Consider the following 115,343-nt stretch of genomic DNA (forward strand, 5'->3'; position numbering starts at 1 on the left):
GGTCGCATCGCTTCGCAGAGTGGCTTGTACTTCCAACGCCCCGGCGACGACGAGATCCGCCACCAGAACCCGTGCAACCCCGATCGGAACAGCAAGGTGCGCAGCGATTTCCGCGATGGAGATTCGCTGCTCACACAGGGTGACGATCGACGCACGGATGTCCTCCGGTGCAAGGCGTTTCGTGACGGCGTCTTCGACCGTCGCGACTATTGCTTCGAGCGGAAGGTCGATGGACGGTATTGTCCGACCTTCGGTGAGCGCGTAGGGGCGAACCAGATTCGGTTCGCGGTCAACGTGCTCGGATTGACGATGAGGCATCGAGATCAGATATCCCGACCTGATCGGGGTGCGATATCCATGGTGGTTCCGACCCGATCGACCAGAGTTGCCATCTCGTAACCTATCTGGCCGATATCGCACCCCGCGACGGCCAGCGCCGCAAGGTACGCGCCGCTACCGACCCCCATGAGGAGAAGGTAGCCGTTTTCCATCTCGACCACCGATTGCAGGACAGCACCGCCGTCGAACAAACGTGATGCACCCGCCGACAAGCTGGCGAGTCCGGATGTCACGGCAGCCAACTGGTCTGCACGATCGAGCGGAAGGTGGGTGCTCGCCGCGCTCAACAGCCCGTCGGCCGAGACGATGATCGCGTGGCTCACACCCGGAACGTCACGTGCGAAGCCCGATACCAACCAGTCGAGTGAGCGAGGAGTCTCTGGGGCTCCGACAGAATTCACTGTTCTCCTTCATCATTCTGCCCGGTCGTAGCCGAGTGCGGGTGGGTAGCGGCAGGGCGCGCGGTGGACAAATCGGCGGGGTTCTCGCCGATATGGCGTCGTCCGCGGCTGACACCGGACTGGTAGTCACTCCATCCGCGTCGGACGTTTTCGGGATCGGCGGTTTGGCGGTGAGCGCCGGACCGCAGCGGGGTGATGGTGGTCCCGGCGGTGCCGGGAACCAGTCGTGCACCGCGGTCGCGGATCGGGAGACCGGAATCGGAGATCTTGGTGACCGGCAGTTCGAACGACGCACGGGCAGCGACCCACCCCTGATCGGCATCGGTAGTCCAGGCGGTTCCGCTTGCAGCAGTCGAGGTTTGATCTGTCGGATCGACCAACCACTCGGAGACCATCCTGGCAAAGATCGGCGATGCGGTCGGGGTAGTGCCAGGGATCGGCTTCGGAAGTTCGGTGGTGCGAACAGCTGCGCGAGGCGGGAACCCGTCACGCGCGCGGGAGGAGAAGAAGGCCGCGGTATTGGTCGGGGTCGGGGAGCTCAGCCGGTGCCGGGGTTCAGGTTCGCCGCTGTTCTGGTCCACACTGTTCAGGTCGTTGCTATTCGCTTGAGGAGCAACGCTTTCGGCAACAGGAGCTGCCGGCATCCGTGCCTCCGCGATGGTGTCACCGATGCCTGGCGCTCCACTTGTCCCGGGGGTGCGACGCGGAAGTGCCGAGTCTTCGGGGAGAGCAGCAGTTGCCAACGTGGGTGCGCCGGCAACCGGGGGCGGCAGTGTCACCCGGATGGTGTTGCCCGGTTGCCGTTGCGGAAGTCCGTTGGCGGACAACGGCGTCGCCTCGGTTATCGCGGGTCGGCTGTTCAGTGGCGCCGAAACCGGAACCGGCGCGACCTGCGCAGCCGGGGCTGGGATCGGGGCAGGCACTGCGGCCGGAGCACCGGTGCGAGCCGGAGCGATGAACGGCGCCGACGGTATCCGAGCTGTGTCTTGACCAGGCTCTTCGAGCAGTGCTGCCGGGAGGAGAACCGAGGCGGTGATTCCGACGCGGTCCTGCGCAACTCCGGTGGGGCGCAGGCGAACCGAAATGTTGTATCGGCGGCTGATGCGGCTGATGACGAACAAGCCCATATGCCGTGCAGTGTCGGGACTCATCTCGCCGCCGGAAGCCAAGCGGCCGTTGGCGTCGAGTAGATCTGTCGTGGACATCCCGATGCCGAGGTCAGCGACCTCCACCAGCATGGAACCTTCGGACGTCGGACCGGCGTTGATGGTCACTGTTGTTTCCGGCGGTGAGTACCGCAGTGCATTGTCGAGAAGTTCGGCGATGAGATGTACGACGTCGGCACTGGACTGTCCGGTGAGGACGCCGGCTGGAATCTGTCCGAGTTCGACGCGCAGGTAGTCCTCGACGCCGGATACGGAGGCGCGTAGAGCGTCTGCGAGTGACATCGGTGCGGATCGTCCGCGGCGGCCTTCGGTGCCGGAGAGGATGAGGAGGTTGTCGCTGTTGCGGCGCATCCGGGCAGCGATGTGGTCGATGCGGAAGAGGTTCTCGAGTCGCCGCGGATCGTCTTCGTCCTGCTCGAGTTGTTCGATCAGGCCGAGCTGCTGCTCGACGAGGGACTTGTTGCGGCGCGAGAGGGTCTCGAACATGTCGTTAACCTGGCGCCGCAGTGTTGCCTGCTCGCCGGCGAGCATGATGGCCTGCCCGTGCATGTCGTCGACGGCACGTGCGAGCTGACCGATCTCCTCGTGGGTGCGTATGGGTACGCGGGGGAATTCCAGATCGGTTGTCTTCTCGCCGGCCCGGATGCGTTCGATGGCCTCGGGTAGTCCACGGCGGGCAGCCTGGAGGGCCGCGAAGCGCAGGCGTCGGATGGGATCGACGAGTGATCGGCTGATGATCAGGGCGATGACCAGTGCCGCGAGGACGGCGCCGAGAACGAGTGCGGTGTCTCGAAGTGCCGCCGATCGAGCGGTGTTCGCCTCAGCGGTTACCGTGCTGCCGAACTGGCTCACGGCGGCGTCGGTCAGGGCGTTGTACTGATCGCTGCTGGTCTGGAGGCCGATGTCGATCTGACTGCTCAGCGGTGCTGTGGAGGCCGTCGCACCGATCTCGTCGACGCGATTCTGCGCTGACGCTGTCAGAGCCTTGACAGCGTTGACGGCTGTGGGATTGCTGTCTGCTTCGTTAGCGGGAAGCACGCCGCCCAGGGCAGCAAGTTCTGCTCCGGCAGTGGTAGCCAGGGCGGTCCGAGCTTGTTGATCGAGGCGGCCGGAACCGAACAGGATTCGCTGGTCGGCCAGGGCGCGGCGCGCTGCCCACAGAGTTGCGAATTCCCCGCCGCGCTCACGCAGAATCGGCCGCTGGGAGGCTTTGATGATGTCGGTGAATGCGCTCGAGATGTCGGTCGAGACTTCGTTGACCCGGGCGACGAGTCGGGCCGACGCGACTGCGCCGGAACCAACCTCTTCGACGATCGATCGACTGTTTTGTAGAGCGCGGGTGACCTGACCGTTCAGTGCGTCATCAGTCTGGAAGGTCCGACCGGCCGTGACAAGTTCTTGCATCGAATTCGTTACTGCCGCAGTGGCCGTCGTGGTTTCGGTGCCGGAGGACGATGCGACGGCGAGGTCGTACAGTGCGTCTTCCAGATGAAGGGCTGCGGGGACTGCGAGGGCGCGCTCGGAAGACGAGCTGAGTTTTGCTGCCTCGGAGAGTTCAGCCTGGATCCGGAATGCGCCGAGCATGACGGCAATGAGCATCGGAACGGTGAGGACTGCGACAACCTTCCATCCGAGTCGCCATTCGCCGATCGACCACCACGCGGTTTTTGTGTGTGCATCGTTTTTCATGCGGACCGCTGCCCCTTCATGACTGTCCCTCACGTCAACCCCCGATTGGGCTGTTGCCCGAGTTCCTCCGATTGTGCGTAACCGAAAGAAGTTAGCTGAACGGTAACAGAAGGTCCTTTGTCTGGCCACAGGCATGCCTCACTTTGGGGTTAGTGCTCCGTAGCTCCTGTTTGTGCTGGTAGGGACTCAAGCGGACAATCGTAACCAAATGGTCGCTAGAGGCTTAGTGAAGTTTCAGGAATGAGGTCAGTTCCGCTACCGCAGCCTGGCCCGCCCGGTTCGCGCCGATCGTTGAGGATGACGGGCCGTAGCCGACCAGATGTACTCGCGGGTCGGACGCGACTTGGGTGGCGAGACGTCCGGTCATCTCGATTCCGCCGCCGGGACCCCGTAGATGAAGCGGTGCAAGGTGATCGAGGGAGCTCCGAAAACCGGTGCACCACAAAATGACATCGGTACCGATCGACGTTCCGTCTTCCCATCTGACGCCGTGCGGAAGGATCTCCGAGAACATCGGTAGCCTTGTCATCACGCCGCGTTCGCGAGCCGCGCGGATCGCGGGTGTCACCGGCAGGCCCGTTACCGAGACCACCGATCCGGGTGGGAGCCCGCGTCGTACTCGATCTTCGACCATAGCGACGGCTTCTCGCCCGATGTCCGGGGTGAACGGCTCGTCGCGGAACTGCGGTTCGCGTCGGGTCACCCAGGTCGTGGTCGTGACCTGGGAGATCTCGTCGAGTAACTGGACCGCAGAGATGCCCCCGCCGACGACCACCACGTGTTTGCCCTCGAACTCGAGGGCGGAGCGGTAATCTCGGGTGTGTAGTTGGCGTCCGCGAAAGGACTCGGCGCCGCGGTAATGCGGAATGAACGGGCGCTCCCAGGTTCCCGTCGCATTGATCAGCCCGCGTGCGTTGAATATGCCGTGGTCGGTCTCGATGCGCAGACGCTCTTCGCGCGGGCAGACGACGCGAGTGTGTACCGGTCGGTGGACCGGAAGCTCGAACTTCTTCTCGTACAACTCGAAGTAGTGGGGGACTGCGGCCGACGCCGGTACCTGTTCGGCATCGGTGCCCGTCGTTTCCGCGAAAGACATGCCCGGCAGATCGTGCACGCCGTTCACGGTGCTCAAAGTCAGGCTCGGCCAACGGAACTGCCACGCTCCGCCGGGTCCGGCGGCGTGATCGAGCACGACGAACCCCGACTCCGGCGCTACACCGAATTTGCGGAGGAAGTAAGCGGCCGAGAGACCGGCCTGGCCGGCACCGACAACCACCACATCGACGTTGTGGGCTTGTCCGTCGGAACTGACGTTCGTACTCATCGGTAATCTAACCTCCTGATGCACAGAACTCTGCTGCAGAGAACTATCGCGGACGGTAACGGCATTCGGGTCATCCCTGGTGTCGAGCCTTCCAGAAATGAAAGCGAGCGGACATGATCGGGACTTCCCGGGACGGCAATGTCGTGACCATCGAGTTGCAACGGCATGAGCGTCGTAACGCACTCAGCGCGGAACTCTGCATCGCAATCAAGGATGCGGTGAACTCCGCCGTCGCAGATCGCGCTCACGTCATCGTGATCACGGGCCAGGGATCGGCATTCTGCGCCGGCGCCGACCTCTCCGGCGACGTGTACATGGAAGGCTTCACCGACCATCTCTTCGAAATGCTCCGCTCCATCGATACCGCGCCCATCCCGGTGATCGCAGCCGTCAACGGCCCGGCCATCGGCGCCGGCACGCAACTCGCCATCGCTTCCGACCTGCGCGTCGTAGCTCCCGGCGCCAGGTTCGGCATTCCGGCTGCGACTCTCGGTGTCTCGGTGGACAAGTGGACGATGCATCGACTGGCATCTCTTGTCGGAGGTGGCCCGGCCCGCACGATTCTGCTCGGCATCGAACAGATCGGTGCCGAGGAGGCATTCAACCGCGGCCTGGCCAACAAGATCGGCACACTCGAAGACGCGCAGGAATGGGCGCAGCGCATCGCCAACCTCGCACCGCTGTCGCTGCGCCACATGAAGATGGTTCTCAACGACGACGGAACGATGGACGCGCAGTCACCCGAGCAACTCGACGCACTTCACGCGGCGTGGCTCAGTGACGACGTCCAAGAGGCCCGCGCTGCCCGCATCGAGAATCGCCCACCCGTCTTCAAGGGGAAATAGTCGCGTCCGGCTCCGGCGGAAAATAGTAGCTACGCTGGTCCGAATGAAGAAGACGACGCTTCTCGGTCTTGCCGCGGTAACTGCGGCAACAGGATGGGTGGCGCGAGCCGCCTGGGGAATCCCGACGCAGATCGGGGCATCGCGAAGTGCGGTGCAACCCTATGCGGCGGCATCACCGCGATATCGAGACCGCCAGTTTCACAATTCGGAACCCAGCAGCGCTCTTGTTCCGGGTACCGATGCCGGGATGGCGAAGTCGATGCTCACCCGCGGGTCGATGGGACGGCCACGCGCACCTATCCCGTTGGCCACTCCGCTGGCGCCGGCGCAGGCAGGCGGTGCGGCAGTTACCTGGTACGGACATTCGAGCGTGTTGGTCGAGGTCGACGGATACCGCGTGCTCGCGGACCCCGTGTGGAGTGAGCGCGTATCGCCTTCTGCTGCAGTCGGTCCCGCACGCATGCATGCGGTACCAGTATCTCTGGAAGATCTGCCGGCGGTGGATGCCATAGTCATCTCCCACGATCACTACGACCATCTCGATATGGCGACGGTCAAAATTCTGACGCACTCGCAGAAGGCGCCGTTCGTGGTGCCGGTGGGTATCGGTGCGCACCTTCGTCACTGGAAGGTGCCGGAGAATCGCATTGTCGAGCTGGACTGGGACGAGTCGACGACAATCGGCGACTTGGTCCTCACGTGCACCGAGGCCCGCCATTTCTCGGGGCGTGGCCTCGTCCGCAATACGACGCAATGGGCGTCGTGGGTCTTTGCCGGCCCGAACCATCGCGTGTTCTTCGGCGGAGACAGCGGATACACGCCACGGTTTGTCGAACTCGGAAAGAAGTACGGACCATTCGACTTGACCCTTCTCCCGGTCGGCGCCTACGACGTACGGTGGCCCGACATCCACATGAACCCCGAAGAAGCGGTTCAGACGCACGCCGATCTGAACCTCGGGGACGCGGAACGTGGAGTATTCGTGCCGATTCACTGGGCGACCTTCAATCTTGCGTTCCATTCGTGGTCCGAGCCGATCGTGCGGTTGACCGAGACTGCTGCGGGAGTCGGCACCACGGTGGCGGTGCCGATGCCGGGTGGCAGGATCGACGCACTGTCCGCCACTGCGCCGTCGAAGTGGTGGATCGCGCTGGGATAGGCATCCGATTCGAGTCGGACCGGGAAATGCGGCGTCGGGTGCGTAATCTTTGACCATGGCTCACGAGCACACGGGTTCAAAAGAAACAGCAGTGGCGACCGCGGATTCACCCAACGACATCGACATCTCGCGTGGGTTGACGGCCGAGCAGGTTGCTGCCCGCATAGCGTCGGGCCAGACCAACGACGTGCCGGATCGGGCTTCGCGGTCGGTCAAGGACATCGTTCGCGGCAATATCTTCACCCGGATCAATGCGATCCTGATGGTGTTGTTGGTGATCGTGCTGTCCACCGGTTCCGTGATCGACGGCATGTTCGGATTACTGATCGTCGCGAACAGTGGTATCGGCATCATCCAGGAGATCCGGGCGAAGCGTACTTTGGATGCGCTGGCAATTGTCTCTCAGGCCAAGCCGATGGTCCGACGTGACGGTATCGCGGTTGCGCTTGCGCCCAAAGAAGTTGTTCTCGACGACATCATCGAGTTGGGTTCCGGTGACCAGATCGTGGTCGACGGTGAAGTGGTCAGTTCTGCGGCCCTCGAGATCGACGAGTCGCTGCTCACGGGCGAAGCGGACCCGGTGCACAAGACCGCTGGGGCGCAGGTACTTTCGGGAAGTTTTGTGGCAGCCGGTAGCGGCGCGTACCGGGCCACGAAGGTCGGCGGCGACGCATACGCGGCGAAGTTGGCCGAAGAAGCCAGCAAATTCACCTTGGTGCATTCGGAATTGCGCAGCGGTATCGACAGCATCCTCAAGTTCATCACGTACTTGATGATCCCGGCGGGTGCCCTGATCATCTACAACCAGCTGTTCTCGAGCGGAGAGTCCATTCGCCCCGCACTCAACGGTATGGTCGCGGCTCTGGTTCCGATGGTCCCGGAGGGCCTGGTGCTGATGACGTCCATCGCGTTTGCCGTCGGAGTCATCCGACTGGGCAAGCGGCAGTGCCTCGTTCAGGAATTGCCGGCGATCGAGGGCTTGGCTCGCGTCGACGTCGTGTGCGCAGACAAGACGGGAACGCTCACCGAGAACGGTATGCGGCTATCCGAGTTGAAGCTCGCAGAAGGCTCTGCCGACGAGGCGGTGATCAAGGCAGCATTGAGCGCGATGGCTGCGTCGGATCCGAGGCCCAACGCGAGTGTTCTTGCCATTCGCGAGTCATTCGCTGATGATGCGGGTTGGGGCGAAGCTACTGCGGTGGCGCCGTTCTCGTCCGCGAAGAAGTGGAGCGGACAGTCCTACGGTGCCCACGGCAACTGGGTGCTGGGCGCTCCGGACATGCTTCTCGACCCGGCCTCCGACATGGCTCGGGAAGCAGAGTCGGTGGGGTCCACCGGACTGCGCGTACTCATGTTGGGCAGTAGCAATCTTTCAGTCGACGACGCAGATGCTCCCGGAATCGTGACACCGGAAGCCTTGGTCATTCTCGAGCAGAAGGTTCGTCCCGACGCACAGGAAACGTTGGAGTACTTCGCAAGTCAGAAGGTAGCGGTCAAAGTCATCTCCGGTGACAATGCGGTCTCGGTCGGCGCGGTTGCAGGTTCTCTCGGCCTTGCGGGCGGAGATCGCCCCATCGATGCGCGGGAACTGCCCAACGATCAGGAGAAACTCGCCGACGTCCTCGAAGGCGCCACCACTTTCGGACGCGTTCGTCCCGATCAGAAGCGGGAGATGGTGGCCGCCTTGCAGTCTCGCGGCCACACTGTTGCGATGACCGGTGACGGTGTCAACGACGTGCTGGCGCTCAAGGATGCCGATATCGGAGTCTCGATGGGTTCGGGAAGCCCGGCGACGCGCGCTGTCGCGCAGATCGTGCTGTTGGACAACAAGTTCGCGACCTTGCCGTACGTGGTGGCGGAGGGTCGTCGCGTCATCGGCAACATCGAACGCGTCTCCAATCTCTTCCTCACCAAGACCGTGTACTCGGTGGTGCTCGCGTTTCTGGTCGGCATTACCGGCGTGCTGTCGAAGATGCTCGATTTCGAACCGCTGTCGTATCCGTTCCTGCCGCGTCACGTCACCATCGCAGCGTGGTTCACGATCGGTATCCCGGCGTTCATTCTTTCGCTGGCACCCAACAACGAACGCGCTCGCACCGGTTTTGTGGCCCGCGTGATGCGGTTGGCTTTGCCGTCCGGAATCATCATCGGTGTCATCACTTTTGCCACGTACGTGATCGTTCACAATAGCTACGACGTGACACGCGAGCAGGAAAGCACCACTGCGTTGATCACGCTGATCATGATCGCCCTGTGGGTATTGGCGGTCGTTGCCCGACCGTACAACTGGTGGAAGTTGGTGTTGATCGGCGGTTCGGTGGTCGGCTATCTGATCTTGTTCGCCTTGCCGTTCACTCGCGAGTTCTTCAAGTTGGACCCCAGCAACGTGGCTGCGACGACGCTCGCAATCACGATGGGTGCGGTGGGCGTCGTGCTGGTGGAAGTGTCCTGGTGGGTCAGCGCCAGGTTGCACGGTGAGAAGCGAAAGTTGTTCACCACACCGGACGATATGCCGGGCGAGCATCCGCACGCGCACACGTCCTAGCTGGTTCGGCAAGTTCAGGGTTTTGACATATGGACCCAGGCAATGCGGTTGCCGCCACGCTTCTTCGCGCGGTACATCGCATTGTCGGCGTGCTCGATCAGCACGTTGACCGCACTGCCCGGTAGGTCTGCTTCCGTCGTGAGATGCACGCTGACGCCGGTGCTGGCGGATACCGGAAAAAGATCGGACGTGGAACTGATCGCGGAGTGAATCTGTGCGGCAACAGTTTCGATATCGGTAGCGTCGACGCTGCGGAGGACAACAAATTCGTCGCCGCCGATGCGCGCCACCACGCCTTCGGGGCCCGCCGCTCGGACCAGTCGTTCGGCGATGGCCGTCAACGCGTCGTCGCCCGCTCCGTGCCCGTGAGTGTCGTTGAGTCTCTTGAACGAGTCGACGTCGATCAGCATGGCGATCAGGGCTTTCGAACGCGAGGGATCTCCGCGAAGTAGCTGCTGAGCCTCGTCTTGCAGGCCGCGGCGATTGAGCGTGGCGGTGAGGTAGTCGCGACCTGCGCGGCGGGCGTCGTCCGTCAGTCGCAGCCAGACGACTTGCAATGCCCAGACGGTGGTGATGATGACTCCGCAGATGATCACGTACATGTCGAACACGATCCAGTCGTCGTTCGCCGGGTCTGTGAGGGCACTGTGCGCCAGGAGAGAGCAGATAGTGAGAGCCCAGAAGATGTGAGCGACAGCGACGCGGGGGCTGTGAACTACGGCGACGTAGAAGCCGATCATGACGAAGAGAATGCAGCCGATGGTTCCGACAAATGCGGATCGGACGCCGATCAGTAGGGCGAGTGCCAGCCACACATCACTCCAGACGACAAACGTCATCGACTGCGCCCAAGTGGGCCAGGTGGCATGGCGACTCCAGCCCAGCCCGCCGTAGAGGCCGCTGAGCGCTGACACCGTGAGTACCGATCTGGCTAACCTGTTATCGGCGCCCAGATCGCTCAGTTGCATGGTTGCGGACATCACGGCGAAGACAAGACACCAGGCCGCGATGATCACGCGCCCGGGTCCGGTCAGTCCACGAGTATCGAGAAATCGGGGCAACCAGCTGTAATCGGTGGTAGCAAGCCAGGTTCGCGACAGCAGGCCACGGGCGGGCCGCGGAATAATTCCCGACCCTCGCGAATCTGCATTCAATCTGGACACCTGTCGAAATCACTTGTGATGAACTTCTGTCTGACATTCAGTTAACGATTAGTTAACGGTACCTTGGATTGGAAGCAGTGACAATCAGGTGGCCGTCGTTCTTGGCATACTTCGTCTGTACCTGTGAGAATCAAGCGTGCGCGGAGTTTCGCATTCCGCGATAGATGTGCGTCAGCACTGGGAGAGGACACGGACATGGGTTTCCTGGACAGCGTCAAGGGTCTCGTCGAAAAAGGTCAGGAACTGGCATCGGAGAATTCCGACAAGGTTCACGACGCGATCGACAAAGTAGCTGACATCGCCGACGGCAAGACCGGCGGCAAGTACGGCGACCAGATCGACAAAGCAGCCGAAGCTGCCAAGAAGGCTGTTCCCGAAAAGGAGTAGTCACCAAAGCTCAGGAGCCCGCAGCCCGTCGAGGTTGCGGGCTCCTGTGCGTCCACTGGGCGAATTCCCAGGGTGGGCAGGCACAATAGGCGGGTGAACTTCACCTGGATTCTGCTGGTAGTCATCGCCGCCATCGCAGTCACCGGGCTGGCGAATCGCCGAAACCTACAGGCGCCCCTCGTTCTGGTTGCGGTCGGTTCGGCTGCGTCGTTCATTCCGGGAATGCCTCGGCCAGAACTGGATCCACACGTCATTCTCGGCGTGGTGCTGCCGCCGTTGCTGTATTCGGCGGCCCTCAAATTCTCGGTGGCGACATTCAAACGGAACCTTGCGCCGATCCTGCGCCTGGGCGTAGGCATGGTTCTGGTCACGGCCGGCGTCGTAGCCTTCTTCGCCGAATGGTTGGTACCGGAACTCACGATCGGTGCCGCATTGGTTCTCGGGGCGGTCATCGCGCCCACCGACGCGGTCAGTGCCGTGGCGGTAGGCCAGAAACTGGGACTTCCGAAGCGCGTCATAGCAATTCTCACCGGTGAGGGCCTGGTCAACGACGCAACCGCACTGACGTTGTTCACCGTCGCGGTAGCTGCGGTGACGGGCACGCGGATCGCGACGGACTCACCGCTGTTGTTCTTCGCTTACGAAGTGGTGGGCGGCATCGTGATCGGGTTGGTACTCGCGTTCATCGTGAAGTTCGTGCGTGCGCGGATGTACGATTCACCGCTCGAAACGGGTCTGGGACTGGTCCTTCCGTTTGCCGCGTATCTGGCTGCCGAAGAGCTTCACGCGTCGGGTGTTTTGGCAGTTGTGGTCGCAGGCTTGGTAATCGGGCACTATTCGACGGATGCGTCGATCATGACGAGGTTGCAGGAGCGATCGGTCTGGTCGAGCCTGGAGACACTACTCGAGATGTTCGTGTTCGCGTACATGGGTTTGCAGTTGAGTTTCGTGATCGACGATGTTGTGGCGGACGGGCTTCCGGTGGTCCACGTGTTCTTCTACGGGCTTGCGGTGTTGGCCGTGGTGATCGTGATCCGGCCGGTGTGGTTGTTCCTGAGTTACTCACGGGTGCGTTTCGGTGTGACATTCCGCCGAGGGCTTCGTCAGAAACAGCTGTCGTGGAAACAGAATCTAGTGGTGTCCTGGGCCGGAATGCGCGGAGTAGTCACCCTCGCAGCGGCCGGAGGTATTCCCTTTGCTCTTTCGACCGGTGAGCCGTTTCCCGGACGCGGTGTCATCCAAGCCATCGCTTTCATCGTCGCCGTCGGGACTCTGCTCTTGCAGGGTTCGACCCTGCCGTTCTTGATTCGCCGGCTGGATGTAGCCGATCCGTACGAGACGTTGCGTAACCAGGAACAGATGGAGTTGGCGCGCAACATCTCTCGTCGGGCCGGCGAGAAAGCGCTGGCAGAGGTAGCCGCTCATCCGCCGCCGGAAATCGACAGCAAGGAATTGCAAGCGATCGTCGAGCGGGTGCGAAGGTCGATGCAGGCCCGTCTTCAAGTCCAGGAGACTGACGAGGACAATGACCGTGAGGCGGCGATGTGGCATGCGGGAGCGTTGTTCGACAAGTTCCGGCACCAGTCGCTGCGCTCGCAGCGTGTGGCACTGATTGCGGCGCGGGACAGCGGCGATCTGGACGACGACGTCTTGCGTACCGTGTTGGAAGGTCTTGATCTCGAGGAGGCCGCTGCCGAAGAACGGGTACGACGCCGTCGTGCGCGGGTGGCGGCAAAAGGAGAAGGTACGTCATGAGCGTAGGTAGTTCGAGAGTTCGGCGATCGGTCTGGGGCGCACTCGCGGTGGGCGCCGTGGTGTTGAGTGCGGCGTGTGGATCGGCCGGGTCCGATGCACCTGCCACGATGTCGTCGACTGCTCCGTCGGCCTCTCCCTCGGTAGATGAACAGTCGAGTGCTCAGCGCGGCGTCGTCTTCGAGAACGAGCCGTTCACGACAACAGCAGAAGTGACCGGCACCGGTGCAACTGCCCGGAAGATTCTCTACGGTTCGACCTCCGGCATCGACGGCCGCGAAACCCGAGTTTCGGGAACGGTGTTCACCCCACCGGGAACTCCGCCCGAAGGGGGATGGCCAATCGTCTCCGTCGGACACGGCACCACCGGCATTTCCGATGACTGCGCTCCGTCTACCTCACCGACACTCTTCGGTGCAATGGGTTTGGTGGCGCCGCTCCTGAAGTCCGGATACGTTGTTGCCGCGACGGATTTCGAAGGCCTCGGTACCGACGGTCCACACCCGTACCTGCAACCGGATACCGCCGCCTACAACGTCATCGACGCGGTTCGTGCTGTTCGAAACGTTGTCCCGGATACCTCGACTCGGTGGGCGAGCTTGGGGCTCTCGCAAGGTGGGCAGGCATCGTGGGCGGCCGCAGAGAAGGCTGGCGACTACGGCGATGGACTCGAATTCGTCGGTGCGGCAAACCTTTCACCCGCGGCCGATATCTCACCGATCATCACCAGTGGAGCAGACGTGAATCTATCTCTGCCTCAACAACTGTTGCTTCCTTACGTTTTGGAGGGGTTGTCACAGATGCATCCCGAACTCGATCGGGGTGACTACGTGCACGGTGCGTTCGCGGAAAATTACGAACTACTGTCTTCGTGCCTCACCGCCCGCGCGAGCGAGAAGTTCGGGCTGGCCGGCAAGGTCACTGCGGCGGACACCCGGCCGAGTACAGATGCCGACGCCGATCGAATTCACGGCTGGCTGAGCGACATTGCACTGCCGCGGCAACGGGCGAGCGGCCCTCTGTACGTGGTGGTCGGTGGAAACGACAATCTGATTCGACCCGAGTGGACCGAAGCTGCCGTGGGCCGTGCCTGTGCTGACGGTGACGTGATCGAATTCGTGTCCCGGCCCGGGGAGGGGCACGCAGACGGCAAAGCGGTTCCCGGTGCCGTCGCCTGGATTCAAGATCGCTTTGCCGGAGTTCCGGCCCCGAACAACTGCGGCGCGTAGATGAGTCCGACGGTAGCCGCGCTGTTCATCGGGATAGTCGTCGTTCTGGTGGTGGGTTTGACGGCGGTCTGGATGCGTACCAGACGCGAAGTCACCTCTCCGTCGGAACGCGCCGTTCATGCAGCCTTGCACACGGCTTCACTTGCAGCGCGGCCACTTCGGCGTGGACTCGACAGTGAATCTGCTGCCGAAGCCGCACCGCACCTGCGTGAGTTGACCGGTGCTCGAGGTTTGGGAATCGCCGACGCTACCGGAGCCGTGCTGACCTGGAACGGACCCCACGGAACGCTGGCCGAACAGTTTCACGATGCCGCGGTCCGCGCGATCGAGGGGGAGCGCCGCGTCCTGGTGACCTACGCAGACTTGGTGCGGGGCAACGGGGATCACGGTGTTCGCGCACTGATCGTGCAGCCGATGGTCATCGAGGACACCGGCGTCGTCGGGGTGCTGGGTGTCGTCACCACCGAGGATCCGTGGCCGGGAATGCTGGGCGCAATCACGGATGTAGCTCGATATGCCTGCAGCCAAATCGAATTGGCAGATCTGGATGCTTCGCGTGCACGACTCGATCGCGCGGAAGTTCGCGCTCTGCGGGCGCAGATCAGTCCACACTTCATCTACAACGCACTCAACACTGTCGCGTCGTTTGTGCGCACCGATCCGAATCGCGCGCGTGAGCTCATTCTCGAGTTCGCCGATTTCACTCGCTACTCGTTCCGCTCGGCGGGTGAATTCACGCTGCTGGCAGACGAATTGCGCAACATCGACCGATACCTGACCCTCGAGCGGGCCAGGTTCGGTGATGCGCTCGGCGTGAAACTGCAGGTGGCACCGGAAGTGCTCAATGTGGTTCTTCCGTTTCTGGCTCTTCAGCCGCTGGTCGAGAACGCCGTCCGCCACGGTATTTCCGGCAAGGCGGACGGCGGCACCATCAGCATCATTGCGGCAGACGAAGGGCCCGACTGCGTCATCAGTGTCGAGGACGACGGCGTCGGAATGGACCCGGATCTGTTGCGGTTCGGGTCCCTCGATGCCATCGAATCCGGTCCCGGTCGGCCCAGTGCACGGGAAGCCGCACATGTCGGCTTGGCCAATGTGGACGACCGTTTGCGTGCGGCATTCGGCAACGATTACGGCCTGGTGGTGGAAACCGCACCGGGCGCCGGAACGAAGGTCAGCATGCGCGTACCCAAGTTCAAGCAGGGCATACATGCGTGAGCAGGGCCTTGCCTGTGATTCGGGGCTTTACGGGCCAGTGGCGACGCGTCGTGGGAACATAGGGCTGCTGTGAATGAGACTGACATGGGTGCCCAATTGACCGTCCTGGCCGTCGACGACGAAAAACCGGCGCTCGACGAGCTGGCTTTTCTGCTGCGCGCACAAGCGCCGGTAGCGCATGTCCATACGGCGTCCGATGCGACGACGGCACTGCGGATCCTTCGCGACGGCGGAATCGACGCGGTCTTTCTCGACATCAACATGCCAGGCCTCGACGGTTTGGAACTGGCCGGGATCCTCTCCAATTTTGCGACTCCACCGCCCGTCGTTTTTGTTACCGCGCATGATGACCGTGCAGTGGCGGCGTTTGATCTGGGCGCGGTCGACTACCTCCTCAAACCGCTCCGCGAAGAGCGGTTGGCGCAGGCAGTGCTTCGCATCGTCGGTTTGGCGGGGCGTAGTCAGGGTGCGGTCAAGCCTGATCCAGCGCCCGGAGACGAAGTGATTCCCGTCGAACTCGGCGGGGTCACCACTTTGGTGCAGCGTTCGTCGGTGGAGTGGGTGGAAGCCGACGGTGACTATGCGCGCTTGCATACCGCCGGTAAGTCGCATCTCGTCCGGATACCCATCTCGACTCTCGAATCTCGGTGGGCCGAAGCGGGTTTCTTGCGGGTGCACCGTTCCTATCTGGTGTCGCTGGCGCTGGTGACCGGAATTCGTACCGTCGGTAGCGGTTTGGTGGTGACGCTGCGTCCGCACGCCGGGAAACCGCCGGTGGAGTTGCCCGTGAGCCGTCGGCATACCCGTGAACTGAAGGATCGTTTGGTCCGTGCGCCCAAACAGAGTTGGTTGTCGCGGTGAGCGCGCAGTCGGATCCGTCTGCACGCCAGCGAGTGGTTTTGGCGCATCGTCACGGCGCTCGCATAGTCCGAACCCGGGTGGAGGTCCAGGAACAGACCGAGGTCGGTGACGCCATGATCCAGGGTCTGGTGCGCGCGCAGTTGGGTCTGGCGATTCGGTTGGCGGTGGTCGCGGCTGGGTTGTTGTGCGCCATACCGCTGTTGACCACACTCTTTCCGGCACTGTCGGCCTATTCGGTGTGGGGTATCAGGCTTCCGTGGTTGGTGATGGGCGGCGCCGTCTATCCGCTGCTGTTGATTACCGGCTGGGTGTTCGTGCGCCGGGCCGAGCGCAACGAGCAGGATTTCACCGACCTCGTGGACGACTGAGCGCGTCGTCGTGGGTGGGCATTCGATTCCGGTGTTGACCGTGTTGGGCATCGTCGCTGCGGCAGTGGCGACGGTCGCGATCGGTATTTACGGGGTGCGGCTTTCTCGCACCACCTCGGATTTTCTGGTCGCCTCGCGCAGCGTGGGTCCGCGGTGGAACGCCACGGCAATTTCAGGCGAGTACCTCTCGGCGGCTTCCTTTCTCGGTGTTGCCGGGTTGGTGGCAAAGTACGGGGCGGACGCATTGTGGTATCCGATCGGATTCACTGCCGGGTACTTGGCCTTGCTTCTTTTTGTTGCCGCGCCGCTGCGCAGATCAGGCGCCTACACGGTTCCCGACTTTGCAGAATTTCGTTTGGGCTCACCGCGTTTGCGCAAACTGGCGATGCTGGTGGTCGCGATGATTTGCATCCTGTATCTGATCCCGCAGTTTCAAGGAGCCGGCCTCACACTCAATATCCTTCTGGGCGTTCCCAGTTGGATCGGCGGAGTTGTCGTCGGGCTGATCGTTATCGCCAATGTGGTGGGCGGCGGGATGCGCTCCATCACGTTTGTCCAGGCATTTCAGTATTGGCTCAAGCTGACGGCGGTCGCCATTCCCGCCGTCGCGCTGACCTTCTATTTCTTTGCCGACGAACATGACGTGGGTGCGCCGGCGCCGCCGACGGTCAGCGAACAGACCACCGTCGACATCACTACCGATGTCGTGGTGCAGGTTTCGGAACCGGTGACCGTGCGAGGCGGAGATGTCGACGGCAGTCCGATCTCGGGGACCGTCGTCCTCCAGCCCGGTGAGCACACGCTCGGCGAGGGTATGTCCATGGTTCTCGATGCCGGTGCTGCCGTTCCGGTCGTAGCCGGTGCACCAGCCCAGAACTCGGATTGGATTTCGCCCGGGTGGGGATTCGGTGGACCCCATCCGATGTATCAGGTGTACTCACTGATGCTCGCGACGTTCCTCGGAACTCTCGGTCTGCCACACGTACTCGTGCGTTTCTACACCAACCCGGATGGGCGGGCCGCACGCTTGACGTCGTTGGCGGTGGTGGGGCTGGTCAGCGTGTTCTATCTATTTCCGATGCTGCTCGGAGTGTTTGCGCGGTTGTACGTTCCGCAGTTGCTGATTACCGGAACGTCGGATGCTGCGGTTCTGCTGCTCCCCGGTTCGGTGTTTTCCGGGTGGGGTGGGCAGTTGTTGGCCGCGCTGGTGGCGTCGGGCGCTATCGCGGCGTTCCTGTCGACCTCCTCGGGTCTGCTGGTCAGTATTGCCGGAGTGATCAGTACTGATGTCCTGCGTGGACGGGTGCGTGATTTCCGCATCGCTGCACTGCTGGCTGGTGTGATTCCACTCCTTATGTCCCTTGCCGTGGTGTCAGTCGACCTCTCCCGCACTGTCGGGTTGGTGTTTGCCGTCGCGGCGTCGACACTCTGTCCTTTGCTGCTCCTGGGCGTCTGGTGGCGCGGATTGACCGCGGTGGGCGCAGGTGCCGGAATGGTGGTGGGTGGATTCGTGGCCGGGTCGGCCGCGACCGTCGCTATCCTCGGCGGATTGTCGGAGACGGTGCTCAGCGGTTGGCCCGCCGCGATCTTCGCGTTTCCGGCAGCAGTCAGTGTGCCGCTCGCATTCGTGACGATGATCGTGGTGAGCAAGGCGTCGAGTAAGCAAATACCTGCAGATATCGCACGGATCTTTACCCGAATGCATGCACCCGAGCGCCTTGGTATGGGGTCCGACCGCGAAGAAGATCTGCGTCAGCCCTAGATTTTCGGTGCCGTTTGTCGCGCCAGGGTGACCGTTTGGCGCACCGCCCGACAGCTCACCGTGTGAGCGTCACCACATTCACATTGTGTGACTCCGATCTCACTAACGTCTGCAGGTAGTTCACTTCACACGCGAGGCGAGGAGCCGGCAGTGTCCACAGCGGAAATCAGTGAGGGAGCGTCGCAAGAGCGACCTACCCCGGATGCTCAGGCATTCATAGACATGCAAGCAAGCCCGGAGTTCCAGGAACTCCGTACTCGACTGCGCAAGTTCGTTTTCCCCATCACTGCATTCTTCCTGCTCTGGTATGCGGTGTACGTCTTACTCGCGACCTACGCCCATGACTTCATGGCCACCAAGGTCCTCGGCAACATCAATCTCGGCATCATCCTCGGGCTCGGTCAGTTCGTGACCACGTTCGTGATCACCGCCTGGTACGTGAAGTTCGCCAGCCGCGAGCTGGACCCGCGTTCCGCCGCTATCCGTGAAGAACTGGAAGGTCCCGCATCGTGATCACCACTCTCGCCGCGTCCGGGACGGACGTAGGAAACCCCGCCTTCAACATTGCGATCTTCCTCGCGTTTGTCGTCGTGACAATGACACTGGTCATCCGTGCCAGTCGTACCACCAAGAAGGCTTCCGACTTCTACACCGGCGGTGGACAATTCACCGGGCCGCAGAACGGTTTCGCTATCGCCGGCGACTACCTCTCGGCCGCGTCGTTCCTCGGAATTGCCGGTGCCATCGCGGTCTACGGTTACGACGGCTTCCTCTACTCCATCGGCTTCCTCGTCGCCTGGCTGGTCGCTCTGCTTCTGGTGGCCGAATTGCTCCGGAATACCGGCAGATTCACGATGGCCGACGTATTGAGCTTCCGTCTCAAGCAGCGGCCGGTGCGTATGGCAGCAGCACTTTCCACTCTGACGGTCTCGCTCTTCTACCTGTTGGCCCAGATGGCCGGTGCCGGTGGACTTGTCGCGCTTCTACTCAACATCGACGGCAAGTTCGGTCAGGGCGTTGTCGTCGCAATCGTCGGCGTCTTGATGATCGTCTACGTTTTGGTCGGCGGCATGAAGGGCACCACCTACGTGCAGATGGTCAAGGCTGTCCTGCTGGTAGCCGGCGCGGGAATCATGTTCGTGCTGGTGCTGTGGGCAGTGCGCGGCAACTTCTCGCAGCTGCTCGCCAATGCGCAGGACATGGTCAACAGTTCCACAACCAAGGGTGTTGCGGGTCGCGATGTTCTCGGACCCGGCGCCAAGTACGGCATCTCTTCGATGAGCAAGCTCGACTTCATCTCTCTCGGACTCGCTTTGGTGCTCGGCACCGCCGGTCTGCCGCACGTTCTCATGCGCTTCTACACGGTCCCCACCGCCAAGGAAGCTCGCCGCTCCGTCACCTGGGCGATCTCCCTGATCGGCGCTTTCTACCTGTTCACACTGGTTCTGGGCTACGGCGCTGCCAGCATGGTTGGCCCGGACAAGATCTTGGCTGCTCCCGGTAAGGAGAACTCGGCGGCACCGTTGCTGGCCTTCGAGCTCGGCGGCACCATCTTCCTCGGCATCATCTCCGCCGTGGCGTTCGCAACCATTCTCGCGGTGGTCGCGGGCCTCGCGATCACAGCTTCGGCGTCCTTCGCTCACGACATCTACGCCAGTGTCATCAAGCGCGGCAACGCAACCGAAGAGCAGCAGGTCCGGGTCTCACGCATCACCGTCGTCGTGATCGGCCTTGTCTCCATCGTTCTCGGCATCGGCGCGATGGGGCAGAACATCGCCTTCCTGGTAGCACTTGCCTTCGCTGTCGCAGCCTCGGCGAACCTGCCGACTCTGCTGTACTCGTTGTTCTGGAAGAAGTTCAACACCACCGGAGCGCTGTTCAGTATTTACGGCGGTCTGATCAGTGCCTTGACGCTGATCGTGTTCTCCCCGGCTGTTTCCGGCAAGCCGTCGTCGATGCTCCCGAACTCTGACTTCGCCTGGTTCCCGCTCTCCAACCCCGGCATCGTCTCGATCCCGTTGGCTTTCGCTCTCGGCATCATCGGTACGTACGTCGGACGCAACAAGCTCGAAGATCCGGCTAAGCAGGCTGAGATGGAAGTTCGTTCCCTGACCGGCGTCGGCGTCGAAAAGGCTGTCGACCACTAAGGAGGGGCTCCGCCCCTATGCGCCTTTCTGGTACCTCCGGTAACCGGAAAGGCGCACAAGGGTTTATTGTCCCCACATGGCAAAGCTCACGGTGAAAATTGACGTTCCGCTCCCGCCGCAGGAAGTGTGGGACAAGGCCTCCGACCTCAGCGGTTACGAGAACTGGCTGGTAGTCCACGACGGTTGGCGCAGTGATCTCCCCGAAAATTTGGGTGTCGGCACTGAAATCAGCTCCGTCGTGACGGTGAAAGGCCTGCGCAATCGCGTGCGCTGGACCATCAAGAAGTACGACGTCCCCAAGGCGCTCTCGCTCAAGGGCGACGGCAAGGGTGGCGTCAAACTGGGTCTCGAGTTGGACATCAAGCCCAAGGAGGCAGGTTCCGAGTTGGCGTTGACGATCGAACTCGGTGGCGCACCACTGTTCGGACCCATCGGGTCCGGAGTTGCCCGGGCACTCAAAGGTGACATCGAAAAGTCGTTGGCACAGTTCGTGCAGATTTACGCCTGAAATTCGAACAAGAGCTACTTTGCGGCAAACATGAGTTAGGATTCTTTCCGGCAGAATAAACGGGTCAATAGTTTGTTATTGACCGGTCGCTTCTGCCGGAGAGGATTCCGTCAATGTCTGGTCGACACGAACCGTCCGGGGTATCCGCAGCGTTGATGCCGCGATCGGTAAAGGTGCTGGTCGGGGTGCTCGCGGTGGTTGCTGTCGCTGGTACTGCAGCATTTGTAGTCACCTTCAGTAGCGTGGAGGCGAGCGTCCCGGCAGTAGCTTCTTCCGTCCCCCCTGAACCAGGTTGTGGGGAGAAGGCCAAGCTTGTCATCGCGGTCGATCCGTCCATCGCGACCGGTGTCGAAGCTGTTGTCGCTACCATTGCTCCGGAAAAGCTCGGTTGCGCATCGTTCACTGTGGTCCCCCAGGATTCTGCCCGTACATTCGGCGATCTCGCCGGTGGTGGAACCGGCCCGGCACTGTGGATCCCCGACTCGTCGGAATGGCTGGACAAGGTGACCGGGGTCGGGAGCAGCAGTTTCCGCAAGGTCAGTGCCTCCGTAGCCTCCACACCGGTCGTCACGGTCACGAAAACCGGAGAAGGGACGCGGCCCGGAAATTGGCTCGACGTTCTTGCGGTACCGGGGTTACACATCGGCGATCCGCTGTCGAGTGCTGTTTCCAGCGCTCCCATTGTGGCGGCTTTTGCCGAAACCCAGGCCCAGAACGGCGATCCGGCATCCATCTTGTCCGCATTGGTTCCCGTGGCCCAGGCGCAGTTGGGAAATGTGAAGGAAGCCGGTTCAACCGGACGCATCGAAAAGGTTGCAGCTGTCGGCGGAACAGCGGTCACGACAGAACAGACTTTTACCTCCTACCTCGCCGCTCACGCCGATGCTCAATTGACCGCAGTGGTGCCGGCAACCGGCACGGTCTTCATGAACTACCCCGTAGCGCTCACCGGAGCCGGAACCGTCGACGCGAGCGCTCAGGCGCAGGTCCTCATCGACGCGCTCTCGTCCGAGACCGGCCGAACGGTCTTGTCCGGACTGGGTTTCCGTGGTCCAGGCAGCGAACCGCTCGGAAGCGGCGGCATCGATGTGAGCGCGTCCCTGGTGCCGAATGATCCGTCGATGGTGACGAAAGCTCTGGCACGGTACGAACTCCTCTCCCGACCGTCGCGCGCCCTGGCTGTTGTCGACGTCTCGGGTTCGATGGACTACGTGCAGGACGGCGTGACCCGCATGGCGGCGACGGCCCAGGCCGGCGACCTCGCGATCCGAATGTTCCCGGGTAACGCGCAATTGGGTTTGTGGGCGTTCTCCATCAAACTCGGCGGCGATACCGACTACCGAGAAATCGAACCGGTTCGACGTATGGACGCGGCCGAGGGCGATGCCGATCATCGCACGCAGCTTCTCTCACACGTCGGCACCTTGCCGTCGCTCGTCGGTGGTGGAACGGGACTGTACGACAGCGTCCTTGCCGCATTCCGTCAGATTCAAAGCACTTACGATCGGGCCTCGATCAATTCGGTAATCCTGGTGACGGACGGGGCTAACGACGATCCGTCGGGGATCAACCTCAAGGACTTGCTCGATACCCTTGCGCGTGAGCAGGATTCCGCTCGACCCGTACCCATCATCACCATCGGTGTCACCGACGACGCGGATACCGAAGTGCTGAAACAGATTTCCGCGGTCACCGGCGGAAACAGCCACTTCGCACCCACTCCCGCGGATATTCCCAAGGTGTTCATCGGAGCGATCAGCGGCCGTGCCGGCTAGTCGAGGATCGGTGCATCCGCTGTGTCGGTGATCCACTCGGTGGCCAGCGCTTCGAGAGTTCCGTCAGCGTAGAGCGAGTCGACTGCAGCAGAAACACAGGCGGTGAGAGGACTGTTCTTCTCGAGAACCAAGCCGAAGAATTCCGTGACGGCGTTCGGCCGGGGGAACTGTCCGACAATCACAGACTGGGGTAGTTCGGTTTCGGTGATGTGAAACCCGGTGGGAATGTCGACGACCAGTGCGTCGATTTCGCCGGCCACCAGCGCCGCCTTCGCGTCGTTGGTGTTTGCATAAGTCCGCGGCGGTGTCTTCGGGGTAATGGTGTCGGTGATGGCAAGCAGGCTCGTCGAACCAGCTTGTGCGCCCAGTCGATATGTCGTGAGCGAAGCGAGATCGGCGGCCTGCGACGCACTGTTGCTCTGCAACGCAATGACAGACTGCGCCACCGCGTAATACGGCGAACTGACATCGACGGCGTCGCGGCGGTCCCCGGAAATCGTGAACTGGTCGAGCGCGAAGTCGAATTCCTTGCTGCCGGGCTTCAATGCGTCGCCCCAGCCGACTCTGGTGAAGGCGACCTGGTCGGAGTTGTACCCGAGCTTCTCGGTCACGGCGCGAGCTACCGCGCCTTCGAACCCTTGACCGTTCGACGGATCGTTGTCGTGAAACCACGGTTCGTACGCCGGTGAATCGGTAGCGACGGTGAGAACTCCGTCGTGTGTGGTGGTGCCACTGAGAGGACCGCAGGTGCCTATCGCCGCGGTTGACGGCAGTTTGGTGAATGCCTCGGTGATGGTTGTCGTCGTATCTGCTCCTGCTGTAGTGCTCTCCGATTCGGCAGAGCAAGACCCCAAGAGGATCGAGGAGGCGAAGATCGCGGTTACGGCAGCGCAACGTCGTGGCATCGGCACCTCGCCATCTTGCCTGCTATGTCCGCTGCGTCCGTGATCGGGCTGCGAATTTTGCGACCCGGTGCCACTTTTTCGCGCACAATGAGGACATGGCGACGACCGATCGGGGTCAGATCACACTCGACGGCATAACCGTGCCCGTGACCAACCTCGGGAAGGTCCTCTACCCCGAGAGCGGGACAACCAAAGCTGAAGTGATCGACTACTACACCCGGATTTCGGCTGTGATGATTTCGCATGTCGTGGCCCGTCCGGGGACGCGCAAGCGGTGGCCGAACGGGGTGGACAGTCAAGCGTTCTTCGAGAAAAATCTCGCATCATCGGCTCCGGCATGGTTGACCCGAGCGTCGCTGCAACACTCCGATCGGGTGGTCACCTATCCCATTTTTGATTCGGTCGCCTCGCTCGCCTGGCTCGGCCAACAAGCCGCGCTCGAATTACATGTTCCGCAATGGCGATTCGACGGTTCCGGCCGTGGACCGGCTACCCGGTTGGTGTTCGATCTGGACCCGGGTGAGGGGGTCGGGTTGGCGGAATGTGCCGAAGTAGCTCGTTGGATCCGTGATTTGGTCGGAACTCTGGGGTGGACGGTCTATCCGGTTACCAGTGGCAGCAAGGGCATTCACCTGTATGTTCCTCTTGATCGGCCACTGGAGGGGAATGGGGCGTCGACCGTCGCCAAGCAGGTCGCGACAGGACTCGAGAAGATTCATCCGGAACTCGTGACGGCCACGATGGCGCGGAATATCCGGGCCGGCAAGGTTTTTGTCGATTGGAGTCAGAACAATCCAGCCAAGACCACCATCGCCCCGTATTCGATGCGCGGGCGCGCTCAGCCTTACGTTGCCGCGCCGCGCAGTTGGGAAGAACTCGACGATCCCACGTTGCGGCAATTGCTGTTCGATGAGGTTCTGGAGCGCGTTGAATTCGGCGGCGATCTGTTAGCCGGCCTGGATCCGACAGTGGCCGTGGAAGATTCATTGACTCGGTACCGAAACAAGCGGTCAGCCGACAGAACCCCGGAGCCGGTACCCCGAGACAAGCCTGCGCCCACTTCCGGAAATTCCTTTGTCATTCAAGAACATCACGCGCGCAGACTGCACTATGACGTTCGGCTCGAACGCGACGGCGTGCTGGTGTCGTGGGCCGTGCCGAAAGGTGTGCCGACGACCGCCGGGGAGAATCGACTGGCAGTGCACACCGAGGACCATCCGATGGAGTACGCCACCTTTTCCGGAGTAATTCCGAAGGGCGAGTACGGCGGTGGTTCGATGACGATCTGGGATTCCGGGACGTACGAGACCGAGAAATGGCGCGACGACGAGGTGATAGTGCGGTTGGCGGGGGAGCGGGTGCAGGGCCGTTTCGCGCTCATCCGGACCAAAGGTGATCAGTGGTTGATGCATCTGATGAAGGATCAAAATGCCAGTTTCGGAACGGAGTTCCCCAAGAATCTCGAGCCGATGCTTGCTACGGCCGGAACAGTTGACGGTCTGGATCCGGAGGAGTGGGCATTCGAAGGGAAGTGGGACGGGATACGCGTAGTACTCGAATACCATTCGGGCACATTGTTACTGCGCAGCCGGTCCGGAAATGACAAGACTGCAGATTATCCGGCGCTGGCGCACCTGGGTGACGGTCTGAAGGGCCACGAGGTAGTCATCGACGGTGAAGTCGTGGCCTACGACGACCGGGGTGTCACCGATTTCGGACTGCTGCAACGTGGTGGAACGCCGGAGTTCTTGGCATTCGATCTCCTGTATCTCGATGGTGTGTCTTTGCTTCGGAAGTCGTATGCCGACAGACGGACAGTGCTGAATGCGTTGGCAGCCAACGTCGGTGATCTCACTGTTCCGCCGCAGATCGAGGGCACGGCCGAAAACGCGCTGGAAGTGAGTCGTGAATCCGGATGGGAGGGGATCGTCGCCAAACGCCTTGCGTCGGTGTATCTTCCAGGACGTCGAGGTTCGAGTTGGATCAAGGTCAAGAACTGGCGCACCCAAGAAGTCGTGATCGGCGGATGGCGAAGGGGGCAAGGCAATCGCTCCCACGGGATCGGTGCCCTTCTCATGGGTATCCCGGGAGAGGCCGGGCTGAGCTATGTCGGCCGGGTGGGTACTGGGTTCACCGATCGGGATCTCGAGAAATTGTTGACGGTATTGGAACCCTTGCAGCAGAATGAAAGTCCTTTCGCGGAGGAACTTCCGACCGACGACAGAAAAGGGGCTGTGTGGGTCAGTCCGGAACTGGTCGGTGAAGTGCGATTCATGGACTGGACGGAGAGCAGTCGACTGCGTCATCCGAGTTGGCGGGGGCTACGCGGAGACAAAGTTGCTGCCGATGTGGAGAAGGAAGCGTTGTCATAGTCGATTCGCATTCACTGTTCAAGGGCACAGTGCATGCGACAGAATTTCGATGGTGTCCGGAGGATTCTTCGGCGTCGAGGTCATAGTTACGGTGAATGCCCGATCCAGCGTTGCACCGGACAACGTGGAGTAGCCGCGGATTCCGCCGCTGTGCCCGACGTAGGTCACTCCACACGGAAGATCTGTTACATGAAGACCCAGGCCGTAGTCGAGTGCGTCGGCTTCGGTCGAGCCTGGTTGTGGGGCGGTCATTTCAGCAAGCTCTTTGTCCGGCAGGATTCTTCCGCTCAACAATGCCCGCCAGAAAGTGTTGAGGTCCTTACCGGTGGAGACCAGCGCACCGGCGGACCACGCGATGGACGGTTCGGTCCGGGAGACATCGGTGCGACCGGTGGCCAGATCTTTATATCCGGTCAGGTGGTCACCCCGAATATCCTGCTCACCGGCCGGCGGGAGGTAGGTGTCTTCGAGATCGAGAGGCTCGAGTATCCGGGCCGCCAGCTCGTCGCTGTAGCTCCGTCCGCTGACGGCTTCGATAAGCGTCCCGAGTGCTAGGTAGTTGGAGTCGGCAAACGGAATCTCACCATCTATTTCGGGGAGTCCGCTGTGAGGTTGCAGTAGTTGCCTGACCGTGACCAGGTCTGCGTGGGCGTTGCTGCCGAGTTGGTTCGGCAGATACTGCCGGACTGGCGCGTCGAGAGTGATCTTCCCTTCCGCGACGAATTGCAGAACGAGCGCTGCCGTGAAGGTCTGTGTCACACTGCCGATCCGAACACGATCGTTGTCGCCGATCGAATCACCGTCGGTCAGATTCGGGACGCCGCTGGTCAGGACCATAGTTGTGTTTCCGCCGTCGAGAGTCGCGATAGCGCCGACGGCGCCCGATTTGGTGAGCGAAACTAGATCCGATTGAACGTCGACAGCCCGTTGGTTCGTGGAGCAGCCGACGAGGGCCAGTGACGTCGCAACTACGACTGCGGCGGCGAGGTGTGAGCGCATGAGTCGAATTTATGAAATTTGTACGCCTTGGTAATCCAGGAAATCCCGGATCTTTCCCTGATCTTTACTGATCAAGGGGACAAAAGACCCCTTTGTGCATTGCTCACAAGCGGGATCGTCGATTCTTGCCCGAATTGCCCGTAATGGCCGTTAGCATCCGAAGTCAGCGATTGAATTTCACCGTTGGACCAGTTCAATGCCATTTTCGGTGCGCGGAGCGCGCGGCCGAAAACACTCCCATCTAAGGACGGTTGCATGAAGTTGTCGACGCTACGCAAGGGAACTGTTGCGGCAATGCTGACCGGAAGTGTGTTGCTGTTGTCCGCCGCACCGGCTCTTGCCGAGCCGGGAAGTGCCGGGAGCAGCGGCAGCCTGGGGAGTATGGGAAGCATCAGCAGTGGTTCCGCGGTCCTGCCGATTCCGAGCCCCGCCGGCCTCGTCGCACTGGCAGCAGCAGGTACGCAAACCGGCAAGCCGTACCAATGGGGTGGCACCGGACCGAACTCGTGGGATTGCTCGGGCCTGACGCAGTGGGCCTTCCGGCAGGCGGGTGTCGCGATTCCGCGCACGAGCCAGGAGCAGGCGAATGCGGGACAAGCGGTTCCGCTGTGGGCGCTGGCGATGGGTGACATCATCACCTTCTATCCCGGCGCGACGCACGTCGGTATCTACGCCGGCGGCGGAATGGTGTTCAACGCCTACGGCACCGGAGTTCCGACCGGGCTGACACCGTTGGCAGATCTGCCGATCAACAACATTCGCCGCTTCTAGTTTTCTGCACCGGACCTTTGGTTCCAATCTGCACAGAACCTTCACAAGTCCTCCCGGGTTCATCCACGTCGGCCTAATACAGTCAGTTCCATGAGTCAGCGAAAAGTGCTCGTGGTCGACGACGAGGTCGGCATCTGCGAATCGATCGCGGCACGGTTACGTGCCGAGGGATTTGACGTGGAGTTGGCGTTCGACGGTCCCAGCGCTGTCTCGCGTTGCGCCGAGATCGACCCGGACCTGGTGGTTCTGGACGTGATGATGCCTGGATTCGACGGCCTCGAGGTATGCCGTCGAATCCAGGCGGTGCGGCCCGTGCCGGTATTGATGCTCACCGCACGTGCCGACGAGACGGACATGGTGATCGGCCTGGGTGTGGGTGCCGACGACTATCTCAGTAAGCCGTTCAGCATGCGGGTGCTGGTAGCACGGGTGCAGGCGTTGCTTCGACGTGCCGATCGTGCCGAGAGCGCGGCGCGGCCCGTGCTCCTTGAATTCGGCGATGTCGTCATCGATCTGACGGAGCGTCGGGTGCGCCGCACGGATCAGGAAGTGCACCTGACGCGAACCGAGTTCGACCTCATTGCCTACCTCGCCGAGAGGCCACGAGCCGCGATTCCTCGTGAGTCGTTGTTCGAGGAGATCTGGGGTTGGGGTGAGGGCGGCGGAAGCCGCACGGTGGACAGTCACGTCAAGGCCTTGCGGCGTAAGTTGGGCCCGTCGGTGATCCGAACGGTTCATGGCGTCGGATACGCCTGGGATGCGCCGAAATGAGTTTCACGGAAAGAGTTTTCGCGAGGTGGCCGCGCCCGCTGGACCCGATGCGTTCCTTCAAGGTCAAAGTCGGTCTCCTCGTCGTTGCGGCGTTGTTCTTCGCGTCGGGCGGATTCTGGCTTACCGCGCAGCAACCGTTCCGCTTTGCATTATTGACGGCTTTAGTGGTGGCACTGGGAGTTACGCAGGTGCTCGCCCACGGCATGACGTCACCGCTGCGTGAGATGACAGCGGCAGCACAGGCCATGGCGCGCGGTGATTACTCCCGTCGAGTCCGGGCAACCTCACGCGACGAGGTGGGTGAACTGGCGGTGGCGTTCAATCGGATGGCCGAGGACCTGGGCGCCGACGACCAGTATCGCCGCGAATTGATCGGCAACGTATCGCACGAATTGCGCACGCCGATAACAGTTTTGCAGGCGTTGCTCGAGAACGTCGTGGACGGCGTGCAGGAGCCGAATGCGGAAACGATGCGCTCGGCGCTCGCTCAGACCGAACGACTCGGCGCTTTGGTAGCCGATCTACTCGATCTCTCGAAACTTGAAGGCGGTGCAATACCGCTGAAGCTCAGCAACTTCGATCTCGAACCCTTTCTCCGGGAAGTTGCCGCAGAGAGGGGAACTGACGTCGCCATCGATGTAAGGCCGCCGAGATTGGCAGTGGTCGCTGATCCAGATCGACTCCACCAGGTGGTGACAAATCTGGTGGACAACGCGGTGCGGCACGGTTCGACGGAGGTGGGGATCGTCATCCGTGCGTACAACCGGGTGGACGGCGAGGCGGTGATCGAGGTGAACGACAACGGACCCGGAATCGAGCCTGACTCTCGCGCGCTGGTTTTCGATCGATTCACTCGAGGCGGTTCCACAGATGGCGGGACCGGACTTGGGCTAGCTATCGCAAAATGGGCGGTCGAACTGCACGGCGGAACCATTGCAGTTGTCGATGCCCGTGCGGGCTGTTGTATCCGAGTAGTGCTGCCGCAGAACTGAACTAGCTGAACGTACGGCGTCACCCTGGATGGGTCGCGTCGCCATTTGCCGAACCCGAAAGTGGGAAGAAACATGACTGCTCCGCTCGTAGTCCCTCAGAAGCCGATGACGACGGTGCCCGCTCCGAAGAAGCCTGGCAGGTTGTGGCGCCGCCCGGACCGAGCGTCCATTGCAACGCGCTCGATGCTCGTCGGCTCGATTGCAGTCGGTCTGCTCGCTGCATCGATCCTCGACATCGGGGTAGTCGGCGCGGCCTACCTCATCGTCGGGATCGGTGTTCTCGCGGTAGTCGGAATCCTGACGCCGCCACGGCTGACGCCAGTTCAATGGGCAGCGTGCGTGGGCGCACTCGCATTGCTGGGAGTAGCCGCGGTTCGCGGGGCGGGTTGGCTTGCTTTCATGTGTATCGTGGCTGCCTGGGTCGTCTTCACCGGGGTGTTGGTCGGCGGTCGCACGTGGACGGGAATCGTTGCGGGAACCGTCATGCCCTGGCGTGCAGCATTTCGAGTACTTCGATTTGCGCGACGGAGAAACCCGCGGGCGGGAAACACCCCACGTATTCCCACACTGCGTTTGGTGGCGGTCAGTGCCGTCAGTATCACGCTTCTTCTGATCTTCGGTTCGCTGTTTGTCAGTGCTGATCCTGAGTTCGCGAAGATTTTCGGTGGTGCACCGTCAGTGCGGGTGGATGAACCGATCGGCCGGCTGGTCATCGGTGCGCTTGTAGCATTTGTCACGCTGAGCGCTGTGTATCTTCGACGTCGAACTCCGCGCGTCGACGCGCTGGCTCCGAAACCATCCGTGCCGCTGCCTCTGTGGGAGTGGGCTGTACCGCTGGCGGTATTGAACATCTTGTTCCTGGGATTTGTTGCAGTGCAGCTGAAAACACTGTTCGGCGGCGATGAGCATGTTCAGGTTACCGATGGTCTGACGTATGCGAACTATGCGCGCCAAGGCTTCTGGCAGTTGATGGCCGTGACGGTCCTGACATTGGTGGTTATCGCCGTCGCCGTGCGCCGCGTAGATCGCGGAGATCGACGATCACGGAACCTGGCTCAGGGACTTCTCGGAGCGCTCTGCGCTTTCAGCTTGGTCATCGTGGCGTCCGCAGTTCATCGAATGTGGCTGTACGAGAACCAGTACGGCTTCACCAGGCTGCGAGTCAGCGTATTCGCCGCAGAACTGCTGCTCGGAGTGGTGTTCATTCTGCTCATCGCGGCGGGGGTGCGAATGTCGGGCAAGTGGCTGCCGATCGGAGTCCTGACAACGGCTGTCGTGGGGCTGCTCGCATTTGCCGTGTTCAACCCAGATGCATACATCGCGGAGAAGAATGTCCAACGTTTCGAGGACGGCAAGAGTATCGACACTCTCTACCTGAGCACACTCTCGGCCGACGCCGTTCCGGCACTGGACCGTTTACCCGAGCCTCAACGCACTCAAACGCTGCATTTTCTGCAGCAGGAACTGCTCGGATCCGAGGATTCGTGGTGGGAGTTCAACAGTTCACGTGAGCGGGCACGGGAAATTCTGGCCGGGTAGCCGCAAAAATCTACGGCCACGCGAGCGCTTGCCCGCGTGGCCGTAAATCCCTCATGCGATGTGGCTAGTGAACTGCGAGCGCAATCTTGTCACGCTCTTCGGTCGAGACGACGTCACGCGTCGGGAGGAGATCGATTCGCACGCTGTTCAGCTTGCCGCCGTAGCGGAAGGTGCCTTGCGCGGCGAATTCCTCCGCGACCGGGCTGCCGCGGTTGATGCCGATGTCCAGCTGCTCGTTCATGCTGAAGATCGCCCGCGTGGTCTTCTCGATCCGGCCTTCGGCGACAACTTCGCCGTCGACGCTCAGGGTGGCGACGCCGCCCTTGCCGATGCCGCCGCCGTCGTACTGGAAGTTGACCGATACTTCCTTGGCATCTGCGTTCAAGGGCTTCTCGGCGCGCACGAACGTCCGGCCGCCACCACTGAAGTTGTAGCAGTACACGGGAACGGAATCGATGATGTACAAAGCGAATCCACCGAATCGGCCGCCCAAGCTGACGAGCATGCCGTCGGCGACGCTGCCCAAATCGGCCGTCAACGAGTACGAGCGGTTGAAGAAGTTGGGTGCTGCCTTCTCGACCAGTCCGTTCATGTGCGGGTAGAGAGTGAGGGACTTGCGGCCCATCATGGGATGCGGCGGACGCGATTCCGGAGTGGAATGCCGTCCGACAGTCCGATCATCAAGGGGGAGTACCTGATACTTGGCTGCCTCGACCAGGAACTTTTCCTTGAGGCGAGCGAGGATCTCGGGATGCTCGTCCGCGAGGTCGCGGGCCTGCGACCAGTCGACAGTGGTGTCGTACAACTCCCACTTGTCGTCGCTGAGTGAGGTCAGCTCGAGTCCGTGCGTTGCCATCAACCAGGGAGCGCGGTGCGCGGTCACGGCGGTCCAGCCATGATCGTAGATGCCGCGGTTGCCGAAGATCTCGAAATACTGTGTGGTGTGGCGTTCTTCGGCCTTAGGCTCGTCGAAGGTGTAGTTCATCGCGACACCCTCCATCGGTTTCTGCGTGACTCCGTCGACGCTCGTGGGTGCGGGAATGCCCGCTGCCTCGAGAATTGTCGGGGTGATGTCGACGCAGTGATGCCACTGTTCGCGGATACCGGGGTTGTCGATTCCCTTGGGCCAGTGTGCGATCAGGCCGTTGCGAGTTCCGCCGTAGTGCGACGCAACCTGCTTTGCCCACTGGTACGGGGTATCGAGCGCCAAGGCCCACGACGCCGGGTAATGCGGGTAGCTGGTTTCGGTGCCCAGTTCGTCGTAACGCGCGAGGACGTCGGCCGTTGCGGTCTTGTAGCCGTTGAGGCCGGCGAGGTAGTTGAAAGAACCCTCCATGCCACCTTCGGCGGAAGCTCCGTTGTCGCCGAGCATGTACAGGACCAGGGTGTTGTCCAGAACTCCCATGTCCTGCAAGCGATCTACGAGTCGTCCGACCTCGTCGTCGGTGTGCTCGAGGAATGCTGCGTACAACTCCATGAGCCGTGCCGAGACCTTCTTCTGGTCGTCATCGAGCTCATCCCAGTGCGGTGCGCCCGGTGCCCACGGAGCCAATTCGGTATCGGGCCCGACGACGCCCATTTCCTTCTGCTTCTCGAGGGTGATCTCACGCTGGCGATCCCAGCCGTGATCGAACTCGCCGACGTACTTGTTCAGGTAGCTGTCCGGAATCTGAAGCGGTGCATGGCAAGCGCCGAAGGGGAGGTAGCAGAAGAACGGCTTGTCGGGGTCCATGGTGTTGACACCCTCGATCCATTCGATCGCGTGATCGACCAGATCCTCCGAGAGGTGGTAACCCTCTTGCGGAGTCTTGGGCAGGTCGACCATCGTAAAGTCCTCGTAGAGGACCGGGGTGAACTGGTCGGACTCGGCGCCGAGGAAACCGTAGAACTTGTCGAAACCTTCACGCACAGGCCAACGGTCGAACGGGCCTGCTGCTGTGGTTTCCCAAGTCGGGGTCTGATGCATCTTGCCGAATGCACCGGTGGCGTAGCCGTTGCCCTGCAGAACGCGGGCGACGGTTGCTGCGGATGCGGGGCGGGTGCCGTTGTATCCGGGTGCGGCGTTGGCCATTTCGGAGATGACACCCATGCCGACGCTGTGGTGATTGCGGCCGGTCAGAGTAGCTGCGCGGGTCGGTGAGCACAGCGCAGCAGTGTGGAACCGGCTGTACTTGATGCCGTTGTCTGCCAGGCGTTCGGCCGTAGGTGTGCGGCAAGGACCGCCGAAAGACGAGGCTGCGCCGAATCCGACATCGTCGATCATGATCAGCAGAATGTTGGGTGCGCCGGCTGGTGGGCGGACTGGTTCGGGCCTTGTGAACGGAACCTGCTGGTCACGGTAGTCGACGGACGCGGCGACGTTCGGTGTTTCGGCGATGATCGGGATGGAATGACGATTCACAAGCGGACTCCTGGCTGTGTAACCGGTACCGGCAATTTAAGGGGCTGACTTAAATTGGAGCGTAGCGTCCGGTTGCCTATCCGAAGCCGGGGTCTCGCTCAGTGAGATGCGACCCCCGCTGTGCGCCTTTATTAACCCGGGGCGGTTAATAAAGGCGCACAGCAAATGGGGTTGCAAAATTAAGTCAGTGACTTATAGGATCTGTTCATGTCCAGTTCGCTAGATCCCAAAAGCGCAATGATCGCCGTCGCCGAACGTATGTTTGCCGAGCGTGGCATCCACGAGGTTTCGATGCGTGACGTTGCGGCAGCGGCTGGGCAGCGCAACAACTCTGCCGTCCAGTATCACTTCGGTGGGCGAGACGGTTTGGTGCAAGCGGTTTTCCGGTTCCGGATGAGTCAGATCAACCTTGCACGTTTGACGTACCTCGACGACATCGATGCAAGTGGTCGAACCGATACGGTTCGGGCCTTGGTCGAAGCGTTCCTCTATCCCCTGGCGGATTTTCTCGCCACTGCAGATGGATCCAACTACGCCCGCTTCATTGCCAGGGTTTCACCCTCGGTAGACACCATGAGTCCGGAATTTCGCGAAGTCAGTGAAGCGAGCAACGAGGTTGTCTCTCGTCTGGCGCGGGCACTCTCACATCTGCCGCGCCGCGTCGCGCTCGAGCGGATCGACCTGATGTCCAACATGACGGTTTCTGCGCTGGCTGTCTTCGAACAGCGACGCGAAGAAGGAATGCCGGTGGTAAAGGCTGACTTCGACGCTACGGTCGTCCATTTGGTGGACCTGATGGTGGCGGCACTTCTTGCTCCGCAGAGCGGACACACACGAACGCGAACCACGTGAGTCGATTGACTCGCGACCCCGCATACAACTGATCGGAGCCTTTCGATGGCAGCACTCACGTCCTCCCGTACCGTTCAAATCGGTAATCACACAATCGAATTCGGACCTCGCGGGATGCGCCGCAACCCCGAGGGCGTGGAGTCGATGCCCTACGAGCGTTTCACGCTGACGCCGGTCACTCCGTTCATCGGTGCCGAGATCAGCAACATCGACCTGCGCGATCCTTCGGCGGAACAGATCGAGGACATCCGCCGGGCACTTCTCGAATGGAAGGTCGTATTTTTCCGCGACCAGAACATCTCCAGCCTCAATCACCGTGACTTCGCCAGCAATTGGGGCGAACTCGAAGTTCATCCGCTGCTTCCGCAGGGTGAGGTCCCGGCCGTGGTCCGATTCGAGCGTGGCGAGGACAGTCCGGGTACCGAAAACATCTGGCACGTCGACGTCACGTGGACCAAGACCCCGCCGCTGGGGTCTGTCCTGCGTGCGATCGATGTTCCGCCGGCCGGCGGCGACACACTCTGGGCCGATATGGGTAACGCCTTCGATTGCCTTCCTGCCGAGGTCAAGGAACTGATCGACGGCCGCGACGCGATTCACGACTTCGTGCCGTCGTTCGGCCGCGGAATGACTCCCGAGAAGCTCGAGCAGATGAAGGAACAGTTCCCGCCGGTGCTGCATCCGATGGTGCGCAAGCATCCCGAAACGGGTCGCAAGACACTGTTCGTGAACAGCCTCTTCACCACTCACATCCCGGATATGGATCCCATCGAGAGCCGTGATCTGCTCAACCTGTTGTTCGCGCAGGTCAAGGTTCCCGATTTCCAGTGCCGCTTCAAGTGGGCTGCTAATTCAATTGCGTTCTGGGACAACCGAGCAACGCAGCACTACGCGGCCAGCGATTATTTCCCGCATCGCCGCGTCATGGAGCGCGTCGCGATTCTGGGCGACGCACCTTTCTGATCGGTTCTCAGTCCTGCGGAATCCGCACGATGCACCGGAAGCCGACGTGGCAGGTCGAGGACTCTTCGGACTCGCTCTGCCGCGCGGCCGGCCGGTACCGCAAGCAGTAGTTGGGCGCACACAGGTGTGAGCCACCCTTGATGACGCGTCGCGCATATGGTTCTCCCGCAACAGTTTCCGTGGCGAACTCGGCACGAGGGTTGCGGGGAATGCAGCAGGAGGTCGCAGGCGCAACATTTTTGGAACTGTGGGCGTGGTCGGACGTGAAGTGATCGGCCGTCCACTCCCATACGTTGCCGGCCATGTCGAGCAATCCATACCCGTTGGGACGGAACTTGCCGACGGGCGCGGTGCGCTCGTACCCGTCCTCGAGCAGGTTCTCCCACGGGAACTGGCCCTGCCACACATTTCCGCCGGGCTTCCCGCCCGGTGAGTCCTCGTTGCCCCAGACGTAAGCCTGACGGTCGAGACCACCGCGGGCAGCGAACTCCCACTCAGCTTCGCTGGGAAGTTCTTTGCCGGCCCACTCGGCATACGCCTGAGCGTCGAAGTACGAGATATGGGTGACGGGATGCTTCTCGCGTCCGCCGACATTGCTGTCGGGACCTTCCGGGTGTCGCCAGTCGGCTCCCGGAGTGAACGACCACCACTGCGTGTAATCGTCGAGCGATACCGGCCCGGGCGGGGAGTTGAACACCAACGAACCGGGTACCAACAGCGCCGGATCGGCATCGGGGTAGTCCTCGGCCGCTGGTGCGATCTCCGCCGTCGTGACATGCCCGGTGGCTTTGACGAAACGTCGAAACTCGGCGACGGTTACGGCCGTCGTATCCATCCAGAAACTGTCGACACTCACCTGGTGAACTGGGCGTTCTTCGGGATAGAAATCCTCGGAACCCATCCAGAACGTTCCACCCGGAATCAAAGACATATTTTTCGGGGGAGTGCTCAGCGCGGGTGATGACGTCATGAAATCAGGATCGCATGCACCGGCGTCGAGATGAAACACAATCCCACTTGGTGCCTGTCTTGAACGAACCTGGCACCGTTTGTGCACAGTTGGCGCCCCTTGTAGCGGGCAGGAAACGATACTCACTGGAGGGAAGGGGTGCTAGCTTCCAGCGTCCAGGTCTGATCTGGCAGCTTCGGCTGCTGTGCCCTCGGCAGGATTCGAACCTGCGACCCTTCCTTTAGGAGAGGAATGCTCTATCCCCTGAGCTACGAGGGCGGGGAGCGCATCCGAAAAGCATAGAAACGCATGTTGTACTGCGGTTTTCGCTTGACGGTTGAGCTAGTGCGGTTGCTTTGCCGACAGGCACGGGGCCTTGGGCTTCACAGCTGCGGTAGTCAGTGTAGCGGCACGCTGATAACCGTGCGAAGTCGACAGGCTGCCGCGCTCGGTCGGTAGGCTCGAGCAATTGGTTCGGCGGCGATAAAGGGAGTCTCAGTGAGCGATCGTGTTCGTGTCGAGATAGTCGAGTCGGTTGCCTACGTCAGCCTGGATCGGCCCGAGAAGCTCAACGGACTCGACCTCGACACACTCGAAGAGTTGGTGGATGCGGCTCGGCGCATCAAAGCTGACCGCTCGATCCGCGGTGTGATTCTGCAGGGTTCCGGCAAGGCGTTTTCCGCCGGTCTGGATTTTGCGTCGGCCGGAAAGCAGCCGAAGCGGATGGCTAAGGCATTTGCGAAGCTGCCCGGGCAGAAGACCAATCTCTTTCAGCGGGCGTGTTGGGTGTGGCGGGAATTGCCGGTGCCGGTGATCGCGGTGGTGCACGGGCATTGCTTCGGCGGCGGTTTGCAACTCGCGCTCGCTGCCGACTTCCGGTTCAGCACACCGGACTGCACCTTTTCGGTGATGGAAGCCAAGTGGGGATTGATCCCCGATATGACGGGCACCGTGACGTTGCGTGAGCTCGCGGCGATGGATGTTGTGAAACGTCTGGCGATGACGGCAGAAATCTTCGACGGCAAGCAAGCATTCGAGTGGGGATTGGTCACCGGCGTCGACGAGGATCCGCTCGCTCAGGCCCGGGAACTGCTGGCGCAGATCATGACTCGATCACCGGATGCAGTAGCGGCAACCAAGACGCTGCTGCACAAGTCGTGGAACAAGGCGCCTCGCGGGGCATTCTGGGTGGAGTCCCGCGTGCAGTTGGCTTTGATGCGCGGGAAGAACTACCAGATTGCTCGCGCCGCGAATTCGGCAAAGAAGTTGCCGGAGTTCGTCCTTCGTAAGTTCGGTTAGCGGATCGAATCGGCAACTCTGCGGTCGATCTCTCGAGTGCTCAGGAGATTATCCAGTACAAGAACGGCGCAGCCGAGGACGCCTGACTGTGCTCCATGGCTGACCGAAACGATGTGTAGGGAACGGGTGGCTAGGGCAGTTGCATTGCCGTAGACGGACTCTCGAAGCCCCGCGAGGAAAAGTTCGTCGGCTTCGGCCATGTCGCCGCCGATGACAAGCACCTCAGGGTTGAGGAGATTGACCGCGCCGGAAATGACATCACCGACGAGACGACCGCTGGAGCGGATCAATCGGCGCGCTTCGCTGTCGCCGTCGAGCGCGAGGCGGACGACGTCTCGAACGTGCCCGACGTTGCGCCCTTGGGCTTGCAGTGCGTCGACGAGAGCCCAACCGCTGGCGACGGTTTCGACACAACCCACGTCGCCGCAGTGACACTTCATGTCTCGGGCAGCCGCGGTTTTGGTATGCCCGATCTCGCCGGCCGCGCCGAGCGAGCCACGTTGGAGAATGCCGCCGAGAACGATGCCGGCACCTAATCCGGTGGAGGCCTTGATCATCAGCAGATTCGGTGCGCTCTCACGTCTTTCGCTGAGTTCGGCCAGAGCCATGACGTTGGCATCGTTGTCGGCAAACAGCGGCGCATTGGTTACCGATGCGAGGTACGGCGCCAGTGCAACGCCGTCCCAGCCGGACATCATCGGCGAGTCGAGGCTGGCGCCGGCTGCCACGTCGACCGTGCCCGGGATGCTGAGCCCGACGCCGATGACGTCGGTGGACGGCCTGCCGATGCGCTCGAGGATCGATTTCAGATGCTCGGCGATTTCGGGCATCAACTCGGCCGGTCCGACGCCCACTGACTTGTCGATGTCTTCGGCAGTGAGGATTGTGCCGGAGAGGTCGGTGACGGCCAACTGCGCACGCGAGCGGCCGATCGCGACAACAAGAACCAGTCCGGCTGATTTGGCGAAAGTCAGAGTTGAGGGCGGACGGCCACCGGTCGAGGGGCCTTCGTCGTCGTCCGCGATGAGTCCGAGCGACTGTAGTGCGCTCACTCGTGCCGATACCGCTGTCCGAGACAAACCGGTGAGCTTCCCGATTTCGCTGCGAGTGGTCGCGGATCCTGTGCGGATCAGCGAGAACACCTCGCCGGCTGTGGCGGGAGTCGAGAACGGTCGGGTCATGGGTTCTATTCAAGCATCCTCCCAGCGTGACTTCAGGATACAAAAGATTGATTACTTTAGTACTTTAAGTACCCAAGTGGGTATTGTGAAAAAGCAGAAGTCGGCCTAGGCTGTGTTTTGACTCACGACGAGCACGGTCCGACAGGTGAGTCGCAGTTCAACAGAATGAGGTCGCCATCATGCATAAGCACCTTCCGATGCCCGTTCCGACTGCCGAGACCTGGGACTGGCAGTTGCGGGGTTCGTGCCGCGGGCACGATTCAGCTGTGTACTTCCACCCGGACGGCGAGCGTGGACATGCTCGCGAGAATCGCGAGCTCAACGCCAAGAAGGTATGCGCGGGATGCCCGGTGCTGCAGCAGTGCCGAGAGCACGCGCTATCCGTTCACGAGCCCTACGGAATCTGGGGCGGCATGACGGAAACCGAGCGCGCAGAATATGTGCGGTCACTGCGCAAGCGCAGCAACCGAATTCGCGAAGTAGCGCACGCAGTCTGACCTCTCAGGTCGAGCGGAGTGAGGGGGATGTAGTCGGGTCAGAGGAGTCCGAACTTCGCGACAGCGTCCAGCAAAGCGCCTGGACGCTCGGCAGTAGGCAGAGGATCGACCAAGGCGAATGCGCAACCGAGTTCCCGGGCTGCGCCGTCGGCGATTTCACTGTCGCCCACCATCAATGCGCGTTCGGCGTCGACGTCGAGTTGCGACAGCGCGTACTCGAAGATCTCGAGTTCGGGTTTGACGGCACCGATTTCGAATGACAGTACGAACTCGTCCACCCAGATATCCCACCCGCGGGCGACAAAAGCCGGCCGGATGTCGAAGGCGATGTTGCTCAGAACTGCGGTTCGGATCCCCTTCTCCGACAATGACTTCAGAACCTCGCCGGCATCGGGGTAGGGCACCCATCGGGCGGGGTCGATCAACAAGCTGTACAGAGCCTCGGCGCGAGCACGGTCGGGCACACCTGACTTGGCGAGAACATCGAGATACGCCTGGCGATGAAGTGTGGGATCGCGGTCACGATTGTTCCAGGCGTGCAGTCCGGCTTCGTCCATGTCGACCGTCAGACCGACGGGCGCGGTCATCCGCCGCATCAATTCGGCTTGCGCGTGTACATCCATCGGCTCACCGGCGTGATCGACAAAGTGTTCGTCCCAGTCGGAATTTTCTTCGAGACGAAAGAGCGTTCCTGAGAAGTCGAACAGCGTTGCGGTTATTTGCCCGTATTGATGGTTGGTGCTGTCGATGCTCATCGGTACAGGCTATCGGCGTGAGCTTTCGATGCGCGCTCTGAGCCATTGCGCGCGTACTTTAGGAGGGCACATTTTTCCGAGGTTGGTGTGGCGGGCAGCGTTCGATGCCTGTGCGCGAGCCGAATGACCAGGGGGATCCTCCGTGTCCGACGACGTGAACCGTGTTGAACTGTCAAAACCTGCAGGTGACGATCCCCACTTGTCGCGGCAACTTTCCAACCGTCATATTCAGCTGATCGCCATCGGCGGCGCTATCGGCACCGGCCTGTTCATGGGTTCGGGTAAGACGATCTCGCTGGCCGGGCCGTCCGTGATCTTCGTTTACATGATCATCGGCTTCATGCTCTTCTTCGTCATGCGTGCGATGGGGGAGTTGCTGCTCTCCAATATGTCGTACAAGTCGTTCTCCGACTTCGCGGCCGATCTACTCGGCCCGTGGGCCGGATTCTTCACCGGTTGGACGTATTGGTTCTGTTGGATTGTCACCGGTATCGCGGACGTGATCGCGATCTCGGGTTACTTCAAGTACTGGTGGCCCGGGTTGGCTGCGTGGATTCCCGCGTTGCTCACGATCGCCGCGCTATTGCTTTTGAACCTGCCGACCGTCAGGGCATTCGGTGAGGCCGAGTTCTGGTTCGCGCTGATCAAGATCGTTGCCATTGTCGCGCTCATTATCGTGGGCATCGTCATGGTCGTCTCCGGCTTCACGGCACCGAACGGAGCCACGTCCGGCATCGACAATCTGTGGAACGACGGCGGCATGTTCCCGACCGGTTTCATGGGCTTCGTAGCCGGATTCCAGATCGCGGTGTTCGCATTCGTGGGTATCGAATTGGTGGGTACGACGGCGGCCGAGGCAAAGGACCCCGAGAAGAACCTGCCCAAGGCAATCAACTCCATCCCGATTCGTGTGCTGCTGTTCTACGTGGTTGCGCTGACGGTCATCATCGCGGTGACGCCGTGGCGCGAGATCGAGGCGGGCAAGAGTCCGTTCGTTGCAATGTTCACCCTCGCCGGACTGGGGATGGCGGCTTCGGTCATCAACTTCGTGGTTCTGACGTCGGCGGCATCGTCGGCCAATTCGGGTATCTACTCCACCTCGCGCATGGTGTACGGCCTCGCGCAGGAAGGCGACGCACCGAAGGCGCTGGGCAAGCTGAACTCGCGCAAGGTTCCCGCGAACGCGTTGATGTTCTCCTGCATCTTCCTGCTCGCGTCGCTGATTCTGCTGTTCTCGGGCGACTCGGTGATCGAGGCGTTCACTGTCGTGACGACAATCTCAGCGCTGCTTTTCATGTTCGTCTGGACCATCATCCTGGTGAGCTACATGGTGTACCGGAAGCGTCGCCCGCATCTGCATGCGGCGTCGAAGTTCAAGATGCCCGGCGGCGTCGTGATGTGCTGGGTCGTACTCGCGTTCTTCGTCTTCATTTTGTGGGCTCTGACCACGAAGGAGGACACGCTGCAGGCGCTCATCGTGACACCGATCTGGTTTGTTGCACTCGGCATCGCCTGGGTGATTATCCGTCGTCGGCCCGCTCACCGGGCACGATACGACGCATTCCGCACAGAACTCGACGCCAGTCGGCAGTCGGACGAAAATTAGTTTTGGTCAAGAACGTGTAACGGTAGCGGTCACCTTGATCAAACTGTTACATTCGTCGGCAGACAGAGGAGCGGTCTTCACTTGAAGATCGCTGTAGGCCGACGACTGACGGAGTACACACTGTGGGAAACCACCACCGCACGGGCAATTCCAATGTTGCATTCGAGATCGATCCTGATGCAGCAAACGGACGCCACCGCGTTCCGTCGGCTGGGCCGGGCGCCGGAGTCAAAGCGGGTGTCGTAGCTGCGGCTACGGGTGCTCTTCTTGTCGGCGCCGGACAGATGGGTGCCGGCACTGCTGCGGCAGCGCCGGCCACACAAAACATTGCCGGATTCGAAATTCCGCAGGGACTGCTTCCCGTCGGGCTCGAGGTTCCGGCCGGACTGTCGGGCACGCAACTGCCGGCATTGTCCAGCATCGAGCTTCCCCCGCTCCCGGACGTCCTGGCACAGGTCAACGAGCAGGTAGAGCAGTTTACGAGCTCCATCAGCTCGGGTTCGGTCAATCCGCTCTCGTCGAACAGCAACACAGTGCAGCCGGTTTCCGGAACACTGACGTCCGACTTCGGCTCCCGCTGGGGCGCACATCATGGCGGCCTGGACATCGCCGCTCCGATCGGCACCCCGGTCCGCGCCGCAGCATCCGGCAAGGTCATCGACGCCGGGCCCGCCTCGGGCTTCGGGCTGTGGGTGCGCGTGCAGCATGATGACGGCGCCGTCACAACCTACGGACATGTCAACGACTACCAGGTCAACGTCGGCGAGCGTGTCAATGCCGGGCAGCAGATCGCGACAGTCGGCAACCGTGGCCAGTCCACCGGCCCGCACCTGCACTTCGAGGTAGCCGAGAACGGTGCAAAGGTTGATCCCGCCGCGTGGCTGCGCGCCCGCGGAGTATCACCTACCTGGGCCTGAAAATGCTGGCCTGAAAAAACGCTCTTTTCCACTGCGGTGGTACCGGGACTTGCTCCGGGTGCCACCGCAGTTTTGTTTTGCCGCAGTTTTCGTTTCCCGATTGCCCCCTGGCGGCTAGCCTTCAGGGACGCTGATCGTTTGAAGGGGGCGAAAGATGGGCGCAGAAATCAAGGCACGGATGTTCACCCGAGCGGACCGTCGTGTGTTCCGCAAGAAGGTACTAGCGTGCGTCGACGCGATGAAACAGATGCTCGACGGCGGCGATTTCCGAGATGCAGTCGACAAACCCGACCCATTGCTTGGGATGGAGATCGAGTTCAACCTGGTGGCCGGTGACATGGCTCCGGCTATGTCCAATCTGGCGGTACTCGATGCCATCGACGATTCAGCAGTATTCCAAACCGAACTGGGGCAGTTCAACGTGGAGATGAATGTCGAACCGGGGCCGCTGACTGGAGACGCGACGTTCGTACTCGAAGAGAAACTGCGAAGTTCCCTCCAGATTGCAGATGCTCGGATCCACGAACACGATGCCGAGATGGTGATGATCGGGATGCTGCCGACACTCCAACTCGAGCATCTCGATCGTGAGTGGATTACCGCGAATCCGCGGTACGAATTGCTCAACGAGCAGATCTTCGCTGCGCGTGGTGAAGACATCGAATTGGATGTGGAAGGAGTTGCGCTTCGCGGCGGAATTGTGGAAGTTCTACGTGCAGACACTAATTCGGTAGTTCCCGAGGCGGCGTGCACGTCGATGCAATTGCATCTGAGGGTTTCTCCCGAAGAGTTTGCGCCGCACTGGAATGCCGCGCAATGCCTGGCTGGTGTCCAGGTGGCGTTGGCTGCGAACTCACCGTTTCTGGCAGGTAAGGCATTGTGGCATGAATCTCGGATTCCGATCTTCGAACAAGCAACGGACACAAGAACTTTCGAACTGAAAAATCAGGGAGTGCGGCCACGCGTGTGGTTCGGGGAACGATGGATCCATTCGGTTCTCGATCTGTTCGAGGAGAATTCACGCTACTTCCCGGCGCTGCTACCGGATATCTCCGACGAAGATCCTCTGGCGGTACTGGCGGCCGGCGGTGTGCCGGAATTGAATGAACTACAGATGCACAACGGCACCGTCTATCGCTGGAATCGTCCGGTTTACGATTGCTCGGATGGCGAGCCGCACTTGAGGATTGAGAATCGGGTACTGCCGGCCGGGCCTACCGTCCGAGACATCATGGCGAACGCAGCGTTCTACTACGGGGCAGTGCGGGCGCTGGTGAATGCAGATCGGCCGCTCTGGTCTCACCTGTCTTTTCATGCCGCAGAAGAGAATTTGCATATCGGCGCAAAGCACGGACTCGATGCAACTCTGTACTGGCCCGAGATGGGGTGGGTGGGAGCCGACGAGTTGATTCTGCGCAAGCTGCTTCCGCTCGCTGACGAAGGATTGGCGGACTTCGGATTGTCGGTTGCCGCGCGTGAACGATATCTCGGAGTTATTGAGGGTCGATGCCTCAATCGCCAGACCGGAGCCGCTTGGCAGAGGGGACGCGTCGAGGCTGCTGAAGCGTCGGGACTGGACCGCACGGCTGCTCTTGGCGAGATGATGCGTGCGTACATCGAGAACATGCGGCGAGGTAACCCTGTCCATACGTGGGCAGACTAATTGACTTATCCGTCAACAGCTTCGAGCATATTTTCGCGCTGTCGACATTCGTCGACCCGAAAAGCGCGGTCCAATTGTGATGGTTACAGTAGAAAGTGGCTCGATAACTTCTTACGGAAGGTGGGCACATGAGTTCACGCGAACACAACAATGTCGTCGTCGGAGTAGACGGGTCGGACACGTCGTCCAGCGCGCTCCGCGAAGCTGCAAAGATTGCCGCGCAGCGCGAATTGCGTCTCGATATCCTGCATGCGCTCGACTTTGCGCCGTACGGATTCGGCGGACCGTACATCGATGCGGGCGGCGTTTACGAATGGATCGAAGAAGCCGGTAAAGAAGTCCTCGCCGAAGCCGAGAAGTTTGCCCGCGAAGTCGCACCCACGGTGACCATTCACAGTGAGATCGCGATCGGCAGCCCGACGCAGTGGCTGTTGGAGAGTTCCGCAAAAGCGCGACTAGCGGTAGTTGGGGCGTCGTCGTCCGGCAAGACAGCGACGGCTGTTCTCGGCAATACGGCAGTCGGTGTGGCGAGCCACGGTAAGTGCCCCGTGATCGTCGTTCGCGAACGCGACGGCGTCGTACCGTCCGACGGGCCCGTCGTGGTGGGTGTCGACGGCAGTGCTCTGAGTGCTCAGGCCGTGGGCGCGGCGTTCGAGGAAGCGTCCTTCCGCGGCGTCGAGCTTGTGGCCGTTCACGTGTGGAGTGACCTCGGAACCGCAGCATTCGAGGATCCTCGCGCCGCCGCGCTGGCGCCGCAGTCGTTCGAGGAGGAAGAGCACGCGGTACTGAGCGAAAGCCTGGCCGGATGGTGCGAGAAGTACCCCGACGTGGTCGTACGACGCGAAATCTACCTCGACAATCCGCGTGGACGTCTCCTCGAGTGGTCCGCCCGGGCGCAGTTGGTTGTTGTCGGTAGCCGAGGTCGTGGCGGTTTTCGCGGAATGCTCCTCGGATCGACCAGCAACACGCTGATCGCCAGCGCACAATGCCCGGTGATGGTGGTTCGTCCCGAAGATTCCTGATCACTGAAGTTTGTGGCCTGGCCCGTTCATTTCGGTCACCGAATACGAACGGGCCAGTCACATGAATACGGACTCATGTTCCGTAGTGTTCGGGTGAGTAATGTTCGGCGTGAGGTGTGCCTGCAGCACACTCGGCAATCGTCAGGATTGGGGTTACAACGTGCGTATCGGTATGGGATTGAACTACAGCGGCGGGTTCGCTGAAACAGTAGAAGAGGTCGGTGACCTCGAAAAGGCCGGTTTGGACATCGCCTTTGTCCCCGAGGCCTACTCGTTCGACGCTGTCAGCCAACTCGGTTACCTGGCGGCCAAGACATCGACCATTGAACTTGCCTCCGGCATCTTCCAGATCTACACCCGCACGCCGTCGCTGACCGCGATGACTGCAGCCGGCCTCGACTTCGTGTCCAACGGACGTTTTGTCATGGGCATCGGTGCTTCCGGCCCGCAGGTGATCGAAGGCTTTCACGGCGTCAAGTACGACGCTCCTCTGGGACGCACCCGCGAGGTAGTCGAAATCTGCCGCAAGGTGTGGCGCCGCGAGAAGGTCGAGTACCAGGGCAAGTATTACCAGGTGCCGCTGCCGGCTGAAAAGGGCACCGGGCTGGGCAAGCCGCTCAAGCTGATCAATCATCCTGTACGCGAGCGCATCCCGATCCTGATCGCATCGCTCGGCCCCAAGAACGTGGAACTGACCGCGGAAATCGCCGAAGGCTGGGAGCCTATCTTCTTCCATCCGGAGAAGGCTGCGAGCGTGTGGGGCGAGCCGATCGCCAAGGGTAAGGCCAAGCGCGATCCCAGTCTCGGTGAACTCCAGGTCTACGCATCCCCGGCGCTGGCCATCGGCGAGGACGTCGACCACATGCTCGACTGGGTGCGACCCAGCCTCGCCCTCTACATCGGCGGCATGGGTGCCAAGGGCAAGAACTTCTACAACGACCTTGCCATCCGCTACGGCTACGAGGAAGCTGCCGCGAAGATTCAGGATCTCTACCTCGCCGGCAAGAAGGACGAAGCAGCAGCGGCTGTCCCGGACGAGTTGGTACGTGCTATCTCGCTCATCGGACCCGAAAGCTACGTCAAGGAACGCGTCGCAGCATTCGCGGAAGCCGGCGTCACCACCCTCAACGTCACCCCGTTGGCGGCTGATCGCGCGGGCCGTGTCGCGCTGATCGAGAAGTTCCGGAAGATTTGTGACTAACTGCTGTGCGCCTTTATTAACCGCCCGCGGTTAATAAAGGCGCACAGCAAGGGGGACTTTGTGCACTTATGAGGCAACTGCTTGTACCCCTATCGTGAGGTGTGTGGCCAGGGTTTGTTCGTCAGCCCGCCGCAACCGGCCTCGTTGACGCCCGTCAGGGATGTTGGCGGGGCCGTCGCCGTGTTCGGGTTGCGCAGTCAACTCACGGACGGGACCGTCATGTCCGATTCGGGACCCTCTGGTGTTGATGACCCTATTTGCGGTACTCGGGCAATAGTGTGAAGGCAATAGTGTGGTGGCGGAGAACTCCGTAGCACCGCGCTGCGCAGTGTCGAACAGTCTGATCGTGAAGGGACGAACATGAGTGCAAACCAACCCGTCGTCGTAGCAGTGGACGGCTCCGAGTCCGCGTCGTCGGCGGTTGTCTGGGCTGCTCACACGGCCGCGACATTGGGCCGTCCCCTTCACATCGTGACGGTGGTGCATATTCCGGCGTTCTACTACTCCGAGCCGTATCTGGCCGAGAGCTTCAAGGAGGAACTGCACCGCACAGCACGCGCGCGTCTCGACAGCGCCAAAATTCTGGCTCATCAGAGCGTCGACGGCGATCTCGAGGTGGTGACCGAGCAACTTACCGGTAGCGTCTCCGATTCGCTGATCGAACTGTCGAAGCGCGCCTACCTGGTGGCGTTGGGTCCGCGTGGGCACGGTGAATTCACCGGTCTGGTCGTCGGTTCGGTGACGGTTTCGCTTGTCTCGCACGGTGAATCGCCGGTAGCGGTGGTTCGGGGACGGACGTTGGATGGCCATCCGCCCACCGAGGGGCCCGTTGTGGTTGGCGTGGACGGTTCCGAGAACAGCATCGAAGCTATCGAGCATGCCTTCGAGCAGGCCTCGGCGCGTGGAGCCACACTCATTGCAGTCAACGTGTGGAGCGATGTCAGCGTGCAGCCTTCGCTGGGCGCAACTCCGGATGATCCACTGTGGAGCAGCATTCAGACCGGCGAAGAGGTGGTTCTGGCTGAGCAGTTGGCCGGGTTCACCGACCGGTACCCGGACGTTGTGGTCGAGCGCGTGGTGGCCCGGGATCGCCCGGTGCGAGTGCTCAGCGAATATGCCGAGACAGCGCAGCTGATCGTTGTCGGCAGTCGCGGACGCGGCGGCTTCGTGGGAATGCTCCTCGGCTCGACCAGTCGGGCACTCCTCCACACCGCCGACTGTCCGGTACTGATTGTGCGGCACAAGTAGTACGCATTACGCGTTGTTTCCGATCGATTCAAAATTCCAAGAAGGGCTTCAATGACTACGCGCGTGTTCCTGGTCGACGATCACGAGATCGTCCGGCGTGGACTGTTCGATCTACTCGGCGGTGTCGAGGATTTCGAGGTGGTCGGTGAAGCGTCGTCGGTGCGGGAAGCCATGGCTGTGATCCCACAGCGCAACGTCGACGTCGCGGTCCTCGATGTGCGACTGGCAGACGGCAACGGCGTCGAGTTGTGCCGTGACCTCCGGTCGATGCTGCCGGACCTGCGGTGCCTGATGCTGACGTCGTATGCCGACGACGAAGCCCTGCTCGACGCCATCATGGCCGGCGCTTCGGGGTTTGTGCTGAAGCAGATCCTGGGCACGGATCTTGTTGCGGCAGTACGCACTGTGGGTCTCGGTGGTTCCTTGCTGGACAGCAGGGCCACCGAGGCATTGATGCAGCGCATCCGTAGTGAGCGCACGGCTGATCCCTTGGCTGAACTCTCCGACCAGGAACGTGCGGTGTTCGACCTCATCGGGGAGGGGCTGACCAACCGCGAGATCGGCGCTCGACTCTTCTTGGCGGAAAAGACAGTCAAGAACTATGTGACGCGACTGCTCTCGAAGTTGGGTATGCAGCGCAGAACTCAGGCCGCAGTATTGGCCACCGAGTTGCGCAGCAAGTAGCTCAGGGTCTCTCGCGTCGCAGCGGCACCCGCCACACCAAGCGGGTGCCCTGCGGTTCGCGGTTACGGATTGTGCAAGTGCCACCGCAGTGTTCGGCACGTCGTTCCAGATTGTGCAGCCCGCTTTTGTGTACTCCGTCGGGGATGCCGTTACCGTCGTCGTCGATCGTGATCGCGAATTCGAGATTGGCAGTCACCGAGATGGTGATGGTATCGGCCTGCGCATGACGTAGCACGTTACTCAGACCCTCGCGGAGCACTGCTTCGGCATGCGGATGGATGCCGGCCTTGACCAGCGTGTCGATGGCCCCGGAGAACTGCACGCTCGGAGTGACCGCCGATTGTGCTGTGGCATCGGCGATTACGTCGAGGAGGCGTCGACGCAAGCTTGTCGAGTCTGCGGTGGCTGGTGTCTGGAGATCGAAGATGGTGGTGCGGATTTCACGGACCGTCTGGTCCAGCTGTTCGAGCGACCTGGTGACGATGGCGCGTGCGGAGGCCGGGAGGCTCGAATCCGGGAGGGTGCTCTGCAGGCTCATCCCGCTGGCAAACAGGCGCTGAATGACGTTGTCGTGCAGATCGCGGGCAATGCGATCGCGGTCCGCGAGCACCGACAGTAGGCGTTGGCCGCGTTGTTTGCGATCGAATTCAATTGCCACAGAACCGAGCTCGGCCATCGATTCGATTCGGGTGAGCTCGTCCGGGTCCCACAGCGTGTTTGTGGAATCAGAGGCGAGCAGGAGTGCGCCTACCACGCCGGACGCAATGGTCATCGGGGCAAGAACGGCGCTGATGGCCGTGGGGACCAATTCCGCTACAGCTCCGAGTTCGGTGAAGACCTGCACCTTGTGCGTTTGCCGAATAATGTTGAAAGGATAAGTGTCTGCCGGAATTCGTATTCCTCGCGAAGTGGGTCGAGCACTGGCAGCAGTGTGGACCTGCGCGTAGCCGTCTTCACAGATGACCACGATGACGTCGTCGGCGCCGGTAAGGTCGCGGACCCGAGTGGCGAGAAGTTGCAGGCCGTCTTCGAGGGAGTCGCCTGCCAGCAGTCTTGTCCGTACGGCTGACATTGCGGTGAGCCATCTTTCGCGGGTCCGAGACTGTTCGAACAAGCGGGCATTCTCGGCGGCCATTCCGGCTGCGATGGCGAGGGCCTCGAGGATGACTTCGTCTTCTTCGGTGAACTCTGCGGCGCCGCGCTTCTCAGTGAGGTAGATGCTGCCGAACACCTCGCCTCGCATCATGATCGGTGCACCCAGGAAGCTGTCCATCGGAGGATGATTGGCGGGAAAGCCGACAGATTCCGGATGTGCGCCCAAGTGTGAGACTCGCAGCGTCTTGGGATCGTTCATGAGGACACCGAGCACGCCGTGGCCTTCCGGGAAGTGTCCCATCGTTTGCCGCAGGGGTTCGTCGATGCCCTCGTATACGAACTCAGCGAGGCCACCGCTGGGCGCACGCACGCCCAATGCGCCGTACCGGCAATCCAACACGGTGGTTGCTGCGGTGATGATGCGCTGCAAAGTCAGATCGAGATCGAGACCGGAACCGACAACGAGAACGGCTTCGAGAAGCCGGTGGAGCGTGGGGATATCGGCGTCGGTATGAGCAAGTCGCTCGAGTACCTCGCCGAAAGTTCGTGTCGGACTGTGGCCCGAAGAATCGATCATTAGCGAAGCATATCGGTTCGTGAGTGCTCAGATTGCGCGAGTTCGACCGTCCCACCACTGTTTCCAATGATGTTCGATCTCCGAGAACTCGTCGTCGCTGAGATTGTAGGTGGCCAGAAGGATTTGGAGTCCTGGCTGGGGGCGGTGCGGGCCCGCGGGCTGCGTTGCGCAGACCAATAATCCGGGACCAAGGTCTTCGATTGTCACTCCTGTTTGCAGGTCGCTCACGTAGTCGACGACGCCTTCGGCGTAATCCCCGGGAGCCAGAGTGGCGTTGTAGCGGGTGCCGGGCACCGCTGCGACGGAGTCGAGTCCGAGAACAGAAGCAGCTGTTTCGCCGGGGCGGAGTGGGCCGTCGAGATAAATTGTTCTGCGCTCGGCCAATCCGTGGTGCTCGACGCCGAACTTCAAGAAATGCAGGAAGGTTGTCCAGCCTTCGGTGACGTCCGCGAACCACTCGTCGTCGGGGCGTCGAGGTGGGCGAGTGATACGGACGATCGTCGTGCCGTCATTTTCGATGAGGGAGAATTGATCGCCGTTGCCGAGTGTGAGGGTGAACGCATCGGGATCGGCTTCAGCCGTGGAGTAGATGTACTCGATCTCGTCGTCGAGTTCGGCGCAGTCCCAGCCGTGCCATCGCCGAATCAGTGTGGGATCGATGAGCGCAGGCCACAGGGCAGCGCGCGGTGATACGACGGATACTTCGATTACCGTTTCGGTCACGGAACGAACGGTACCGGTAGTGGAATTACATTGCGACGGTCAGCAGGAATGCGACGTCTTCGAGTGCCTCGACACTGTGGCGCTGGGCGGGGACGGAGAGGAAATCTCCGGTGGAACCCTTCCACTGATCGTCACCGCAGATGAGGTTGAGTTTGCCGCTGAGCACCAGCAACGTTGCTTCGCCGGGGCTGTCATGCTCGGCGAGACTCTTGCCGGCACTGAGCGCGATCACTGTTTGCCGCAGGCTGCGCTGATGGCCGCCATAGACAGTTTGGGAACTGCGACCGCTGCTGGCAGTGGCCGCCAGCTTCAACTGTTGGCGAGCGAGGGCTGTCAGTGACTTCTTGTCCATCGAAGACCTCTCGGGGTTGCTGCGATCATCTCGGTTCCCCGAGTATGACCGACGCGCGTCCGGCGTGCCTGACGAACGGACTAAGTGATCAGTTAGTCGATTCGTTGCGATTGTATTCCAGCCAGCGGAACCGGAGCCCGCTTTTTTCCGACGTCTGCCAGGTCTCGTCGGAACGCAGTGTCCACTCGGGTCCGACGACGGGAGCATACGCGTCACCAGCAATGTCGAGGTCAATTTCGGTGACGAGTAGTTTGGTTGCGAATGGCATTGCTGCCGAATAGATTTGACCGCCGCCGATGACACAGATATCAGCGTCGGACAGTGCCAGTGCCTCGTCGAGACTGTGCGCAGCTTCGGCGCCGTCGGCAGCCCAGGTGGTGTCGCGGGTGACAACAATATTTCGGCGACCACTGAACGGCCGGAACTTGGGCGGTATGGAATCCCATGTCAACCGGCCCATGATCACCGGATGGCCCATGGTGACGCTTTTGAAGTACGCCATGTCCTCGGAGAGGCGCCACGGAATGGTGTTGCCTTCGCCGATGACACGATTGTTCGCCTGAGCCCAGACGAGCGTGACTGCGCGCTCACTCATGATCAGACCGCGACCGGTGCCTTGATGGCCGGATGATGTTGGTATCCAAGGATTTCGACGTCCTCGAAGGTGTAGTCGAAGATGGAATCACGCTTGTTCAGCTTCAACGTCGGGAGGTCGAGTGGTGTCCGGCTGAGCTGCTCGGTGACCTGGTCGATGTGATTGTCGTAGACGTGGCAATCGCCGCCGGTCCAGATGAACTCACCCACGTCGAGACCGGCTTGCTGCGCCATCATGTGCGTGAGGAGCGCGTAGCTCGCGATGTTGAACGGAACGCCCAGGAACATGTCGGCGCTGCGCTGGTACAGCTGGCAGGAGAGCTTGCCGTCGGCGACATAGAACTGGAAGAACGCGTGGCACGGAGCGAGCGCCATCTGCGGAATATCGGCCACATTCCAGGCAGAGACGATGATGCGTCGGGAATCGGGATTGGACCGCAAGGTTTCGACGGTCTGCGTGATTTGGTCGATGTGCTCGCCAGACGGAGTGGGCCAGCTGCGCCACTGCACGCCGTAGACGGGGCCGAGTTCGCCGTTCTCGTCGGCCCACTCATCCCAGATTTTGACGCCGTGCTCATGCAGCCAGGCAATGTTGGAATCGCCGCGCAGGAACCACAGCAGTTCGTTGACTATCGACTTGAGGTGCACCTTCTTGGTGGTGACCAAGGGGAAACCGTCGGCAAGATCGAAGCGCATCTGGTGACCGAAGATGCTGCGTGTGCCGGTGCCGGTGCGATCGGCTTTGGGAGTGCCGGTCTCCATCACGAGTTTCAGGAGATCTTCATAGGCGGTGGAGACAGTCACGGCCAACAGTCTAGGGCACGCACGATAACCTCCTTCAATGCATGAACTCATTGTGATCGGCGTCGGCGCTGGTGATCCCGATCAAGTGACGATCCAAGCTATCAAGGCTATGAACAGGGCCGATACGTTTTTTGTGATCGGCAAGGGGAGCGAAAAGCAGGATCTGGTGGACCTGCGAACCGGTATTCTCCGTGAACATGTGACCGGCGAATACCGCATAGTGGAGATCACCGATCCACCGAGAGATCGGACACCTTCGGACTATGAAGGTGTTGTGGACGACTGGCACGACCGTCGGGCCTCGATCTTCGAAGAAAAATTTGCGGCCGAACCCGGTGTCGGCGCGATCCTCGTCTGGGGCGACCCGTCGCTCTACGACAGCACACTGCGCATCGTCGAACGGGTTCTTGCTCGCGGCAATGTCACCTTCGACTACTCCGTGATTCCAGGAATCACCAGCGTCCAGTCCTTGGCCGCGCAGCACCGCATAGTGCTCAACCGCATCGGCGAACCGATCCACATCACCACCGGACGCAATCTTGCCGACGGGTTGCCCGACGGCGTCGACAACGCCGTCGTGATGCTCGACGCGAATTGCACCTTCACCGAGGTTGCCGGGGACGACGTCGAAATCTGGTGGGGCGCGTACCTTGGCACCCCCCACGAAGTATTGATCGCCGGGAACTTGCGCGATGTGGAAGACGAGATCGTGCGAGTGCGGGCCGAGTTGCGTCAGCGGCACGGCTGGATCATGGACACCTATCTGGTGCGTCGCTGACGCACGTTCGGTTGGGCCGAAGTTCGTTCGCCTTGTCCGCCGAAGTTCGTTCGCCTTGTCCGCCGAAGTTCGTTCGCCTTGTCCGTTGTGTCACAGCAATGGAGTAGCGCACCTATGCTTTGCGCATGATGTGGTTCGGACCGGGCGGTCGGCAACTGATCGTGCCGGTCCGGCGTGGAACGCCGCAGGCAGACTGGCGGACTGCGCTCGGACTGCTTGTCCAGTGGTTCAACCGTCCGGACCCGTTCGACACTTTCACCCGCTACATAGCGTCGAAAGGCCTCGAACTGTGGGGGCGCTTGCTGCTTATCTGTTCGTTGCTGTCCGTCGCAGTCACCATGGCGCTACTTCGATTCAGTGACCAAGGTATCCACAACGAGGTAACCAGTGTCATCAACGCGATGATTATTGTTGCCACACTCTTGATGATCATCCCGTTCGTGTGTATCCCGACTTTCACTCGACGATGGTCGTATGTCTTTCTCGTGTATGCAGAAATCGGTGTGCCGGCAGGCATATTTCTCAACAAGAATCCGCTGGTCGGATTGCTGCAATGCAGCGTATTCGGGCTTTTCGGAGCGTATATCGCGTTTTTTCACAGTTCCAGGGTGCAGACCGCCCATATGATTTTTGCTGTCGTAGTCCTCTTGGTGATCGGGTACCAGGTTGCGGAGTACACGGATCCGGCGTTAGCCGTATCACTGGGTTTCCTCATCTTCTCGAGCATCACGGTGGTTCCCTTCACCTGTCAGTTCATGCTCTCGTTATTGGGTACCGATGCGGAGAATTCCGAACTCGATCCCCTCACCGGATTGCTTAATCGACGAGGATTGCAAAGAGCCGTCGACGAGCGGGGAGTGGCAACTACTCCACCGCGTGAGGCGTCGTACGTGGTCGCGATTGTCGATGTCGACAATTTCAAACGCGTCAATGACACGTTGGGTCACGAGGCGGGTGATCAAGTTCTTCGTGAGTTGGCAGAGCGACTGCGAGAGTGCGGTGGCAGCCACGCACTGGTCTCACGATTTGGAGGGGACGAATTCGTCCTGGTCGACACGGTCTTGGCAGGCTCTGAGCAACGACTCGAGGAGGACTTCGCGGGGAAGTTACGTCTCGACAATCGCGATCCAGTTGTCACAACCAGCGTGGGTATCGCAATTGCATCGACAACTCGGCTGACTCTCGACGCAGACGGCGTACTGGCAGAGCTATTTCGTATCGCAGACGAAGCCATGTACCGCGCGAAGTCGTCGGGCGGCGACCAGGTACTTCTGTGCCACAGCTTCGGCCAGGCGGCGACAGACTAGCGTTGGCTCGGTGCCGGAGTTTCCCGAAGCCGGGCAGGGCACGGCCCAATTCTCTTAGACTGGCCGCATGCCGGAACTACCCGAGGTGGAAGCGCTCGCGGATTTCCTGCGCGAACACGCAACGGGGGCAGTGATCGGTCGGGTCGACGTCGCGGCGTTGAGTGTTCTCAAGACTTTTGATCCGCCGATCACCGCCTTGTCGGGCCGCGACGTGACCGGGGCCGCGAGATTCGGGAAGCACCTCGGCTTGGATTGTGACGGACTGTGGCTCATCACTCACCTCTCGCGAGCGGGATGGATGCGCTGGCAAGACAATCCGTCGTCGACACCGCCGAAGCCCGGCAAGGGACCGCTGGCGTTGCGAGTTCATTTCTTCACACCCGAAGGTCTAACTCCCGCATTCGATCTCACCGAAGCCGGCACGAAGAAACGCCTCGCAGTGTGGGTGGTGAAAGATCCGTCGGATGTTCCGGGGATTGCACGTCTGGGACCGGACGCAATGGTCGCGACGGAATCCGAGTTTGCGGAAGTTCTCGCCGGCACAACTGCGCGGATCAAGAACGCACTGGTCGATCAGTCTCTCTTGGCTGGTATCGGTAACGCCTATTCTGACGAAATCCTCCATACGGCGAAGCTCTCTCCCTTCGCGAACTCGTCTCGTCTTACGGCAGAACAGATTACGACGCTCTACGGCACCATGCGATCAGTTCTGACCGATGCGATTGCGCGGTCCGTCGGACAGGATGCCGCAAGACTCAAGGGGGAGAAGCGATCTGGAATGCGGGTACATGCCCGCACCGGTCTGCCCTGCCCGGTCTGCGGCGACGTGGTTCGAGAGGTGTGGTTTGCCGAGCGTTCCTTTCAATACTGTGCAACCTGCCAAACAGGTGGAAAGCCCTTGGCGGATCGGCGAATGTCTCGCCTTCTCAAGTAGTGAACTGATCAGCCAGCAGGGTTACGAATTCCCTTGCCAATGAAGAGGAATGCGCGGAGTCGGTAATTGCATGGACCACCCGGTGTGGGGCGTCAGCGATAGGAATACATACCAACTCGGGATGCTCGACGCTCATCGACTGGGGAAGCAGTCCGACGCCTAGTCCGTTGGCAGTCAACGAGCAGATGAGATCGACGGAATTCGCTTCGTAGGTGCGTCCGCGTGGAACCTGAGATTCGGCAAAAGCCTGATCGGTCTGTATCCGTGCTTCGCTGCCCGACGCAAAATCCACTAGCGGAACGTCTCTGAGATCTTCGAGTCGGATGGATGTCACCCCACTGAAGCGGTGATCGACGGGAACAAACGCCGCTGTCGACTCACTCCACAGCGGAACCGCCGAGAATGTCTTGGGTAGTCGGCCAGGTGCCAACCCCACTATCCCGACGTCGATCGCACCGGATCGGACACCTTCGATGACGACTTCACTCCCGTACGGGCGCACCGTTGCATTGATGGTCGGATGTCTGTGCGTCAAAGCGGCAAGTGCGCGCCCGATATCGACGCGGCCGGCAGAGGTAATCGTGCCGACGGTAAGCCGTACCTGCTCGCTACCTACCTCGGAAACATCGCTCACCAACCGCGACACTGCACCGAGCACATCGCGGGCGCGGGCCACAAACACCTCGCCTGCGGAAGTTAGTCCCACATTGCGACTGTTTCGATGAAAAAGTTCAACGCCGAGTTCACGTTCGAGATCCCGGATCTGCGCACTGAGCGCTGATTGCGAGATGTGCAGGCGACTTGCGGCTCGACTGAAATGACGATCCTCGGCGACGGCCAGTGCGTAGCGGATGTGGCGCAAATCCATGCGCTCGAATCTATCGGTTCAATCGATTGGTTGCTTGCAACGATCTTGTGACCTGGCAGAAACTGAAGGTAGTGCGTTTAATGGATTTGGCAATTGCCGAGTGCAACCTTTGTGTGGGTACCAATTCTGGGGTCGAGATGCGCAGATCCCTTCTCAGTCGATATCCAGCTAATTCTTTGCATAACTAAAGATTGTGCGTAGTTGAGTTAGGTTGTGCAGTTCAACTCCGATTATCGTGCGGTTTTGACGGTGTTTCCGTTCCGGAAAATTGCATAGCCAATTGTCTGGTTTTTCCCCAGTAAACAGACTAATCTGGGTCGCATTGGTCCGAGTCGGACGTACGTCTTGATTTGCGGGTCTTCGTCGGGTAGTCGAGAGGGAATAGATGTCTGAGAGAAACATCCGTCGTGTTGTCGGTGGTGTCAGCGCTTTTGCGATTGCAGCCGGACTGGCCGTGAGCTTCGGAACCGGTGTTGCTGGCGCGGCTCCCGTTTCGGTGAGCTGGACGGATGGCGGCAGCGATTTCGAACGAACCGTCAGCAATGTGACTCCGAGTGAGGGTGACATTGTCACCACTTCGATGAAGTTCATGCGCAACAAAATTCCTGTGGAGTGGCTCCAAGCGGTGAAGGATTTTCACCCAGCGTGTTTGACGTATGTGGACGGTTCGGCGAACGTCAACGGGAGTGCGTTGGGCCTCCAGAGTTCGGGTGCGGATTTCGTCCGGGTCACCGGCAACTGGGACGTCTACCCGAACATCAACCCGAAGTCGCGGACGTTCTCGTTCTCCTACAAGGTCGGTGCGGACTGCGATCGTGACGTCGCGATGAAGACGTGGACGGACTACTCAGGGTCGCTTGGCAGTGGAAGTTATCCAGATCATGGAACCACGATCACTGTGCAGAAGAACAACACCACAGCGGCACTCGACACAGTGGCGCCGGGTGTGCAGGTGGGCCAGACGGTACCGCTCAAGGCGACCGTCACGGGTGGCGTGGCCGGAAATATTGTTGAGTTCTACGACGGTGCAGGCAAGATCGGTCAGGGTGCGCTCGACAGTGCAGGACTCGCGACCTTCAACTGGATACCGAATTCCAAGGGCACGCACAACCTGTCCGTGAAGTTTGTTGCCACGACGAAGGCAAATGCAGCAACTTCGGCTACTCAGTCTGTAGGAGTCGCGCAGGCAGATGCTCCGTCCACGACTACGCTTGCGTCCATCTCGGGTGCGCAGGTCGGGGCATCCACCACGCTGAAGGCAACAGTCAGCCCTGCCGGTGCCGGTGGGACGGTCACGTTCACGATTGCGGGCAAACCCACCCAGGTAGCGGTTGACGGCAATGGTCAGGCCATCTATACCTGGACTCCGGCAACGTCGGGAAGTCAGACGATCACTGCAGACTTCTCCGGCCGCTCCGGTGTTAGCGGTTCAACAACCACTACAACTGTGACCGTCGCCGATGCGCCGGTCAGCAACACACAGTCGGCAACTCTTCTCTCCGTCACTGATGGACAGGTCGGAAAGTCGACGACGGTCTCGGCGCAGATTACTCCGGCCAACGCCGGTGGCACCGTCACGTTCAAGGACGGCGACACGGTTATCGGAACTGCGACGGTCGACGGTTCCGGAGTAGCGACCTTCAACTGGACTCCCGCCACCGCAGGGCAGCGCACCATCACCGCTGAATTCAGTGGCGCCGGCACAGTCAACGGTTCGGCAGACAGCTACACCGTTCAGATTGCCGAAGCTGGAACTCCCGGCGGCGGAAATGGTGGAGGCTCGGGCAGTTTGGGCAGCCTGGGTGGTTTCACAGGTTCCTTCGGCTCGTAGAAACTGATCGGCTGTAACTCAGCATCTTTTGACGGCGCCCCGTCCCAGTCTTAGTACCGGGGCGGGGCGCCGTTCCTATCCATGCACTTTTTCAAAGGGGAAACGTATGTCCCAGAAAAACATTCGCCGCGGCATCGGTGCTGTGAGCGCATTTGCCGTTGCCGCCGGCCTTGCCGTGACCTTCGGAACTGGTGTTGCCGAAGCGGTTTCAGGTTCGGTGAATTGGAAGGATGGGAACACCAGTTTCACGCGCACGATCAGTGACGTGACTCCTAGCGAGGGGGATATCATCACCGTCTCGACGAAGTTCACGCGAGCGTGGAGCCTGGAGATCATCTATTCAGTCAAGGATCTTCATCCGACGTGCCTGACTTATGTGGACGGGTCTGCGAAGGTCAACGGGAACGCCGACGGCACCATCACTACGGGCAATGAGGCTCCGGGTACGGATTTTGTTAACGCCGCGGGCAGTTGGACTGTGTATCTGTCTTCGGTAGTCGGTCCGACGTCGCGGACGTTCTCCTTCGACTACAAGGTTGGCGCGGGCTGCGATCGCGGCGTTGCGTTGTCGACGGGAATGAACTACACCACGGGTTTGGCTCCCGGCTACGGTAACTACCCCGGCAAGGGCCCGACTGTCACAGTGGCCAAGAACGTGTCGACCACGACGTTGACTCCGATTGCGGCAGCACAGGTCGGTACGCCGGTGAATCTGAGTGCAACGGTGACCGGTGGAGTTACCGGAGACACTGTCGAATTCTATGACGGTACAAACAAACTCGGTAGTGGTGTGCTCAATGCCGCGGGTGTGGCCACCTACGAGTGGACGCCGGCGACCACCGGTAGTTACAGCCTTACTGCCAAATTTTTGCAAACTACGAAAGCCTCACAGTCCACCTCTGTGCCGCAGAACGTAACGGTGTCGGCGGCTGTTGCCCAGACGATGACGGCGATCACGGGTGTCGGTACTGCGACGACGGGTGATTCGGTGTCGTTGACGGCGACGGTTGGCCCGAATCCGGGTGGTGGCACGGTGCAGTTCAAGGATGCGAACGGCAATCTTGGTGCTCCGGTGGATGTAGATGCTTCGGGTAATGCTGTGTTGATGCAGGCGTTTGCTGAAGGCACGCACAGCATTACGGCTGTGTTCTCCGGTTCTGCCGGGTTCGGTGCGTCGACTGCTGTGGCGCATTCGTTGACGGTGACGGCTCCGGTGGTTCCGAATACGGAGACGACGACGGCGATCACGGGTGTCGGTAGTGCGACGACGGGTGATGCGGTGTCGTTGACGGCGACGGTTGCTCCGGCTCCGGGTGGTGGCGCGGTGCAGTTCCAGGATGCCGGCGGAAATCTCGGTGAGGCTATTCCGGTGGTGGATGGCAAGGCGGTGTTGACGCGCTCGTTTACCGAAGGCGCACATAGTGTTACGGCGGTGTTCTCGGGTGTCGCTGGTTTCGCGGGTTCGACGTCGGGTGCGCATTCGTTGACGGTGTCGGCTCCGGTGGCGCCGGACAAGACGACAGCCACGGCGCTCACGGTTCCTTCTGAAGCGAAGACCGGTGCAACGGTGGGTCTTTCTGCTCAGGTATCGCCAGCTCCCGGTGGTGGCACGGTGCAGTTCAAGGACGGCAGTACCAATATCGGTATGGCGATTCCAGTTGGTGCAGATGGCAAGGCGTCGACTTCGCACACGTTCGTCACTGTTGGTGCACATGAGATTACGGCGGTGTTCTCCGGATCTGCCGGGTTTGTTGCGTCAACGTCTGCGGTGCAGACTGTGACGGTGTCGGCTCCGGCCCCGAACGATGTCTCTACCGGCACGGTGTTGTCATTGCCGGCGTCGGCGGTCACCGGTGCGGTTGTCGAATTGTCGGCGACGGTGTCACCAGCGCTTAACGGGGGCACGGTTCAGTTCTTCGATGGCACCACACCGATCGGTACCCCGGTCCCGGTAGTGGATGGCAAGGCCACGCTCTCGCACGCATTCTCTGAGACCGGTGTTCGTCAGATCACGGCGGAGTTCAGTGGGGCTGCGGGTCACCTGCCCTCGACGTCAGAGATCGGTACGGTCACGGTTTCGGCTGCCGGCGATGGTGGCGCAGGAGGCGGCTCGGGCAGCCTGGGTAGTTCCACGGGGTCGTTGAGTGGGCTGTTCGGTTCGTAGCCTGATCACGCGGCGCTAGTTCTGCGCGGCGTCTTGCTCCTGTCACGCTCGGGGCGGGGCGCCGCGTTTTTTTATTGTCATTCTCGTCATTGTCAGCGCGTTTGGTAGCCGCAGATTTGATCGGTTTGGTCGATTGATCATGCGGATCTATCTATTGGACGCAGCGCCGCTAGCCGTCCATGCTTGAACGATGATTTCAGGCGATACACAACCGCGGCTCGGGATGCCGGTAGTCCTGCTGATGGCGGCGGCTACCGGGCTTTGTGCCGGTGGAAACTATTTCAACCAGCCGTTGCTGGAATCCATCGCGGACCATCTGAATGTATCCGCGTCGACAGCGGCAGTGACGGTGACCATCGCTCAGGTGGCGTACGCCCTCGGGTTGGTGCTCCTCGTGCCGGTCGGAGATATTGTCGACCGTCGCAAGCTCACGGTGGGACTCATGATGCTGGCCGCAGTCGGCCAGGCAGTGAGTGGATTCGCCCCCAACTTTGCGACGCTGGCGGTAGGTATTGCTGTCGCCGGCGTGTTTTCAGTGGCAGCTCAGGTGTTGGTTCCCTTCGCTGCAGCCCTCGCTGAGCCAGAGCGTTCGGGTCAGGTGGTCGGCACAATCATGAGTGGGCTGCTGATCGGAATTCTCTTGGCACGCAGTGTTGCCGGCCTGCTGTCCGGTCTGGGTGGCTGGTCGACGGTATACAAGGTTGCCGCAGTGCTGATGGTGGTAATGGCAGGGGCGCTCTGGCGGGTGCTGCCATCAGACGCGGGCCCTCGCGAGAAGGTCAGCTACGCGGCGACACTCCGCTCGCTTGGGCATCTGGCGAAAACGTTGCCGCGTCTACGAACTCGAGCTGTCATGGGCGGTCTCGCATTTGCCGCGGTCAGTACCGTCTTCACCACCATGGCATTTCTGTTGGCCGGGGAATACGGGTACAGCGATACTCAGATCGGCTTGGTCGGATTGCTCGGCGTGGCGGGAGCATTGATGGCAACAGTCGCGGGCCGGTTGGCGGATCGAGGAAAGACGCAACTCGCTACCGGTGGTGCCCTGGCCGTTCTATTGTTGTGCTGGTTGCCTTTTGCTGTCGGTGGGACGCACTTGGCGTGGTTCCTTGTGGCCTTTGTACTCGCAGATTTGGCACTGCAAGGGGTGCATGTCAGCAACCAGAACATTGTTTACGCACTCATCCCTGCGGCGCGATCACGCGTCAATTCCGTGTACATGACCACCTACTTCATCGGTGCCGCTCTGGGGTCTGCGGTGGGATCAGTTGTTTGGAATGCCTACGGGTGGTCCGGAGTGTGTGTAGCCGGGTTGGCTTTCTCAGGAGCCACGGCACTGGTGTGGTTGCTTGATCGGCGGTTGGAAGACACTACCGCTTGTGAGGCTCACCCTCCGGCCATATCTGCACAACAGGCTTGAAAGTTTTTTACTGCAACTGTTTTCAAGATACCGGCTGAATCCCTGCTCAAAACCTTCTCTTGACTCGAATGGCTGTTCGAGTAGAATTGGGGGCAAGGATGGGGGATCCGATGAGCGTCGATACCGTAGTTGCCGATGTTGTAGCTGGTTCTGCAATTAATGTGCGCGGCATGCTGTGGCAACTACGTCCGTGCGACGTGCGGGAAGTCGCCATCAGTGTGTCCGCGGAAATCCTACGGCTGGAAGCGATCCGGGTTGCCGCGGTCGACGCGTTAGCCCTTCATCCGGACGAGCCGGTGCTGTGTTACCGCGGTGTCGGCCGCTGGCTGGCCGCGAACACGATGTTGCAGAATGCGGCCGGAAACAAGATCGCTGCCCTCGGGGTGGCCCTGCGAGCATTCCCCGCCAGTGCGGCGCAGTTCGATGCCGGTGACCTCACCGTCGACCATGCCGCGCTGATCACCGCATTCTGCGAGTCTCCCCCGAAAGGGATGCCGGACCGCGCCCTACCGCATTGCCTGAAAACCTTGCTCGCGGCAGCTTCCGGGGTGGAGGCGACCACCACGAAGTTGCGCTACGCCATTGCGGTGCTTGAGCGGATCTTCGAATCCGAAGACATCCCGGCCGGGGAAGACGACGACCGCAACGAGCTGCGTATTTCTCCGACGTTGAACGGTCGGGTGGTGATCAAAGGTGAGTTCGATGCGTTGACCGGCGAAATGCTTCTCTCGGCGTTGTCGGGGTTGTCGATGCCGACCCCTGCCGCGGATGGGACTCCGGATGCGCGGTCGGCGGCCAAGCGGACGGCGGATGCGTTGACGGAGTTGATTCGCCGGTATCTCGACAATGCGGCGACCGGGGTGGACGGTGGTCAGCGTCCGCATGTGAATGTGCATGTGGCTGCGAAAGATCTTGCGGAGCATCGGGACTGCGCGAGCACGCGCACTGCATCGTCGAGCTTGGCTACGCCCGATGATGAGACTGACGTCGAGGATGCGCCGGTGTGGGGCTTCGACGATCTGGAGGATCTCGACGATCTTGATGTCGGGCACATGCCGTGGATGGGTCCGCTGAGTATCACCCGCACCCGGATGTTGGCGTGTGATTGCCTGCTCTCAACGGTGCTGCTGGATGAGAACGGCGCCCCGCTCGATGTGAGTCCTCTGAAACGGTTGGTGTCGGCGGCGCAGCGGACGGCGTTGATCGCCCGCGACAAGGGGTGTGCGTTCCCCTCCTGTGATGCGGTGCCGGCGTGGTGCGATGCGCACCATATTCGGCCGTGGTCGCAGGGTGGGTTGACGGTGATGGACAACCTCACCTTGCTGTGCCGAGCGCACCACACTCTGATTCACCGTAAGGCCGGTTTTGCGGGGCAGTGGGAGATCAAGATGGGGTCGGATCGGAAGCCGTGGTTCATTCCGCCGGCGGGGATTGATCCGGTGCAGCGGCCGCGGCGATCAAACCTGCGTCCGGGTCCGGTGCTACGCACGTGAGAATTGTTGCACCACAACTGCAGACGTGCCAGGCTTCGCATCAGAATTTCGCCGATGCGAAGCCCACACGCACGGGCCGTGCTGGTTGCTCATCGCTAAGTTTCAGAGCGTTAGAGCGTTAGAGCGTCAGGGTTCCGGGGGCGAGCAGGACAGGAGCGAGACCGAAACTTGGATTTCTCGCGAGTACGCGCGATCCGCGTAGGTGGTGTATGCCGGCCAGACATCGGTTGCGAGTGCCCAGAGTCGTTTCCGCAGAGCACCTTCGGCAAGTTCTGCCAGCACTGGCGTTTTCACACCTTTGATCGATACCGTCGCCCGCTGATCGGCGATCAGATTGTAGGTCCACTGGGGATGTGCGGTCTGGCCCCAATTGGAGCCGACTACAACAAATGATCCCTCGTCAGGTGCGTACAAGAGTGGCGTCGTCTGGGATTGTCCGCTCCGACGCCCGGTCACGGTAAGGAGCAGTTGCGGGACTGTGCCGTTCCCGACGAGAGAGACCTTGCCCCGTGTCGATTTCTGCACTGCACGATCGATCGCGACCAAATCCTTGCCCAGATCGGAGAACCATTGAGTGTGGCCCACGGAGCGCATCAATGACCGGTAGGGATTGCGCATGGTGCTCCTGATCTCGGTGGGACAGAGAATCTCGGTGGGACAGGGATCCGCCTGTCGGCGGATGTCGTCTGTTGGGTTCGAGTGTCTCGGAGAGGATTGTGCCACGCATGGTCACACCTACACGAGGGAAATGGAATTTTGTCGAACAGCGAAGATTCTGCGAGTTTCGTTCCCGTTGAGAATAATTGGGACTATCTACACGAACAGGGAACTATCGTTCGGACGTCAGCACATCTGGTTCGAGCCATTCGACCCCCAGGAGTTCGGCGAGGCTCCGAAGGCCAGATTGATCGCCACCCTTCAATCCGGTTACCGATTGGAGGTTGCGGAGCATTGTTGTTGCAACGTCCTCTTCTTTGGTTCCGACGCCGAAAGGGATCAGCCACGGACACGTCTGGTAGTCACGGTGCGACCTACCGAAGGTCTGCTCGGCGGCGATCCCGGAGTAGCGGGGTTGATGGAAAATTCCGGTCCGAGGCAATGGGGACGCGAAGGTGCCATCCGGCAAGGCTTCGTTGGCATGGAGTGAAATGGAAGTCGTGACATTGAATACGACAACCGGCGCATCTCCTCGTTGGAAGCGAAGCCGTTGCTGTTCTTTGTCCGGTACAGCGCCGAAGAGTTTTGCGACGGATATTCCGGCATCCTCGATCATCTCGACGAGCGGATCACCTGCGGTGGAGACGAACTCGACGGCAACAAGTACCTGCTTGCCCGATTTGACCTGAGCCCCCGCCCACTGGGCGGTGGACTCTGCGCGAATCATCCCGGCCTTCTGCCGGTACCGCAGGACCAGTGCACGTCCCCGCGCGATGTTGCGACTTTTGCGAGCAAGGCCCATTTCGTAGGCGTATTCGGCCCATTCGGTCTCGTATTCTGCACGCTGGGCAGGGGTGAGGTCGATCGGCATTCCGTCGAGGGGTACCGGACCCCACGGTGTAGGCCGGTGAATCATCAACGGTGGCTTACTGTTCGACAGCCAGCCGCGGACGGTTTCCAGGGCGCTTGCCTGCAGTGCCGGTGACTCTTTGGCTTCGGCGCTCCAGGTCCATTTACCGTACGACTTGTCCAAGGGAAGTCCCGATTCCAGAAGGCGCGCACCCAAATCTTGCCAATGCTCCGGAGATTCACCGTGTACCTGAGCAAAAAGTGGTGCAAGGTAACGCTGATCGGCGGGCGTGTGACCCGGCGTTGCAGTCACGGACAGAACAAACGGGGCCTGATCGTGGGCGTTGGAGAAACGCGCGACCTTCTCGAATGCCGCTGTGCGCTGCGTATCGTTGCTGTACAGCTGAGCTTCGTCCGCAATTACCATGCCGAAGGTGTACTTTGGCCGTCCGTTTCGTGCGATGAGCTTCTTCAATTGGTCCGGGGACATTATCAGCCAACGGAATCCACCGTCACCCACGGATGCGATGGAGTAACGCCAGTGCGGGATGGTGATCTGGGCCGGTCGATCAACGAGAACAAGGATGTTTTTCTCACCGCGCTCCTCGGCAATTGTCTTGGCGGACATGATGGCGATCAGGGTCTTGCCCAGACCGGCGTTGTCGGCAAGCAGGAAGCCTCGTCGGCCTGCGCGAGCGGCATCGATCACGGCAGCTGATCCCGAAACTTGTTCGGATCGAGGAGTTTTAGGCGATGCGATTGGGCGCTCGCCGGTCGAGTTGTTGATGTCGTCCTCGACCCACTGCTGGTACGAGAACGGCAGAGCCTTGAATGGTGCAAGTTCCGTGGGCAATTCGCTACCCACCCAGGCGTAGCTCTTCCACTTCTTCACGAACTGCGCACCCGGCGCTGCGGTTCGAAACGGGACGTCAAGAAGCCAGACTCGTTCCCCCGGAACGGCAGTGGGAACATCAGGAGTGGGAGTGGTCTTGCGTGTTGCGGTACGAGAACTGGATCGCTTGCGTGGAGGCATCAGGCGCCGGCACCTGCCGTGAGAAACTCTCGCAAGGTCAACGGCGAAACTCCGGTAATATCCTCTACGGCAGTGCTTATCGACGACAGTTCGTCGTTCGCGATTGCGGTATATGTTGATACCCAGGCATCAACTTCCCAGTCCGGGGCGTTGTACGACGCGCGAGATGCGTAGGCCTCGTCGACGGTCTCTTGGACGTACACCGTCGGCGTCCCCGTGACTTCCGTGATGATTGCGGCTACCTCGGTCAGTGTCAGGGCTTCACAGCCGGTGAGATCGTATGTCCGGCCGACATGTGAATCGAGATCCTTCAGAACAGAAACTGCGACTCGGGCGATGTCGGACCGCGAAACCGCACCGACCAATCCGTCGCCGGCGGGCCCGCGAATAACTCCGTCGGGGCCGGCCAGAGACGGGAGGAAATCGATGTACGCACTATCGCGAAGAAAGGTAAAAGCCATTCCGGTTGAGCGAATATATTTCTCGGTTGCCCAATGATCGCGGGCCAGAGTAAATGTGGCGTCCGGGGACGCACCGAGATACGAGGTATAGACAATATGCCCGACGCCGGCAGCGGCCGCAGCGTCGACGAAGGTGCGGTGCGCAGTGAGACGATCGGCACTTTCGGCCGCCGAGACCATAAACAGTGTGTCGATCCCGATAAGCCCGGACACTGCGGCGTCGAAGTCGCTATACGACGTTTCCACGGCGTCGGCACCGGCGAGTTGGGGGAGACGGGTCACGGAACGCGCAAGTAGTCGTTGGCTGACTCCCTCCTGTGCCAGGGAACGAGCAACCAGACCGCCGATATGGCCAGTTGCACCGGTTACTGCGATCGAGCGCGCACGAGCAGACCGTGCGGATGACGAACGTGGCTGAACAGACAGCGGACTACCTCCGGCTCGGATGACTTCTCAGGCAGAGCTTACGGGGCCAACTACTTGCAGTTTAGGAAAGACTCGACCATTTACCGTCGCACAGTTTTCGGAAATGCCAACAAAAGGGTGGTTTCAAGCCACTAGTACTTTAGGTGGATCTTGACGAAATAGACATATTTTGGCGGCATCACTGTGTTATAGATTGATCCGTAGTGCCGAATCGCTCAACGTGTTGACTATCGACTGAATCGGCGGTTTCCCGTTGTGGGATCCCCTTCACTGAGGAGTACCTGCTTTGCATAGTGGATTGCCTTAGCTGCGACTTCTTGCTGCCACGAAGGGGTCATCGAATTGGGTCGCTTGGTTTGTCGACGGCGGCGAACGGCGTTGCTGTACGAAAAGCAGCAGGGCTGAGAAGTGCGGAAAGTCTGCGGTGAACATGCAGGTTCCGCAACGTTGGTTCGAGGGATTCCTCGAGACTTCAGTGAACTAGTTGGGTTTGGGGTGCGTGGATGATTTCTCTCGATACTGTTTACAAGACATATCAGGCGGGCAATGAGCACAGTGCCCGACGGGGTGGTGTCGGATCAGGTGGTGTCGCGGTCCCTGCGGTGCAGCGGGTCTCGCTCGATATTGCTGCAGGCCAGCTTGTGACGATCTATGGCGTCAGTGGATCCGGAAAGACGACCTTGATCAATATGATTGCAGGACTCGATGATCCGGATTCTGGGACCGTGAATGTGGCTGGCATCGAAGTAACCGCATTGTCGACCGATCAGCGTGCGGCGTTTCGGCGTGAGAGTGTCGGTGTGGTGTTCCAGGAATATAACCTGATCGCGAATGCGACAGTGGCGGACAATGTCTCGCTGGCGCAGGTAGCGGGAGGTATGCGGCGGTCGGCAGCGAAGCGGGCTGCTGAGGAAGCGCTGCGGCGGGTCGGTCTCGATGGATTGGGCGGGCGTTTCCCGCAGCAGCTCTCCAGCGGTCAGAAGCAGCGCGTCGGCGTCGCCCGCGCCCTGCTCGGGGCACGGAAAGTGCTGCTGGTCGACGAACCGACTGGCGCTCTCGATGCCGTGAACTCGCTGGCACTCTTCGCATTGTTTCGCGAGCTCGCGGATGACGGGATGACCGTGCTTGTCGCTACGCATGACCCTCTGGCCAGGGGGTATGCGGATCGTGTGTTCTCGATTGCCGACGGCAAGGTCGTCGAAGAGTTGAGAATTGAAAAATTGAGATTCGAAGAGTTCGAGAGATGACGTGCTCGGGCTTGAGCGGAACGCAGTTCACCGTCTGTGCTGATAGCCGATCCAGGCGCGTCGGCGATCGGCGAGGGGATCATTCTCCACGTAGCTGATGCTGTCGAAGATCATGGTCTCACGGTTCACCGTGGAGTATCGGGGCCAATCGCTACCGGGGGCGCCGTGGCGGGCGAAGTGAAGCCAATGATTTTGCATAGTTGCGGTGACAGCTTCGAGTGAACGTCGTCCGCCGAAGGCGGTGAGGCACTTGATCAACACGTCCGATCGACCGAAGACTGCAAACAGTTCAGTGGCATGTGTTGCGCCAATTCCGAGCAATCGAAGCAGTCTAGGCGCGAAATCGTAGCGGTAACTGTAGGTTGGCGCCACAGTGCAATGGCCTTGGGTGCAGAGGATTGCCGGCTCCCAGAAGGTAATATCGCCGCCCAGATCCGCAGCCGCTTTGCGGTGCGGATACGTTGGATACGCTGCCAGCGCACGCTCTTTCACATCCGCTGAGGTGTGAGAAAACATCTTGTCGATCCGTTCCGGATCTGTGGGCAAGATATTGAGGAAGCGCGGAAAGATCCGTCCCTCATGGAGATTCGACCCCACTAAAAAGGGGACCGGGTGGGCATTTCCCGCCGCAAAGACGTCGAGTGGATGTTGGGGGAGGAAGTCGTCGCCCACTACGGGAGCGAACGCGCGCGTTCCCGGTTCTTCGTCGGCGCCGCGGCGGGCCAGCTCCTCGCCGGCGTCAACTAGTTCGCCCACTGATGCCGAGGACAACCATGATGCCGGATCTGTGGCCGGCGCGTGGGCGATCTCGAGAAACTCCTGTGCCCAACGGTTCGCTCGGTCCTTGCCGTAGGCCGAAGCGGCGGGAGGACTTTGAGCGATGGCTTGCGCGAACAGACCTGTAGCTGCCGGTGTGGCCATCAGCGTTGTGACGGCATTCGCACCGGACGATTCACCGAACACCGTGACATTGTGCGGATCGCCGCCGAATGCCGCAATGTTCCGCTGTACCCATTCCAGCGCACAAACTTGATCTCGGAGACCCAGGTTCGATTCGAATAATGTTTTGTCTGTGGATATCTCACTGAAGTCGAGGTATCCCAGCGCTCCGAGGCGATACTGAATGGAGACGTAGATGATGTTGCCGCGCTCCACCAAGGATCTGCCGTGGTACATCGGCGCCGACGGATTGCCGCCGTTGTAGGCGCCTCCGTGAATGAACACCATGACCGGAAGTAGTTCATTGGAAATATGACTGGGTGCAAGAACGTTGAGGAGCAAACAGTTCTCGTCGAGATTGCCCTTACTCTGCGGTGCAGGCGAACCGAATTCGGCAGCCGAGCGGATACCTTGCCAGGGCACTACGGGTTGAGGCGCTCGAAACCGCAGTGGGCCGACGGGAGGTGCGGCGTACGGAATCGCCCGCCACGTCCTGAGATTTCCAGCGCGCAGTTCGAGTAGACGACCGCGGATTTTCCCGGAATCGACAACTATGTCGAGGTGGTCCATCACTCGTCGACCGTCACGAGAGAATCTGGCTCGGTTGGTAGTTGCGGTAGCCCGCGTAACCGGACCAGGCAAGGCGTTGCTCGCGGCGGGGGTCGTTTTCGACGTGAGTGATTTCGTCGAAGATCAAGGTGCGGCGCATGCTGTCGTCGTAGCGGGGCCACGAACTGCGCGGAGCGCCGTGCTTCGCAAAGTTGAGCCAATGTTCCTGGACGACATCGGTGACAGTGCGGAGTCCGCGCCGGCCGCCGGGCAGAGTGAGCGCCCGGCCGACCGAGGTGTTGCCGATACCGAAGACTGCAAACATCTCGAAACCATGTGTCGCGTCGAGTCCGAGCCAGCGCATCAACGGTGGGGCAAAGTCGAATCGGTAAGCATACGTCGGAGCGCTCTGGGCGTGCGCTTGCATCAACTCCACTGACGGGTGCCAGAATGTCACGTCGCCGCCGACATCGATCGCAGAATCCTCGGTTGGATAGTCCGGATACGTTGCAAGGATGCGCTTTCCGGCTTCGGGATCGGTGAGGGCAAACATCTTCTCGATGCGCGGCGGAGAAGTGGGCAGTGCGTCGAGCACCTTGGGGAAGAGTGTGCCCTCGCGTTTGTTTGTTCCGATGATCAGTGGCACCTGATGGGCCAACCCGCGAGCGAACGCCTCGACGGGTGAGACGGGGAGGAAATCGCCGTCGACACTGGGGCCGAACGGATGCAGTCCCGGTGTGGCGGACAGAACTTCAGTGCCCAGGAGGGATCCCGTACGGCTCAACTCCCGAGCCGAGGTCAGGCGCAGAGCCTGAGACGGAGGGGCATCGGAACCGAGGATCTCGATGAATCTTCTTGCCCAGATGCGTGAGAGTTCTTGGTTTACCACGAGATCCGGAGCCGGGCTTTCGGCAATCGCACCGGCAAACAGTCCGTGTGCTGCGGGTGTCGCCAACAGTGTGGTGATTGCGGTGCCGCCGGCTGACTCGCCGAACACTGTCACTCGATCAGGATCGCCGCCGAAAGACGCGATGTTGCGCTGCACCCATTCCAACGCGGCCACTTGGTCTCGAAGCGCGAGATTGGAATCGAAAGGATGTTCCGGGGTGGAGAATTCGGAAAAATCCAGGAATCCCAACGCGCCCAGGCGGTAGTTGATCGACACGTAGATGATGTTGCCGCGCGTGACGAGCGAACGTCCGGAATAGAGTCCCGTCGCGGATGTTCCGATGGTATTGGCGCCTCCGTGAATGAAGACCATCACCGGAAGTGGTTCGACGGCGGCCTGCTCGGGCGCAAGAACATTGAGGGTGAGGCAGTCCTCGCTACTCGGTTGGTACTTTCCCGGGGCCAATGCCAGGCCCTTCTTGCTCTGCACCGACGCATCGCCGAATGCCGTGGCCGCTCGTTCGCCTTTCCAGGGCAGGACCGGCTGGGGTGCGCGCAGGCGCAATGCACCCACCGGGGGACGAGCGAACGGAATACCTCTCCACGCACGGAGTTTGCCGACACGTAGACCGCGCAAAATTCCGTCGGCCGTGGTCACAAGTACTTCTGAGTTGATCCGTGCGTCTGCCGCCATAGCCGCGACTATACGTAACTACGTCATCGTCGCGCCTCCAACAATCGCAGCCAGACCTCGCTGACTGTCGGATACGACGGGACCGCATGCCACAGCATTTCGAGTGGGACTTCCGCAACCACAGCGATTGTCGCGGCGTGCAGCAACTCCGACACTTCGGGTCCGACAAACGTGGCACCGACGATGGTGTCCTCGAGTTTGTCGATCACCAGTTTCGCGCGGCCCTCGTAACCATCCCGGAGCAGTGACGACCCGGCGACGGCAATCGGAATTTCCACGACTTCGACGTCCAGACCGTCGATGCGTGCTTGCACTTCCGTCCGTCCTACCCAGGCAACTTCGGGTGACGTGAACACGACTTGGGGAACTCGGCCGTTGTCTGCTGACGCCGTGCACCGTAGGGCTACCAGCGGACTACCCGTGGCGCGGGCCGCGATAACGTCGCCGCACACCCTCGCCTGGTACTTGCCCATGTGGGTCAGTGGCGAGCGGCCGTTGATATCGCCGACCGCATACAGCCATTCACCCTGCGCGCACAGATGATCGTCGGTCGGCACGTACTTACCGTCCTCTAATCCGACGGTCGAGAGGCCCAGGTGAGCCGACGTCGGAGCGCGTCCGGCGGCAACGATCACCTCGTCTACTTCGATCACGCCGGACGACGTGTCGAGAGTGATCGGACCGCCGTGAATGTTTCCTTCGCCGGTGTCCCGGGCATCTGGCCGGGACACGGAATTGACGGTGGTACCGAAGCGAATGTCGGCGCCGCGGCCGGTGAGATGACGGGCCACCATCTCGCCGGCAAACGGTTCGGCAGACTTCAACACCGAGTTGCCGCGAACCAGCAGAGTCACTTCGGCGCCGAACGACAACATCCACGTCGCACATTCCGTCGCGACGACGCCACCGCCGATGACGGCAACACGCCGCGGAACCTCATGGAGGTTGGTGGCGTCGCGAGACGTCCAGGGGAGCGCCGCCCGTAGCCCCGGAGTGTCCGGCACCGACGCAGCGGTTCCCGTGGCCAGTACGACGGCTTGGCGGGCCAGGAGTTTTCGGGTGCCGTCGACCACGACGGTTTTTTCGCCGTCGAGTGAGCCGTGGCCTCGGATCACGGTGATGCCCGTCGACTTTGCCCACTCCACCTGCGAAGAATCGTCGTGATTGTGGGTGATGGAGTCGCGTCGGGCCAAGGTTGCACTGATCGAGTGAGCGGCGCTACCGGGCGGTTCGATCGATATCCCGGGCAAGGCACTCGCCGCGTCGCGCACCTGCCCCGGCCGGAGCAGCGCTTTACTCGGCATACAGGCCCAGTACGAGCACTCACCGCCGACAAGTTCATGCTCCACGATTGCTGCCGTTCGGATGCTGCCGGAGATGGCATAGGCCGCGGCATTTTCGCCGGCTGGTCCGCCACCGATGACTATGACATCGAATTCTTCGGTCATTCTTCAACGGTAGGCCGAAACGGGTGCAGTTCGCTGGGTAACAGCCCGGTGGAAGCTCGCCCTGATGGTTACAGTTGCGTTCATGACACGGCAGAGAATTCTGATCACCGGCGCAAGTTCAGGTCTGGGCGAAGGGATGGCCCGGAGATTTGCCGCCCAAGGTCGCGATCTGGCGTTATGTGCGCGTAGAACAGACCGTCTTGACGCCCTGCGCGAGGAACTGGTGACGCGCAATCCCGCGATCAAGGTAGCCGTCCGCGGCGTGGACGTCACCGAACACGATTCCGTTGTACGAGTATTCGGTGAACTTCGTGACGAACTCGGCGGACTCGACCGTGTGATCGTGAATGCCGGAGTCGGTAAGGGCGCCAAGATCGGCACCGGCAAGGCTTACGCGAATCTGGCGACGGCGCAGACGAACTTCGTCGGAGCGCTGTCACAGTGCGAAGCCGCCCTCGAAATCTTCCGTGAACAGAACGCCGGCCACCTTGTGCTGGTGTCGTCGATCAGTGCAGATCGAGGATTGCCGGGCAGCAAAGCCACGTATTCCGCAAGCAAAGCCGGAGTTGCGGCACTCGGAGAGGCATTGAGTATTGAGTTGGCGCGCACACCGATTCGAGTGACAACGCTTCTTCCCGGCTACATCAAGACCGACATGTCCGCCGGTGCCGGTGACGATTCTTCTTTGATGGCGGACCTCGACGAGGGTGTCGACGCGATGGTGGGTGCCATCGAAAAGGAGTCCACCAGAGCGGCTTTGCCGGGTCTCAAATGGCAAGGCATCGATGCCGCGCTCCGCTTCCTGCCCAACTCCGTGACAGCGAGGTTTGTCTGATGAGCATGTACATCTCGAACGGTAAACCCCGAGTTGTCATCGTGGGCGGGGGATTCGGCGGACTGTACGCCGCGAAGCGCCTCAAGAAGGCCGACGTCGAGGTCATTCTGATCGATCGCGGAACCAGCCACGTATTTCAGCCACTGCTCTACCAGTGCGCTACCGGTCTCCTGTCCGAAGGACAGATCGCCAGCCCACTCCGACATCTGTTGGAAGATCAGAAGAACACGAATGTAGTTCTGGGCGAAGCTAAATCGGTGGATGTCGAAGCCAAGGTGCTGACAGCAAGCCGCTTCGACGGCTCCACTTTCGACCTCTCCTACGACTATCTGATCGTCGCCGCCGGAATGCGGCAGTCGTACCACGGGCAGGAAGATTTCATCAAGTGGGCGCCGGGAATGAAAACTCTCGACGACGCGCTGGCAATCCGCCGCAGTCTGGTCGCCGCATTCGAGATGGCGGAATCGCTGCCCACCCCCGAGGAACGGCGACCCTGGCTGACCTTCGCCGTGGCCGGCGGCGGACCCACCGGAGTCGAGATAGCCGGGCAGATCCGCGAATTGGCGATGCATGCGCTCACCAACGAGTTTCGTGCCATCGATCCGGAGGAAGCACGCGTCCTGCTCTTTCACGGCGACGACCGAGTATTGCCGTCGTTCAGCCGATCGCTGTCCGCAGCGGCCGGACGCACCCTCGAGAAGATTGGCGTCGAAACACATCTCGGCGTGCATGTGACCGACGTATCCGAAACCGAGGTGGAGACCACCGACAAGAAGACAAAAGAGAAGCGGCGGTACGAGACTCGAACAATCCTGTGGACTGCCGGCGTCGAGGCGGTCCCGTTTGTGGAAGCACTGGCCGGCGCACTGGGCGTCAAGCAGGTCGGCGGTGGCCGCATCGAAGTCGGCCGCGACCTGACAGTGCCAGGACACCCCGATGTCTGGGTGGTGGGCGACATCATGTCCCTCGACAAACTGCCGGGCGTCGCAGAAGTCGCCATGCAAGGCGGGCGGTACGCCGGCAATCAAATTGCGGCGATCGTCGAACACGGTGGACCCAACGGGAAGCTCTTCAAATACCGTGATCTCGGTACAGCCGCCTACATTTCGCGTCGACACGCACTACTGCAGGCCGGTCCGATTCGGATGTCCGGCTTCCTCGGCTGGGTGTCGTGGGGAGTTATCCACATCGCGTTCCTGGCAGGTTTCCGCAACCGCGTCAGCACAGCACTCAACTGGGGCGTCACCCTCGCGTCTAAAACTCGTCGCGAACGAGCGATAACCTACGGCGACCCGGAAACTGCACGGCAGCCGTACAACTGAGCTCCTACTCCGTAGCGAATACCGGATTTCCGTACTCGTCGATCATGAACCACAGACTGCCGACGCCCTGCCCCAACATGTCGCCGGGGACCTGGTCGTCCAAGTATCGGTAGATAGGCTTACCGTTCACTGTCACTTGGAAGGAGCCGTCCGGACCCGGCACCGTCCCGATCGCGGCGTTTATTCCCTGTACCACTGGAGAATCGGTGGTAGACGTGACAGCCGGCCAGTACCGTAGGCAGTTTTCGTCGCATGAACTCGAAGTCGAGTTCTCCTCGTCAGGGTTGTAGATATACGCGGTCATTCCTTCGCCGTCGACCACAATTGTTCCCAGTGGAGAAGTGGCTGTCTTCAGTAGCACGGCGCTGGCTGCTGCCGGAGGTGACAGCGACGTCGATATCTCGGTGACGTTATCTGCGTCGGTGCCGGAATCGGTGGCGTCGTACGAACAACCGGACACGGCAAGTGCGGCACTGGCGACAATCGCGAACAACCACTGTCTGCGCATGATCGCTCCATTTCACGGGTGGGCGGTGCTAGCAGTGGGGGATACCCGACGCCGCCGATTCGGAAACCCTGCCAAACGCCACGACAATAGCTCTGCTACAGAGGTATTGTGGGATATGGATGTAGAAGATGAACTACCTCATCGTTTGTCCGATGACGTACTCGAGACGCTCGGTCAGTTGCGACGCGGCACACGAAAAGCGTCAGGGCGCCCGTTTGCCGAGCGTCCGCTGGGCGGCGCCCAGATCGAACTTGTGCGGTTGCTGAGAAGGAATCCCGGACTCTCGGTGGCCGAGGCAGCCACCAAGCTCGGTGTCGCCGCGAATACGGTGTCCACGCTGGTTCGTCAGCTTGCCGACGACGGAGTGATCGAGCGGGTGGTCGACGGTGCGGACCGGCGCGTGGCAAGGCTTGCGTTGTCGAAGGAAGCGCGTGAACGTGTCGAATACTGGCGAGATCGGCGCAGCGTCGTTGTGGGACAGGCGTTGTCGAGCTTGAGTGCCGACGATCAAGCACACATCGAAGCTGCCTTGCCGGCACTGACTCGGCTCGCAGTCGCGCTGGCCAGGGCCGGCGCCGAAACCGAGGAGGCCTGACATGGCTGAGCACTGGTGGAACCGGCGAAGTATTCCGCAAGCGTCGGCTCCGAACGTACCTGCGGTTGAGATCGAAAATCTCTCCTACAGATTCGGTTCCAGCCGTGCGGGCAGCAACCTGGCGGTGGACAACCTGAGTTTGACCATCGAACAGGGCGAATGTTTCGGTCTACTCGGGCCGAACGGAGCGGGAAAGACCACCACGATTCGACTGCTCAACACATTACTTCCCTTGCAGGACGGTGATATCCGCATCCTGGGAAAGTCTGAACGGACAGACGCGATGACTATCAGACGTCATCTCGGTTATGTACCGCAACAACTTTCGATCGAGAGTTCTTTGACGGCCCGGGAGAACGTCACGTGGTTTGCTCGCCTCTACGATGTGCCGAGATTCGAGCGACGTGAGCGTGTGGACCAGGCTCTGGAGATGGTGGATCTGCTCGACTCCGCAGACCGCGTCGCCGCAAGCTTCTCCGGCGGAATGGTACGACGATTGGAATTGGCACAGGCACTGGTCAATCGGCCCGCGCTACTGGTCTTGGACGAGCCGACGGTAGGGCTGGACCCCATTGCGCGTGAATCCGTGTGGCGCAGAGTCTCCGAGATGCAGCAGCAGTACGGAATGACCGTTCTGCTGACCACCCACTACATGGAGGAAGCCGACGAATTGTGTGATCGTGTTGCTCTGATGCACCACGGTGAACTGAGGGCAGTCGGCAGTCCGAGCGAACTGGCCACGACACTCGGCCCGGACGCCACACTCGAAGACGTCTTTCGTCACGTTGCCGGCGACGACCTCACCGGCCGAGAGTCAGGAGGACTCCGTGATGTCCGCAGCACCCGCCGTACAGCGCGCCGCCTGGGCTGACCCCAGCGTCAACGGGTTCGCCCGATTAATGTCGAGGATCTACACTTTTTGTCTCGTCGAAGTGCAGAAATTGCGCCATGATCGATCCGAGTTGGTCACGCGCGCAATCCAACCGATCCTTTGGCTTGTCATCTTCGGGCAGACGTTCAGCCATATCCGAGCGATACCCACCGGCGATGTACCGTATCTGGACTTCTTGGCCCCCGGCATCATCGCGCAGTCGGCGCTCTTCGTCGCAATTTTCTACGGCATCCAGATCATCTGGGAGCGCGACGCCGGCGTCCTCACAAAACTCATGGTCACTCCGACGCCACGGGCAGCGCTCGTCACCGGAAAAGCATTTGCCGCCGGGATTCGCGCCGTCGCCCAAGCCGTAGTCGTCGTGATCGTCGCAGCACTACTCGGCGTGAGTATGACGTGGAACCCGATCAAACTTCTCGGCGTCGTCGTGGTTGTCGTACTGGGCGCCGCCTTCTTCGCCTGCCTCTCTGTTGCGATCGCCGGCATCGTCCTCAAGCGAGATCGACTGATGGGCATCGGACAAGCCATCACCATGCCGTTGTTCTTCGCGTCGAACGCCCTGTATCCGGTGGATCTGATGCAGGGATGGGTGCAGTGGCTCAGTCGAATCAATCCATTGAGCTACGAGGTGTCGGCGTTGCGAGGCTTGCTGATCGGGATGCCGACCAACTACATCGTCGACTTCGCGGTACTGATCGGAGCGGCGCTGGCAGGAATCGTTACAGCTTCGGCACTGTTGGGTCGCCTCACGCGCTGAGTGTGGGATTCACTTCGCGTGAGACGGGCGCTGTGTACGTGATGCAGTCCGGCGGCACCGACGGCAGACCCTCGGAGGATCGGAGCCTTTCGGCGATCGAGGACAGCAGACTCTGCGACTCGGGCGAGAGATCCACGGCTTTACGTGTCAGGGAACGCAATTCGGGGTCGATGAACTCTTCGGCGACCGAACGGTCTTCTTCCGGAATGAGTTCGGGATCCTGGCGCGGAGTCGGGCTGAAGAAGTACTCGGCCTGGACGTTGAAGTACTCGGCGAGCGCCAATACGACCTGCTCCGACGGATTGGTCCGAACACCACTGCGCAGTTGTGAAAGGTACGGCGTCGAGATGCGACATCCCCGCTGTGAAAGTGCCTCTACAACTTGAGCATTGGTTAATCTGGGAGGCGTGTCTGGGTACAGGGCATTGAGTCGCTCTTGGAACGAATCTGCCACGGTTCCTCCCGTTTCCACAGTTCATCCCTTCGTTCGTGACCATGCATCGATCTCTGTGCCGTGGTCGTGCGGCGGCAGGTTTCATATAGTAGACGACCGAAAATTGGACACCAGTACCGAGAGTGCTTTCACCTGGGGATATTTGGTGGCACAGCAAATGAAAGTGTTTGCTAACTATGTGATTTACGCCGCGAACTGACCGTTCGTTATTTGCCGCGTGTCATTTGTTCTGCATGTCTGACTTTATGGTCAATTACTCTGCTGTGCAGTGTGTTCGGTCACTGAATTGGTAGAAACCTTCCGAGCGAACGTACCTTTCGGCGCATCCAAGACGACGAAAGGTACGTTCGCTCGGAGAGGAATGGGTACGGGCGTACAAGTACCGCAGTTCTGCCGGTATCTGTTTACCAGACGCGGGCGGTGATTCCGAATGTGGCGAGGGATTGTAAGGCTTGCTCGCGCAGTGCGTTGCCGTCGACAGCTTCGAAACTTACCAGCGACAGCGTGTACGTACTGCCGATTCGGCAAAGGTATCCGGAGATTCGGGTGGATGTGCTGTTCAACTGTGCGGCCGTCGCTCCGGGATGAACTGCGCGAAGAGCCAATCCGCTGGTGGGATGTCCGTCGAACGCGCTGATGTCCACCGTTCCGATGTTGGAACACAAGGCATCTCGCTGCCCGGGACCGTCGGCCAGGCGGTGCGCAAGACGGTCCGGAATTACCTGGAGAAGTTCGGCCGGGAAACCGGCGGGGCTGGACATCGGGGGAGATGCGAAGGCTTCTCGACATAGCTTGCGGATCTGGGCGAGAGTAGTAAGGGGAGTGATTGGGACGGCGACCATGGCGACCGCATTGTCGACCGACGTCATCGTTACATCCGGACCCTTCGCGATTCTGACATTCATGGGAACACTGAGTGTTACTGTGCCGGTTTCATCCTCGCGCCGAGCCAGGTGGCCTACACACGCCAGGAACAAGCTGTTGGGGGTGCCACCGGCCGTGCGTGTGGCCTTGTCCCACAGCGCCGCGTCAACCTCCACAACTGCGCTGCTCATCCGGTGACGATCCGGACCGCGAGGGGAGGTAGACGATGAACTGAATCCACGAAGTTCTGCCCGCCGCGCCGAACTCACGATGAGTCCGAAGACGGCGCGGGTAAGCCCACGCAGAACCCGCGTCGTTGTTGCCAGCGCATCAGCACGGTCGGACACCGGGGCCGAATCGGCCGGTGCTGAGCTTGTTCGATTCATCGCGTCGTGTAGGGCGTTGATCAACCCCCGCGCATCGGCGAGGACGTGGGAGCACGTCACGGAAACGACAGTTCCGCCGTCGGAATCACGGGTTGCGGCTAGGCGCCAACCAGGGCCGCATTCAGGATCGAGCGTGACCAAAGCTTGAGCGTCGGCCCAATCGATCACCTGCTCGACCGGAACAGGCTCCGCACGGAAACTGAGCGGGTACCGGCTGGTGTCGACGATGAATTCCGGCCTAGCACCGGGAATCCGTGGACGACGCACTCGCCGACCGAGCGGTCCGGACGCTACTCGATCGCACAACTGCTCGAGCGCATCCGCGTCGACGACGCCGTCGGTTCGCCAGACCCCCTGCATCACTATCGGCAGACCGAGACCACGATGGGTCCACAGAAACATTTCGTCGATGACACTCAGGCGTGATCCCACCTCCGAAGTGTAGGGGGAGAAACCGGACCAGCAGGTTCTGGCAGAGAGCTTGCAGTACGGCGCATACTGGTGTTTAAAGCAGCAGGTTTTGGATCCAGCAGTTCGAAGGGCAGGGCTGTCATGGTCAGTGTCGAGAAGTGGGCGATGTGGGATTCCGCCGTCGAGGTGGATGTCACCGAAGGCGCGGCGCTGCCCACTGCGCACGCTTTGATCGCCGCTGCCATCGAGGACACCGAAGCCGTCTGCGACCTCCGACGCGGAGATGCCGAAATTCACGCCGTCAATCTCGCTCAAGGTACGCCGGTGAAAGTCACCCGCCGTATGTCGGCATTGCTGCGCTCGGCGCTGTGGGCAGCCCGGATGACGGCCGGTGAGGTGAATCCGCTGGCCGACAATTATTCGGAGGACGAATCAATTCCCCCCGTGCATCCGACCCCCACGTTCGAGGACGTGCAACTGGACGGCGACGTTGTGTACGCGCCGTGGGGCGCCTCGTTCGACATCACCGGAGTTGCGAAGGCGGACACTGTGGATCGGGCGGCACAAACCGTCGCCGCAGAACTGCAATGCGGCGTCGCCGTGCGGATCGGGGACGTGATTGCCACAGCCGGACACGCCCCAGCCGGTGGTTGGCAGATTCCGGTTCCAGGCGGCGAGGAAGTGGAATTGAGCAACGGAACGGCGATGGCAACGGCGCACGCTCCCGATGCGCCCTCATGGCAGCCGCATGAAGCGCGTCCGTCAACCGAATGGGTTCAAGTGTCCGTGATTGCCGACGATGCGGTATGGGCATATGCCGCCAGCGAGGCAGCGCTGGTGAGGGGAATCAGCGCGATCATTTGGGTTGAACAACAAGGGCTTCGGGCTCGGCTGGTGGACCGCTCCGGGCGTATTTACACCACCGAGAACTGGTTCGGTCCAGCCGCAGCGTGAGCGCTCAGAGCCTCCCAGCGTGACCGCTTCGGCCTTCGGTCAGGCCCGGCCCCGCTGGTGGCGGTACCACTCGACCAGCGCATCGGTGGACGTGTCGCCGAGATCGCCCGGAGGGCCTTCCGCGGAGAGTGCCGGCCCGAGTTCCAAGGCTTGTGTCTTACCGAGCTCGACGCCCCACTGATCAAACGGATTGACGCCCCACACCGCACCTTCGACAAATACCTGATGCTCGTAGAGGGCGATCAACTGCCCGACCACCGACGGTGTGAGTTCCTTGGCCAGGATGGTGGTGGTGGGACGGTTTCCCGGCATCACCTTGTGCGGCACCAACTCCGGGGGCGTGCCCTCGGCTGCGATTTCTTCGGCCGTCTTGCCGAACGCCAGAACCTTGGTCTGCGCGAAGAAGTTGCTCATCAAGAGGTCGTGCATGGAACCCGTGCCGTCAGCGGTGGGTAGGTCATCCGTGGATTCTGCAAAACCGATGAAATCGGCAGGCACAAGCCATGTTCCCTGATGAAGAAGTTGATAGAAGGCGTGCTGGCCGTTGGTTCCCGGCTCGCCCCAGAAGATTTCGCCCGTCGACGTTGTGACGGGGGTGCCGTCGGCGCGAACGGACTTGCCGTTGGATTCCATGGTCAACTGCTGCAGATAGGCTGGAAAGCGGAGCAGGTCATTGGAATACGGCAGCACGGCACGTGATTGTGCGCCGAAGAAATTGGAGTACCAGAGGCCGATCAACCCGAGAAGTACGGGCGCATTCTCCTCGAGCGGGCGGGTACGGAAATGCGTGTCGATCTGGTGGAAACCGTCGAGGAACTCGGCGAAACGCTCCGGTCCGACAGCGCACATGACGGACACTCCGATTGAGGAGTCGACGGAGTACCGGCCGCCCACCCAATCCCAGAAACCGAACATGTTGGCGGTGTCGATGCCGAATTCCGAGACTCGTTCGGCCTCCGTGGACACTGCGACGAAGTGCTGTGCGACAGCGGAGGCATCGTCGCTGCCGAGACCGGCAAACAGCCACCGCTTGGCGGCAGTGGCATTGGTCAATGTCTCGAGAGTGGAGAAGGTCTTGGACGCCACGATGAACAACGTCGTCTCGGCATCCAGATCGGCGAGCTGCCCGACCAGATCCACGGGATCGATATTGGAGACGAAGTGGACGCTGATGCCGGCGTCGGCGTAATGCCGCAGGGCGCGGTACACCATCACCGGGCCCAGATCTGACCCACCGATACCGATGTTGACGATCGTGCGGATGCGCTTACCCGTCGCGCCGGTCCACTCCCCGCTGCGGACGCGATCGGCAAACGAGCCCATTGCGTCCAGAACCTCGTGAACGTCGGCCACGACATCTTGGCCATCGACAGTGAGCGCCGCATCCCGGGGCAGCCGCAGGGCGGTGTGCAGCGCAGCGCGGTCCTCGGACGTATTGATGTGATCACCCGCGAACAAGGCGTCACGTCGCGATTCGACACCTGCTGTACGAGCCAGATCGATCAACAGATCCAGAGTCTCGCGACTGACGCGGTGCTTGCTGTAATCGATATGAAGATCACCGGCATCAACCGTCAACTCGGTGCCACGCGCAGGATCGTCGCGAAAGAGTTCACGTAGGTGAACGGCTTCGAAATCGGCGTGATGAGCGCGCAGTTTCTGCCAGGCTGAAGTTCCGGTGATGTCAGTGCTCACAATTACCGACTTTAGTGGCACCGTCTGGAAACTTCTGGACGAGTCTCGCTGACTGCCGGAGGGCGCTAGTGTCCCAAGCGTCCGCGGCCGAGGCGGAGAAGCAACATGGCGAGCGTGTGGCCTTCCTGACCCAACTCGTTGAAGCGCTCGAGTACCTTCATTTCACGGCTGTGAACCAGGCGCGGTCCACCCGATGCCATCCGGGTACGGCCGATGATCTGCGAGACCTCCGAGCGGCGCTTGATAGCCGCGAGGATCTCGGCGTCGAGTCGGTCAATTTCCTTGCGGAGTTCGTTGATCTCGGCTTCGCTGCGCGGAACCTCGACGTCACTCGGAGTGGCATTTCCCTCGGGTGCTGCTGCCTGGGTGCTCATGAGTATTCGTCTCCTCTTTCTACTGCGTGGATCGTGTTGTCGGCTCGGGTCGTTACCGATCCAGGTGCACGGACGAAAAAAGCCCCGGATCCGATTCGGACCAGAGGCAGGTGAGCAGTTCGGTTCACGTGCACCGGGGTCCGGCGCACGTAAAGTATCGCCCCACCGGGCTGACGGCGTCAGCTGGGGTGTTAGGTACGGCGAGGCTGAACATAGCGTCCAGTTTGCCATGTCGGGTACGTCAGTTCCAAGTGCTGCCCGTCACGGTGTGAAGAGCGGCGCGACTGGGTCCGTCCCGTTGAGGCGTGACTTTGTCCACCTGTCGGCGCATGCATTGATACTTCTGTCGGTAGACGCAGGTAGCGTGGACAGGCGATGAACACGTATCCAGCTCTCGGTGAGCAAGGTGGCCTTTTCGAGCACGGTGACTACTCCGAACAGGACCCTCACCAGCAGGGTCATCCGCCTCGGCAGGGCGATTCCCAGCAACAGGCTGACGGCAGCTCGGCCACCGAGGCGCTCCTCGACGGACTCAATCCGCAGCAACGCGAAGCCGTCGTGCATGCCGGTTCGCCGCTGCTGATCGTCGCGGGCGCAGGCTCGGGCAAGACCGCGGTACTGACGCGTCGGATCGCCTACCTGTTGGCCGAACGGGGTGTCACACCCGGACAGATTCTTGCCATCACCTTCACCAACAAGGCTGCGGCCGAGATGCGTGAGCGCGTGGCCGGGTTGGTCGGGCCGCGGGCCAACAGCATGTGGGTGTCCACGTTCCACTCGAGTTGTGTGCGAATTCTGCGAGCTCAGGCAGCGTTGATTCCTGGCCTCAACTCCAACTTCTCTATCTACGACGCCGACGATTCGCGTCGACTGCTCACGATGATCTCCAAGGATCTCGAGCTCGACACCAAACGGTTCACCGCCAGGTTGCTTGCGACGCACATCTCCAACCTCAAGAACGAGCTGATCGATCCCGAGGAAGCTGTCGCGGCCGCCAATCAGGATCCAGCGGAATTGCCTCGCCTGGTTGCAAAGGTCTACGGGCATTATCAGCAGCGCCTGCGCTCCGCCAATGCACTCGACTTCGACGACCTCATCGGCGAGACCGTTGATCTGCTGCAGAACTTCCCTCAGATCACCGAGTACTACCGCCGCCGCTTCCGCCACGTACTCGTCGACGAATACCAGGACACCAACCACGCCCAGTACATGCTGGTTCGTGAACTGGTCGGTGGCGCAGGCGAATCCGATCATGCTGTTGCGCCGGCCGAACTGTGTGTGGTCGGTGACGCCGATCAGTCGATCTACGCCTTCCGCGGCGCAACCATCCGCAACATCGAGCAGTTCGAGCACGACTACCCGGACGCACGCACCATTCTGCTCGAGCAGAATTACCGCTCGACGCAGAACATTCTGTCGGCCGCCAACGCCGTCATCTCGAAAAACACGGGCCGACGCGAGAAGCGGCTGTGGACCGATTCCGGTGAAGGCGAGCTGATCGTCGGATACGTTGCGGACAACGAGCACGACGAAGCATCGTTTGTCGCGTCCGAGATCGATCGTCTGGTCGACAACGGCGATGCAAAGTTCTCTGATGTCGCAGTCTTCTACCGCACCAACAACTCTTCTCGTGCGCTCGAAGAAATTTTCATTCGCCTGGGCGTGCCGTACAAGATCGTCGGCGGCGTTCGGTTCTACGAGCGCAAGGAAGTTCGCGACATTGTCGCCTACCTTCGGGTGCTTGCCAATGAAGACGACACCGTGAGCTTGCGTCGTATCCTCAACACCCCGCGCCGTGGAATCGGGGACCGCGCCGAAGCTTGCGTTGCCGTGCACTCCGAGCATCGCAACATCAGCTTTGCGGCAGCGCTTCGCGATGCTGCAGAAGGTAAAGTCGCACTACTCAATACGCGGTCGCAGAAGGCAATCGTTGCATTCGTCGACATGATGGACGGCCTGCGCGCCATGCTTCCGGTCGAATCTGCCGACGGCGCAGCAACTTCCGAGCTCGGTGACATCGGCGAGATCGCCGAGGCAGTTCTCGAGCGGAGCGGATACCGCGCTGAACTTGCTGCCAGTAGTGACCCCCAGGACGGCACCAGGCTCGATAATATCGACGAACTCGTCAGTGTGGCAAGGGAATTCAGTGCCGATGCAGCCAACGCTGCCGGTCTGGTCGACCCGGACGACGAGGAAACGGCGGCAATGCGTGAAGGGGAACCGGATCCGGGTTCGCTGGCCGCGTTCCTCGAACGAGTGTCGTTGGTGGCCGATGCCGATCAACTGCCCGACTCCGAAGATGGTGTCGTCACGATGATGACGCTGCACACTGCGAAGGGGCTCGAGTTTCCGGTCGTCTTCGTAACCGGTTGGGAGGACGGCCAATTCCCGCACATGCGTGCCCTCGGTGATCCGGCGGAACTCTCGGAGGAACGACGCCTCGCATACGTCGGCATCACCCGCGCCCGGCAGCGGTTGTACCTCACACGGGCCATCATGCGCTCCGCTTGGGGACAGCCGATCCAGAACCCGGCTTCACGGTTTATCAGCGAAATTCCCGAAGACCTCATCAACTGGCGTCGCGAAGACCCGGGTATGGGTATGAGCGGGGGATTCGGGAGTGGTCGACCTGGTTACGGAAGCGGCGGCGGGGGATACGGTAACAAGGCTGGTGGGTACGGAAGTACTTCCCGAAACGACGCTCCCGCACCCACTTTCGGTGCCGCGCGTGGCCGCAACAACAACCTGGTTCTTGCCGTGGGCGATCGCGTCAACCATGACAAGTACGGACTGGGGAGGGTTCTCGAAACGAAGGGAACCGGACCGACCGCGACGGTGACCATCGACTTCGGTAGCGCCGGAAAAGTGCGTCTGATGCTCATCGGTGGCGTACCTATGGTCAAGCTGTAGAAACGCGGGCCGGGAAGCCTGAGAAAAACTTTCGGCCCGCACCTCGAGAAGGTGCGGGCCGAAAGTTTGAGGAGCTGGAGTGAGCTAGTCCTGCTCGATACCCAGGCTGATGCCGCGTGAGGCGAGCCAGGGGAGCGGATCGATCTTGTTCTCGCCTGCGAGGTGAACCTCGAAGTGCAGGTGCGGTCCGGTGGAGAAGCCGCGGTTGCCCATGGTTGCGATCTGATCGCCAGCCATGACCTGCTGGCCGACGGTGACCGTCGATGTGTCGATGTGGCCGTACACGGTGATGGTGCCGTCGGCATGCTGCAGACGAACCCACATTCCGAAGCCGGAAGCCGGGCCGGAGTCGATGACGGTGCCGTCGGCGACAGCGAGAATGGGAGTTCCGATGGGTCCTGCGATATCAACACCGGCATGCAGGGTGCCCCAGCGGCTACCGAAGTTGGATGTGAAGGTTCCGGCGGCGGGAAGAACGAACAGCGGGCGACGGGCAGCGGACTCGCGGGCTGCGCGCTCTTCGCTGAAACGCTGGCCCTTGGCAAGGAGATTGCTGAACTGCGACAGGTCGGTGGGTGCTGCGACGTTGAGTACCTGCGGCGCATCGGCGGCCGTTGTGAGGGACGCTGCGGCGGTGGGCGCGAACTGGGCGGCCTGCGGCAGTGCGGTGGTTGCGATCGCGGAGGACTCGTTGGCGAGTGCGACGTCCGAATGATCGACAGCGTTGGCTGAGCCGTTGTTGACAACTGCCTGACCCGCTGCGACCACTGCGCCGGCGGCTACAGCGAGAACTGCGGCGCGGCCCTTCAGTGCGGACGGCGGGGTGGGGATGCGATGGGCGCCGGTGCGGCGAACCGGGGAGGTGACATCGACAGATGCTGCCGGGGTGGAAGCGGGGACGCTGGTCACATCGGACTCGACGCTCTCGAAGTCTGCCGGGTAGGCATCTGCCGAGTCGGAATCTAACGACGTGGGGGAGGAGGTGCGAGTGAACATAATGGAAGAAATCTCAGAACTTTTGGTCTCGGTGTAACGCCGGGCCGAGTGCGTTGGATAAGAGGGCGTGACCTGGTCTTGTTCTGATTCCGTGAACCTGCTGGTGGTGAACTGGCCGTGTCGCATGTGCCTGTTCGCTCCTCGGGATTCGTAATCAGTCTGTGACTTAGCTGGAGCAACGGTAACGAAATGGTTGCGACACGTGCAACCCATAGAGCAAACGAGTCTCGGTTTGTGATGTGGCTCACACCCTGAACAGGTGAAACGTACCTCCGGACAAATCAGACCAATTATCTCGTTTGGTAATCGAGCGTGTCACAACCTGATTACCGGCCTTCGCACGCACTACCGTCGAGCGGGTGTCGTCAACACCCCGAAACCCGCCGGTGCAACCGGCGGACGATGTCCGCCTGCCTCCTCGGGTCCCGCCGATTGTTGCGCTGGCGCTACTCGTGGCAGTCCTCGGCGGCGTCGCCGTTGCCGGGGCGCCGCTGATCGGTGTCGGTAGCGGGCCAGGGGCTTCAGGGTCGATCGTCTCGGCTTCGATATTCGCCGCTCTGTGTGCTCTTGCGGTTCCGGCTGTTGCGAGCGGGGCGTGTCGTCGTAGTCCATCCCTCGCCGGAGCACTTCTGGCCGGCGTCGGTGCGATGTCACTCGGCGTGGCGATCCTGGACGTTCAGTTGTTCGTCGACGCAATCGATGCGAACCGCTTGGAACTTTTCCGTCCGATTTCTGCCGGATTGATCAACGCCGGGGTGGGAGCCTACGTCGCGCTCATCGGCCATGGGTTGTTGGTGGTCGCCGGTGGACTCGGGCTTGTGGTCGTGCACCGTGAATCCGAACGTGACGGTTACGGCAGTGCACTAGCCGCCGAATACGACGGCAGATCGGTCGGCGCGCGTATCGGAACCTGGCCGACGGCAGCTGCGATCTTTGCCGCTATCGCCTACGTGGTGGCTCTGTTCGGGCCTGCCTTCGACTCGCAGGACCCGATCTTTCTGGTTCGTCCGTTCGTGGACAGTCCCGCGGCGGGCGCGCTCGGTACCGGCGTGGTCGCCGTCGCCTTGCTGATTGTCACCGCGGCGGCTCTGACGTCGATCTCGTCGGGGGTCGGGGCAGGAGCTCTTGTGGGGGCCGGCATCGGCGCTCTGGGTGTGAGCGGCACTCGCGTCGTTGCAGGATTGGCCGGGGGCGATCGGATCGGCGTCGGTGTGGGTTCGATCGTCGGATCGCTCGCGGCTGTTGTCATCGTCGGTATTGGCGTGGCAGTGCCGGCCCTAGCGGCGCGGCGCGAGTCCCGCGCTGCGACTGAGGCCGAACCGACGTCGGCGCAACGAGGGACAGACACCAAGAGTGCCCGCAAGGCCGCGATGGTCGCACAGGCTCGCGCACAGCAGGCTCGCGTTGGAAAACTGCATCGCCTGGCCGGCGCCCTCGGCGTGATCGCTGCAGCTCTCGCGGCAGCGGGAGCCTTGCTGCCGGTGTTGTCGCTTCCCGAGGGGGTTCCCGAACCGTCGATACTCGCCACCCGCATAGTGCTTCTCGCTGCCGGCGTCCTTCTGGTCGTCTCGCTCGGGCTTTTCCTGCCGGGCCGGGCCAATATGATCCGGCCGGTCCTGGGAGCGCTGTGGACCACCGTCGTCATGGGTGCGGCGGCAGTTCTGCAACCAGTCGTCATCGCGACCGACGTTCCCGGCATCCGGCTCGGTATCGGGGTGTTCGTGCTGGGAGCGGCATCCGTTGTCGCTGCTGCCGCCGGCATCGCGTTGTGGATCGCCGGCACGGCCGAACGTGAAGACGTCGACACCTCCGTCGACTATGCCGTGAATCGCGCAGTGCTCGTCGTCGGTGGCGTCGGCGGAGTTCTTTCACTAGCCGGTACGGCACTGCCGCTGTATCGCGGTGAAAGATACTCGGCTGCCTCCGTCGGAGACTGGCCGTGGGGAATCAACACGTGGGGGCAACTGCTCGTGGGCGTGGCGGTGCTTGTTGCCGTACTGATCGCACCGCGTGCGCGACCGGCTCGGGCCAAGGCGCTCCTGATCGGGTCCGCCACCGCAGTGCTGGTCTACGTAGTCTCCGGACCGTTGACGTCTTCGCGCATTCCGGACGCAACGGTGGGGGTGGGTGCGATCACAGCAGGGACGGGCCTACTCTTGCTAATCGTTGCTGTGCTTCTTGTCCGGGCCACGCAGAGTTCGGCGCAAGCCGGCAAACAGTGAGACTGGCACTTGACAAAATCGGTGTGAACCGCCTGCGGTAACCCGTGAGGCGTGACTCACCGGGCACATATGCGTGACATGGGCCACATAGCATGTATGCGGGCGCAAACCCAACGCAGCAACTGGTTAAAGTCCAGAACAGACCCGCTCCTACCCCTCGAGCGGGTGTCAACGCAGACGAGACGGTGAGCAGATGGATCTCTTCGAATACCAGGCGAAGGAACTCTTCGCCAAGCACGGAGTGCCGACTTCGGCTGGACGTGTTACAGACACGGTCGAAGGCGCACGCGAGATTGCCGAAGAAATTGGCAAGCCCGTGATGGTCAAGGCACAGGTCAAGGTCGGCGGCCGCGGCAAGGCCGGCGGCGTCAAGTACTCGCCCGACGTGGATGCCGCAGTGGCAAACGCCGAGGCAATCCTGGGCCTGGACATCAAGGGCCATGTTGTCAAGAAGCTGCTGGTCGCAGAGGCAAGTGACATTGCCGAGGAGTACTACATCTCCTTCCTGCTGGACCGCACGAACCGCACCTACCTGGCCATGTGCTCGGTAGAGGGTGGCGTCGAGATCGAGGTCACCGCCGAGGAGAACCCCGACGCTCTCGCCAAGATCCCCGTCGACGCAGTCAAGGGTGTCGACCTGGCATTCGCGCGCAGCATCGCCGAGGCAGGCAAGTTGCCCGCAGAGGTGCTCGACGCAGCAGCCGTCACCATCCAGAAGCTGTGGGAAGTTTTCATCAACGAAGATGCAATCCTCGTTGAGGTCAACCCCCTCGTTCGTACGCCTTCCGACGAGATCCTCGCCCTCGACGGCAAGGTCACGCTCGACGAGAACGCTGCATTCCGTCAGCCCGGCCACGAGGCTTTCGAGGATCGCGACGCAACCGATCCCCTCGAGCTCAAGGCAAAGGAAAACGACCTCAACTACGTCAAGCTCGACGGTGAGGTCGGAATCATCGGCAACGGCGCAGGCCTGGTCATGTCCACCCTGGACGTCGTCGCTTACGCCGGCGAGAACCACGGTGGCGTCAAGCCCGCCAACTTCCTCGACATCGGCGGCGGAGCTTCCGCTGCAGTCATGGCTGCCGGCCTGGATGTCATCCTGAACGACGCGCAGGTCAAGAGCGTGTTCGTCAACGTCTTCGGTGGAATCACCGCGTGTGACGCAGTTGCCAACGGCATCGTCGGCGCACTGAAGACCCTGGGCGACGAGGCCAACAAGCCGCTCGTCGTGCGCCTGGACGGAAACAACGTCGAAGAGGGTCGCCGCATCCTCGCCGAGGCCAACCACCCGCTGGTGACGGTCGTCGCAACCATGGACGAGGCCGCCGACAAGGCCGCCGAGCTCGCTAACGCAGCGAAGTAAGGGACTCACAGAACAATGGCAATCTTCCTCACCAAGGATTCAAAGGTCATCGTCCAGGGCATCACCGGCGGCGAAGGCACCAAGCACACCGCTCTGATGCTGAAGGCCGGCACCCAGGTCGTCGGCGGCGTCAACGCACGCAAGGCCGGCACCACGGTCAAGCACGTTGCAGCTGACGGTTCCGCTGTCGAGCTCCCCGTCTTCGCGACGGTCGAAGAGGCAATGAAGGAGACCGGCGCAGACGTCTCCATCGCGTTCGTTCCCCCGGCCTTCTCGAAGGACGCCATCGTCGAGGCTATCGACGCGGAGATCCCGCTCCTCGTGGTCATCACCGAAGGCATCCCGGTCCAGGACTCCGCTTACGCTTGGGCGTACAACGAGTCCAAGGGCAAGAAGACCCGCATCATCGGACCGAACTGCCCCGGAATCATCACCCCCGGCCAGGCACTCGTCGGCATCACGCCTGCCAACATTGCAGGCACCGGCCCCATCGGCCTCGTCTCCAAGTCGGGCACCCTGACCTACCAGATGATGTACGAGCTCCGTGACTTCGGCTTCTCCACGGCCATCGGCATCGGCGGCGACCCGGTCATCGGTACGACGCACATCGACGCCATCGAGGCGTTCGAGAACGATCCTGACACCAAGGTCATCGTCATGATCGGTGAAATCGGTGGCGACGCCGAAGAGCGTGCAGCCGATTACATCAAGGCTCACGTCACCAAGCCGGTCGTCGGCTACGTGGCAGGTTTCACCGCACCCGAAGGCAAGACCATGGGCCACGCCGGCGCCATCGTCTCCGGTTCTTCGGGAACGGCTCAGGCCAAGCAGGAAGCTCTCGAAGCTGCAGGCGTGAAGGTCGGCAAGACTCCGTCCGCCACCGCTGCACTCGCACGCGAGATCCTTCAGAGCCTCTAGGTTCTGTTCGCGGAGCTTTCGGTTCCGCGTGTTGAAAAGGCCACAGCGCCCGCAACCAGGTATTTTTCCTGGTTGCGGGCGTTGCTCGTTTGTTCTGCATTCGAGTCGGCAAGGGAGAAACGAAAAGATGACGTTCACGCCTGATTCCGGGGGCTACGGTGCGCCCCAACCCAATCCGTACCAGCCCCAGCAGCAGTATCAGCAGCCGCAGCAGTATCAGCAGTCGCAGCAATATCAGCAACCACAGCAGCATCCGTTCCAACAGTTCCAACAGCGACCGGTGCGTAGTCGCGGCCTCGGATCAATGCTGACAATCGGTGTCGCAGGTCTCGGCGTCGTCAACTTCCTGCTGGGTTTCGCCCCGTTCGCCAAGAATGATCCCAAGGTAACGTCATCCGGCATCTTCGGCTCCGACAGCATGAATTTCTTCGATAATGCTTCGCTCGGTGCCGGGATAGTCGGCATCGCGCTACTGCTGTTGGCCGGGGTGATTGCCGGTCTCGGTCTGCTCCCGAATCAGGTACCGAACAACATTGTCGTGGCTGCCGCCTCGATCACGGGATTTGTCACACTTCTCTTCACCTTGATCGGATTGTCCGAGGGCCTCGAAGTGGGCGTCGGGCTCATCTTCGTCATCGTCTTCGGATTCATCCAAGCTGCCTGTGCCGTCGCTGTACTGGTCCTCGGTTCCGCAGCCCTTACGCCGCCGGTGCCCGTCGTGAACTACAACGCACCGCCTCCAGGATTCGGTCCGTAAGGCTGGCTCTTTTCCGGCGTGGGTGTCAGACGTCCACCCACATATCTCCGGCGGGTTCGAGTTGGCCGGAACCCGAGGTGACCGAGGCAACTGCGGACTCCAGTTGCGTCGGATCATCCGAGGCAAGGGTCAGAACAGCTTTCGAGCCGTAGTCGGTTCCCCGCACGACAACACCGCGGGCCCGCAATTCAGCCTCGACGCGACCAGCCTCGCCGTGCCGAATAGCCAAGGTGAACAACATCCTTCGTTCGCGACCGACCAACCGCGCAGAGTCCACCGCCACGGACACCGCTCCCGAATATGCACGAACCAATCCACCCGCACCCAGCTTGATTCCGCCGAAATATCTTGTGACAACCACAATTACATCGACGAGATCGCGGGCTTTGAGTACCTGCAGCATCGGAACGCCGGCCGTGCCACCGGGCTCGCCGTCGTCGTTGGCGCGTTCTATCCGCGAACTCGCGTCGTTGCCCAGCACATAAGCGGAGCAATGGTGGCGCGCATCGGGATACAGAGATTTCTGTATCCCGAGAAACTGTTGGGCTGCATCGACATCGTCGATTCTGCGTAGTGATGCGATGAACTTCGAGTGCTTCACCTCGGTTACGACGGTGTGATCCACGCCGGGGGTGAGAGTGACGGGCATCCTCTTATTGTCTCCTGTCGGTGTTACCGTGCGAAGGCGGCACACATAGGCTGGGGTATACCGAAGCCAGTCTGCGAGGAGAAGTCATGACATTCACACCGCCAGAGTCAAATTTCGGAGGGTCCGGATATGGGCCTCCGCAGCCCCCCGCTGGATCTTCGCAGCCGGGAAGCAGTGGGGCACCGAATATCGGATTCATTCTCACAGTGGCGGTAGCCGCTCTCGGTATCGTCAACTTTCTGCTCGGGTTCACGCCGTTCACCGCTATCTCGAGTCCCGGTATCAGCGACGACTCGAGCACCACGTCCAGTTTCTTCGAAGCCGGCGTCTACGGTCTCGGATTCCTTTTCGCGGGTGGCGTCCTGGCCGCAGTATCGCTGCTACCCCGGCAAACGCATGCCGGAGTTGTTGCCACGCTGTCACTGACCGGTTTTGTGGCCCTCGTCTTCACGGCGTTCACGCTCGGTTCGACCGACTACATCACCGTCAGCCTCGGGTGGGGTTTGATCGTCGTCCTCATTCTCAGCTTCGTCCAGACAGTCGCGGCCATTGCGGCACTGCTGTTCGACATCGGAATCCTGAAGGCGCCCGCGCCTCGAACTGCCGCGCCGCAGCAGTTCGGACAGGGTTACCCGCAGGCCCAGCAGGGCTATCAGCAGGGGCAGTACGGGCAGCCTCAGCAGCCGACGTACCCGCAGTCGCAGGGCCAGTCGTCGCAGAGCCAGGCGTACGGGCAGCCGTACGGTCAGGCGCCCCAGCAAGGTTCGCCCCAGGGGTATGCGGCCGGGTACGGTTCTGCACCCGCAGAAGGAAGTGGCACTGCTGCCCAGCAACCCGCTCCCCAGCAAACGCCCGGTCAGCAGCCTTCTGCTCAGCCTTACGGCGGGTTCACTCCGCCGGCTGCGCCTCAGTACCCGGCAGCACCCCAGTACCAGCCCGGTCAGTACCAGCCGGGCCAGTATCAGCCCACAGGGTTTGAGCCTCCAGCAGCGCCCGAAGCCGGTCAGGACACCGATGCTGCTGCCGAGACTCGAGCGTTCGATTCTCGCAACCCAGACGATCAGAAGTAGTAACGGTCTTCAAGAATGTGGCCTCCGACCAGCGCGGTCGGAGGCCACATTCTTCTGGCCGGGCGGCGCGCCTGACTGCGCGTCGACAGTTCGAGTGAAACCCTCGAGGGGATGAGTTTTTTGATTGATCGCACACGACCCGAACCCGCCAGGGGCCGCACGTCACTCCGCGCACCGGCGCCGGACTCGGACCAGGCACGAACCCTCCTGACGGTGGCCTTCCGCCCCTCGGGGATGACGATCCTGCTGATTTCCGCGGTCGTGGTTGTCACGCTCGTATCCGCGAGCAGTGACCTGACGGGAACTTTCGGTGCCATCGCAACGACCTGGCTGGCGATCCACCAAGTGCCCGCAACAATCGACGGAGTCCAGCTGGGCGTACTGCCACTGCTGCCCACCGCCGTCATGATGTGGGTGGTGGCGCGCAGATGTGCGTTGGCGTCGCAGCTCACGGATTCGCGGGACGCGACTTTACGTTTGTTGGGTGCGGCAGTCGCCGGCCCACTGACCGTCACCGCTATAAGTCTGGCCGTCGTCGCCGACGCTTCCGCGGCAATCCCGTTGTCGAGTCCCAACACGCTGAGCGCCTTCGGTTGGGTCGCCGGAATTCATCTTGTTGCAGCGGTGTTCGGTGTCGCGATAGCGCAATGGCAGACCTTCGAGCTGAACATTCCGCACTGGGCGTCGGCCGCGGTTCGACCGGCGGCCGGCGCAATTGCGACGCTGCTGGCAGTGGGATCGATTGCAGTCCTCATGGCACTGCTCATCTCGTGGACTACCGTCGGCGATCTCCTTTCACGCGGTGGTGGATTTGTCGGCGTGCTCGGCTTGACCGTGCTGTCGTTGCTGTACCTGCCGAACCTCGTTATCGGTGCCGCCGCAGTACTGACCGGCGCTACCGCAAATATCGGTGACGTATCGATCAGTCTGTTCGGCAATGTGGGCGGAGACTTGCCGCCGTTGCCGCTCCTCGGAGCAATTCCCGAAAGCGTGGGCGGCGGGCTCTGGGCGGTGCTGTTGATCATTCCGGCCGTGGTCGGAATTTTGTCGGGTCGTGACTGTGCGAAGCGCGTCGAGATTCAAGGTGCCGACGGTCAGGATGCTGTGCTGGCAGCACTGACCGCTGCCTTCGCAACCGGAATCACCATGGCACTTTTTGCTCTGGCCAGTGGGGGCGACTTGGGGCGTTTCGGCGCTGTCGAGGTGACGTGGTGGGCATTCGGACTATTGACCTTCGGATGGTTGTCGCTGTTCGGAGTGGTGTCTGCGCTGGTAGTGACGTGGACGGCGCACCGTACTGCGGACGACGTCGGGTTCGACGATTCGGATTTGGATTTGGATTTGGACGATTCTGATCTGGATGTGCCTGATCTGGGTGTCCAGTCAGTTGAGGAAACCGCCGAGGTTCCGGACGATGTCGAGTCCGAGGATGACGGCGTAGCTGAAGAGTCGATCGTGGACGAAGAGGCTGTTGAAGAACACGAACCAGTCACGGAGCCGGAGCCGCTCGAGGAACCCGAGGCCGCAGCTGCCGAGGATTCCGACGACGAGGAACCCGGCGAGAATCCGAGCGACGAGGAGCGCGGGACCGACCTGCCCTCACCTCCGAAAGACACAAGCGACTAGGCTGTCGTGTGGTCGATTCTCCGGCCGCATCATCTTCTAGTTCTCAGGAGTAGAGCGCTGACTGCCTCGGCCGACAACCTGCAGCCGACGACGCCTACACGCGTCGTAGTTCTTGCGTCCGGCGCCGGTACCCTCCTGAAGTCGCTGATCGACGCCTCGAGGTCCGACGGATACCCCGCGCAGATCGTTGCCGTCGGTGTCGATCGGGACTGCGCAGCCACCGAACACGGCGAGGCTGCCGGGATTCCGGCATTCAAAGTGTCGATCAAGAATTACGATGATCGCGCAGACTGGGACAAGGCTTTGACCGCGGCCGTTGCCGCGCATCGCCCGGATCTTGTGGTCAGTGCCGGATTCATGAAGATCCTTGGTCCCAGCTTCCTCGCGGAGTTCGGCGGACGAATCATCAACACTCACCCCGCGTTGCTGCCTGCCTTCCCCGGCGCGCACGCGGTTCCCGACGCGATGGCGTACGGCGTGAAGGTCACGGGATCGACCGTGCACCTGGTCGACGGTGGAGTGGACACCGGGCCGATTCTGGCCCAAGAACCTGTGGCAGTGCTGCCGGGCGACACCGAGTCGACGTTGCACGAGCGCATCAAAGTTGTAGAGCGTCGGTTGTTGGCGGACGTTATCGCCGCTGTCGCTACACACGGAGTAGTTTCCGATGGACGAAAGGCCGTGATCCCCAGTGAGTGAACGCAAGGCTGTGCGCCGTGCACTTGTCAGCGTCTACGACAAGAGTGGTCTGATCGAGCTGGCCACAGGCCTGCACGAGGCCGGTGTCGAGTTGGTGTCGACCGGCTCGACCGCGTCGAAGATCGCCGACGCCGGTATCCCCGTGACGCCGGTCGAGGCTCTGACCGGATTCCCCGAGTGCCTCGAAGGTCGAGTGAAGACGCTGCATCCGCGCGTTCACGCCGGCGTTCTGGCCGACACGCGCAAGCCGGATCACCTCGCTCAGCTCGAGGAACTCGGCATCGCTACGTTCGAACTCGTCGTCGTCAACCTGTACCCGTTCACCGCGACGGTTGCCTCGGGTGCCACGCCGGACGAGTGCGTCGAGCAGATCGACATCGGCGGTCCGTCGATGGTTCGCGCTGCCGCCAAGAATCACCCGTCGGTGGCAGTTGTCGTCGATCCCGCTCGCTACACCGACGTGTTGGCTGCCGTCGCCGGCGGCGGATTCACGTTGCGTGAGCGCACTGTCCTTGCGGCGCAGGCGTTTCAGCACACAGCGTCCTACGACGTGGCTGTTGCGAGCTGGATGACCAGCACCATCGCTGCAGACGACGACGGTTCGCAGTTCCCCGCCTGGGTTGGCGCTACCTGGAACCGCAGCGCTGTTCTGCGTTACGGCGAGAACCCGCACCAGGATGCTGCACTGTACGAAAACCCCGCTGCGCCTGCAGGTTTGGCTCAGGCGGAGCAGTTGCACGGCAAGGAAATGTCGTACAACAATTACACGGACTCCGATGCCGCATGGCGTGCAGCGTACGACTTCGCTGATCCGGCAGTCGCAATCATCAAGCACGCCAACCCGTGTGGCATCGCTGTGGGCACCGACATCGCCGACGCTCATCGCAAGGCTCACGCCTGTGACCCCGTCAGCGCATTCGGTGGCGTCATCGCCGCCAACCGTGAGGTCACAGTCGAACTGGCCGAGCAGATCGCCGACATCTTCACCGAGGTCGTCATCGCCCCGTCCTACGCCGACGGAGCAGTTGAGGTTCTGCAGCGCAAGAAGAACATTCGTGTTCTGAAGGCTGCTGCGCCGACAGCAACCGGCATCGAACTGCGCCCCATTTCGGGTGGCACGTTGCTGCAGCAGCGCGATGTTCTCGACGCGGATGGCGACAACCCGGCCAACTGGACCCTCGCCAACGGTGAGGCTGTAGATGCCGAAACGCTCAAGGATCTCGAATTCGCTTGGCGTGCAAGCCGCTCCGTGAAGTCCAACGCAATCCTGCTGGCTTCCGGCGGTGCATCGGTGGGCGTCGGTATGGGCCAGGTCAACCGCGTGGACGCAGCGCATCTCGCTGTCCAGCGTGCCGGTGACCGCGTCGTAGGTTCGGTGGCAGCATCGGACGCGTTCTTCCCGTTCCCCGACGGCCTTCAGGTTCTCCTGAACGCCGGCGTCAAGGCTGTGGTTCAGCCCGGCGGTTCGGTTCGTGACAACGAGGTGATTGCGGCGGCCAAGGAAGCCGGCGTCACTCTCTACCTGACAGGTGCGCGCCACTTCGCGCACTGATCATTTTCTCGTGCAAGCGGGCCTCGACTTCATTGTCGGGGCCCGTTTTCGTTTTGGGTGATTCGTAATCGGCGGTCAGGCAGCTTGAATGTGTGTTCCTTGAAGTTCACGCGGGGTGCCGGTGATGACAACCCGTGACGCGCCGCGGTTGCGGATCTCGCTGATCAATGCGGCGAGGGTGGCTTCGTGGGCAGCGTCGGAGTGCGAAAGGTCCAGCGTGACGGCGTAGCCGGTGAGGTCGGACGGTAGATCGACATACGGGGGTGCGGTGGACAACTGGTTGATTCGAAGTTTCATCTGTCTCTCCTGGATGTGAAAGGTAAAAGAAAAGGCACCCGCGGCGTATGCCCTGGGTGCCCGAAAACGGATCCGATCAATCTGTGGATCATTCTCGGGGGACACCGCGCTTGACGCTCATGTGCTTGTTGATGCGATGGGCCGATAGGGAGGCCGAGAAAATGTGCACGTGCGCTGTGCAACTGCGCCACGAAGGTGCAGATGCAAAGTCTGGGTGAAGCGACATGGATTCCGTACCTTTCATGCTCGGCGTAGCTGGTTAATGGATGACCGTACAGCACCGATCGAGGGTTCGCACCAATAAAGTGCATCGCGAACGTAAACGTCACGTGACTTTTGTCCCGGCAGTGGATCCCGGTTGTCTCGCTACCGAACAGGTCAGAGGGTAAATACAAAAGTCCCCCCGCGATTATTCGCGGGAGGACTTTCGATCTTAAAATAAGGACGTTCGGTCTGTATTTCGTCAGGCGAGTGAACGGACCCACTCGGCAAACGGTTTCGCGAACTCGTCCGAGTAGGGCAGAGGCTCGATGTAGTCGGCGCCGGTCGACTGCGCGTCACCGAGATCCTTGAGCACAAAACTGGCGTTCCGCATCCGTACCGACGTCAGTGACGTGTGGGACAACGCTTCGTCGAGTGCCGCGACATCTGACGGAACAATCTGGATGTCCTTCGCCGAGCAACTGGTCAGCACCGGCATTCCGGCGGAAAGCATAGCCACGAGTGCCACGGGATCCAGAGCGTCCTCTTCCGCCAGGGCCTTCGCGTTTGCGTAAACCAGACCGGCGTTCCGTAGTGGCTCGGGAAGATCATCCGGAACAGTTCCGTCGGTACGCAGTGATTCCACGGCTCCGGCGAGCGCTACGCGGAGTTCGTCGGCCAATTCGACAGGCAGTTGCCCGGCCCCGACAACGGCGTCGAGCTGCCCGTGGATCTGGTTGGTCAACAGATCGAGCAGGCGGATACTCAACGGCTCGACGAGTGCGAGCGAACTCACCCGGGCACCCTGACTTGCAGTTGCCACTGCGAGCGCGACAATCGCCCCGTCGCTGTGACCGACGATGATGAGTCGATCAGCGTCGACGCCTGGCTGCTGCGCCAGAAAGTCGAGTCCGTCGGATGCTGCATCGACGTAGGTGTTGAAGCCGAGATCGGCGATCTCGTCGATTTCGTAGGGGCCCAATCCAGTTTCGCCGCTGCCGATCTTGTCGTAGCGCAAACTTGAAATCCCCTGTTTTTCAAGGATATCCGCGATAAATCGAAGCGTTCCGATATCGCCTTCGAGAAGCGCGCTGTCGCCGTTGCGATCGGTGGGGCCACTGCCCGCGAGGATGAGTGCCGCCGGTGCCCTCCGGTCGGGACCGGCGACCAGACGCAGGCTCCCGAAGAGGGTGACTGGCCCTGATTGAAAAGTGATCTCGGTGTCGGACATGACGACCTGTCTACCAGGTTCGCGGGCTCACGCGGTACGCAGACTGCGGACGCGTCGCCATCCGCGCCAACTGAACCACAAGAGCGCGGCGAGCAGCGGAAGGATCAGGAGCGGAAGGATCATCGCGATCAGCGACGTGAAGAATGTCAGTACGTCTTCGACTACGGAAATGACCGGGTTGGCGAGCCCGCCGGTAGTCGCGGTGCTGACGGCCCGCGTTCCGGTTTGCGCGGCGCTGAACGTCAGAGCAGTCGGGGCCCCGACGATGATGCCGGCTATCGCGGCGATTGCCGGATCGAAATGGCTGAACGCAGCCCACGCCGCGATAGCTCCGGCGATGGGGCCCGTGACGTTGCCGACGACGGAGAGCGCATTGTCCACGAAGGGGATCAGATCGGCACACAGTTCGACGACGGCGGCGATCGCCAGAGCAGCCAGGGCGCCGGTAGATCCGATCCACCGCATCGACTCACCGACGGTGATGCCGAACAGTTCGAAATGGACGGCGGTACTCAGCATCAACAGTGGCAGGAAGGTTCGCATACCCGACGCGGCAGCAAGACCGAGGCCGAGCATGGCGGGCAAGACCCAGGTATCCATGGGTGGAGTTTAGGTCTACTGTGCGCCTTTATTAACCCTCCGCGGTTAATAAGGGCGCACAGCAGATCACTGGAAAGGAACTTCCATGCCGACACCGACACCGACCATGTTCTTCCTCAACCTCCCCGTCAAAGACCTGGGCAAGGCCACCGTGTTCTACGAGGGACTGGGCTATGCCAAGAACCCGCAATTCTCCGACGATAATGCGTCGTCGATCGTCATCAGCGACACCATCGTCGTGATGTTGCTGGCCGAGCCGTTTTTCAAGACATTCACGTCCAAGGAAATCGCCGATACGACGGTGTCGACGGAAGCGCTCCTCGGGCTTTCGGCGGAGACCCGCGAGGCCGTGGATTCCATCGTCGACAAGGCATTGGCAACCGGCGGCAGTGCCGGCAATGCGACGCAGGACCACGGATTCATGTATTCGCGGAGCTTCCAGGATCCGGACGGTCACATCTGGGAAATCATCTGGATGGACCAGTCTCAGGTGGAGAGTTGAGAGCGGATTCTCCTCAGCGCGTGCCGAAACCGGCAAATGCTCGTAGCTTGGTGGGGTGACTGTCGCCAAGACCCTCGGGGAGCTACGGGCCTCCGGACACGTACAGCGAAGTGTCAAAGAAGAAATACGCGAGAACCTGCTCGCCGCGTTGCGGGACGGCCGTGATCCCTGGCCCGGGATAGTCGGGTTCGAGGAAACAGTCGCCCCGCAACTCGAGCGGGCACTGATTGCCGGCCACGACGTCGTGTTGCTCGGTGAACGTGGGCAGGGCAAGACTCGGGTACTGCGCACACTTGCCTTGTTGCTCGACGAGTGGACGCCCGTCATCGACGGTTCGGAACTGGGGGAGCATCCCTATGAGCCGATAACTCCGGCCTCGATCCGGCGTGCGCGTGAACTCGGTGATGAACTACCGGTTCTGTGGCGCCATCGCAGCGAGCGGTACTCCGAGAAACTTGCAACCCCGGATACGTCCGTCGCCGACCTGATCGGTGACGTCGATCCGGTCAAGGTCGCCGAAGGCCGCAGTCTGGGTGACCCCGAGACCATTCACTTCGGACTCGTGCCGCGCGCGCATCGTGGAATTGTTGCGATCAACGAACTTCCCGACTTGGCCGAGCGCATTCAGGTATCGCTTCTCAACGTGATGGAAGAGCGTGACATCCAAGTCCGTGGATACACGCTGCGACTCCCGTTGGATGTGCTGTTGGTAGCCAGTGCGAACCCCGAGGACTACACCAATCGCGGACGCATCATCACGCCGCTCAAGGATCGTTTCGGCGCTGAGATTCGCACGCACTACCCCGTTGAATTGCTTGACGAGATTGCCGTGATCGACCAGGAAGCGCATCTGGCGGCAGAAGTCCCCGATTACCTACTCGAGATTCTGGCTCGATTCACGCGGTTGTTGCGCGAATCCACTTCGGTGGATCAACGATCGGGGGTGTCGGTTCGTTTTGCCGTGGCCGGTGCCGAGACTGTCAGCGCTGCCGCGGTGCGCCGCGCGGCAATCCTCGGTGAGGCGGATCCTGTTGCGAGGCCGGTGGATCTGGATTCGGTAGTGGAGGTGCTTCGAGGCAAGGTGGAGTTCGAATCCGGTGAGGAAGGTCGCGAACTGGAGGTGCTCGAACATCTGCTCCGCCGGGCGACGGCCGATACCGTTCGCGTACGTCTGGGCGGAATCGACTTGTCGACGTTGGTGAGTGCCGTGGAGCTGGGCAACACCATTGTCACTGGCGAATCCGTGACGGCCAAAGCATTTTTGGACGAACTGCCCGAACTTGATGTTCTAGAGGAGATTGCGGAGCGGTTGGGAGCACGATCCGACGGTGAGCGTGCTGCGGGCGCGGAGTTGGCGCTCGAAGGGCTGTATTTGGCCCGAAGGATCTCGAAAGATCAAGGCCCGGGCGGCCGCTCGGTGTATTCCTGAAATGACACATAACCCGCGTTACCGGCCGTACGACGGAGGTCCCGATCCATTGGCCCCGCCGGTGGATCTTCGTGAGGCGCTGGCGGCGATCGGCGACGACGTTCTGGCCGGGACATCTCCGCGGCAGGCGTTGCGCGAGTTGCTGCGGCGCGGTAACCGCGACATGCGTGGGCTCGACGAACTCACGGCGGACGTGAATCGTCGTCGACGAGAGATGTTGCGTCGCAACAATCTCGGCGGAACTCTCGACGAGGTACGCAAACTCCTCGACAAAGCAGTACTCGAGGAGCGCAAGGAGTTGGCCCGCGCGCTCGATGACGACGCACGGTTCAACGAGATGCGGATCGCGGAATTGCCGGCGTCGACGGCGCACGCGGTTCAGGATCTGGCAGATTACAACTGGCGTAGTGAGCAGGCGCATGCCGACTACGACAAGATCCGTGACCTTCTGGGACGTGAAGTGCTGGATCAGCGGTTCTCAGGCATGAAGCAGGCTCTCGAGGGTGCCACTGATGAAGATCGTGAGCAGATCCGAGAGATGCTGACAGATCTCAATCAATTGCTCGACGCTCATGCCCGCGGCAAGGACACCCCGCGGCAGTTCTCGGAGTTCATGGACAAGCACGGGCAGTATTTTCCCGACAATCCGAGAAATGTCGAGGAACTGTTGGACTCGCTGGCGCAGCGGGCGGCGGCAGCCCAGCGATTGCGAAATTCGCTTTCTCAGGAACAGCGTGACGAGCTGGACGCGTTGGCGCAGCAGGCTTTCGGTGATCCGAGTTTAATGAGCGAACTCAGCCAACTCGATCAGTTCCTGCAGGCAGCGAGGCCCAGCGAAGACTGGGAAGGTTCGCAGCAGTTTCGCGGCCAGCAGGGCATGGGTTTAGGGGAGGGCACCGGCGCACTGTCGGACATTGCCGAGTTGGAATCGCTGGCTGACCAACTGTCGCAACAGTATGCGGGCGCCGGTCTCGACGATATCGATCCGGAATTGTTGGCCAGGCAACTCGGCGACGAAGCAGCGGCCGACGTACGTACCCTTGCTGACCTCGAAAAGGCCTTGCAGGAGCAAGGTTTCTTCGATCGAGCACCCGACGGCCAATGGCGGTTGTCACCGAAGGCGATGCGGCAACTCGGCCAGACCGCACTCCGCGACGTCGCCGGTCAGTTGTCCTCGCGGACCGGACAGCGGTATACGCGTCGGGCTGGGGCGATGGGTGAACCCACCGGAGCGTCGCGGGAATGGGAGTTCGGTGACACCGAACCCTGGGATGTGACACGGACGATCACCAACGCGGTGTTGCGTGATCCGGGCCGAATTCCCGTGCGGCTCACGGTTGCCGACGTCGAGGTGGCAGAAACCGAACAGCGGAGCCAGGCCGCAGTGGCCTTGCTGGTGGACACGTCGTTTTCCATGGTGATGGAGGATCGCTGGGTTCCGATGAAGCGCACGGCGCTCGCGCTCAATCATCTTGTCAGCACACGGTTTCGCAGCGATGAACTCCAACTCATCGCCTTCGGACGTCACGCTCACGTCCTGGACCCGTCGGAGCTTGCCGGGTTGGACGGAGCGTGGGATCAAGGGACCAACTTGCATCACGCGTTGTTGTTGGCGGCCAGGCATCTTCGACGCCATTCCAACGCCCAACCGGTGGTATTGATCGTCACAGATGGTGAGCCGACCGCACACCTCGAACCCGACGGCGAGGCGCGATTCGACTATCCGCCGAGCGCCCGAACCCTTGGATTGACGGTCCGTGCTCTCGACGCTGTGGCGAGGTTGGGCGCGAAGGTGACGTTCTTCCGGCTCGGTGAAGACGCCGGCCTCGCTCGGGTGGTCGACCGCATGGCTCATCGGGTTGGCGGGCGTGTCATCGCTCCCGACGTGGAGGGTCTGGGCGCGGCAGTGGTCAGCGATTACATGCGCGGGCGGCGATAGCGGACTTCGATCAGCCGCTGACCACCTGACGGTCACCGAGTGGACTACTCAGATGCACGTCCAACGAGCCGAACACGGCTACGAGAATGCACAGTCTATTTGCAGCCTCCGGAAGCGCACCCGTTTGAAGCGTGACGGTGACCGTGGAATCGGTCTCCTCGACACTGGCGTGCGCGCCGTAACATTCCGGTGTCCCGGTCACGAAATGGACGGCAACGGTGGTCTCGTCCACCTCTGACCAGGACTCGAACATGGTGTCCGACGCCCCGACGATGTCCGCGCGATCGGCGAAGACCGTACCGATATCGGAATCGTTCACTTGCGTGGGAACGGGTGATCCGCGTCCCCAGTCGGCCGGAACTGCGCCCTGCGCCGCAAGTACTTTCGGCGCCGCGGGTGTTCCCGTGGACTGCGTGCCGAAAGAGCACCCTGCCAATGCCAGGGTGGCCAAAACTGCGAGGACGATTACGCGCATGCATCCACCGTAACCCTGGTCAAGCGAGCAACGCTGTGACCAGCGCAATCGCCGGAATTGATGCCAAAGTGGTGACAAAAGCGCTGTCGCGAGCCAGCACCATACCGCGGCGATAGCGACTCGCGTAGATGAAGACGTTCTGAGCCGTCGGCAAGGTGGAGACGACAACGATCGCGAACAATTGGTGGCCGTCGACACCGAGTAGGAAATGCGCCATCAGATAGGCGAGCACCGGTTGAACCACAATTTTGAGCGTCGACGCCAAGGCGACATCACGTCGGGGGCTCGAGCCCTTTTCCAATACACGCACGCCGTACAAGGACAGCCCGAACGCGAGCAGAGCGCCGGGAACGGACGTGGCCCCGATCAGTTCGAACGGCTGCATCAGCGCCCGCGGTGGTGCCCAGCCGACAAGTGCAACCGTCAAGCCTGCCGCACCGGCCAATACGATCGGGTTCTTGAACGGAGCGGTCACCGTGTCGATGAGCGACAGCTTCTCGGCGTCGGGGCCACGCAAGGCGGTGAGATCGAGAATCGTCAACGCGATGGGGGAGTAGACGACGATCTGGAACAGCAGCAGCGGAGCGACAAATGTGGCGTCGCCAAGTACAAAAACAGCGATGGGAATACCGAGGTTCGCTGAGTTCACGTACGACGCGGAGAGCGCGCCGATCGTCAGTTCCGGTAGCGGTCGATCCAGCCAGATTTTGGCCACGAGGACGTATAGCGCGCCGACGGCAAAGGCGGTGGCCGACGCTACCGCGAGGGTTGGGGAGAAGATCACCGACAGATCCGACGACGCGAGTGTCGTGAACAGCAAAGCCGGCGTCGCCACAAAGAATACGAGGCGGCCGAGAACGAACTGCCCGTGATCGCCCAGAGTGCCCAGACGCCCCAGCAGGTATCCGATTGCGATCACCACGAAGATGACGGTGAAACCCGCAACAACTCCCGACACGCTGCGGGCACCTCTCTGCTAGGGAAATACGGGCAAGAAAAAGGCCGCGCAGTCGATGACTGCGCGGCCTTTCCAGAAACTGACTACCGTGCGGCGGTGAAGGGGAGCAACGCCATTTCGCGTGCGTTCTTCACTGCAACGGCGACCTGACGCTGCTGCTGCGGGGTCAGGCCCGTGACACGACGGCTACGGATCTTGCCACGATCCGAAATGAACGTGCGAAGCAAGTTGATGTCCTTGTAATCGACATGCGTGATCTTCGCTGCGAACAACGGGTTCTTCTTGGGCTTACGTCCCTCTACGGGACGTGGCTTCTTCGACGGTGAACGCTTGACTGCCATCCGACTTCCTTACCAGCTCGACTTGTGTACGCCAGGCAGTTCCCCACGGTGCGCCATTTCTCGCACGCGTATCCGGGAGAGCCCGAACTTCCGCAGGTGGCCGCGCGGACGTCCATCCGCAGCGTCTCGATTGCGTAATCGTACCGGACTGGCGTCGCGTGGTAGACGTTGCAGGGTCGCCTGGGCTTTTGTGCGCTCTTCCGGGGAGCTTTTCGGGGAGCGGATCGCCTCCTTCAGTAAGGCTCGCTGTTCGGCGTATCGCGAGACGATGACCCGCCGTTGGTTGTTTTTCGCGATCTTCGACTTCTTCGCCATGCCTACTTCTCCTCTCGGAATTCGACGTGCCTGCGAACGCCCGGGTCGTACTTCTTCAGGACCAGGCGGTCGGGGTCGTTGCGACGGTTCTTGCGGGTCACATACGTGTATCCGGTTCCGGCAGTTGACTTCAGTTTCACGATCGGACGGATTTCGTTTCGGGCCACGTCACACCTTCTCGCCGCGAGCGCGGATCCGGGCGAGTACTGATTCGATGCCGTCGCGGTCGATGGTCTTGATGCCCTTGGCTGAGAGGGTGAGCGTGATTCGGCGCCCCTCGCTGGGCACGACGTATGTCTTGCGCTGGATGTTCGGATTCCAACGGCGGTTCGAACGCTTGTGGGAATGCGAGACGGATTTTCCGAATCCCGGCGCGCGTCCGGTCACTTGGCAGTGAGCCGACATGTCTCTTCCTTTCATTTTGAAGATGAAAACCATTTTCGACAAAGCGATGAGATCAATGTAGCGTTCCGAGTTGTTAATGACAATCATTCCCATGAGGAGGCACCGTGAATACGAACCTGGACGGCAGGACTCCGCTGGTTCTGGTTTCCGGCGTGAGCGGATCTGCGACAGGTGCGGCGCGTTCACTCCTGCGAACCGGAACCGTGGTGGTGCATCACGATCTGAGCCACCTCCGCGAAGGAGTCGTACGTCGGACCGTCACGTCCATCGCCGGCAACACGGTGTCCGAACGAGAGACCATCCTCGAACTCGCTCATGGATGCGTCTCCTGCACCCTGAGCCGCGACGTGCTGCCACTGCTGCGTCGACTGCACTCACGGAGTTCGGTTCAGCGCATCGTTCTCCTGCTCGACCCTGAGCTCGAACCCGAAGCGCTGTGCTGGGCGATCGAGCACGTCGACGTAGTCGGCGTTGTCGGCCAACTGGACGGCCCTGCATTGCGGGATGTCCGCGTCGACGCCGTAGTGACCTGTATCGACGCCGAAACATGGCTGGCCGATGCCACCGGGGACGAAGCATTCGATATAGACAGCGAGAGCGACCGCACCATTGCGCAGGTGGTCGTCGGGCAAGTCGAGTTTGCCGACGCACTTGTAGTCAGAGGTTCCGAGAACCTCGACAGTTGGCACCGGTCGCGTCTGAACGCCGTTCTGACGCGGCTCGCGCCCGGGGTGCCGGTCCGCGATGACAGAGGGAACGTCGAAGACCTGCTACTTGCGGTGCCGACGGACGCCCGGCGTGGAGAACTCACCGACGCTCACTCCCCGTTGTTGCGTCGTCAGCCGTCGCTCGACGAAAGCAGTGGTGTCGTGCTCGTCGAATTCACCGCCAATCGGCCGTTCCACCCCGGACGACTGCACGAGGCGATCGACGTCCTACTCGACGGCGTCGTGTGCTCGCGTGGTCGTCTCTGGCTGGCGACGCAACCTGGCGAAGCGCTGTGGCTCGAATCTGCGGGCGGGGGACTGCGGGTCGCGAGTGCGGACACCTGGCTGGCTGCCATGACAGCCGAACAATTCGAGCGGGTTCCGCCTGAGCGTCAGGCGCTCGCGGCGCTCAATGGGACGAGCGTTTCGGTGACCGTGACACCTCGATTGTCGTGCTGGTGTGTGACGGCAATCCACTCGAGATTGACCGAGCCCTGCAGTACGCACTGGTCACCGACGAGGAACTGGCCGACGAGAAATCCTGGGCGAGCTGGGATGACCCGTTCGGTGAATTCCATGAAGACCCGTGCGACGAATCCGAATCGACTTATGTAGAAACCGAATTCACATGTGAAGGAAACGAATGAAAAAGCAGATGCACCCCGACTATCATCCGGTGGTGTTCCAGGACGCTAATACCGGCAAGTGCTTCCTCACTCGCTCGACAGTGACCAGCGATCGGACCATGGACTGGGCAGACGGCAACACCTACCCGCTACTGGTCGTCGACGTCACAAGCGACTCACACCCGTTCTGGACCGGCGCACAACGAGTTATGGACACTGCCGGACGCGTCGAGAAGTTCGAGCGTCGCTACGGAAAGCGCACGGTGATCTGATGGCTGTTCCCAAGCGGAAGATGTCCCGGTCCAACACCCGCAGTCGCCGCGCGCAGTGGAAGGCGACCGTGCCCGATCTGGTCACCGTCACTGCCTTCGGCCAGACACATCGAGTTCCCCGGCGACTGGTCAAAGCCGTCCGACTCGGGGTGATAGACCCCAACCGAATCTGACCGTGGGATCCTTGGCCGGTGCTGCTGACGATCCTCGAACTGGTGGGCATCGTGGCGTTTGCGGCTTCCGGTGCTCTGGTCGGTGTCACCAAGCGGCTCGATATTTTCGGAGTGTGCTCGGTGGGAGTCTTCACCGGCATCGGCGGCGGTATCGTCCGAGACCTTCTCCTCGGCGTCCATCCGCCGAGTTCGTTGAGCAGTTGGCCGTACTTCGGTACCGCCGCGGTGACGTCGCTGCTCGTGTTCTATCTGCACGAGCCGCTCAACCGATTGCGTCGTGAAATCCTGGCGCTCGACGCACTGGGAATGGGGCTGTTCGCGAGTACCGGCACCATCATCGCGTTGGAGAACAATGCCAGTTCGCTCGCCGCGACATTGATCGGCGCCACCGCCGCGATCGGCGGCGGAGTGATCCGCGACGTTCTCGTCAACGAGGTACCGCTCCTGCTCCACAAGGATCTCTACGCGGTGCCGGCGCTCCTCGGGGCTGCGTCGGTGGTCACAGTTTCGGAGTTCGGACTGTCCACGAACGGCGCACTGCTGTGTGGCACCGTATTTGCTGCAGTGTTCAGATTGCTTGCGTTATGGCGTCATTGGGGCCTGCCCGGACCCCGGCGTACCGAAGACTGACCGCGACACGCCGAAGCGCAGAATGGGCCCCTCTCAGCCCTATCTCAGCACATGCGTCCAAACTGTCGGTATGCGTATTTTGGTGGTCGACGACGACCGAGCGGTTCGCGAGTCGCTGCGGCGGTCGCTCAGCTTCAACGGCTACACGGTCGAGCTCGCGGTCGACGGACTCGACGCACTCGAAAAGATTATCGCCAACCGTCCCGACGCCGTTGTTCTCGACGTCATGATGCCGCGCCTCGACGGTCTCGAAGTGTGCCGCCGTCTGCGAAGTGCCGGGGACGATCTGCCCATCCTCGTGCTCACCGCCCGCGACTCGGTCAGTGAGCGGGTCGCCGGCCTCGATGCGGGTGCCGACGATTACCTCCCCAAGCCGTTCGCTTTGGAAGAGTTGCTCGCCCGCTTGCGTGCGCTGCTCCGCCGGACTGCGCCTGATCCGGACGCTGATTCCGAGATGATGAGTTTCGAAGACCTCACCCTCGACCCCGTCACGCGCGAGGTCAAGCGCGGCGAGAGGTCCATCAGCCTCACCCGGACAGAGTTTTCACTCCTCGAAATGTTGATGGCGAACCCGCGCCGAGTCCTCACTCGTGGGCGCATCCTCGAAGAGGTGTGGGGATACGACTTCCCGACCTCCGGAAACGCACTCGAGGTCTACGTCGGGTATCTGCGTCGCAAGACCGAAGCAGATGGTGAACCGAGGTTGATTCACACCGTCCGCGGCGTTGGCTACGTCCTTCGGGAGACGCCCCCGTGATCACCGCTCCGTCCGGGAAGAATGCCGAACCGAAGAACTCACAGATTCCCGCCGGTACGCCGGCGGGGATGCGCCCTCCGATGCAATTGACCCGTTCGGTGTCGTTGCGTTGGCGGGTCACACTGCTCGCGGCGTCCGTCGTGGCGATCGCGGTGGCTGTCATGGCCATTGCGGCCTACGCCGTTGTCTCACGCGCGCTCTATGCCGATGTCGATCACCAATTGCGCACCCGCGCAGCCGTTCTCATTGACAGTAATGTCGTGCGGTTCGATCCGCGATACATCAGCGGTGCGACGCTCTACACCACCGATATCAGTGTTGCACTGATCTTCTCGAATCTCGACACCTACCAGCCTCCGGGCTCCGACGTCCCGATCGGTGACGCCGAAATCGCGGTGGCACGTGGGATTTCCGACTCGTCGCTACGGACCGTCGACGGGCAGCGTGTACTCGCGCAGCGGACCCACGACGGAAGCGCTTTGGTGATCGCGCAACGGCTCGAGCCCACCGGCGCAGTGCTCGATCGGCTTGCCTGGGTGCTGTTCGTCGTCGGCGGATGCGGTGTCATCCTGGCCGCAGTGGCCGGGACAACAGTGGGCCGCACAGGTTTACGACCGATCGCACGATTGACGGCTGCGACCGAGCGAGTGGCCAGAACCGACGATCTGACCCAGATCCCGGTAACCGGCAGTGACGAATTGGCGCGTCTGACCGAGAGTTTCAACACGATGCTCCGGGCCCTCGCCGAATCTCGGGAGAGGCAAAGCAGGCTCGTTGCCGACGCCGGCCACGAACTGCGCACACCGCTGACATCGCTCCGTACCAACATGGAACTCCTTATCGCGTCGAGTCGGCCAGGTGCACCGCAGATTCCGGACGAGGACATGAAAGAACTGCGCGCCGACGTCGTCGCACAGATCGAAGAACTGTCCACCCTCGTCGGCGACCTTGTCGATCTCGCGCGGGAGGACGCACCCGAAACCGTCTACGAGAGAGTCGATGTGAGTGACGTCGTCGAACGCTCACTCGAACGAGCGCGTCGACGCCGCAACGAGATCGAATTCGATGCGGTGACAACACCTTGGTTTGTCTACGGCGATCAAGCCGGTCTTTCGCGCGCAGTCCTCAACGTCCTCGACAATGCTGCGAAGTGGAGCCCGAAGGGTGAAAAGGTGCATGTCGAAATGCGTCCCGTCGGCCAAGGCTTGTTGGAATTGACGGTCAGTGATGCGGGACCGGGCATTCCGGAGGAGGATCGGGAGTTGGTGTTCGATCGTTTCTACCGGTCCACAGCGGCGCGTTCCATGCCGGGATCCGGACTAGGACTGGCGATTGTGCGTCAAGTCGTGATCAAACACGGCGGCACTATCGCGATCGACGAATCCGATCGAGGTGGGGCACTGGTTCGAATTGTGCTGCCAGGTGAACCGGGGCCGACCGCCGCGTAAGCGCTCGAATAGGATTAATTGAGTATTATGTTCGGGGCTAAGGCTTTTCGTCGACCCTGAACCAAAGTTCGAGCCAAAGATTGTGAATTCACTGCAAACTCTGGGCAAAGTGACAGGTACGTCTCAGCGCCTTCTCAGCAGCGCAAGGCAAGCTTGTCGTCAACACAGTTGTGACCGCCGTAGGTGGTCACCGAGACGAAAGCGAGCCGATGACCGACGACCGCAATATCGACCCGACCCGGCCCGAGCAGCCCAACAGCGAACCTACCCAGGCGTACCCGACGCAGCAGCCGCACCCCACGCAGGGTTACCCGACCCAGCAGAATCCCGCGCCGGAGTCCGGGGTGCCGCGCAGCCCGTACCAGCCCACCGAATCGTTCGGGCAGCAGCAGTCTGCACCCGGCTACGGTCAGCAGCCCACTGCATCGTTCGGGCAACCACACGGTGCGCACGAGGCCGCATACCAACAGCAGGCGCAACAGCAGTCGTACCAAAGTGCTGGTAGCCCTGGCGGACCGGGAACCCCAGTCCCCCCGGCACTGCAGGGACCGAACGCCGGCGAACCCAAGCCGAAATCGAAGCGCATGGCGCTGGTCGCCGGAGCTCTCGCTCTGGTGTTGGTCAGTGGTGGCGTCGGGGGCGCTGTCGGTGCGATCGTGGCTGACAACAACAGCGGCGGTGCCGCTGTCACCAATTCGCTCAACGCTCCCAAACCGAGCGCAACCAACACGTCCAACGCCCCGGCCGGATCGGTGCAGGCCGTGGCTGCGCGGGTTGTCCCCAGCGTCGTTCAGATCGAGGTTGCAACAGCGCAAGGGCAGGGCGGCGAAGGATCCGGCGTGATTCTGTCGTCCGACGGACTGATCCTGACCAACAATCACGTTGCCGGTGCTCAGGGCGCTCAACTCCGTGTTGCGTTCTCCGACGGAACGAAGGCTTCGGCGACACTCGTCGGCGCCGACCCGGTTTCCGACATCGCCGTCATCAAGGTTGCCGGGCGAAACGACCTGACGCCGATCGATCTCGGTACGTCCGCCGACGTCCAGGTCGGGCAGCAGGTTGTGGCGGTCGGATCCCCACTCGGCCTGGCCGGCACGGTCACCGAGGGCATCATCTCGGCACTCAACCGCCCGGTCTCCACCAGCGGCGAGTCGGGCAACCAGAACACAGTCATCGACGCTCTGCAGACCGATGCTGCCATCAACCCGGGCAACTCCGGTGGCGCGCTGGTCAACATGGACGGTCAGTTGATCGGCATCAACACCGCGATCGCTTCGCTGGGAGCATCGTCGGGTGGCCAGGGCGGCTCGATCGGCCTCGGCTTCGCAATCCCGATCGATCAGGCCCGGCGCGTGGCCGACGAGTTGATCAAGACCGGTAAGGCAACGCAGGCCATGATCGGCGTGACGGTGCCGTCGCAGGACAACGCGGACGGCGCAACCGTCATGGATGTCACTCCTGACGGTCCGGCTGCCAAGGCCGGTATCCCCGAGGGGGCAGTGATCACCAAGGTCGACGATCGTGTTGTCGCCGACGGTGATTCGCTGATCGCGGCAGTGCGTTCGCACGCTCCCGGTGACAAGGTTTCGATCACGTACACCGACGGCGGACAGAGCAAGACCGTCGACGTGACGCTGGGAACTGCTCCGGCGCAGGGCGTCCGATGACTATCAGCGATCTGCCGACGATCACACAGATCTTCGGCCGGATCGCAACCGATCCGGAGCGCGGCACTACGGTAGAAGGTATGGAACTCGAAGCCACCTCGGCCGGCCGCGCTCTGGTCGTCATCGTCGACGATCGAACAGCCCACGGCGACAACACCGACTCCATCGGTCCACTGGTCACGGAGTTGCTCAACGAAGCGGGATTCCTCGTCGACGCGACGGTTGCCGTCGCTGCTGACGAAGTGGAGATCCGCAATGCTCTCAATACCGCGGTGATCGGTGGTGTCGACCTGGTGATCTCGGTCGGCGGCACCGGAGTGTCGCCCCGCGACGTGACACCCGACGTGACAGCCGAAGTACTCGATCGTGAGATCCCGGGAATCGCCGAGGCACTGCGCGCTTCCGGCCTGTCCGCCGGATCCCTCGAAGCGGGTTTGTCCCGCGGTCTGGTCGGAGTCTCGGGCAGCACTCTCGTCGCCAATCTGGCGTCGACGCGTCCCGCGATCCGCGACGGCATGGCAACGTTGACAGCATTGGCGAGTCACGTCATCGCCGAGCTTTCCAGCCTCGAGGGCTGAGCTGCGGTGTCCGAACACAAGGACGCCGGCAAGAAACCGGTCGACAAAGACAAGCTGGCGCGCATCTTCGGGGACGTGTTCCCGGAGACGACGTCGGACGAACGAGGTCCTGAAGGCTCGACGGGTTCGTCGGACGACGACTGGTTGCGCGGACAGGTGCCGCCTCACCACGGTGGCTAGATACAGCGGCGAATATAAATGAATCAGGCCCTCGCGGACGCAAGTCTGCGAGGGCCTGATTTGTGGTCGAACCGCTTTACTCCAGAGTCTTGGCGTGAGCACCGCTGTCGGTGCCGTCGGCGTTGGAGGCGAGGATGTCGCGGATCTGGATGAGCAGATCCGTTTCGCTGGCTTCCTTGTCCTCGGGTTCGGTCGCAAACTTCTTCTTCGCTGCATTTGCGGGCAGGATCAACACGAAGTAGACGACCGCGGCGATGATGATGAAGTTGATGATCGCGGTGACCACGGCGCCGAAGTTGAGGAACGTCTCGCTGGTGTCGCCGGTGAGCTGAATACCCCAGCCGTATTCGTTTCCTCCGCCGATCGAAGCGATGAGGGGATTGATGATGTTGCTGGTGAAGGCTGTCACGATCGCTGTGAAGGCTGCGCCGATGACAACTGCGACGGCGAGGTCCAGCACGTTCCCGCGGAGTAGGAAATCCTTGAATCCCTTGAGCATTTCGGTCTCCCTGAATGTGGTGTGACTAGATCTTCGTGTGGCGTCCGGTTATTCGGCTTTCCGGAAACAACCGATTGCAAAAATCCTAGAGGAGCAGACCCGGATATGTTCGCTCACTGAAACGTCACCGTGATCGCATTGACCAGTGAGGCCCCGGCGACGCGGGTGGCAGCTTCGGTGGGCAAGGCCAGCATTATTATCTGTTCACGCTGGTTACTGGCATTTTCTGCCGCTGTGACGAGGACGACGACCGCCCCGGAGGCCAGGATCCGAGGCGAGGCGTCGGTCGATGTCGCTTCCGGTGTGTCGGCGCCGACTGTCAGCACATCGACTATGTCGCCGCTGCGCAATATGTCCGCAACTGCTGCGTCCGCGAGGCGTACCGGGACTATTCGAGCGTCGTCGATTCCGGTGGATTCTCGGGCCGAACGCGAGCCGAGAATCCTGATATCGGTGACAGTTTCGCCTCGTCGTATCGGACCGACAACCGTTCGGCCGAGTACGTCGGCAAGGTCGGTGACAACCCCGTCGGGGGTCTGATCGGCAGTAAATTCCCCGGTTCCGAGATCGTCGGGGGTGATGATCTTTCCCGGTGCGATGTCGCGGGCGGCTGTGACGACGCTGATGCGTTCGGAATCGGGATCTCCACGAAAGAGCAAAGCGATCCCGAGTATTGCAAGAATCAGCGCTGCGACCTTGCGGGCGGTTGCGCTCCGCACACGATTCGGCCTTGCCAGCGAGATCAATCGGTCGACGGCACTCGGAGTGAGATCGAGTCGGGCGGGATCACGCGGCCGGAGCAAGCGAGAAAAAACGGATGGCATAAACGAACGGTAGGACCGGAAGCATGCTTTCGGTCCTACCGTTATTTGTCTGTGGACAACCTCGCGGTTGTGGAGAAGTGGCTGCCGTAAATCAGCTGGCAGCGGCCTTTGCCGGAGCGGGAGTGCTGCTCGACGAGGCTGCTGCCGACGAGGAATCCGACTTGGACTCGACCTTGACCGCCGGTGCCGAATCGCTCTTGGCGGGCTCGCTGGCAGATCCGGAACCACCGCGGCTGTCGGTGCGGTAGAAACCGCTGCCCTTGAATACGATGCCGACCGAGTTGAACAGTTTGCGGAGCTTGCCGGAGCAGGTTGGGCAGACCGTCAGTGAGTCTTCACTGAAGGACTGGACGATGTCGAAACGGTTGTCACATTCCGTACATGCGTATGAGTAGGTAGGCACCGGGCTTCCTCCGCATTGTGATATCGAGCAGTGTTCTGACACTGCAGCTTTTAGCACTCTACAAGTGACAGTGCCAACAGCGCGAATTACGTGTCTATTCCCACTGGCTCGAAAGGGGTGTCGACTCACCGATTCAGGCGGGTCAAACCCGCGCCCGGTGTCAGAGCCCAGCCCATCGGAATGTCGTGTGGATCGGCGGGGAGGTGCTCCACAAGTTCCGAGTCTCGAACGATTGCAACGAGGCGAGTTGTCGGAGAAAACAATCCGAGAGTGCGGTCGTAGTACCCGGCTCCGCGTCCCAGCCTCGTGCCCCGGAGATCCACGGCAAGCGCGGGGACGAAGACCGTGTGGGCGAGCGCGACGGTCGCCGGCGGCAGGACTTGCCCGACAGGTTCTCGCAATCCGAACGACGCCGGGCGTAGCGCGTCGACGCCCGTGTATTGAACCCAGGAGAGTGGACCGGGTTCACCCGTGATCGGTAGCAGCACACGATCAGCAAGTGAAGCCAGCGCGTCCAACAACGCCGTAGAACCCGGTTCGGTGCGGGTCGGAACGTACGCGCAGACCGTCGTATCCGGGGTAATCGCGGCCATCGCATGTCGGGCCAGAGCTGCTGATTCTTCGCGTCGTATGTGTTCCGACACATTGGCTCGTTCAGTCAGGACAGATTGTCGCCATTGCGCTTTTCCTCGAGGTTCCACCACTTCACGATAGGCATCGT

The 115,343-nt window shown here is 61.3% G+C and carries 107 protein-coding genes, 1 tRNA gene and 1 pseudogene; 65 read left to right on the top strand and 44 right to left on the bottom strand.

Translation table 11 applies throughout. The features are described from left to right. The 4 genes from MTX36_RS17740 to MTX36_RS17755 form a co-directional block, all read right to left on the bottom strand. On the bottom strand, positions 1 to 318 hold a 318-nt coding region (locus MTX36_RS17740), incomplete at its 3' end, for a DUF742 domain-containing protein (protein WP_243621015.1). A 5-nt stretch (positions 319 to 323) separates the two neighbouring features. After that, positions 324 to 740 (bottom strand): roadblock/LC7 domain-containing protein, encoded by a 417-nt coding sequence (locus tag MTX36_RS17745; RefSeq protein WP_243621016.1) that lies wholly within the window; start codon positions 738 to 740, stop codon positions 324 to 326. After that, positions 737 to 3,595, bottom strand: coding sequence for an ATP-binding protein (locus MTX36_RS17750; protein WP_243621017.1), 2,859 nt, complete (start codon positions 3,593 to 3,595; stop codon positions 737 to 739). The genes MTX36_RS17745 and MTX36_RS17750 overlap by 4 nt, the downstream gene beginning before the upstream one ends. Positions 3,596 to 3,818: 223 nt before the next feature. Next, positions 3,819 to 4,919: an NAD(P)-binding domain-containing protein gene (locus MTX36_RS17755; protein ID WP_243621018.1), complete on the bottom strand. Its 1,101-nt coding sequence runs from the start codon at positions 4,917 to 4,919 to the stop codon at positions 3,819 to 3,821. 113 nt (positions 4,920 to 5,032) lie between these two features. Here MTX36_RS17755 and MTX36_RS17760 point away from each other — a divergent pair, with 113 nt between their 5' ends. Genes MTX36_RS17760 through MTX36_RS17770 form a run of 3 tightly spaced genes read left to right on the top strand, consistent with a single transcriptional unit; the run spans position 5,033 to position 9,468 of the window. Then, the gene (locus MTX36_RS17760) at positions 5,033 to 5,764 is read left to right on the top strand and encodes an enoyl-CoA hydratase (protein WP_243621019.1); all 732 of its coding nucleotides are present in this window, start codon (positions 5,033 to 5,035) and stop codon (positions 5,762 to 5,764) included. Between the two features lie 43 nt (positions 5,765 to 5,807). Then, positions 5,808 to 6,923, top strand: a complete 1,116-nt coding sequence (locus MTX36_RS17765; RefSeq protein ID WP_243621020.1) for an MBL fold metallo-hydrolase — start codon at positions 5,808 to 5,810, stop codon at positions 6,921 to 6,923. Between the two features lie 55 nt (positions 6,924 to 6,978). Next, the gene (locus MTX36_RS17770; RefSeq protein WP_243621021.1) at positions 6,979 to 9,468 is read left to right on the top strand and encodes an HAD-IC family P-type ATPase; all 2,490 of its coding nucleotides are present in this window, start codon (positions 6,979 to 6,981) and stop codon (positions 9,466 to 9,468) included. 14 nt (positions 9,469 to 9,482) lie between these two features. Here MTX36_RS17770 and MTX36_RS17775 read toward each other — a convergent pair whose 3' ends face one another. Then, positions 9,483 to 10,622 carry a GGDEF domain-containing protein gene (locus tag MTX36_RS17775; protein WP_279394750.1) on the bottom strand — a complete coding sequence of 380 codons (1,140 nt, stop codon included), beginning with the start codon at positions 10,620 to 10,622 and terminating at the stop codon, positions 9,483 to 9,485. Positions 10,623 to 10,826: 204 nt separating this feature from the next. Between MTX36_RS17775 and MTX36_RS17780 the strand changes: the two genes are divergently transcribed. From MTX36_RS17780 to MTX36_RS17830, 11 genes are all read left to right on the top strand, one after another. Next, a complete protein-coding gene (locus MTX36_RS17780; RefSeq protein WP_243621023.1) occupies positions 10,827 to 11,018 on the top strand; it encodes an antitoxin in 192 nt (63 codons plus the stop codon). Positions 11,019 to 11,111: 93 nt separating this feature from the next. Next, positions 11,112 to 12,773: a Na+/H+ antiporter gene (locus tag MTX36_RS17785; RefSeq protein WP_243621024.1), complete on the top strand. Its 1,662-nt coding sequence runs from the start codon at positions 11,112 to 11,114 to the stop codon at positions 12,771 to 12,773. Next, positions 12,770 to 13,999: a lipase family protein gene (locus MTX36_RS17790; RefSeq protein WP_243621025.1), complete on the top strand. Its 1,230-nt coding sequence runs from the start codon at positions 12,770 to 12,772 to the stop codon at positions 13,997 to 13,999. Before MTX36_RS17785 ends, MTX36_RS17790 begins: the two co-directional genes overlap by 4 nt. Next, positions 14,000 to 15,217, top strand: coding sequence for a sensor histidine kinase (locus MTX36_RS17795; protein WP_243621026.1), 1,218 nt, complete (start codon positions 14,000 to 14,002; stop codon positions 15,215 to 15,217). 84 nt (positions 15,218 to 15,301) lie between these two features. Beyond that, complete coding sequence (locus MTX36_RS17800; protein ID WP_243621027.1) at positions 15,302 to 16,078, top strand: LytTR family DNA-binding domain-containing protein; 777 nt, start codon at positions 15,302 to 15,304, stop codon at positions 16,076 to 16,078. Beyond that, the gene (locus tag MTX36_RS17805; protein ID WP_243621028.1) at positions 16,075 to 16,446 is read left to right on the top strand and encodes a hypothetical protein; all 372 of its coding nucleotides are present in this window, start codon (positions 16,075 to 16,077) and stop codon (positions 16,444 to 16,446) included. The genes MTX36_RS17800 and MTX36_RS17805 overlap by 4 nt, the downstream gene beginning before the upstream one ends. 10 nt (positions 16,447 to 16,456) lie before the next feature. Continuing rightward, positions 16,457 to 18,208, top strand: coding sequence for a cation acetate symporter (locus MTX36_RS17810; RefSeq protein WP_243621029.1), 1,752 nt, complete (start codon positions 16,457 to 16,459; stop codon positions 18,206 to 18,208). A 150-nt stretch (positions 18,209 to 18,358) separates the two neighbouring features. Further along, positions 18,359 to 18,721, top strand: a complete 363-nt coding sequence (locus tag MTX36_RS17815; RefSeq protein ID WP_243621030.1) for a DUF485 domain-containing protein — start codon at positions 18,359 to 18,361, stop codon at positions 18,719 to 18,721. Beyond that, positions 18,718 to 20,355: a cation acetate symporter gene (locus tag MTX36_RS17820; RefSeq protein WP_243621031.1), complete on the top strand. Its 1,638-nt coding sequence runs from the start codon at positions 18,718 to 18,720 to the stop codon at positions 20,353 to 20,355. Before MTX36_RS17815 ends, MTX36_RS17820 begins: the two co-directional genes overlap by 4 nt. 76 nt (positions 20,356 to 20,431) lie before the next feature. Further along, positions 20,432 to 20,863, top strand: a complete 432-nt coding sequence (locus MTX36_RS17825) for an SRPBCC family protein (protein ID WP_243621032.1) — start codon at positions 20,432 to 20,434, stop codon at positions 20,861 to 20,863. Positions 20,864 to 20,976: 113 nt separating this feature from the next. Next, complete coding sequence (locus tag MTX36_RS17830; protein ID WP_243621033.1) at positions 20,977 to 22,638, top strand: VWA domain-containing protein; 1,662 nt, start codon at positions 20,977 to 20,979, stop codon at positions 22,636 to 22,638. Here the strand turns inward: MTX36_RS17830 and MTX36_RS17835 are convergent. Then, positions 22,635 to 23,543 (bottom strand): ABC transporter substrate-binding protein, encoded by a 909-nt coding sequence (locus MTX36_RS17835; RefSeq protein ID WP_243621034.1) that lies wholly within the window; start codon positions 23,541 to 23,543, stop codon positions 22,635 to 22,637. The genes MTX36_RS17830 and MTX36_RS17835 overlap by 4 nt on opposite strands. Before the next feature lie 95 nt (positions 23,544 to 23,638). On the opposite strand from MTX36_RS17835, the gene MTX36_RS17840 reads away from it, so the two are divergent. After that, on the top strand, positions 23,639 to 25,915 hold the full coding sequence (locus MTX36_RS17840; protein WP_243621035.1) for an ATP-dependent DNA ligase: 2,277 nt from the start codon (positions 23,639 to 23,641) through the stop codon (positions 25,913 to 25,915). An 18-nt stretch (positions 25,916 to 25,933) separates the two neighbouring features. Here the strand turns inward: MTX36_RS17840 and MTX36_RS17845 are convergent, their stop codons facing one another. Continuing rightward, positions 25,934 to 26,914 carry a serine hydrolase gene (locus tag MTX36_RS17845; RefSeq protein ID WP_243621036.1) on the bottom strand — a complete coding sequence of 327 codons (981 nt, stop codon included), beginning with the start codon at positions 26,912 to 26,914 and terminating at the stop codon, positions 25,934 to 25,936. A gap of 255 nt (positions 26,915 to 27,169) precedes the next feature. Between MTX36_RS17845 and MTX36_RS17850 the strand changes: the two genes are divergently transcribed. The 4 genes from MTX36_RS17850 to MTX36_RS17865 all read left to right on the top strand — a co-directional run bounded on the left by MTX36_RS17850 (position 27,170) and on the right by MTX36_RS17865 (position 30,987). Next, entirely contained in the window at positions 27,170 to 27,685 is a 516-nt protein-coding gene (locus MTX36_RS17850) for an NlpC/P60 family protein (protein ID WP_243621037.1), read from the top strand. A gap of 90 nt (positions 27,686 to 27,775) precedes the next feature. Continuing rightward, a complete protein-coding gene (locus tag MTX36_RS17855; protein WP_243621038.1) occupies positions 27,776 to 28,456 on the top strand; it encodes a response regulator transcription factor in 681 nt (226 codons plus the stop codon). Next, complete coding sequence (locus MTX36_RS17860) at positions 28,453 to 29,448, top strand: cell wall metabolism sensor histidine kinase WalK (RefSeq protein WP_243621039.1); 996 nt, start codon at positions 28,453 to 28,455, stop codon at positions 29,446 to 29,448. Before MTX36_RS17855 ends, MTX36_RS17860 begins: the two co-directional genes overlap by 4 nt. 72 nt (positions 29,449 to 29,520) lie before the next feature. Further along, positions 29,521 to 30,987, top strand: a complete 1,467-nt coding sequence (locus tag MTX36_RS17865) for a DUF4153 domain-containing protein (protein WP_243621040.1) — start codon at positions 29,521 to 29,523, stop codon at positions 30,985 to 30,987. A gap of 64 nt (positions 30,988 to 31,051) precedes the next feature. Here MTX36_RS17865 and MTX36_RS17870 read toward each other — a convergent pair whose 3' ends face one another. Beyond that, positions 31,052 to 33,388: an arylsulfatase gene (locus MTX36_RS17870; protein WP_243621041.1), complete on the bottom strand. Its 2,337-nt coding sequence runs from the start codon at positions 33,386 to 33,388 to the stop codon at positions 31,052 to 31,054. A gap of 207 nt (positions 33,389 to 33,595) precedes the next feature. Between MTX36_RS17870 and MTX36_RS17875 the strand changes: the two genes are divergently transcribed. Continuing rightward, positions 33,596 to 34,240 carry a TetR/AcrR family transcriptional regulator gene (locus MTX36_RS17875; RefSeq protein WP_243621042.1) on the top strand — a complete coding sequence of 215 codons (645 nt, stop codon included), beginning with the start codon at positions 33,596 to 33,598 and terminating at the stop codon, positions 34,238 to 34,240. Between the two features lie 45 nt (positions 34,241 to 34,285). Then, positions 34,286 to 35,203, top strand: a complete 918-nt coding sequence (locus MTX36_RS17880; protein ID WP_243621043.1) for a TauD/TfdA family dioxygenase — start codon at positions 34,286 to 34,288, stop codon at positions 35,201 to 35,203. Positions 35,204 to 35,210: 7 nt separating this feature from the next. Here MTX36_RS17880 and MTX36_RS17885 read toward each other — a convergent pair whose 3' ends face one another. After that, positions 35,211 to 36,134, bottom strand: coding sequence for a formylglycine-generating enzyme family protein (locus tag MTX36_RS17885; protein WP_374230499.1), 924 nt, complete (start codon positions 36,132 to 36,134; stop codon positions 35,211 to 35,213). Positions 36,135 to 36,358: 224 nt separating this feature from the next. Beyond that, a tRNA-Arg gene (locus tag MTX36_RS17890) sits at positions 36,359 to 36,431 on the bottom strand. Positions 36,432 to 36,650: 219 nt separating this feature from the next. Between MTX36_RS17890 and MTX36_RS17895 the strand changes: the two genes are divergently transcribed. Next, the gene (locus MTX36_RS17895; RefSeq protein ID WP_243621045.1) at positions 36,651 to 37,451 is read left to right on the top strand and encodes a crotonase/enoyl-CoA hydratase family protein; all 801 of its coding nucleotides are present in this window, start codon (positions 36,651 to 36,653) and stop codon (positions 37,449 to 37,451) included. Here the strand turns inward: MTX36_RS17895 and MTX36_RS17900 are convergent. Next, positions 37,448 to 38,632 (bottom strand): ROK family protein, encoded by a 1,185-nt coding sequence (locus tag MTX36_RS17900; protein ID WP_243621046.1) that lies wholly within the window; start codon positions 38,630 to 38,632, stop codon positions 37,448 to 37,450. The genes MTX36_RS17895 and MTX36_RS17900 overlap by 4 nt on opposite strands. Positions 38,633 to 38,811: 179 nt before the next feature. On the opposite strand from MTX36_RS17900, the gene MTX36_RS17905 reads away from it, so the two are divergent. After that, positions 38,812 to 39,129, top strand: a complete 318-nt coding sequence (locus MTX36_RS17905; RefSeq protein ID WP_094271508.1) for a WhiB family transcriptional regulator — start codon at positions 38,812 to 38,814, stop codon at positions 39,127 to 39,129. Positions 39,130 to 39,167: 38 nt separating this feature from the next. On the opposite strand, the gene MTX36_RS17910 is transcribed toward MTX36_RS17905, so the two are convergent. Next, complete coding sequence (locus MTX36_RS17910; protein WP_243621047.1) at positions 39,168 to 39,884, bottom strand: HAD family hydrolase; 717 nt, start codon at positions 39,882 to 39,884, stop codon at positions 39,168 to 39,170. Positions 39,885 to 40,026: 142 nt separating this feature from the next. Between MTX36_RS17910 and cycA the strand changes: the two genes are divergently transcribed. The 7 genes from cycA to MTX36_RS17945 all read left to right on the top strand — a co-directional run bounded on the left by cycA (position 40,027) and on the right by MTX36_RS17945 (position 48,225). After that, a complete protein-coding gene (gene cycA, locus MTX36_RS17915) occupies positions 40,027 to 41,490 on the top strand; it encodes a D-serine/D-alanine/glycine transporter (protein ID WP_243621048.1) in 1,464 nt (487 codons plus the stop codon). 122 nt (positions 41,491 to 41,612) lie between these two features. Beyond that, a complete protein-coding gene (locus tag MTX36_RS17920) occupies positions 41,613 to 42,407 on the top strand; it encodes a M23 family metallopeptidase (RefSeq protein WP_243621049.1) in 795 nt (264 codons plus the stop codon). A gap of 154 nt (positions 42,408 to 42,561) precedes the next feature. Further along, positions 42,562 to 44,070 (top strand): glutamate-cysteine ligase family protein, encoded by a 1,509-nt coding sequence (locus tag MTX36_RS17925; RefSeq protein ID WP_243621050.1) that lies wholly within the window; start codon positions 42,562 to 42,564, stop codon positions 44,068 to 44,070. Positions 44,071 to 44,198: 128 nt separating this feature from the next. Then, positions 44,199 to 45,092, top strand: a complete 894-nt coding sequence (locus MTX36_RS17930; RefSeq protein WP_243621051.1) for a universal stress protein — start codon at positions 44,199 to 44,201, stop codon at positions 45,090 to 45,092. 160 nt (positions 45,093 to 45,252) lie between these two features. Next, a complete protein-coding gene (locus MTX36_RS17935; RefSeq protein WP_243621052.1) occupies positions 45,253 to 46,293 on the top strand; it encodes an LLM class F420-dependent oxidoreductase in 1,041 nt (346 codons plus the stop codon). 360 nt (positions 46,294 to 46,653) lie between these two features. Then, positions 46,654 to 47,541 carry a universal stress protein gene (locus MTX36_RS17940; protein WP_094271513.1) on the top strand — a complete coding sequence of 296 codons (888 nt, stop codon included), beginning with the start codon at positions 46,654 to 46,656 and terminating at the stop codon, positions 47,539 to 47,541. Between the two features lie 51 nt (positions 47,542 to 47,592). Beyond that, complete coding sequence (locus tag MTX36_RS17945; RefSeq protein WP_094271514.1) at positions 47,593 to 48,225, top strand: response regulator transcription factor; 633 nt, start codon at positions 47,593 to 47,595, stop codon at positions 48,223 to 48,225. A gap of 1 nt (position 48,226) precedes the next feature. Here the strand turns inward: MTX36_RS17945 and MTX36_RS17950 are convergent, their stop codons facing one another. The 5 genes from MTX36_RS17950 to MTX36_RS17970 form a co-directional block, all read right to left on the bottom strand. Next, entirely contained in the window at positions 48,227 to 49,897 is a 1,671-nt protein-coding gene (locus MTX36_RS17950) for a GAF domain-containing protein (RefSeq protein WP_243621053.1), read from the bottom strand. 27 nt (positions 49,898 to 49,924) lie between these two features. Beyond that, on the bottom strand, positions 49,925 to 50,620 hold the full coding sequence (locus MTX36_RS17955) for a hypothetical protein (protein ID WP_243621054.1): 696 nt from the start codon (positions 50,618 to 50,620) through the stop codon (positions 49,925 to 49,927). Between the two features lie 25 nt (positions 50,621 to 50,645). After that, on the bottom strand, positions 50,646 to 50,972 hold the full coding sequence (locus MTX36_RS17960; RefSeq protein WP_094271517.1) for a cupin domain-containing protein: 327 nt from the start codon (positions 50,970 to 50,972) through the stop codon (positions 50,646 to 50,648). Positions 50,973 to 51,060: 88 nt separating this feature from the next. Continuing rightward, on the bottom strand, positions 51,061 to 51,567 hold the full coding sequence (locus MTX36_RS17965) for a dihydrofolate reductase (RefSeq protein ID WP_243621055.1): 507 nt from the start codon (positions 51,565 to 51,567) through the stop codon (positions 51,061 to 51,063). A gap of 2 nt (positions 51,568 to 51,569) precedes the next feature. After that, the gene (locus MTX36_RS17970; RefSeq protein WP_254922777.1) at positions 51,570 to 52,370 is read right to left on the bottom strand and encodes a thymidylate synthase; all 801 of its coding nucleotides are present in this window, start codon (positions 52,368 to 52,370) and stop codon (positions 51,570 to 51,572) included. A gap of 37 nt (positions 52,371 to 52,407) precedes the next feature. Between MTX36_RS17970 and cobF the strand changes: the two genes are divergently transcribed. The 3 genes from cobF to MTX36_RS17985 all read left to right on the top strand — a co-directional run bounded on the left by cobF (position 52,408) and on the right by MTX36_RS17985 (position 55,389). Then, the gene (cobF, locus tag MTX36_RS17975) at positions 52,408 to 53,148 is read left to right on the top strand and encodes a precorrin-6A synthase (deacetylating) (protein WP_243621056.1); all 741 of its coding nucleotides are present in this window, start codon (positions 52,408 to 52,410) and stop codon (positions 53,146 to 53,148) included. Between the two features lie 125 nt (positions 53,149 to 53,273). After that, the gene (locus MTX36_RS17980) at positions 53,274 to 54,455 is read left to right on the top strand and encodes a GGDEF domain-containing protein (protein WP_243621057.1); all 1,182 of its coding nucleotides are present in this window, start codon (positions 53,274 to 53,276) and stop codon (positions 54,453 to 54,455) included. A 67-nt stretch (positions 54,456 to 54,522) separates the two neighbouring features. After that, complete coding sequence (locus MTX36_RS17985) at positions 54,523 to 55,389, top strand: Fpg/Nei family DNA glycosylase (RefSeq protein WP_243621058.1); 867 nt, start codon at positions 54,523 to 54,525, stop codon at positions 55,387 to 55,389. Here MTX36_RS17985 and MTX36_RS17990 read toward each other — a convergent pair. Then, on the bottom strand, positions 55,382 to 56,257 hold the full coding sequence (locus tag MTX36_RS17990) for a LysR family transcriptional regulator (RefSeq protein WP_243621059.1): 876 nt from the start codon (positions 56,255 to 56,257) through the stop codon (positions 55,382 to 55,384). The genes MTX36_RS17985 and MTX36_RS17990 overlap by 8 nt on opposite strands. A 385-nt stretch (positions 56,258 to 56,642) precedes the next feature. Between MTX36_RS17990 and MTX36_RS17995 the strand changes: the two genes are divergently transcribed. The 4 genes from MTX36_RS17995 to MTX36_RS18010 all read left to right on the top strand — a co-directional run bounded on the left by MTX36_RS17995 (position 56,643) and on the right by MTX36_RS18010 (position 63,165). Next, entirely contained in the window at positions 56,643 to 58,088 is a 1,446-nt protein-coding gene (locus MTX36_RS17995; RefSeq protein WP_243621060.1) for an Ig-like domain-containing protein, read from the top strand. A gap of 106 nt (positions 58,089 to 58,194) precedes the next feature. After that, complete coding sequence (locus MTX36_RS18000; RefSeq protein WP_243621061.1) at positions 58,195 to 60,252, top strand: Ig-like domain-containing protein; 2,058 nt, start codon at positions 58,195 to 58,197, stop codon at positions 60,250 to 60,252. Between the two features lie 190 nt (positions 60,253 to 60,442). Further along, positions 60,443 to 61,672, top strand: a complete 1,230-nt coding sequence (locus tag MTX36_RS18005) for an MFS transporter (protein ID WP_243621062.1) — start codon at positions 60,443 to 60,445, stop codon at positions 61,670 to 61,672. Positions 61,673 to 61,782: 110 nt separating this feature from the next. Next, complete coding sequence (locus tag MTX36_RS18010; protein WP_243621063.1) at positions 61,783 to 63,165, top strand: HNH endonuclease signature motif containing protein; 1,383 nt, start codon at positions 61,783 to 61,785, stop codon at positions 63,163 to 63,165. Positions 63,166 to 63,291: 126 nt separating this feature from the next. Here the strand turns inward: MTX36_RS18010 and MTX36_RS18015 are convergent, their stop codons facing one another. The 3 genes from MTX36_RS18015 to MTX36_RS18025 form a co-directional block, all read right to left on the bottom strand. Beyond that, positions 63,292 to 63,783, bottom strand: a complete 492-nt coding sequence (locus tag MTX36_RS18015) for a nitroreductase/quinone reductase family protein (protein ID WP_243621064.1) — start codon at positions 63,781 to 63,783, stop codon at positions 63,292 to 63,294. A gap of 211 nt (positions 63,784 to 63,994) precedes the next feature. Continuing rightward, the gene (locus tag MTX36_RS18020) at positions 63,995 to 65,704 is read right to left on the bottom strand and encodes a DEAD/DEAH box helicase family protein (protein ID WP_243621065.1); all 1,710 of its coding nucleotides are present in this window, start codon (positions 65,702 to 65,704) and stop codon (positions 63,995 to 63,997) included. After that, the gene (locus MTX36_RS18025) at positions 65,704 to 66,591 is read right to left on the bottom strand and encodes an SDR family oxidoreductase (protein ID WP_243621112.1); all 888 of its coding nucleotides are present in this window, start codon (positions 66,589 to 66,591) and stop codon (positions 65,704 to 65,706) included. The genes MTX36_RS18020 and MTX36_RS18025 overlap by 1 nt, the downstream gene beginning before the upstream one ends. A gap of 503 nt (positions 66,592 to 67,094) precedes the next feature. Here MTX36_RS18025 and MTX36_RS18030 point away from each other — a divergent pair. Further along, positions 67,095 to 67,838 carry an ABC transporter ATP-binding protein gene (locus MTX36_RS18030; protein WP_243621066.1) on the top strand — a complete coding sequence of 248 codons (744 nt, stop codon included), beginning with the start codon at positions 67,095 to 67,097 and terminating at the stop codon, positions 67,836 to 67,838. A gap of 27 nt (positions 67,839 to 67,865) precedes the next feature. Here MTX36_RS18030 and MTX36_RS18035 read toward each other — a convergent pair whose 3' ends face one another. From MTX36_RS18035 to MTX36_RS18045, 3 genes are read right to left on the bottom strand one after another with little or no spacing between them, the layout of a single operon-like run. After that, the gene (locus tag MTX36_RS18035) at positions 67,866 to 69,347 is read right to left on the bottom strand and encodes a carboxylesterase/lipase family protein (RefSeq protein WP_243621113.1); all 1,482 of its coding nucleotides are present in this window, start codon (positions 69,345 to 69,347) and stop codon (positions 67,866 to 67,868) included. A 13-nt stretch (positions 69,348 to 69,360) separates the two neighbouring features. After that, a complete protein-coding gene (locus MTX36_RS18040; protein ID WP_243621067.1) occupies positions 69,361 to 70,908 on the bottom strand; it encodes a carboxylesterase/lipase family protein in 1,548 nt (515 codons plus the stop codon). A 23-nt stretch (positions 70,909 to 70,931) separates the two neighbouring features. Next, entirely contained in the window at positions 70,932 to 72,356 is a 1,425-nt protein-coding gene (locus MTX36_RS18045) for an NAD(P)/FAD-dependent oxidoreductase (RefSeq protein WP_243621068.1), read from the bottom strand. 82 nt (positions 72,357 to 72,438) lie between these two features. Here MTX36_RS18045 and MTX36_RS18050 point away from each other — a divergent pair, with 82 nt between their 5' ends. Both MTX36_RS18050 and MTX36_RS18055 read left to right on the top strand, forming a co-directional pair. Continuing rightward, the gene (locus MTX36_RS18050) at positions 72,439 to 73,191 is read left to right on the top strand and encodes an SDR family oxidoreductase (RefSeq protein ID WP_243621069.1); all 753 of its coding nucleotides are present in this window, start codon (positions 72,439 to 72,441) and stop codon (positions 73,189 to 73,191) included. Beyond that, positions 73,191 to 74,513 carry an NAD(P)/FAD-dependent oxidoreductase gene (locus MTX36_RS18055; RefSeq protein WP_243621070.1) on the top strand — a complete coding sequence of 441 codons (1,323 nt, stop codon included), beginning with the start codon at positions 73,191 to 73,193 and terminating at the stop codon, positions 74,511 to 74,513. Before MTX36_RS18050 ends, MTX36_RS18055 begins: the two co-directional genes overlap by 1 nt. 4 nt (positions 74,514 to 74,517) lie before the next feature. Here the strand turns inward: MTX36_RS18055 and MTX36_RS18060 are convergent, their stop codons facing one another. Further along, positions 74,518 to 75,021 carry a hypothetical protein gene (locus tag MTX36_RS18060; protein WP_243621071.1) on the bottom strand — a complete coding sequence of 168 codons (504 nt, stop codon included), beginning with the start codon at positions 75,019 to 75,021 and terminating at the stop codon, positions 74,518 to 74,520. A 115-nt stretch (positions 75,022 to 75,136) separates the two neighbouring features. On the opposite strand from MTX36_RS18060, the gene MTX36_RS18065 reads away from it, so the two are divergent. From MTX36_RS18065 to MTX36_RS18075, 3 genes are read left to right on the top strand one after another with little or no spacing between them, the layout of a single operon-like run. Then, the gene (locus tag MTX36_RS18065) at positions 75,137 to 75,616 is read left to right on the top strand and encodes a MarR family winged helix-turn-helix transcriptional regulator (protein WP_243621072.1); all 480 of its coding nucleotides are present in this window, start codon (positions 75,137 to 75,139) and stop codon (positions 75,614 to 75,616) included. Between the two features lies 1 nt (position 75,617). Then, complete coding sequence (locus tag MTX36_RS18070; protein ID WP_243621073.1) at positions 75,618 to 76,487, top strand: ABC transporter ATP-binding protein; 870 nt, start codon at positions 75,618 to 75,620, stop codon at positions 76,485 to 76,487. Next, on the top strand, positions 76,447 to 77,265 hold the full coding sequence (locus tag MTX36_RS18075; protein WP_243621074.1) for an ABC transporter permease: 819 nt from the start codon (positions 76,447 to 76,449) through the stop codon (positions 77,263 to 77,265). The genes MTX36_RS18070 and MTX36_RS18075 overlap by 41 nt, the downstream gene beginning before the upstream one ends. Here MTX36_RS18075 and MTX36_RS18080 read toward each other — a convergent pair. Next, positions 77,255 to 77,719: a helix-turn-helix domain-containing protein gene (locus MTX36_RS18080; protein ID WP_243621075.1), complete on the bottom strand. Its 465-nt coding sequence runs from the start codon at positions 77,717 to 77,719 to the stop codon at positions 77,255 to 77,257. The two genes, MTX36_RS18075 and MTX36_RS18080, sit on opposite strands and share 11 nt — an antisense overlap. Positions 77,720 to 78,123: 404 nt before the next feature. After that, complete coding sequence (locus MTX36_RS18085) at positions 78,124 to 79,401, bottom strand: hypothetical protein (RefSeq protein ID WP_243621076.1); 1,278 nt, start codon at positions 79,399 to 79,401, stop codon at positions 78,124 to 78,126. A 120-nt stretch (positions 79,402 to 79,521) separates the two neighbouring features. Between MTX36_RS18085 and MTX36_RS18090 the strand changes: the two genes are divergently transcribed. Beyond that, complete coding sequence (locus tag MTX36_RS18090) at positions 79,522 to 80,334, top strand: FAD:protein FMN transferase (RefSeq protein WP_243621077.1); 813 nt, start codon at positions 79,522 to 79,524, stop codon at positions 80,332 to 80,334. Positions 80,335 to 80,373: 39 nt separating this feature from the next. Here MTX36_RS18090 and pgi read toward each other — a convergent pair whose 3' ends face one another. Both pgi and MTX36_RS18100 read right to left on the bottom strand, forming a co-directional pair. Then, positions 80,374 to 82,029 (bottom strand): glucose-6-phosphate isomerase, encoded by a 1,656-nt coding sequence (gene pgi / locus MTX36_RS18095; RefSeq protein ID WP_243621078.1) that lies wholly within the window; start codon positions 82,027 to 82,029, stop codon positions 80,374 to 80,376. Between the two features lie 65 nt (positions 82,030 to 82,094). Further along, positions 82,095 to 82,403: a chorismate mutase gene (locus tag MTX36_RS18100; protein WP_094274444.1), complete on the bottom strand. Its 309-nt coding sequence runs from the start codon at positions 82,401 to 82,403 to the stop codon at positions 82,095 to 82,097. A gap of 375 nt (positions 82,404 to 82,778) precedes the next feature. Between MTX36_RS18100 and pcrA the strand changes: the two genes are divergently transcribed. Continuing rightward, entirely contained in the window at positions 82,779 to 85,313 is a 2,535-nt protein-coding gene (gene pcrA / locus MTX36_RS18105) for a DNA helicase PcrA (protein ID WP_243621079.1), read from the top strand. A gap of 84 nt (positions 85,314 to 85,397) precedes the next feature. Here the strand turns inward: pcrA and MTX36_RS18110 are convergent, their stop codons facing one another. Then, a complete protein-coding gene (locus tag MTX36_RS18110; RefSeq protein WP_374230498.1) occupies positions 85,398 to 86,309 on the bottom strand; it encodes a M23 family metallopeptidase in 912 nt (303 codons plus the stop codon). Positions 86,310 to 86,668: 359 nt separating this feature from the next. On the opposite strand from MTX36_RS18110, the gene MTX36_RS29915 reads away from it, so the two are divergent. From MTX36_RS29915 to MTX36_RS18135, 4 genes are all read left to right on the top strand, one after another. Next, on the top strand, positions 86,669 to 88,531 hold the full coding sequence (locus MTX36_RS29915) for a hypothetical protein (protein ID WP_308198234.1): 1,863 nt from the start codon (positions 86,669 to 86,671) through the stop codon (positions 88,529 to 88,531). A 193-nt stretch (positions 88,532 to 88,724) separates the two neighbouring features. Further along, on the top strand, positions 88,725 to 89,894 hold the full coding sequence (gene sucC, locus MTX36_RS18125; protein WP_094274442.1) for an ADP-forming succinate--CoA ligase subunit beta: 1,170 nt from the start codon (positions 88,725 to 88,727) through the stop codon (positions 89,892 to 89,894). Positions 89,895 to 89,909: 15 nt separating this feature from the next. Further along, positions 89,910 to 90,812 carry a succinate--CoA ligase subunit alpha gene (gene sucD / locus MTX36_RS18130; RefSeq protein WP_094274441.1) on the top strand — a complete coding sequence of 301 codons (903 nt, stop codon included), beginning with the start codon at positions 89,910 to 89,912 and terminating at the stop codon, positions 90,810 to 90,812. 127 nt (positions 90,813 to 90,939) lie between these two features. After that, positions 90,940 to 91,569, top strand: coding sequence for a DUF5336 domain-containing protein (locus MTX36_RS18135; protein WP_243621082.1), 630 nt, complete (start codon positions 90,940 to 90,942; stop codon positions 91,567 to 91,569). A 25-nt stretch (positions 91,570 to 91,594) separates the two neighbouring features. On the opposite strand, the gene MTX36_RS18140 is transcribed toward MTX36_RS18135, so the two are convergent. Further along, a complete protein-coding gene (locus tag MTX36_RS18140) occupies positions 91,595 to 92,218 on the bottom strand; it encodes a YigZ family protein (RefSeq protein WP_243621083.1) in 624 nt (207 codons plus the stop codon). 86 nt (positions 92,219 to 92,304) lie between these two features. On the opposite strand from MTX36_RS18140, the gene MTX36_RS18145 reads away from it, so the two are divergent. From MTX36_RS18145 to purH, 4 genes are all read left to right on the top strand, one after another. Then, positions 92,305 to 93,288 (top strand): DUF5336 domain-containing protein, encoded by a 984-nt coding sequence (locus MTX36_RS18145; RefSeq protein ID WP_243621084.1) that lies wholly within the window; start codon positions 92,305 to 92,307, stop codon positions 93,286 to 93,288. 111 nt (positions 93,289 to 93,399) lie between these two features. Further along, on the top strand, positions 93,400 to 94,914 hold the full coding sequence (locus MTX36_RS18150; protein WP_243621085.1) for a DUF6350 family protein: 1,515 nt from the start codon (positions 93,400 to 93,402) through the stop codon (positions 94,912 to 94,914). Positions 94,915 to 94,920: 6 nt separating this feature from the next. Next, entirely contained in the window at positions 94,921 to 95,613 is a 693-nt protein-coding gene (purN, locus tag MTX36_RS18155; protein ID WP_243621086.1) for a phosphoribosylglycinamide formyltransferase, read from the top strand. Next, positions 95,606 to 97,165: a bifunctional phosphoribosylaminoimidazolecarboxamide formyltransferase/IMP cyclohydrolase gene (purH, locus tag MTX36_RS18160; RefSeq protein ID WP_243621087.1), complete on the top strand. Its 1,560-nt coding sequence runs from the start codon at positions 95,606 to 95,608 to the stop codon at positions 97,163 to 97,165. Before purN ends, purH begins: the two co-directional genes overlap by 8 nt. Positions 97,166 to 97,240: 75 nt before the next feature. Here purH and MTX36_RS18165 read toward each other — a convergent pair whose 3' ends face one another. From MTX36_RS18165 to MTX36_RS18175, 3 genes are all read right to left on the bottom strand, one after another. Then, positions 97,241 to 97,462: a hypothetical protein gene (locus MTX36_RS18165; protein ID WP_243621088.1), complete on the bottom strand. Its 222-nt coding sequence runs from the start codon at positions 97,460 to 97,462 to the stop codon at positions 97,241 to 97,243. A 463-nt stretch (positions 97,463 to 97,925) separates the two neighbouring features. Then, positions 97,926 to 98,894, bottom strand: coding sequence for an alpha/beta hydrolase (locus MTX36_RS18170; protein ID WP_243621089.1), 969 nt, complete (start codon positions 98,892 to 98,894; stop codon positions 97,926 to 97,928). Positions 98,895 to 98,921: 27 nt separating this feature from the next. Further along, complete coding sequence (locus MTX36_RS18175; RefSeq protein ID WP_243621090.1) at positions 98,922 to 99,494, bottom strand: DUF4126 domain-containing protein; 573 nt, start codon at positions 99,492 to 99,494, stop codon at positions 98,922 to 98,924. A gap of 85 nt (positions 99,495 to 99,579) precedes the next feature. On the opposite strand from MTX36_RS18175, the gene MTX36_RS18180 reads away from it, so the two are divergent. The 3 genes from MTX36_RS18180 to MTX36_RS18190 are packed head-to-tail and all read left to right on the top strand — an operon-like array spanning position 99,580 to position 103,364. Beyond that, positions 99,580 to 99,996 (top strand): VOC family protein, encoded by a 417-nt coding sequence (locus MTX36_RS18180; protein WP_243621091.1) that lies wholly within the window; start codon positions 99,580 to 99,582, stop codon positions 99,994 to 99,996. A 55-nt stretch (positions 99,997 to 100,051) separates the two neighbouring features. Continuing rightward, positions 100,052 to 101,425 carry an ATP-binding protein gene (locus tag MTX36_RS18185; protein ID WP_243621092.1) on the top strand — a complete coding sequence of 458 codons (1,374 nt, stop codon included), beginning with the start codon at positions 100,052 to 100,054 and terminating at the stop codon, positions 101,423 to 101,425. A gap of 1 nt (position 101,426) precedes the next feature. Next, complete coding sequence (locus tag MTX36_RS18190; RefSeq protein ID WP_243621093.1) at positions 101,427 to 103,364, top strand: VWA domain-containing protein; 1,938 nt, start codon at positions 101,427 to 101,429, stop codon at positions 103,362 to 103,364. A gap of 10 nt (positions 103,365 to 103,374) precedes the next feature. Here the strand turns inward: MTX36_RS18190 and MTX36_RS18195 are convergent, their stop codons facing one another. The 6 genes from MTX36_RS18195 to rpmB form a co-directional block, all read right to left on the bottom strand. Further along, positions 103,375 to 103,839 carry a hypothetical protein gene (locus tag MTX36_RS18195; protein ID WP_243621094.1) on the bottom strand — a complete coding sequence of 155 codons (465 nt, stop codon included), beginning with the start codon at positions 103,837 to 103,839 and terminating at the stop codon, positions 103,375 to 103,377. A gap of 19 nt (positions 103,840 to 103,858) precedes the next feature. Then, the gene (locus MTX36_RS18200; protein WP_243621095.1) at positions 103,859 to 104,797 is read right to left on the bottom strand and encodes an AEC family transporter; all 939 of its coding nucleotides are present in this window, start codon (positions 104,795 to 104,797) and stop codon (positions 103,859 to 103,861) included. An 83-nt stretch (positions 104,798 to 104,880) separates the two neighbouring features. Beyond that, the gene (gene rpsR, locus MTX36_RS18205) at positions 104,881 to 105,138 is read right to left on the bottom strand and encodes a 30S ribosomal protein S18 (protein WP_003946414.1); all 258 of its coding nucleotides are present in this window, start codon (positions 105,136 to 105,138) and stop codon (positions 104,881 to 104,883) included. Positions 105,139 to 105,147: 9 nt separating this feature from the next. Next, positions 105,148 to 105,453 (bottom strand): 30S ribosomal protein S14, encoded by a 306-nt coding sequence (gene rpsN, locus MTX36_RS18210; RefSeq protein WP_243621096.1) that lies wholly within the window; start codon positions 105,451 to 105,453, stop codon positions 105,148 to 105,150. A 2-nt stretch (positions 105,454 to 105,455) separates the two neighbouring features. After that, complete coding sequence (gene rpmG / locus MTX36_RS18215) at positions 105,456 to 105,620, bottom strand: 50S ribosomal protein L33 (protein WP_243621097.1); 165 nt, start codon at positions 105,618 to 105,620, stop codon at positions 105,456 to 105,458. A 1-nt stretch (position 105,621) separates the two neighbouring features. Further along, on the bottom strand, positions 105,622 to 105,858 hold the full coding sequence (rpmB, locus tag MTX36_RS18220) for a 50S ribosomal protein L28 (RefSeq protein ID WP_243621098.1): 237 nt from the start codon (positions 105,856 to 105,858) through the stop codon (positions 105,622 to 105,624). A gap of 104 nt (positions 105,859 to 105,962) precedes the next feature. Between rpmB and mrf the strand changes: the two are divergent. From mrf to MTX36_RS18265, 9 genes and pseudogenes are all read left to right on the top strand, one after another. After that, positions 105,963 to 107,212, top strand: a pseudogene (gene mrf / locus MTX36_RS18225) (ribosome hibernation factor-recruiting GTPase MRF). Further along, a complete protein-coding gene (locus MTX36_RS18230) occupies positions 107,209 to 107,463 on the top strand; it encodes a type B 50S ribosomal protein L31 (protein ID WP_243621099.1) in 255 nt (84 codons plus the stop codon). The pseudogene mrf and the gene MTX36_RS18230 overlap by 4 nt, the downstream one beginning before the upstream one ends. Next, a complete protein-coding gene (gene rpmF, locus MTX36_RS18235; RefSeq protein WP_243621100.1) occupies positions 107,463 to 107,636 on the top strand; it encodes a 50S ribosomal protein L32 in 174 nt (57 codons plus the stop codon). Before MTX36_RS18230 ends, rpmF begins: the two co-directional genes overlap by 1 nt. A gap of 18 nt (positions 107,637 to 107,654) precedes the next feature. Next, a complete protein-coding gene (locus MTX36_RS18240; protein ID WP_243621101.1) occupies positions 107,655 to 108,266 on the top strand; it encodes a trimeric intracellular cation channel family protein in 612 nt (203 codons plus the stop codon). 70 nt (positions 108,267 to 108,336) lie between these two features. Then, complete coding sequence (locus MTX36_RS18245) at positions 108,337 to 109,023, top strand: response regulator transcription factor (RefSeq protein WP_094275239.1); 687 nt, start codon at positions 108,337 to 108,339, stop codon at positions 109,021 to 109,023. Between the two features lie 68 nt (positions 109,024 to 109,091). Further along, positions 109,092 to 110,471, top strand: a complete 1,380-nt coding sequence (locus MTX36_RS18250; RefSeq protein WP_243621114.1) for a HAMP domain-containing sensor histidine kinase — start codon at positions 109,092 to 109,094, stop codon at positions 110,469 to 110,471. A 209-nt stretch (positions 110,472 to 110,680) separates the two neighbouring features. After that, positions 110,681 to 112,138 carry a S1C family serine protease gene (locus MTX36_RS18255; protein WP_243621102.1) on the top strand — a complete coding sequence of 486 codons (1,458 nt, stop codon included), beginning with the start codon at positions 110,681 to 110,683 and terminating at the stop codon, positions 112,136 to 112,138. 80 nt (positions 112,139 to 112,218) lie between these two features. Then, positions 112,219 to 112,716, top strand: coding sequence for a molybdenum cofactor biosynthesis protein B (locus MTX36_RS18260; RefSeq protein WP_185564609.1), 498 nt, complete (start codon positions 112,219 to 112,221; stop codon positions 112,714 to 112,716). A 6-nt stretch (positions 112,717 to 112,722) separates the two neighbouring features. Beyond that, positions 112,723 to 112,896: a hypothetical protein gene (locus tag MTX36_RS18265; protein ID WP_243621103.1), complete on the top strand. Its 174-nt coding sequence runs from the start codon at positions 112,723 to 112,725 to the stop codon at positions 112,894 to 112,896. Positions 112,897 to 112,972: 76 nt separating this feature from the next. Here MTX36_RS18265 and mscL read toward each other — a convergent pair whose 3' ends face one another. The 4 genes from mscL to MTX36_RS18285 all read right to left on the bottom strand — a co-directional run bounded on the left by mscL (position 112,973) and on the right by MTX36_RS18285 (position 115,323). Next, complete coding sequence (gene mscL / locus MTX36_RS18270; protein ID WP_094274423.1) at positions 112,973 to 113,395, bottom strand: large-conductance mechanosensitive channel protein MscL; 423 nt, start codon at positions 113,393 to 113,395, stop codon at positions 112,973 to 112,975. 113 nt (positions 113,396 to 113,508) lie between these two features. After that, positions 113,509 to 114,219: an SAF domain-containing protein gene (locus MTX36_RS18275; protein WP_243621104.1), complete on the bottom strand. Its 711-nt coding sequence runs from the start codon at positions 114,217 to 114,219 to the stop codon at positions 113,509 to 113,511. Between the two features lie 91 nt (positions 114,220 to 114,310). Continuing rightward, positions 114,311 to 114,622 carry an FmdB family zinc ribbon protein gene (locus tag MTX36_RS18280; protein ID WP_243621105.1) on the bottom strand — a complete coding sequence of 104 codons (312 nt, stop codon included), beginning with the start codon at positions 114,620 to 114,622 and terminating at the stop codon, positions 114,311 to 114,313. A 125-nt stretch (positions 114,623 to 114,747) separates the two neighbouring features. After that, the gene (locus MTX36_RS18285; RefSeq protein WP_243621106.1) at positions 114,748 to 115,323 is read right to left on the bottom strand and encodes a 5-formyltetrahydrofolate cyclo-ligase; all 576 of its coding nucleotides are present in this window, start codon (positions 115,321 to 115,323) and stop codon (positions 114,748 to 114,750) included. Positions 115,324 to 115,343 lie beyond the last annotated feature (20 nt).

The sequence above is a fragment of the Rhodococcus sp. ARC_M6 genome, from assembly GCF_022810305.1.
Taxonomy (GTDB): Bacteria; Actinomycetota; Actinomycetes; order Mycobacteriales; family Mycobacteriaceae; genus Rhodococcus_F.

Coding starts and splice junctions, on each gene's coding strand:
- MTX36_RS17750 (WP_243621017.1), bottom strand. CDS start 3,595: ATGAAAAACGATGCACACACAAAAACCGCGTGGTGGTCGATCGGCGAA.
- MTX36_RS17755 (WP_243621018.1), bottom strand. CDS start 4,919: ATGAGTACGAACGTCAGTTCCGACGGACAAGCCCACAACGTCGATGTG.
- MTX36_RS17760 (WP_243621019.1), top strand. CDS start 5,033: ATGATCGGGACTTCCCGGGACGGCAATGTCGTGACCATCGAGTTGCAA.
- MTX36_RS17765 (WP_243621020.1), top strand. CDS start 5,808: ATGAAGAAGACGACGCTTCTCGGTCTTGCCGCGGTAACTGCGGCAACA.
- MTX36_RS17770 (WP_243621021.1), top strand. CDS start 6,979: ATGGCTCACGAGCACACGGGTTCAAAAGAAACAGCAGTGGCGACCGCG.
- MTX36_RS17780 (WP_243621023.1), top strand. CDS start 10,827: ATGGGTTTCCTGGACAGCGTCAAGGGTCTCGTCGAAAAAGGTCAGGAA.
- MTX36_RS17790 (WP_243621025.1), top strand. CDS start 12,770: ATGAGCGTAGGTAGTTCGAGAGTTCGGCGATCGGTCTGGGGCGCACTC.
- MTX36_RS17795 (WP_243621026.1), top strand. CDS start 14,000: ATGAGTCCGACGGTAGCCGCGCTGTTCATCGGGATAGTCGTCGTTCTG.
- MTX36_RS17800 (WP_243621027.1), top strand. CDS start 15,302: ATGGGTGCCCAATTGACCGTCCTGGCCGTCGACGACGAAAAACCGGCG.
- MTX36_RS17825 (WP_243621032.1), top strand. CDS start 20,432: ATGGCAAAGCTCACGGTGAAAATTGACGTTCCGCTCCCGCCGCAGGAA.
- MTX36_RS17830 (WP_243621033.1), top strand. CDS start 20,977: ATGTCTGGTCGACACGAACCGTCCGGGGTATCCGCAGCGTTGATGCCG.
- MTX36_RS17835 (WP_243621034.1), bottom strand. CDS start 23,543: ATGCCACGACGTTGCGCTGCCGTAACCGCGATCTTCGCCTCCTCGATC.
- MTX36_RS17840 (WP_243621035.1), top strand. CDS start 23,639: ATGGCGACGACCGATCGGGGTCAGATCACACTCGACGGCATAACCGTG.
- MTX36_RS17845 (WP_243621036.1), bottom strand. CDS start 26,914: ATGCGCTCACACCTCGCCGCCGCAGTCGTAGTTGCGACGTCACTGGCC.
- MTX36_RS17850 (WP_243621037.1), top strand. CDS start 27,170: ATGAAGTTGTCGACGCTACGCAAGGGAACTGTTGCGGCAATGCTGACC.
- MTX36_RS17855 (WP_243621038.1), top strand. CDS start 27,776: ATGAGTCAGCGAAAAGTGCTCGTGGTCGACGACGAGGTCGGCATCTGC.
- MTX36_RS17860 (WP_243621039.1), top strand. CDS start 28,453: ATGAGTTTCACGGAAAGAGTTTTCGCGAGGTGGCCGCGCCCGCTGGAC.
- MTX36_RS17865 (WP_243621040.1), top strand. CDS start 29,521: ATGACTGCTCCGCTCGTAGTCCCTCAGAAGCCGATGACGACGGTGCCC.
- MTX36_RS17875 (WP_243621042.1), top strand. CDS start 33,596: ATGTCCAGTTCGCTAGATCCCAAAAGCGCAATGATCGCCGTCGCCGAA.
- MTX36_RS17880 (WP_243621043.1), top strand. CDS start 34,286: ATGGCAGCACTCACGTCCTCCCGTACCGTTCAAATCGGTAATCACACA.
- MTX36_RS17885 (WP_374230499.1), bottom strand. CDS start 36,134: ATGTCTTTGATTCCGGGTGGAACGTTCTGGATGGGTTCCGAGGATTTC.
- MTX36_RS17900 (WP_243621046.1), bottom strand. CDS start 38,632: ATGACCCGACCGTTCTCGACTCCCGCCACAGCCGGCGAGGTGTTCTCG.
- MTX36_RS17905 (WP_094271508.1), top strand. CDS start 38,812: ATGCATAAGCACCTTCCGATGCCCGTTCCGACTGCCGAGACCTGGGAC.
- MTX36_RS17910 (WP_243621047.1), bottom strand. CDS start 39,884: ATGAGCATCGACAGCACCAACCATCAATACGGGCAAATAACCGCAACG.
- MTX36_RS17925 (WP_243621050.1), top strand. CDS start 42,562: ATGGGCGCAGAAATCAAGGCACGGATGTTCACCCGAGCGGACCGTCGT.
- MTX36_RS17930 (WP_243621051.1), top strand. CDS start 44,199: ATGAGTTCACGCGAACACAACAATGTCGTCGTCGGAGTAGACGGGTCG.
- MTX36_RS17940 (WP_094271513.1), top strand. CDS start 46,654: ATGAGTGCAAACCAACCCGTCGTCGTAGCAGTGGACGGCTCCGAGTCC.
- MTX36_RS17945 (WP_094271514.1), top strand. CDS start 47,593: ATGACTACGCGCGTGTTCCTGGTCGACGATCACGAGATCGTCCGGCGT.
- MTX36_RS17950 (WP_243621053.1), bottom strand. CDS start 49,897: ATGATCGATTCTTCGGGCCACAGTCCGACACGAACTTTCGGCGAGGTA.
- MTX36_RS17960 (WP_094271517.1), bottom strand. CDS start 50,972: ATGGACAAGAAGTCACTGACAGCCCTCGCTCGCCAACAGTTGAAGCTG.
- MTX36_RS17965 (WP_243621055.1), bottom strand. CDS start 51,567: ATGAGTGAGCGCGCAGTCACGCTCGTCTGGGCTCAGGCGAACAATCGT.
- cobF (WP_243621056.1), top strand. CDS start 52,408: ATGCATGAACTCATTGTGATCGGCGTCGGCGCTGGTGATCCCGATCAA.
- MTX36_RS17980 (WP_243621057.1), top strand. CDS start 53,274: ATGATGTGGTTCGGACCGGGCGGTCGGCAACTGATCGTGCCGGTCCGG.
- MTX36_RS17985 (WP_243621058.1), top strand. CDS start 54,523: ATGCCGGAACTACCCGAGGTGGAAGCGCTCGCGGATTTCCTGCGCGAA.
- MTX36_RS17990 (WP_243621059.1), bottom strand. CDS start 56,257: ATGGATTTGCGCCACATCCGCTACGCACTGGCCGTCGCCGAGGATCGT.
- MTX36_RS17995 (WP_243621060.1), top strand. CDS start 56,643: ATGTCTGAGAGAAACATCCGTCGTGTTGTCGGTGGTGTCAGCGCTTTT.
- MTX36_RS18000 (WP_243621061.1), top strand. CDS start 58,195: ATGTCCCAGAAAAACATTCGCCGCGGCATCGGTGCTGTGAGCGCATTT.
- MTX36_RS18005 (WP_243621062.1), top strand. CDS start 60,443: ATGATTTCAGGCGATACACAACCGCGGCTCGGGATGCCGGTAGTCCTG.
- MTX36_RS18010 (WP_243621063.1), top strand. CDS start 61,783: ATGAGCGTCGATACCGTAGTTGCCGATGTTGTAGCTGGTTCTGCAATT.
- MTX36_RS18015 (WP_243621064.1), bottom strand. CDS start 63,783: ATGCGCAATCCCTACCGGTCATTGATGCGCTCCGTGGGCCACACTCAA.
- MTX36_RS18020 (WP_243621065.1), bottom strand. CDS start 65,704: ATGCCTCCACGCAAGCGATCCAGTTCTCGTACCGCAACACGCAAGACC.
- MTX36_RS18030 (WP_243621066.1), top strand. CDS start 67,095: ATGATTTCTCTCGATACTGTTTACAAGACATATCAGGCGGGCAATGAG.
- MTX36_RS18035 (WP_243621113.1), bottom strand. CDS start 69,347: ATGGACCACCTCGACATAGTTGTCGATTCCGGGAAAATCCGCGGTCGT.
- MTX36_RS18040 (WP_243621067.1), bottom strand. CDS start 70,908: ATGGCGGCAGACGCACGGATCAACTCAGAAGTACTTGTGACCACGGCC.
- MTX36_RS18045 (WP_243621068.1), bottom strand. CDS start 72,356: ATGACCGAAGAATTCGATGTCATAGTCATCGGTGGCGGACCAGCCGGC.
- MTX36_RS18050 (WP_243621069.1), top strand. CDS start 72,439: ATGACACGGCAGAGAATTCTGATCACCGGCGCAAGTTCAGGTCTGGGC.
- MTX36_RS18055 (WP_243621070.1), top strand. CDS start 73,191: ATGAGCATGTACATCTCGAACGGTAAACCCCGAGTTGTCATCGTGGGC.
- MTX36_RS18060 (WP_243621071.1), bottom strand. CDS start 75,021: ATGCGCAGACAGTGGTTGTTCGCGATTGTCGCCAGTGCCGCACTTGCC.
- MTX36_RS18065 (WP_243621072.1), top strand. CDS start 75,137: ATGGATGTAGAAGATGAACTACCTCATCGTTTGTCCGATGACGTACTC.
- MTX36_RS18070 (WP_243621073.1), top strand. CDS start 75,618: ATGGCTGAGCACTGGTGGAACCGGCGAAGTATTCCGCAAGCGTCGGCT.
- MTX36_RS18075 (WP_243621074.1), top strand. CDS start 76,447: ATGTCCGCAGCACCCGCCGTACAGCGCGCCGCCTGGGCTGACCCCAGC.
- MTX36_RS18090 (WP_243621077.1), top strand. CDS start 79,522: ATGGTCAGTGTCGAGAAGTGGGCGATGTGGGATTCCGCCGTCGAGGTG.
- MTX36_RS18100 (WP_094274444.1), bottom strand. CDS start 82,403: ATGAGCACCCAGGCAGCAGCACCCGAGGGAAATGCCACTCCGAGTGAC.
- pcrA (WP_243621079.1), top strand. CDS start 82,779: ATGAACACGTATCCAGCTCTCGGTGAGCAAGGTGGCCTTTTCGAGCAC.
- MTX36_RS18110 (WP_374230498.1), bottom strand. CDS start 86,309: ATGTTCACTCGCACCTCCTCCCCCACGTCGTTAGATTCCGACTCGGCA.
- sucC (WP_094274442.1), top strand. CDS start 88,725: ATGGATCTCTTCGAATACCAGGCGAAGGAACTCTTCGCCAAGCACGGA.
- sucD (WP_094274441.1), top strand. CDS start 89,910: ATGGCAATCTTCCTCACCAAGGATTCAAAGGTCATCGTCCAGGGCATC.
- MTX36_RS18135 (WP_243621082.1), top strand. CDS start 90,940: ATGACGTTCACGCCTGATTCCGGGGGCTACGGTGCGCCCCAACCCAAT.
- MTX36_RS18140 (WP_243621083.1), bottom strand. CDS start 92,218: ATGCCCGTCACTCTCACCCCCGGCGTGGATCACACCGTCGTAACCGAG.
- MTX36_RS18145 (WP_243621084.1), top strand. CDS start 92,305: ATGACATTCACACCGCCAGAGTCAAATTTCGGAGGGTCCGGATATGGG.
- MTX36_RS18150 (WP_243621085.1), top strand. CDS start 93,400: ATGAGTTTTTTGATTGATCGCACACGACCCGAACCCGCCAGGGGCCGC.
- MTX36_RS18165 (WP_243621088.1), bottom strand. CDS start 97,462: ATGAAACTTCGAATCAACCAGTTGTCCACCGCACCCCCGTATGTCGAT.
- MTX36_RS18170 (WP_243621089.1), bottom strand. CDS start 98,894: ATGTCCGACACCGAGATCACTTTTCAATCAGGGCCAGTCACCCTCTTC.
- MTX36_RS18175 (WP_243621090.1), bottom strand. CDS start 99,494: ATGGATACCTGGGTCTTGCCCGCCATGCTCGGCCTCGGTCTTGCTGCC.
- MTX36_RS18180 (WP_243621091.1), top strand. CDS start 99,580: ATGCCGACACCGACACCGACCATGTTCTTCCTCAACCTCCCCGTCAAA.
- MTX36_RS18190 (WP_243621093.1), top strand. CDS start 101,427: ATGACACATAACCCGCGTTACCGGCCGTACGACGGAGGTCCCGATCCA.
- MTX36_RS18195 (WP_243621094.1), bottom strand. CDS start 103,839: ATGCGCGTAATCGTCCTCGCAGTTTTGGCCACCCTGGCATTGGCAGGG.
- rpsR (WP_003946414.1), bottom strand. CDS start 105,138: ATGGCAGTCAAGCGTTCACCGTCGAAGAAGCCACGTCCCGTAGAGGGA.
- rpsN (WP_243621096.1), bottom strand. CDS start 105,453: ATGGCGAAGAAGTCGAAGATCGCGAAAAACAACCAACGGCGGGTCATC.
- rpmB (WP_243621098.1), bottom strand. CDS start 105,858: ATGTCGGCTCACTGCCAAGTGACCGGACGCGCGCCGGGATTCGGAAAA.
- MTX36_RS18230 (WP_243621099.1), top strand. CDS start 107,209: ATGAAAAAGCAGATGCACCCCGACTATCATCCGGTGGTGTTCCAGGAC.
- rpmF (WP_243621100.1), top strand. CDS start 107,463: ATGGCTGTTCCCAAGCGGAAGATGTCCCGGTCCAACACCCGCAGTCGC.
- MTX36_RS18245 (WP_094275239.1), top strand. CDS start 108,337: ATGCGTATTTTGGTGGTCGACGACGACCGAGCGGTTCGCGAGTCGCTG.
- MTX36_RS18250 (WP_243621114.1), top strand. CDS start 109,092: ATGCGCCCTCCGATGCAATTGACCCGTTCGGTGTCGTTGCGTTGGCGG.
- MTX36_RS18255 (WP_243621102.1), top strand. CDS start 110,681: ATGACCGACGACCGCAATATCGACCCGACCCGGCCCGAGCAGCCCAAC.
- MTX36_RS18260 (WP_185564609.1), top strand. CDS start 112,219: ATGGAACTCGAAGCCACCTCGGCCGGCCGCGCTCTGGTCGTCATCGTC.
- mscL (WP_094274423.1), bottom strand. CDS start 113,395: ATGCTCAAGGGATTCAAGGATTTCCTACTCCGCGGGAACGTGCTGGAC.
- MTX36_RS18275 (WP_243621104.1), bottom strand. CDS start 114,219: ATGCCATCCGTTTTTTCTCGCTTGCTCCGGCCGCGTGATCCCGCCCGA.